105 protein-coding genes, 4 pseudogenes and 1 riboswitch (2 of these 110 only partly in view) are annotated in these 112969 nt (G+C 70.2%); of the genes and pseudogenes, 51 read left to right on the top strand and 58 right to left on the bottom strand.

Features of this window, described 5'->3' with window-relative positions; translation table 11 throughout:
- Nucleotides 1-25, top strand: the 3' end of a protein-coding gene (locus tag ACLQ2U_RS17955; protein ID WP_425751816.1) for a D-Ala-D-Ala carboxypeptidase family metallohydrolase. Its footprint begins 752 nt before the window's first position; only the last 25 of its 777 coding nucleotides appear in the window; its start codon lies off the left edge, out of view; its stop codon occupies nucleotides 23-25.
- 107 nt (nucleotides 26-132) lie between these two features.
- Here ACLQ2U_RS17955 and ACLQ2U_RS17950 read toward each other — a convergent pair whose 3' ends face one another.
- Entirely contained in the window at nucleotides 133-612 is a 480-nt protein-coding gene (locus tag ACLQ2U_RS17950; RefSeq protein ID WP_425751815.1) for a hypothetical protein, read from the bottom strand.
- A 211-nt stretch (nucleotides 613-823) separates the two neighbouring features.
- Here ACLQ2U_RS17950 and ACLQ2U_RS17945 point away from each other — a divergent pair, with 211 nt between their 5' ends.
- The 7 genes from ACLQ2U_RS17945 to ACLQ2U_RS17915 all read left to right on the top strand — a co-directional run bounded on the left by ACLQ2U_RS17945 (nucleotide 824) and on the right by ACLQ2U_RS17915 (nucleotide 4916).
- A complete protein-coding gene (locus tag ACLQ2U_RS17945) occupies nucleotides 824-1387 on the top strand; it encodes an SOUL family heme-binding protein (protein ID WP_425751814.1) in 564 nt (187 codons plus the stop codon).
- Nucleotides 1388-1457: 70 nt separating this feature from the next.
- Nucleotides 1458-1967: a hypothetical protein gene (locus tag ACLQ2U_RS17940; RefSeq protein WP_425751813.1), complete on the top strand. Its 510-nt coding sequence runs from the start codon at nucleotides 1458-1460 to the stop codon at nucleotides 1965-1967.
- 240 nt (nucleotides 1968-2207) lie between these two features.
- On the top strand, nucleotides 2208-2441 hold the full coding sequence (locus tag ACLQ2U_RS17935) for an amino acid permease C-terminal domain-containing protein (protein ID WP_425751812.1): 234 nt from the start codon (nucleotides 2208-2210) through the stop codon (nucleotides 2439-2441).
- Nucleotides 2442-2538: 97 nt separating this feature from the next.
- A complete protein-coding gene (locus tag ACLQ2U_RS17930) occupies nucleotides 2539-3462 on the top strand; it encodes a ParA family protein (RefSeq protein ID WP_425751811.1) in 924 nt (307 codons plus the stop codon).
- Nucleotides 3459-3875, top strand: coding sequence for a Rho termination factor N-terminal domain-containing protein (locus tag ACLQ2U_RS17925; protein WP_425751810.1), 417 nt, complete (start codon nucleotides 3459-3461; stop codon nucleotides 3873-3875). Before ACLQ2U_RS17930 ends, ACLQ2U_RS17925 begins: the two co-directional genes overlap by 4 nt.
- A gap of 174 nt (nucleotides 3876-4049) precedes the next feature.
- Nucleotides 4050-4589: a DUF1697 domain-containing protein gene (locus tag ACLQ2U_RS17920; protein ID WP_425751809.1), complete on the top strand. Its 540-nt coding sequence runs from the start codon at nucleotides 4050-4052 to the stop codon at nucleotides 4587-4589.
- A 99-nt stretch (nucleotides 4590-4688) separates the two neighbouring features.
- Nucleotides 4689-4916 (top strand): TM2 domain-containing protein, encoded by a 228-nt coding sequence (locus ACLQ2U_RS17915; protein WP_425751808.1) that lies wholly within the window; start codon nucleotides 4689-4691, stop codon nucleotides 4914-4916.
- 58 nt (nucleotides 4917-4974) lie between these two features.
- On the opposite strand, the gene ACLQ2U_RS17910 is transcribed toward ACLQ2U_RS17915, so the two are convergent.
- Entirely contained in the window at nucleotides 4975-5958 is a 984-nt protein-coding gene (locus ACLQ2U_RS17910; protein ID WP_425751807.1) for an MBL fold metallo-hydrolase, read from the bottom strand.
- A 118-nt stretch (nucleotides 5959-6076) separates the two neighbouring features.
- Nucleotides 6077-7000, bottom strand: a complete 924-nt coding sequence (locus ACLQ2U_RS17905; protein ID WP_425751806.1) for a serine hydrolase — start codon at nucleotides 6998-7000, stop codon at nucleotides 6077-6079.
- Between the two features lie 38 nt (nucleotides 7001-7038).
- On the opposite strand from ACLQ2U_RS17905, the gene ACLQ2U_RS17900 reads away from it, so the two are divergent.
- Nucleotides 7039-8076, top strand: a complete 1038-nt coding sequence (locus tag ACLQ2U_RS17900; RefSeq protein WP_425751805.1) for a LysR family transcriptional regulator — start codon at nucleotides 7039-7041, stop codon at nucleotides 8074-8076.
- A gap of 75 nt (nucleotides 8077-8151) precedes the next feature.
- Nucleotides 8152-9003 carry an aldo/keto reductase gene (locus ACLQ2U_RS17895; RefSeq protein ID WP_425751804.1) on the top strand — a complete coding sequence of 284 codons (852 nt, stop codon included), beginning with the start codon at nucleotides 8152-8154 and terminating at the stop codon, nucleotides 9001-9003.
- A 158-nt stretch (nucleotides 9004-9161) separates the two neighbouring features.
- Here ACLQ2U_RS17895 and ACLQ2U_RS17890 read toward each other — a convergent pair whose 3' ends face one another.
- On the bottom strand, nucleotides 9162-10697 hold the full coding sequence (locus ACLQ2U_RS17890; protein ID WP_425751803.1) for a hypothetical protein: 1536 nt from the start codon (nucleotides 10695-10697) through the stop codon (nucleotides 9162-9164).
- A 413-nt stretch (nucleotides 10698-11110) separates the two neighbouring features.
- Here ACLQ2U_RS17890 and ACLQ2U_RS17885 point away from each other — a divergent pair, with 413 nt between their 5' ends.
- Nucleotides 11111-14260, top strand: a complete 3150-nt coding sequence (locus ACLQ2U_RS17885; protein ID WP_425751802.1) for an AfsR/SARP family transcriptional regulator — start codon at nucleotides 11111-11113, stop codon at nucleotides 14258-14260.
- Between the two features lie 154 nt (nucleotides 14261-14414).
- Nucleotides 14415-14990, top strand: coding sequence for a hypothetical protein (locus ACLQ2U_RS17880; RefSeq protein WP_425751801.1), 576 nt, complete (start codon nucleotides 14415-14417; stop codon nucleotides 14988-14990).
- A gap of 69 nt (nucleotides 14991-15059) precedes the next feature.
- Here the strand turns inward: ACLQ2U_RS17880 and ACLQ2U_RS17875 are convergent, their stop codons facing one another.
- Nucleotides 15060-16322, bottom strand: coding sequence for a hypothetical protein (locus tag ACLQ2U_RS17875; RefSeq protein WP_425751800.1), 1263 nt, complete (start codon nucleotides 16320-16322; stop codon nucleotides 15060-15062).
- 210 nt (nucleotides 16323-16532) lie between these two features.
- Between ACLQ2U_RS17875 and ACLQ2U_RS17870 the strand changes: the two genes are divergently transcribed.
- Nucleotides 16533-18077, top strand: a complete 1545-nt coding sequence (locus ACLQ2U_RS17870; RefSeq protein ID WP_425751799.1) for an NAD(P)/FAD-dependent oxidoreductase — start codon at nucleotides 16533-16535, stop codon at nucleotides 18075-18077.
- A 109-nt stretch (nucleotides 18078-18186) separates the two neighbouring features.
- Nucleotides 18187-18885: a hypothetical protein gene (locus ACLQ2U_RS17865; RefSeq protein WP_425751798.1), complete on the top strand. Its 699-nt coding sequence runs from the start codon at nucleotides 18187-18189 to the stop codon at nucleotides 18883-18885.
- A 56-nt stretch (nucleotides 18886-18941) separates the two neighbouring features.
- Here the strand turns inward: ACLQ2U_RS17865 and ACLQ2U_RS17860 are convergent, their stop codons facing one another.
- From ACLQ2U_RS17860 to ACLQ2U_RS17850, 3 genes are all read right to left on the bottom strand, one after another.
- On the bottom strand, nucleotides 18942-19442 hold the full coding sequence (locus tag ACLQ2U_RS17860) for a GNAT family N-acetyltransferase (RefSeq protein WP_425751797.1): 501 nt from the start codon (nucleotides 19440-19442) through the stop codon (nucleotides 18942-18944).
- 210 nt (nucleotides 19443-19652) lie between these two features.
- Nucleotides 19653-20048: a GIY-YIG nuclease family protein gene (locus ACLQ2U_RS17855; protein ID WP_425751796.1), complete on the bottom strand. Its 396-nt coding sequence runs from the start codon at nucleotides 20046-20048 to the stop codon at nucleotides 19653-19655.
- Between the two features lie 162 nt (nucleotides 20049-20210).
- A complete protein-coding gene (locus ACLQ2U_RS17850) occupies nucleotides 20211-20669 on the bottom strand; it encodes a hypothetical protein (protein ID WP_425751795.1) in 459 nt (152 codons plus the stop codon).
- 192 nt (nucleotides 20670-20861) lie between these two features.
- On the opposite strand from ACLQ2U_RS17850, the gene ACLQ2U_RS17845 reads away from it, so the two are divergent.
- The 3 genes from ACLQ2U_RS17845 to ACLQ2U_RS17835 are packed head-to-tail and all read left to right on the top strand — an operon-like array spanning nucleotide 20862 to nucleotide 21813.
- Complete coding sequence (locus ACLQ2U_RS17845) at nucleotides 20862-21050, top strand: hypothetical protein (RefSeq protein WP_425751794.1); 189 nt, start codon at nucleotides 20862-20864, stop codon at nucleotides 21048-21050.
- Nucleotides 21050-21184 carry a hypothetical protein gene (locus ACLQ2U_RS17840; RefSeq protein ID WP_425751793.1) on the top strand — a complete coding sequence of 45 codons (135 nt, stop codon included), beginning with the start codon at nucleotides 21050-21052 and terminating at the stop codon, nucleotides 21182-21184. Before ACLQ2U_RS17845 ends, ACLQ2U_RS17840 begins: the two co-directional genes overlap by 1 nt.
- A gap of 23 nt (nucleotides 21185-21207) precedes the next feature.
- On the top strand, nucleotides 21208-21813 hold the full coding sequence (locus tag ACLQ2U_RS17835; protein ID WP_425751792.1) for a DUF3592 domain-containing protein: 606 nt from the start codon (nucleotides 21208-21210) through the stop codon (nucleotides 21811-21813).
- Between the two features lie 39 nt (nucleotides 21814-21852).
- On the opposite strand, the pseudogene ACLQ2U_RS17830 reads toward ACLQ2U_RS17835, so the two are convergent.
- A pseudogene (locus ACLQ2U_RS17830) lies at nucleotides 21853-21945 on the bottom strand (DNA-binding response regulator); the annotation flags it as partial.
- A gap of 400 nt (nucleotides 21946-22345) precedes the next feature.
- On the opposite strand from ACLQ2U_RS17830, the gene ACLQ2U_RS17825 reads away from it, so the two are divergent.
- Entirely contained in the window at nucleotides 22346-22666 is a 321-nt protein-coding gene (locus tag ACLQ2U_RS17825; RefSeq protein WP_425751791.1) for a GYD domain-containing protein, read from the top strand.
- 66 nt (nucleotides 22667-22732) lie between these two features.
- On the opposite strand, the gene ACLQ2U_RS17820 is transcribed toward ACLQ2U_RS17825, so the two are convergent.
- The gene (locus ACLQ2U_RS17820) at nucleotides 22733-23581 is read right to left on the bottom strand and encodes a helix-turn-helix transcriptional regulator (protein WP_425751790.1); all 849 of its coding nucleotides are present in this window, start codon (nucleotides 23579-23581) and stop codon (nucleotides 22733-22735) included.
- 100 nt (nucleotides 23582-23681) lie between these two features.
- Between ACLQ2U_RS17820 and ACLQ2U_RS17815 the strand changes: the two genes are divergently transcribed.
- Complete coding sequence (locus ACLQ2U_RS17815) at nucleotides 23682-24446, top strand: SDR family oxidoreductase (RefSeq protein ID WP_425751789.1); 765 nt, start codon at nucleotides 23682-23684, stop codon at nucleotides 24444-24446.
- 102 nt (nucleotides 24447-24548) lie between these two features.
- Here the strand turns inward: ACLQ2U_RS17815 and ACLQ2U_RS17810 are convergent, their stop codons facing one another.
- Entirely contained in the window at nucleotides 24549-25868 is a 1320-nt protein-coding gene (locus ACLQ2U_RS17810) for an AAA domain-containing protein (RefSeq protein ID WP_425751788.1), read from the bottom strand.
- A gap of 205 nt (nucleotides 25869-26073) precedes the next feature.
- Here ACLQ2U_RS17810 and ACLQ2U_RS17805 point away from each other — a divergent pair.
- Nucleotides 26074-26232, top strand: a pseudogene (locus tag ACLQ2U_RS17805) (ABC transporter permease); the annotation flags it as partial.
- Between the two features lie 563 nt (nucleotides 26233-26795).
- Here the strand turns inward: ACLQ2U_RS17805 and ACLQ2U_RS17800 are convergent.
- Nucleotides 26796-27221 carry a hypothetical protein gene (locus tag ACLQ2U_RS17800; protein WP_425751787.1) on the bottom strand — a complete coding sequence of 142 codons (426 nt, stop codon included), beginning with the start codon at nucleotides 27219-27221 and terminating at the stop codon, nucleotides 26796-26798.
- Between the two features lie 245 nt (nucleotides 27222-27466).
- Between ACLQ2U_RS17800 and ACLQ2U_RS17795 the strand changes: the two genes are divergently transcribed.
- Both ACLQ2U_RS17795 and ACLQ2U_RS17790 read left to right on the top strand, forming a co-directional pair.
- Nucleotides 27467-28540, top strand: a complete 1074-nt coding sequence (locus tag ACLQ2U_RS17795; protein WP_425751786.1) for a sulfite oxidase — start codon at nucleotides 27467-27469, stop codon at nucleotides 28538-28540.
- A 313-nt stretch (nucleotides 28541-28853) separates the two neighbouring features.
- Nucleotides 28854-29004, top strand: a riboswitch (cyclic di-AMP (ydaO/yuaA leader).
- Nucleotides 29005-29054: 50 nt separating this feature from the next.
- Nucleotides 29055-30143 carry an NlpC/P60 family protein gene (locus tag ACLQ2U_RS17790; protein WP_425751785.1) on the top strand — a complete coding sequence of 363 codons (1089 nt, stop codon included), beginning with the start codon at nucleotides 29055-29057 and terminating at the stop codon, nucleotides 30141-30143.
- Between the two features lie 46 nt (nucleotides 30144-30189).
- Here ACLQ2U_RS17790 and ACLQ2U_RS17785 read toward each other — a convergent pair.
- From ACLQ2U_RS17785 to ACLQ2U_RS17775, 3 genes and pseudogenes are all read right to left on the bottom strand, one after another.
- A pseudogene (locus ACLQ2U_RS17785) lies at nucleotides 30190-30390 on the bottom strand (helicase); the annotation flags it as partial.
- Between the two features lie 162 nt (nucleotides 30391-30552).
- Nucleotides 30553-31455 carry a nucleotidyl transferase AbiEii/AbiGii toxin family protein gene (locus ACLQ2U_RS17780; protein WP_425751784.1) on the bottom strand — a complete coding sequence of 301 codons (903 nt, stop codon included), beginning with the start codon at nucleotides 31453-31455 and terminating at the stop codon, nucleotides 30553-30555.
- Nucleotides 31452-32027: a type IV toxin-antitoxin system AbiEi family antitoxin domain-containing protein gene (locus ACLQ2U_RS17775; protein ID WP_425751783.1), complete on the bottom strand. Its 576-nt coding sequence runs from the start codon at nucleotides 32025-32027 to the stop codon at nucleotides 31452-31454. The genes ACLQ2U_RS17780 and ACLQ2U_RS17775 overlap by 4 nt, the downstream gene beginning before the upstream one ends.
- 364 nt (nucleotides 32028-32391) lie before the next feature.
- Between ACLQ2U_RS17775 and ACLQ2U_RS17770 the strand changes: the two genes are divergently transcribed.
- Together ACLQ2U_RS17770 and ACLQ2U_RS17765 are read left to right on the top strand one after the other, a co-directional pair.
- Entirely contained in the window at nucleotides 32392-32523 is a 132-nt protein-coding gene (locus ACLQ2U_RS17770; protein WP_425751782.1) for a hypothetical protein, read from the top strand.
- Between the two features lie 229 nt (nucleotides 32524-32752).
- Nucleotides 32753-32947, top strand: a complete 195-nt coding sequence (locus ACLQ2U_RS17765; RefSeq protein WP_425751867.1) for a DUF5709 domain-containing protein — start codon at nucleotides 32753-32755, stop codon at nucleotides 32945-32947.
- A gap of 276 nt (nucleotides 32948-33223) precedes the next feature.
- On the opposite strand, the gene ACLQ2U_RS17760 is transcribed toward ACLQ2U_RS17765, so the two are convergent.
- The 4 genes from ACLQ2U_RS17760 to ACLQ2U_RS17745 all read right to left on the bottom strand — a co-directional run bounded on the left by ACLQ2U_RS17760 (nucleotide 33224) and on the right by ACLQ2U_RS17745 (nucleotide 37559).
- Complete coding sequence (locus ACLQ2U_RS17760) at nucleotides 33224-34825, bottom strand: DHA2 family efflux MFS transporter permease subunit (RefSeq protein ID WP_425751781.1); 1602 nt, start codon at nucleotides 34823-34825, stop codon at nucleotides 33224-33226.
- Between the two features lie 373 nt (nucleotides 34826-35198).
- Nucleotides 35199-36602: a hypothetical protein gene (locus tag ACLQ2U_RS17755; protein WP_425751780.1), complete on the bottom strand. Its 1404-nt coding sequence runs from the start codon at nucleotides 36600-36602 to the stop codon at nucleotides 35199-35201.
- Nucleotides 36603-36945: 343 nt separating this feature from the next.
- A complete protein-coding gene (locus tag ACLQ2U_RS17750) occupies nucleotides 36946-37308 on the bottom strand; it encodes a hypothetical protein (protein WP_425751779.1) in 363 nt (120 codons plus the stop codon).
- A complete protein-coding gene (locus ACLQ2U_RS17745; RefSeq protein ID WP_425751778.1) occupies nucleotides 37305-37559 on the bottom strand; it encodes a hypothetical protein in 255 nt (84 codons plus the stop codon). The genes ACLQ2U_RS17750 and ACLQ2U_RS17745 overlap by 4 nt, the downstream gene beginning before the upstream one ends.
- A gap of 465 nt (nucleotides 37560-38024) precedes the next feature.
- Here ACLQ2U_RS17745 and ACLQ2U_RS17740 point away from each other — a divergent pair, with 465 nt between their 5' ends.
- Nucleotides 38025-38315 carry a hypothetical protein gene (locus tag ACLQ2U_RS17740; RefSeq protein WP_425751777.1) on the top strand — a complete coding sequence of 97 codons (291 nt, stop codon included), beginning with the start codon at nucleotides 38025-38027 and terminating at the stop codon, nucleotides 38313-38315.
- Here the strand turns inward: ACLQ2U_RS17740 and ACLQ2U_RS17735 are convergent.
- Both ACLQ2U_RS17735 and ACLQ2U_RS17730 read right to left on the bottom strand, forming a co-directional pair.
- Nucleotides 38290-39099, bottom strand: coding sequence for a hypothetical protein (locus ACLQ2U_RS17735; RefSeq protein WP_425751776.1), 810 nt, complete (start codon nucleotides 39097-39099; stop codon nucleotides 38290-38292). The genes ACLQ2U_RS17740 and ACLQ2U_RS17735 overlap by 26 nt on opposite strands.
- A gap of 64 nt (nucleotides 39100-39163) precedes the next feature.
- Complete coding sequence (locus ACLQ2U_RS17730) at nucleotides 39164-39655, bottom strand: glycine-rich domain-containing protein (RefSeq protein ID WP_425751775.1); 492 nt, start codon at nucleotides 39653-39655, stop codon at nucleotides 39164-39166.
- Between the two features lie 179 nt (nucleotides 39656-39834).
- On the opposite strand from ACLQ2U_RS17730, the gene ACLQ2U_RS17725 reads away from it, so the two are divergent.
- Entirely contained in the window at nucleotides 39835-41313 is a 1479-nt protein-coding gene (locus ACLQ2U_RS17725) for an XRE family transcriptional regulator (RefSeq protein WP_425751774.1), read from the top strand.
- Complete coding sequence (locus tag ACLQ2U_RS17720) at nucleotides 41310-42242, top strand: aminoglycoside phosphotransferase family protein (protein ID WP_425751773.1); 933 nt, start codon at nucleotides 41310-41312, stop codon at nucleotides 42240-42242. Before ACLQ2U_RS17725 ends, ACLQ2U_RS17720 begins: the two co-directional genes overlap by 4 nt.
- Nucleotides 42243-42369: 127 nt before the next feature.
- Here the strand turns inward: ACLQ2U_RS17720 and ACLQ2U_RS17715 are convergent, their stop codons facing one another.
- The 3 genes from ACLQ2U_RS17715 to ACLQ2U_RS17705 form a co-directional block, all read right to left on the bottom strand.
- Entirely contained in the window at nucleotides 42370-42627 is a 258-nt protein-coding gene (locus ACLQ2U_RS17715) for a hypothetical protein (protein ID WP_425751870.1), read from the bottom strand.
- 73 nt (nucleotides 42628-42700) lie between these two features.
- Entirely contained in the window at nucleotides 42701-43552 is an 852-nt protein-coding gene (locus tag ACLQ2U_RS17710) for a ComEA family DNA-binding protein (RefSeq protein WP_425751772.1), read from the bottom strand.
- A 22-nt stretch (nucleotides 43553-43574) separates the two neighbouring features.
- Nucleotides 43575-43703 carry a hypothetical protein gene (locus tag ACLQ2U_RS17705; RefSeq protein ID WP_425751771.1) on the bottom strand — a complete coding sequence of 43 codons (129 nt, stop codon included), beginning with the start codon at nucleotides 43701-43703 and terminating at the stop codon, nucleotides 43575-43577.
- A 388-nt stretch (nucleotides 43704-44091) separates the two neighbouring features.
- Here ACLQ2U_RS17705 and ACLQ2U_RS17700 point away from each other — a divergent pair, with 388 nt between their 5' ends.
- Nucleotides 44092-46458 carry a HelD family protein gene (locus ACLQ2U_RS17700; protein WP_425751770.1) on the top strand — a complete coding sequence of 789 codons (2367 nt, stop codon included), beginning with the start codon at nucleotides 44092-44094 and terminating at the stop codon, nucleotides 46456-46458.
- Nucleotides 46459-46609: 151 nt separating this feature from the next.
- Here the strand turns inward: ACLQ2U_RS17700 and ACLQ2U_RS17695 are convergent, their stop codons facing one another.
- Genes ACLQ2U_RS17695 through ACLQ2U_RS17680 form a run of 4 tightly spaced genes read right to left on the bottom strand, consistent with a single transcriptional unit; the run spans nucleotide 46610 to nucleotide 47985 of the window.
- Nucleotides 46610-47017 (bottom strand): GIY-YIG nuclease family protein, encoded by a 408-nt coding sequence (locus ACLQ2U_RS17695; protein ID WP_425751769.1) that lies wholly within the window; start codon nucleotides 47015-47017, stop codon nucleotides 46610-46612.
- Nucleotides 47018-47027: 10 nt separating this feature from the next.
- The gene (locus ACLQ2U_RS17690) at nucleotides 47028-47291 is read right to left on the bottom strand and encodes a hypothetical protein (RefSeq protein ID WP_425751768.1); all 264 of its coding nucleotides are present in this window, start codon (nucleotides 47289-47291) and stop codon (nucleotides 47028-47030) included.
- Nucleotides 47288-47551: a DivIVA domain-containing protein gene (locus tag ACLQ2U_RS17685; RefSeq protein WP_425751767.1), complete on the bottom strand. Its 264-nt coding sequence runs from the start codon at nucleotides 47549-47551 to the stop codon at nucleotides 47288-47290. The genes ACLQ2U_RS17690 and ACLQ2U_RS17685 overlap by 4 nt, the downstream gene beginning before the upstream one ends.
- Nucleotides 47548-47985, bottom strand: a complete 438-nt coding sequence (locus tag ACLQ2U_RS17680) for a hypothetical protein (RefSeq protein ID WP_425751766.1) — start codon at nucleotides 47983-47985, stop codon at nucleotides 47548-47550. Before ACLQ2U_RS17680 ends, ACLQ2U_RS17685 begins: the two co-directional genes overlap by 4 nt.
- A gap of 162 nt (nucleotides 47986-48147) precedes the next feature.
- On the opposite strand from ACLQ2U_RS17680, the gene ACLQ2U_RS17675 reads away from it, so the two are divergent.
- Entirely contained in the window at nucleotides 48148-48402 is a 255-nt protein-coding gene (locus tag ACLQ2U_RS17675; RefSeq protein WP_386984831.1) for a GntR family transcriptional regulator, read from the top strand.
- Between the two features lie 406 nt (nucleotides 48403-48808).
- Here the strand turns inward: ACLQ2U_RS17675 and ACLQ2U_RS17670 are convergent, their stop codons facing one another.
- Both ACLQ2U_RS17670 and ACLQ2U_RS17665 read right to left on the bottom strand, forming a co-directional pair.
- Nucleotides 48809-50155 carry a DUF6308 family protein gene (locus ACLQ2U_RS17670; RefSeq protein WP_425751765.1) on the bottom strand — a complete coding sequence of 449 codons (1347 nt, stop codon included), beginning with the start codon at nucleotides 50153-50155 and terminating at the stop codon, nucleotides 48809-48811.
- A gap of 510 nt (nucleotides 50156-50665) precedes the next feature.
- Nucleotides 50666-52462, bottom strand: coding sequence for an AIPR family protein (locus ACLQ2U_RS17665; protein WP_425751764.1), 1797 nt, complete (start codon nucleotides 52460-52462; stop codon nucleotides 50666-50668).
- A 684-nt stretch (nucleotides 52463-53146) separates the two neighbouring features.
- Here ACLQ2U_RS17665 and ACLQ2U_RS17660 point away from each other — a divergent pair.
- Both ACLQ2U_RS17660 and ACLQ2U_RS17655 read left to right on the top strand, forming a co-directional pair.
- Nucleotides 53147-53533, top strand: coding sequence for a very short patch repair endonuclease (locus ACLQ2U_RS17660; RefSeq protein WP_425751763.1), 387 nt, complete (start codon nucleotides 53147-53149; stop codon nucleotides 53531-53533).
- 60 nt (nucleotides 53534-53593) lie between these two features.
- Nucleotides 53594-54898, top strand: a complete 1305-nt coding sequence (locus tag ACLQ2U_RS17655; protein WP_425751762.1) for an ATP-binding protein — start codon at nucleotides 53594-53596, stop codon at nucleotides 54896-54898.
- Nucleotides 54899-54916: 18 nt separating this feature from the next.
- Here the strand turns inward: ACLQ2U_RS17655 and dcm are convergent, their stop codons facing one another.
- Nucleotides 54917-56974 (bottom strand): DNA (cytosine-5-)-methyltransferase, encoded by a 2058-nt coding sequence (gene dcm, locus ACLQ2U_RS17650; RefSeq protein ID WP_425751761.1) that lies wholly within the window; start codon nucleotides 56972-56974, stop codon nucleotides 54917-54919.
- 231 nt (nucleotides 56975-57205) lie between these two features.
- Between dcm and ACLQ2U_RS17645 the strand changes: the two genes are divergently transcribed.
- From ACLQ2U_RS17645 to ACLQ2U_RS17625, 5 genes are read left to right on the top strand one after another with little or no spacing between them, the layout of a single operon-like run.
- On the top strand, nucleotides 57206-58684 hold the full coding sequence (locus ACLQ2U_RS17645; protein WP_425751760.1) for an ATP-binding protein: 1479 nt from the start codon (nucleotides 57206-57208) through the stop codon (nucleotides 58682-58684).
- A gap of 47 nt (nucleotides 58685-58731) precedes the next feature.
- On the top strand, nucleotides 58732-61530 hold the full coding sequence (locus ACLQ2U_RS17640; protein ID WP_425751759.1) for a Z1 domain-containing protein: 2799 nt from the start codon (nucleotides 58732-58734) through the stop codon (nucleotides 61528-61530).
- Nucleotides 61527-62534, top strand: coding sequence for a PD-(D/E)XK motif protein (locus tag ACLQ2U_RS17635; RefSeq protein ID WP_425751758.1), 1008 nt, complete (start codon nucleotides 61527-61529; stop codon nucleotides 62532-62534). Before ACLQ2U_RS17640 ends, ACLQ2U_RS17635 begins: the two co-directional genes overlap by 4 nt.
- Nucleotides 62531-64540 carry an AIPR family protein gene (locus ACLQ2U_RS17630; RefSeq protein ID WP_425751757.1) on the top strand — a complete coding sequence of 670 codons (2010 nt, stop codon included), beginning with the start codon at nucleotides 62531-62533 and terminating at the stop codon, nucleotides 64538-64540. Before ACLQ2U_RS17635 ends, ACLQ2U_RS17630 begins: the two co-directional genes overlap by 4 nt.
- Before the next feature lie 37 nt (nucleotides 64541-64577).
- Complete coding sequence (locus ACLQ2U_RS17625; RefSeq protein WP_425751756.1) at nucleotides 64578-67346, top strand: sigma factor-like helix-turn-helix DNA-binding protein; 2769 nt, start codon at nucleotides 64578-64580, stop codon at nucleotides 67344-67346.
- A gap of 131 nt (nucleotides 67347-67477) precedes the next feature.
- Here the strand turns inward: ACLQ2U_RS17625 and ACLQ2U_RS17620 are convergent, their stop codons facing one another.
- Nucleotides 67478-73030, bottom strand: coding sequence for an AAA domain-containing protein (locus ACLQ2U_RS17620; protein WP_425751755.1), 5553 nt, complete (start codon nucleotides 73028-73030; stop codon nucleotides 67478-67480).
- Nucleotides 73031-73370: 340 nt separating this feature from the next.
- Here ACLQ2U_RS17620 and ACLQ2U_RS17615 point away from each other — a divergent pair, with 340 nt between their 5' ends.
- Nucleotides 73371-74354, top strand: a complete 984-nt coding sequence (locus ACLQ2U_RS17615; RefSeq protein WP_425751754.1) for an HNH endonuclease — start codon at nucleotides 73371-73373, stop codon at nucleotides 74352-74354.
- 179 nt (nucleotides 74355-74533) lie between these two features.
- On the opposite strand, the gene ACLQ2U_RS17610 is transcribed toward ACLQ2U_RS17615, so the two are convergent.
- Nucleotides 74534-75814, bottom strand: coding sequence for a hypothetical protein (locus tag ACLQ2U_RS17610; RefSeq protein WP_425751753.1), 1281 nt, complete (start codon nucleotides 75812-75814; stop codon nucleotides 74534-74536).
- Between the two features lie 270 nt (nucleotides 75815-76084).
- On the opposite strand from ACLQ2U_RS17610, the gene ACLQ2U_RS17605 reads away from it, so the two are divergent.
- Nucleotides 76085-76795, top strand: a complete 711-nt coding sequence (locus tag ACLQ2U_RS17605) for a hypothetical protein (protein ID WP_425751752.1) — start codon at nucleotides 76085-76087, stop codon at nucleotides 76793-76795.
- A gap of 37 nt (nucleotides 76796-76832) precedes the next feature.
- On the opposite strand, the gene ACLQ2U_RS17600 is transcribed toward ACLQ2U_RS17605, so the two are convergent.
- The gene (locus ACLQ2U_RS17600; RefSeq protein ID WP_425751751.1) at nucleotides 76833-78986 is read right to left on the bottom strand and encodes an MMPL family transporter; all 2154 of its coding nucleotides are present in this window, start codon (nucleotides 78984-78986) and stop codon (nucleotides 76833-76835) included.
- Nucleotides 78987-79073: 87 nt separating this feature from the next.
- Nucleotides 79074-79325: pseudogene (locus tag ACLQ2U_RS17595) on the bottom strand (hypothetical protein); the annotation flags it as partial.
- On the opposite strand from ACLQ2U_RS17595, the gene ACLQ2U_RS17590 reads away from it, so the two are divergent.
- Nucleotides 79289-79510 (top strand): hypothetical protein, encoded by a 222-nt coding sequence (locus tag ACLQ2U_RS17590; protein ID WP_425751750.1) that lies wholly within the window; start codon nucleotides 79289-79291, stop codon nucleotides 79508-79510. The pseudogene ACLQ2U_RS17595 and the gene ACLQ2U_RS17590 sit on opposite strands and share 37 nt — an antisense overlap.
- A 60-nt stretch (nucleotides 79511-79570) precedes the next feature.
- On the opposite strand, the gene hemC is transcribed toward ACLQ2U_RS17590, so the two are convergent.
- Nucleotides 79571-80512: a hydroxymethylbilane synthase gene (gene hemC / locus ACLQ2U_RS17585; protein ID WP_425751749.1), complete on the bottom strand. Its 942-nt coding sequence runs from the start codon at nucleotides 80510-80512 to the stop codon at nucleotides 79571-79573.
- Nucleotides 80513-80530: 18 nt separating this feature from the next.
- Nucleotides 80531-80812 (bottom strand): hypothetical protein, encoded by a 282-nt coding sequence (locus ACLQ2U_RS17580; RefSeq protein WP_425751748.1) that lies wholly within the window; start codon nucleotides 80810-80812, stop codon nucleotides 80531-80533.
- A 333-nt stretch (nucleotides 80813-81145) separates the two neighbouring features.
- On the opposite strand from ACLQ2U_RS17580, the gene ACLQ2U_RS17575 reads away from it, so the two are divergent.
- The 3 genes from ACLQ2U_RS17575 to ACLQ2U_RS17565 all read left to right on the top strand — a co-directional run bounded on the left by ACLQ2U_RS17575 (nucleotide 81146) and on the right by ACLQ2U_RS17565 (nucleotide 84817).
- Entirely contained in the window at nucleotides 81146-83074 is a 1929-nt protein-coding gene (locus ACLQ2U_RS17575) for an RHS repeat-associated core domain-containing protein (protein ID WP_425751747.1), read from the top strand.
- A 79-nt stretch (nucleotides 83075-83153) separates the two neighbouring features.
- A complete protein-coding gene (locus ACLQ2U_RS17570) occupies nucleotides 83154-84299 on the top strand; it encodes a hypothetical protein (RefSeq protein ID WP_425751746.1) in 1146 nt (381 codons plus the stop codon).
- A gap of 164 nt (nucleotides 84300-84463) precedes the next feature.
- On the top strand, nucleotides 84464-84817 hold the full coding sequence (locus ACLQ2U_RS17565; protein ID WP_425751745.1) for a nitroreductase/quinone reductase family protein: 354 nt from the start codon (nucleotides 84464-84466) through the stop codon (nucleotides 84815-84817).
- 37 nt (nucleotides 84818-84854) lie between these two features.
- Here ACLQ2U_RS17565 and ACLQ2U_RS17560 read toward each other — a convergent pair whose 3' ends face one another.
- The 4 genes from ACLQ2U_RS17560 to ACLQ2U_RS17545 form a co-directional block, all read right to left on the bottom strand.
- On the bottom strand, nucleotides 84855-85670 hold the full coding sequence (locus tag ACLQ2U_RS17560) for a PPOX class F420-dependent oxidoreductase (RefSeq protein ID WP_425751744.1): 816 nt from the start codon (nucleotides 85668-85670) through the stop codon (nucleotides 84855-84857).
- 79 nt (nucleotides 85671-85749) lie between these two features.
- A complete protein-coding gene (locus tag ACLQ2U_RS17555) occupies nucleotides 85750-86112 on the bottom strand; it encodes a YciI family protein (protein ID WP_425751743.1) in 363 nt (120 codons plus the stop codon).
- Nucleotide 86113: 1 nt separating this feature from the next.
- Complete coding sequence (locus ACLQ2U_RS17550; protein ID WP_425751742.1) at nucleotides 86114-86776, bottom strand: DUF998 domain-containing protein; 663 nt, start codon at nucleotides 86774-86776, stop codon at nucleotides 86114-86116.
- Between the two features lie 67 nt (nucleotides 86777-86843).
- Nucleotides 86844-88112 carry an RNA polymerase sigma factor gene (locus tag ACLQ2U_RS17545; RefSeq protein WP_425751741.1) on the bottom strand — a complete coding sequence of 423 codons (1269 nt, stop codon included), beginning with the start codon at nucleotides 88110-88112 and terminating at the stop codon, nucleotides 86844-86846.
- A gap of 117 nt (nucleotides 88113-88229) precedes the next feature.
- On the opposite strand from ACLQ2U_RS17545, the gene ACLQ2U_RS17540 reads away from it, so the two are divergent.
- The 3 genes from ACLQ2U_RS17540 to ACLQ2U_RS17530 are packed head-to-tail and all read left to right on the top strand — an operon-like array spanning nucleotide 88230 to nucleotide 89838.
- Entirely contained in the window at nucleotides 88230-88658 is a 429-nt protein-coding gene (locus tag ACLQ2U_RS17540) for a hypothetical protein (protein ID WP_425751740.1), read from the top strand.
- Nucleotides 88652-88876, top strand: coding sequence for a helix-turn-helix transcriptional regulator (locus ACLQ2U_RS17535; protein WP_372433759.1), 225 nt, complete (start codon nucleotides 88652-88654; stop codon nucleotides 88874-88876). The genes ACLQ2U_RS17540 and ACLQ2U_RS17535 overlap by 7 nt, the downstream gene beginning before the upstream one ends.
- Nucleotides 88873-89838, top strand: coding sequence for an NAD(P)-dependent alcohol dehydrogenase (locus tag ACLQ2U_RS17530; protein ID WP_425751739.1), 966 nt, complete (start codon nucleotides 88873-88875; stop codon nucleotides 89836-89838). Before ACLQ2U_RS17535 ends, ACLQ2U_RS17530 begins: the two co-directional genes overlap by 4 nt.
- Here the strand turns inward: ACLQ2U_RS17530 and ACLQ2U_RS17525 are convergent.
- The 4 genes from ACLQ2U_RS17525 to ACLQ2U_RS17510 form a co-directional block, all read right to left on the bottom strand.
- A complete protein-coding gene (locus ACLQ2U_RS17525) occupies nucleotides 89805-91253 on the bottom strand; it encodes a hypothetical protein (protein WP_425751738.1) in 1449 nt (482 codons plus the stop codon). The two genes, ACLQ2U_RS17530 and ACLQ2U_RS17525, sit on opposite strands and share 34 nt — an antisense overlap.
- Nucleotides 91254-91446: 193 nt before the next feature.
- The gene (locus tag ACLQ2U_RS17520) at nucleotides 91447-91617 is read right to left on the bottom strand and encodes a hypothetical protein (protein ID WP_425751737.1); all 171 of its coding nucleotides are present in this window, start codon (nucleotides 91615-91617) and stop codon (nucleotides 91447-91449) included.
- A 157-nt stretch (nucleotides 91618-91774) separates the two neighbouring features.
- Entirely contained in the window at nucleotides 91775-93091 is a 1317-nt protein-coding gene (locus ACLQ2U_RS17515) for a hypothetical protein (protein ID WP_425751736.1), read from the bottom strand.
- Nucleotides 93092-93277: 186 nt separating this feature from the next.
- The gene (locus ACLQ2U_RS17510) at nucleotides 93278-94183 is read right to left on the bottom strand and encodes a hypothetical protein (RefSeq protein ID WP_425751735.1); all 906 of its coding nucleotides are present in this window, start codon (nucleotides 94181-94183) and stop codon (nucleotides 93278-93280) included.
- A 226-nt stretch (nucleotides 94184-94409) separates the two neighbouring features.
- On the opposite strand from ACLQ2U_RS17510, the gene ACLQ2U_RS17505 reads away from it, so the two are divergent.
- From ACLQ2U_RS17505 to ACLQ2U_RS17495, 3 genes are all read left to right on the top strand, one after another.
- Nucleotides 94410-95738 carry an endonuclease/exonuclease/phosphatase family protein gene (locus ACLQ2U_RS17505; protein WP_425751734.1) on the top strand — a complete coding sequence of 443 codons (1329 nt, stop codon included), beginning with the start codon at nucleotides 94410-94412 and terminating at the stop codon, nucleotides 95736-95738.
- Nucleotides 95739-95866: 128 nt separating this feature from the next.
- A complete protein-coding gene (locus ACLQ2U_RS17500; protein ID WP_425751733.1) occupies nucleotides 95867-96235 on the top strand; it encodes a VOC family protein in 369 nt (122 codons plus the stop codon).
- On the top strand, nucleotides 96232-96684 hold the full coding sequence (locus ACLQ2U_RS17495; protein WP_425751732.1) for a hypothetical protein: 453 nt from the start codon (nucleotides 96232-96234) through the stop codon (nucleotides 96682-96684). Before ACLQ2U_RS17500 ends, ACLQ2U_RS17495 begins: the two co-directional genes overlap by 4 nt.
- 43 nt (nucleotides 96685-96727) lie before the next feature.
- Here the strand turns inward: ACLQ2U_RS17495 and ACLQ2U_RS17490 are convergent, their stop codons facing one another.
- The 13 genes from ACLQ2U_RS17490 to ACLQ2U_RS17430 form a co-directional block, all read right to left on the bottom strand.
- A complete protein-coding gene (locus ACLQ2U_RS17490; RefSeq protein ID WP_425751731.1) occupies nucleotides 96728-97900 on the bottom strand; it encodes a phosphotransferase family protein in 1173 nt (390 codons plus the stop codon).
- A 40-nt stretch (nucleotides 97901-97940) separates the two neighbouring features.
- A complete protein-coding gene (yidD, locus tag ACLQ2U_RS17485) occupies nucleotides 97941-98324 on the bottom strand; it encodes a membrane protein insertion efficiency factor YidD (RefSeq protein ID WP_425751730.1) in 384 nt (127 codons plus the stop codon).
- Between the two features lie 36 nt (nucleotides 98325-98360).
- Nucleotides 98361-99500 (bottom strand): SGNH/GDSL hydrolase family protein, encoded by a 1140-nt coding sequence (locus ACLQ2U_RS17480; protein ID WP_425751729.1) that lies wholly within the window; start codon nucleotides 99498-99500, stop codon nucleotides 98361-98363.
- 148 nt (nucleotides 99501-99648) lie between these two features.
- Entirely contained in the window at nucleotides 99649-100983 is a 1335-nt protein-coding gene (locus ACLQ2U_RS17475) for an ABC transporter substrate-binding protein (RefSeq protein ID WP_425751728.1), read from the bottom strand.
- Nucleotides 100984-101019: 36 nt separating this feature from the next.
- Nucleotides 101020-101922: a carbohydrate ABC transporter permease gene (locus ACLQ2U_RS17470; RefSeq protein WP_425751727.1), complete on the bottom strand. Its 903-nt coding sequence runs from the start codon at nucleotides 101920-101922 to the stop codon at nucleotides 101020-101022.
- Nucleotides 101919-102920, bottom strand: a complete 1002-nt coding sequence (locus tag ACLQ2U_RS17465; RefSeq protein ID WP_425751726.1) for a carbohydrate ABC transporter permease — start codon at nucleotides 102918-102920, stop codon at nucleotides 101919-101921. Before ACLQ2U_RS17465 ends, ACLQ2U_RS17470 begins: the two co-directional genes overlap by 4 nt.
- A gap of 16 nt (nucleotides 102921-102936) precedes the next feature.
- Nucleotides 102937-103668: a glycerophosphodiester phosphodiesterase gene (locus tag ACLQ2U_RS17460; protein WP_425751866.1), complete on the bottom strand. Its 732-nt coding sequence runs from the start codon at nucleotides 103666-103668 to the stop codon at nucleotides 102937-102939.
- Between the two features lie 261 nt (nucleotides 103669-103929).
- A complete protein-coding gene (locus ACLQ2U_RS17455; RefSeq protein WP_425751725.1) occupies nucleotides 103930-104826 on the bottom strand; it encodes an inositol monophosphatase family protein in 897 nt (298 codons plus the stop codon).
- On the bottom strand, nucleotides 104823-105821 hold the full coding sequence (locus tag ACLQ2U_RS17450) for a 2-hydroxyacid dehydrogenase (RefSeq protein WP_425751724.1): 999 nt from the start codon (nucleotides 105819-105821) through the stop codon (nucleotides 104823-104825). Before ACLQ2U_RS17450 ends, ACLQ2U_RS17455 begins: the two co-directional genes overlap by 4 nt.
- 77 nt (nucleotides 105822-105898) lie before the next feature.
- A complete protein-coding gene (locus ACLQ2U_RS17445) occupies nucleotides 105899-107347 on the bottom strand; it encodes an FGGY family carbohydrate kinase (RefSeq protein WP_425751723.1) in 1449 nt (482 codons plus the stop codon).
- Complete coding sequence (locus ACLQ2U_RS17440) at nucleotides 107334-108122, bottom strand: DeoR/GlpR family DNA-binding transcription regulator (RefSeq protein WP_425751722.1); 789 nt, start codon at nucleotides 108120-108122, stop codon at nucleotides 107334-107336. Before ACLQ2U_RS17440 ends, ACLQ2U_RS17445 begins: the two co-directional genes overlap by 14 nt.
- Nucleotides 108119-108784 carry a histidine phosphatase family protein gene (locus ACLQ2U_RS17435; protein ID WP_425751721.1) on the bottom strand — a complete coding sequence of 222 codons (666 nt, stop codon included), beginning with the start codon at nucleotides 108782-108784 and terminating at the stop codon, nucleotides 108119-108121. Before ACLQ2U_RS17435 ends, ACLQ2U_RS17440 begins: the two co-directional genes overlap by 4 nt.
- Nucleotides 108781-110238: an FGGY-family carbohydrate kinase gene (locus ACLQ2U_RS17430; RefSeq protein ID WP_425751720.1), complete on the bottom strand. Its 1458-nt coding sequence runs from the start codon at nucleotides 110236-110238 to the stop codon at nucleotides 108781-108783. Before ACLQ2U_RS17430 ends, ACLQ2U_RS17435 begins: the two co-directional genes overlap by 4 nt.
- 394 nt (nucleotides 110239-110632) lie before the next feature.
- Here ACLQ2U_RS17430 and ACLQ2U_RS17425 point away from each other — a divergent pair, with 394 nt between their 5' ends.
- The 3 genes in view from ACLQ2U_RS17425 to ACLQ2U_RS17415 are tightly spaced (at most 52 nt apart) and all read left to right on the top strand, a layout consistent with a single transcriptional unit that may run on beyond the window.
- Nucleotides 110633-111601 (top strand): anion permease, encoded by a 969-nt coding sequence (locus tag ACLQ2U_RS17425; protein WP_425751719.1) that lies wholly within the window; start codon nucleotides 110633-110635, stop codon nucleotides 111599-111601.
- Nucleotides 111601-112236, top strand: coding sequence for a DUF47 domain-containing protein (locus ACLQ2U_RS17420; protein ID WP_425751718.1), 636 nt, complete (start codon nucleotides 111601-111603; stop codon nucleotides 112234-112236). The genes ACLQ2U_RS17425 and ACLQ2U_RS17420 overlap by 1 nt, the downstream gene beginning before the upstream one ends.
- A 52-nt stretch (nucleotides 112237-112288) precedes the next feature.
- Nucleotides 112289-112969 carry the 5' portion of a hypothetical protein gene (locus ACLQ2U_RS17415; RefSeq protein WP_425751717.1) on the top strand. Its footprint extends 402 nt past the window's final position, so the window shows 681 of its 1083 coding nt (coding positions 1-681); it begins with the start codon at nucleotides 112289-112291; its stop codon lies beyond the right edge, outside the window.

Raw genomic sequence — 112969 nt, 5'->3', positions numbered from 1 at the left:
CGCGCCGAACTGCGGGGTCGGCTAAGGCGACTGAGCCGACGGCAGGTCGACGCCGGCCCGGCCCGGGGAGGGGAACCCCGGGGCCGGGCCGGCGTCGTGGCGCCCGACGGAGCCTGGCGGTCGTACCTCCGCTCAGCTCGCCCGGGGCCAGCGCGGGGCGGTGGCGGGGGGTGCCACCGGCCGGCCGGGACCGCCGGGCCGGATGGCGGGCCGCATCCCCGGGGCGGCGACCCGGCCGGTCTGGCCACGCGTCGGATAGGTAGTGGGGCGGTCCGTCCGCGCGGGCGCGGGAGAGGTGCCCGCGGGCGCGGACGAGGCGTAGGTGAACGGGAACGGCACGTGCACGAACGGGTTGCCGTGCCGGATCAGCGCGTTGATCTGGCGCTCGTTGAGCCCGTGCGTCTCCAGCACCCGCCGGCCCCAGCGGTGCAGGCGGCAGGGGTACGTCGCACCGTCGTTGCGGCACAGCGGCCCGTTGGGCCACTCCTCGGCGGCGTGCACCACCACCGCCCGGACCGCGAGCCGGACGTCCTCGGGCGTCAACGGCGCCGGCACCGGCACCTCGCCTAGAACTTGATCGATGGGATCCGTCGACTGCTCACCAACTCGCACGGCAGGCCTCCCGCAGCTCGGCAGCGTCAGCGGCTGATCGCCGCAGCGCATCCTCGGCCAGTGGTACGGACCGTGACGGGCAGAAGTTCAATCAGCTCCGCGGGGAGGTCGCCGCTCCGCGCGCGTCGGTCCCGTTCCGCTTCGCCGGGAGGAATCCCGCGACGGACGGTAGCGTGGGAACCGAGGAGATCCTTTCGCCGGGAGCGTGCCGATGACCGAGCAGCAGCGGTACCGGGTGGTGTCCCGGCACCCCGGTTTCGAGCTGCGCCGGTACCCGGCCCACCTGGTCGCCGAGCTGCGGGTAGCCGGGGATCTGGTCGGGGCGGGCAACGAGGCGTTCCGGCCGCTGGCGTCGTACCTCTCCGGCGCCAACCGGTCCCGGCGCACGGCGGGGATGCCCGGGCCGGTGGTCCAGGAGCCGGCCGGGCCGGAGAAAATCGCGATGACCGCGCCGGTGGTGCAGGAGGAGGGCGACTGGCCGGGCTGCTGGCTGGTGCGCTTCGTGCTGCCGGCGGAGCTCACCGCGGCCACCGTGCCGGAGCCGGCGGACTCCCGGATCACCATCCGGGAGGTCCCCGAGCAGCTCGCCGCGGCGGTCCGGTTCTCCGGGCGGTGGACGGAGAAGGCGTTCGGCGAGCGGGCCACCGCGCTGGGCCGGGCGGTCACCGCCGCCGGGCTGCAGCCCACCGGCGCGATCCGGTACGCGCGCTTCGACCCGCCCTGGACGCCCTGGTTCCTGCGTCGCAACGAGGTCGTGCTCCCGGTCGTGGAGTGACCGGGGCCCTGCGACGTCGATCTCGCCCCTACACTGCGGTGTTCCGCCCCCGCCATCCGGAGGAACAGCCGTGCGCCGCTGGACGACCACCCTGGCCCTGGTCCTGCTCCTGACCGGCTGCGCCGGCGAGCGGACGGAAACCCTGGAACAGGTGCCCGCGTGGCGGGACGGCGCCCCGGCCGCCACGGCGTCCCCGGCCCCGCTCACCCGGGCCGAGGCGAAGACCCGCTACCTGCGGATCGTCCAGCCGTACAACGAGGCGCTGGAGGAACTGGAGGACGCGACGCAGGTCGGCCGGCCCTGGCGGACGGTGCGGGAGCTGGCCGCGGCGGTGGCCGCGAAGAACGCCGTGCACGCGGTGGAACTGCGGGAGACCTCCTGGCCGGCGGAGGTCCGCGCCCCGATGGCGGCCCTGCTCGCCGAGAACGACGTCGCGCTGGAGCACTGGCGGCGGGCCGGCCGGGCGACGAGCGCGGCGGAGCTGATGCGGGAGATCCGCGCCGCCGCCGCGCACAGCGCCGCGACGGAGGCGACCCGGGTACGGTCCGCGCTCGGCCTGCCCGCGTACCGGGAGTCCTGACCCGCCCGGTCGGCGCACCCTCCACGACGGTCGGTTCGTTGGGCGGTACGCCCGTCGGATGTCCGGGTACCACCCGTGACGGGGGGCTCCACGCTGACCGGTGAAGGAGACGACGATGACCTCCGCAGGCAACGGCACCGGACTCTTCCGCCGCAAGGCGGGCGAGGAGGTCGCGGACGAGACCGAGGGCGCGCTGTCGAGGCGGCCGAGCTGACCAACATCGGCATCCTGCTGGCCTTCGTGGTGGTCTGCATCGCGGTGATCGTGCTGCGCTACCGCCGCCCGGACGCGTCCCGGACGTTCCGGCTGCCCGGCATGCCGGTGGTCCCGGCGCTGGGCGCGGTCTTCTCGGTCTGGCTGATCACCTTCCTGGACCCCGTGACCTGGCTGCGGTTCGCGGTCTGGTTCGTGATCGGCGCGGTGATCTACGCCCTCTACGGCTACCGGCGCTCGGCGCTGGCCCGCCGCAGCTGAGCGGAGGCGAACAGCGCGTCCATCCGGGTGCCTGTTGCGTGGGATCCGCGGGCCGCTACCGTTCCCCGTCTGGGGAGGTGCCGACGGCATGTACGTGGTGTCAGTTATCAATTACAAGGGCGGGGTGGGCAAGACCACCATGACCGCCAACCTCGGAGCCGAGCTGGCGAACCGGGGGATGAAGGTGCTGCTGATCGACCTCGATCCGCAGACCAGTCTGACGTTCAGCTTCTACGACCCGGACGACTGGCGGGAACGGCTGCGCGACGGCCGCACGGTGAAGCGCTGGTACGACGGGCTGCGCGGGGACGGCGAGCCGGTGACCCTCGGCGAGCTGGTGGTCTCCCCCGGTCCGGCCAACGCGCAGCTCAAGGGCGCCGGCCGGCTCGACCTGATCGCCTCGCACCTCGGGCTGACCGACATCGACCTGGCGCTGGCCCGCGGGGTGGCCGACGGCGACGAGTACGACGCCGAGCTGTTCCGGGTCCGCGGCTCGCTCGCCGAGGGGCTGCACGACGACGCCCTGGACAGCTACGACCTGGTGCTGATCGACTGCCCGCCGAACTTCGGCGTGGTCACCCAGTCGGCGATCATCGCCAGCGACCACCTGCTCATCCCGGCGAAGGCCGACTACCTGTCCACACTGGGAATCGACTACCTGCACGGCAATGTGCAGGAGCTGTGCGACCGGTACAACGCCGACTCCCGCCGCTTCGCCACGATCCGGCGGCACCACAAGGTCGCGCCCGGCATCGCCGGGGTGGTGTTCACGATGATCCAGCAGATGGGGCAGCGACCGGTCGCCGCCCACCAGGGCTTCATGGACCAGGTACGCGCGCTTGGCCTGCCGGTCTTCCCCACCACGCTGCGGGAGAACGTCACCCTCTTCGCCACCAACACCCCGCGCGGGGTGCCGGTGGTGCTCCGGGACCGCGTCACCTCCCCGGCGGTCCGCGACGAACTGCGCCAGATCACCACCGAGTTCCTCGAGCACCTCCAGCCGGCGCCGGTGGCGGCATGACCGACGCGACGCTCGCCTCGGCCGTACTGGTCCGGGTCGCCGAGTTGCTGCGGAAGCTGCCCGCGGCCGACGTCACCGCCCTCGCCGAGGGTCGGGCCCGACTGGCGGTCGTCCCGGCCGAGTCCGTCGACCGGGGGCCGGTCGACGCCGGCGCGACCCGCACGCCAGCGTCGCGGCGGGCCGCGGCGCCGGCCACCGACCTGGGCCGGGCCCGCGAGGCGCTGGCCGGCACGTCCAGCCGCCACGACGGTACGGCGTACCTGTCATCGTGGACGGCCAGCGACCTCAGGGCGCTGGCCGCCCAACTGGAGGTGCGGGGCGTGAGCGGCCTGCGGAAGGCGGACCTGATCGACCGGATCGTCGACCGGACCATCGGCTTCCGCCTCAACTCCTCGGCCATCCGCCAGCTCTAGCACCGTGCCGGCGGCGCCCGCGGTGCATAGGCTGGACGGCACCGGACGTCGACGGGCGAGGAGGCCACCAATGGCCGACGTGCAGATCCCGACCGCGCGGGGGACGCTGCCCGCGTACCTCCGGGAACCGGACGGTGACCGGCCGCGGCCCGGCGGCGCCACCGGGGAGGCGGCATGAACCGGTACGTGGGGCTGCTGCGCGGCGTCAACGTCGGCGCCACCCGGATCGCGATGGCCGACCTGCGCCGCCTGGTCTCCGACCTGGGCCACGACGACGTGCGCACCTACCTGCAGTCCGGCAACGTCATCTTCGGCAGCCCGTCCCGGGACGCGGCCACGTTGGCGAAGGGGATCGAGCAGGCGATCGCCGACGAGCTGGGGTTGACCGTGCCGGTACTGGTGCGCAGTGGCGCCGGCCTGACGGCGGTGATCGACGGCAGCCCGTACGCCGACCGGCAGGACGACCCGACCCGGCTGCTGGTGGCGTTCCTGGCCACCGCGCCGGCGAAGGCGAAGGCGGCCGCGCTGGCCGTGCCGGGCTCCGAGAACGTGGAGTTCACCGTGGCCGGTCGGGAGGTCCACCTGCACTTCCCCGACGGTGGGTACGGCCGCTCGAAGTTCACCAACGCGTACCTGGAGAAGCAGCTCGGCGTGGTGGCCACGACCCGCAACTGGAAGTCGGTACGCGCCCTGCGGGACCTGGCCGCGGGCTGACCGTCCGTCCGACCGACCGGTCATGCTTTTTTCGATCTTGCCTCGGGTCGGTGGCCCCCGATACGCTCCCGCAGCCAACTCACCTGAGAAAGGACCGCAGTGACCGCTCCCGTTACCGCCAGCACCCAGAAGTCCTGGGTGGTCACCCTGGTGCTCTGCATCTTCCTCGGCACGCTCGGCGTGCACCGGTTCTACACCGGGAAGGTCGGCACCGGCATCCTGCAGCTGATCACCCTCGGTGGCCTCGGCATCTGGACCCTGATCGACTTCATCCTGATCCTGGTCGGTTCCTTCAAGGACAAGCAGGGCCAGCCGCTCGCCAAGTGACACCGCGCGACGCGTCGGAAGGGGCCGGGATCGTCGATCCCGGCCCCTTCCGCGTCACTCAGAAGCGGTACGCGGTCCGGTACTCCGGCACCAGCACCCGGCTGCGCGGGGAGACCCGACGGACCGCCGCGACCAGGTCGTCGAGGCGCGCCCGGTCGCTCGGCGCCACGGTCGGCGGGTTGGTCAGCGGGGTCTCGAAGTTGTCCCAGTGCACCGGCACGACGACCTGCGGGTGGTCCAGCGCGGCCATCAGCCGCGGCACGTAGTCCGCGGTCGAGGTGGTCGCCGGCAGCGCCACCATCGCCACATCGGGGGCCAGGCCGGTGAGGTTGCGCTCGGCGAAGTCGCTCGCCCCCATGAAGAAGACCGACGGGCCGCCGTCGACCCGGATCTGGTACGCCAGGGTGTCCCCCTCGGGCAGGTCGGCGATGGTGGCCGGCTGGGGCGGGGTGTCGACCCGTACGCCGGGGAAGGCGAGCGAGTATCCGGCGTTGCGGCTGTGCAGGGCGCCGACCACCTCGATCGTGTGGTCGCCGAACTCCAGCACCTCACCGCCCCGGACCGGGCTGAGCCGACCGGCCGGCAGCCCGTACGCCAACCCGAGGTGGTACGCGGTGAGCGTGCCGAAGACCCGCGCGCCGGTCCGCGCGGCGATGTGCGGCACGTCGGCGTAGTGGTCCCAGTGGGTGTGCGTGACCAGGATCGTGGTGGCCCGGTCCACCAGGGAGTCGACGGCGACGGTGTCCACGGTCAGCGGGGTGGCCGGGTCGAACGCGCCCCGGAACAGCCCGGTGTCGAACCGGCTGAGGTACGGGTCGACCAGCACCGTGCGGTCGCCGATGTCGACCCGCCACCCGGAGGTGCCCCACCAGCGGAAGCTGACGGCACCCCGGGCGCCGGCACGCGGCGCGGCAGCGGCCGGTGCGCCGGCCGCCTCGGCCCGGGCGGGCGTGGTGGCGGCGAGCCCACCGGCGGTCACCGCGGCCGCCCCGGCGGCGGTGGTCCGCAGGAAGCGGCGGCGGTCGAGCTGGTGTGCGGACATGGAGGGTCCTCCCCGTTTGACGCGGTACGCGGTCGGCACCCACCCCACCACCGCGCCGGGCCTCAGGTCCAAGATCGAAAGTCGCAACCGGCGATATCCGTCGCGATATCGGCCCAGCTCAACCCCGCCGATCGGACGCGGACGGTCCGGAAAACCCGTCACCGCGCAGGGCCTCCACCGCGGTCCGGGCGGCCTCCCCCATGGCCAGGTCCACGTCGACCCGGCGGGTCGGGAGCCGGTCGGCGCGGGCGAACACCGCCATCGCGTACCGCATGCCGTCCGGGTACTCGGCCACCCCGGCCTCGAGGTGCAGCCCGGGCAGCGTGCCGCTCTTCGCGGCGACCCGTACGCCGGGCGGGAAGCCGGAGGCCAGCCGGGTCCAGGAGAGCTGCCGGGACATCAGCTCGCGGACGGTGGCGCAGGCGGCGGGCGGGCCGGCCTCGTCGCGCCAGATCAGGCCGAGCAGCCGGGTGATCTCCCGGGCCGTGCTCGACGTGGTGTGCGCGGGATCGAAGACCCGCATGGCGCGGACCCGGTCGTCGGGCAGGGTCGGGAAGATCCGGGCGAAGTCCGCCTCGGTGCGGGCCCCCACGTCGGCGAGCATCGTCTCGACCAGCTGCCGCGGTCCACCGACGATCCGGGTACGCGGCAGGTCCAGCTCGGCGGCGAGCATCGGCAGCACGTCCGCGCCGACCCGGCGCAGCAGCAGGTCGGCGGCGGTGTCGTCGCTGACCGACATGGTGAAGTACGCCAGGTCGCGCAGGGACAGCTCGACGTCGTCGGCGCAGCCGGCCACCCCCCAGCCGCCGAGCCGGTCCGCCGCCGAGACCAGCACCCGCTCGGCCGGGTCGAGCTGCCCGGCCGCGACCTGCCGGGCGAACTCCAGCACCAGCAGGACCTTGAAGACCGAGGCGATGACCGTCTGCCGGTCGGCCCGGACGGCGACCTCCCGGCCCGCCGGCCCGTCCACGGGTACGACGTGCAGGCTGCCGGTGACCCCGACCGCCGCGAAGATCTCTTCGATCCGTTGCTCCGCTGCCACTCGGGCACGGTAACCGGCGACTGCCGTAGGGTCCGTGCGTGGACCTGCTCCGCCACCTGCGGCACTTCGTGGTGGTCGCCCGCGAGCTGCATTTCGGCCGGGCGGCCGAGACGCTGGGCATGGCGCAGCCGCCGCTGAGCCAGTCCATCCGGCGCCTCGAACAGGAGCTGGCGGTGGAGCTGTTCGACCGGTCCCGCCGCCAGGTGCGGCTGACCACCGCCGGTCAGCTGCTGCTCGGCGAGGCCGACGACCTGCTCGCCGCCGATCGCCGGATACGCCACCTGATGCGGCAGGTCCGGGACGGGGCGCTGGGGGTGTTCCGGGCCGGGGTGCCCCCGGAGACGCCGGCGGTGACGCTGCGCGCGCTGCTGGACCGGCTCGCCGCCGAGGCGCCCGGGCTGGACGTCGACCTGCACGAGCTGACCAGCGCCGAGCAGGTCCGGATGCTGGCCGAGGGGCGGCTGGACGCGGGGCTGCTGCACCACCCCGTGGCCGACGGCGGCCTGCGCTTCGGCCCGCCGGTGGACGTACCGGTGGGGGCGCTGCTGCCGCGGGCGTCGCCGCTGGGCCGGCCGCGCCAGGTGGCGCTGGCCGACCTGGCCGGACTGGACCTGATCGCCGCGCCGCGCCCCACCGCCCCCGGCTGGCACGACCACGTGCTGGACGTCTGCCGCCGGCTCGGCTTCACCCCGGGCCGGGTCCGGCCGGCCCGGAACCCGGAGTTCGTGCTCGGCCTGGTGCTGGCCGGGGGCGCGGTCGCGCTGGAACCGGAGGCACTGGGCCGGCGGGAACCCCGGATCGCCTGGCGGCCGATCGCCGGAGGCCCGCTGGTCCGGCGTACCTCGGCGGCCTGGCCGGACCGCGCGCCGCACCCGGCCGCGGCGATGTTCGGGCAGCTCGCGGCCGAGGTGCTGGCCGCGGTCGAACCGGCGCCGCCGGCGGCGGTGACGCCGGCGGCCCGGCCCTGGCCGGTGCTGTTCGAAGCGGGGCAAACCCCAGGTGGCGCGGTCGGTTGTCCCAGATCACCCTCCGGGCACCGTGACGACCCGGGACGATCGGGTACCAGAACCATGTGACAGGCGCTCGGCACCGGCCGTGGAACGCTTCCGGCCAGCTGACCGGGCGCCCCTGACGATGGGAGAGAGAGCCGGATGGCGAACACGATTCCCGACATCAGCCTCAACGACGGCAACACCATCCCGCAGTTCGGCTTCGGGGTGTTCCAGATCGAGCCGAAGGACACCGTCGAGGCGGTCAGCAAGGCGCTGGAGGTCGGCTACCGGCACATCGACACCGCCCAGATGTACGGCAACGAGGCCGAGGTCGGTGAGGCGATCCGCACCTCCGGCATCGACCGGGGCGAGGTCTTCGTGACCAGCAAGCTGAACAACAGCTTCCACCGCCCGGACGACGCCCGCAAGGCGTTCGAGTCGACGCTGGCCGCGTTGAAGTTCGACTACCTGGACCTGTTCCTGATCCACTGGCCGCTGCCGACGCTCTACGACGGTGACTTCGTCTCCACCTGGAAGGTGCTGGAGGAGTTGCAGCGCGACGGTCGGGTCCGCTCGATCGGCGTGTCCAACTTCCAGGTCCCGCACCTCGAGCGGCTGGCCGCCGAGGCGGACGTGGTGCCGGCGGTCAACCAGATCGAGGCGCACCCGTACTTCGGCAACGAGGAGGTCCGCGCGTACGACAAGGCGCACACCATCGCCACCGAGGCGTGGTCGCCGATCGCCCAGGGCAAGGTGCTCGACGACCCGACGATCGTCGACATCGCCCAGCAGGTGGGGAGGACGCCGGCCCAGGTGACGCTGCGCTGGCACGTGCAGCGCGGCGACATCGTCTTCCCGAAGTCGACCACCCCGAAGCGCATCGAGGAGAACTTCCACATCTTCGACTTCGAGCTGGACGACGCGGCGATGGACCGGATCAACAACCTGGACAAGGGCGAGGCCGGTCGGCAGGGCCCCAACCCGGACACCTTCGACTACCTGCCGAGCTGACCCGTACCGCAGAGAGAGGGCCGCGGGCGGACGACCTCCCGCGCCTTCGTCACCGGCTACCGACCGACGCGCACCGCCGGTCACCCGACGCATGACGCCACCCACCCCGGGGGCCGGTGTACGGCCACCCGGGGTGGGTGTGCGGCGCGCGGGTCAGGTCACCAGTTGCCGAGGACCAGGCGCCCGGCGACCGCGCCGAGGCCGTACTGGCCGGAGGTGTACCAGCGGCCCAGCGAGGTGATCCCGCTCTTGAACACGTAGTAGCCGAAGGTGCCGTCGCTGAGCTGGTAGGCCATCACGATGTCGTCGACACCGTCACCGGTCACGTCACCGGAGGCGACCCGGTCCCCCACCTGGCTCACGGTGAACGCGGGCGCGGTGAAGTCGGTGGTGTGGGTGAACGACGAACCGTTCGACGTCCACCGGTGGATCGTCATGGCGCCGCCGCCGTCGTCGTGCACCAGGGCCGGCTCGGCCTTGCGGTCGCCGGTGAAGTCACCCACCACCAGGCGCCCGTCTACCGGGCCGAGGTTGTACTGCCCGGAGGTGTACCACTTGCCCAGGGAGGTGATCCCGCCGTTGAACACGTGGTAGGCGAAGGTGCCGTCGCTCTGCTGGTAGGCCATCACGATGTCGTCCTTGCCGTCACCGGTCACGTCGCCGGAGGCAACCCGGTCGCCGACGTTGCTCAGGTGGAACGGACCCGACTCGTAGTCGGTGGTCCGGCTGAACGACGAACCCGTCGAGAACCACCGGTAGATGGTCATCGTGCCGTCACCGTCGTCGCGCACCATGGCGGGCTCGGCCAGGCCGTCGCCGGTGAAGTCGGCCACCACCAGACGCCCGCCGACCGGACCGAGACCGTACGGTCCGGAGGTGTACCAGCGGCCCAGCGAGGTGATCCCGCTCTTGAACACGTAGAAGCCGAAGGTGCCGTCGCTGAGCTGGTAGGCCATCACGATGTCGTCGACACCGTCACCGGTCACGTCACCGGAGGCCATCCGGTCCCCCACGTTGCCCAGCGAGAACGATCCCGACTTGAAGTCGCTGGTACGGCTGAACGACGAACCGGCCGACGTCCACCGGTGGATGGTCATGGTGCCGTCACCGTCGTCGTGCCCCAGGGCCGGCGCCTTGGCACCGGGCGAGCTGTCGAGGCCGGTACGACGGATCGGCTTGTACGACGTCAGGTCGCTCCACCCGTTGAACCCGCGGTTACCCCAGTTGTTGTCGGCATACGGGTTCTGGACCGTCTGGTCGTCGCTGTTGAAGGAGTAGACGTAGGCGCCCTGGGTGTGGTCGCTGCGGTTCTTCCAGTGCGAGAAGAGCTCGATGTGGCCGCTGCGCACCATCGCGTCGCCCGGCTGGAAGTCGTTGATGCTGCCCAGGGTGGTCCACATCGCGTTGCCGCCCATGAAGTCGCCTGTGACGTAGCTGTGCGAAAGGTGCCAGGCCATCGAGACCAGGCCGGAGCAGTCGCGACGGTAGGTGTGGGAGCCCTCGGGGTCGCTGGCCCAGGTGCCGGTCTGGGTGTACGTGATGCCGCGATCGACCCAGTTCTGGGCGCGGTCGAGGATCTCGTCGCGGCTGATCGGGCCGTTGAGGCTGGAGGCCTCCGCCGGGGCGGAGGTGATCACGGCGGTCGCGCCGACGCTCAGCAGGCTGAGCGCGACGCCAGCCGCAATATTCCTCATACCGCGGATCCCTCCACGTCGTGCGAAAAGCTTCATCACTGATTCCCCTCCTAAAAGGATTTTTCGGGCTAACCGGGCCTATCGTGGACGGCCGCATTCACGACGACGGCATTGGCTGCCGTCGACATGTCGACTAGAGTCAGCGCGGACGTGCGTCATCGGGAGAGCGCGGTGCGAGTGGCGGCTCCCTTGTCGTCGTCCTGTGAAGTTGTGGCTTGCGGCCCCTTTCCTGGGGAGGTGGGGTGAGGGTCTCCGGTGGCACGTGACGCCTTCCTCGGCGACGACCCCGAAGCGGTGCGTGGCAAGACATTCGCAGCCGGGCCGGTAGCGAAGCTGAACGAATCCTTGACACTCCCGATCGGCGCTGCTCAGGGCCGGTCGGGCAGTGGTCCTACGGGCGCGGGGGCGATGCCGTGGAACTGCGAATATTCGGCGAACTACAGATCCGCGTCGTCGGGAAGCCGATCGAACTCGGCCCGCTGAAACAGCGACTGGTCCTAGCGGCGCTGGCCGTGGACGTCGGCCGGTGCGTGCCGCCCGAGGTGCTGATCGACCGGGTGTGGGACGCCTCCCCGCCGACGGATGCCCGGGGGGTCCTCTACACCTACATCACCCGCATCCGGCGACTGCTGTCCTCGGCGGACACCGGCGGCGCCACCGCCATCACCCTGGCCCGCCGGCCGGGCGGCTACCTGCTCGACTTGGCGGACGGCCGGTTCGACCTGCACCGGCTGCGCACCCTCACCGACCAGGCCCACGAGTTGGAGCCGGACGATCTCCGCCGGGTCAGACTGCTGCGGGAGGCCGTCGACCTGTGGCGCGGAGACCCCCTGGACGGACTACCCGGCGACTGGGCCGCCCGGGTCCGGGAAGGGCTGCGCCAACAACTGCTGGGGGTGCTGCTCGACTGGGCCGAGTGCGAGCTCCAACAGGGACGACCGGGGCCGGTGGCCGACCGGCTGGGCCAGGCGCTGGAGCGCAGCCCGCTCACCGAGCCGATCGTGCTGCACCTGATGCGGGCGCTGCACCTCGGTGGGCGCCGCGCCGAGGCGCTCGACCAGTACGCGCGCACCCGGGCGCTGCTCGCCGACGAGCTGGGTGTCGACCCCGGCGCGGAGCTGCAGAAACTGCACCAGCAGATCCTGCGGGACGAGCTCCCCGCGCGGCCCTCCGTGGTGCCCGTCGAGACCACCGCGCCACCGGCGCCGGCGCCTGCGCCGGCCGACCACGGTCCGTCGGAGGTCGACGGGCCCGGTCCGGCGGGACCGGGGTGTCAGCTGCCGGCCGCGCTGCCGGACCACACCGGTTGCGAGGCCGAGATCGCGCGGGCTCTCGCGCTGCTGGCCGGGCCGCAGCGGTCCTCGACACCCCGTCCGCCGCTGATTCTGGCCGGGCCCGGCGGCATCGGTAAGACCTCGTTGAGTATCCGGCTGGCCCACCTGCTCCGGGACAGCTACCCCGACGGTCAGATCTTCGTGGGTCTCGACGGCCGGCGCGGTGACGCCGTCGGCGCCCTCAACCAGGTGCTGCGCGCCCTGGGCGTCGGCAACGTCCAGCAGTTGCGCACTCTCGAGGAGAAGCTGGGGCAGTACCGGGCGGCGCTGAGTGGCCGTCGCATCCTGATCGTGCTGGACTCCGCGGTCAGTGCCGAGGAGGTTCTCCCGCTCGTCCCGGGTGCCGTGGGCAGCGCCCTGATCGCGTCGAGCCGCGCCCGGCTGACCACCATTCCGGGGGCGCATCATCTCGAGTTGCAGATGTTCCGCGCCGATCAGTCGCTGGCGCTGCTCGAGCAGATCATCGGGCCGGACCGGCTCGCGGCCGAGCCGAAGGCTGCTGGGACACTGATCGAGATGTGCGCCGGTCTGCCGCTCGCTCTGCGCATCGCCGGGGCCCGACTCGCGGCCCGACCGCATCGGCGGATCTCCCGGCTCGCCGACCGGCTGGGTGACGAACGCGGGCGACTCGACGAGCTGTCCGCCGATGGTCTGGCGGTGCGGGCCAGCATCGCGGTCGGCTACCACGGACTGGGCCCCGCGGCGCAGCGGGTGTTCCGGCTGCTCGGGTTCATGGCGACGCCCAGCTTCGCCGACTGGCTCGCCGCCGCGCTGACCGGCGACGCGGTGGACGCGGCCGAGGAGCTGCTCGAACAGCTGGCCGACGCGCGGTTGGTCGAGGTGGTCCAGGACCCGGGGTACGGAGTCGTCCGCTACCACATGCACGACCTGGTACGGCTCTACGCCCAGGAGCGCGCGGTCGCGGAGGACCCGGAGGAGGTTCTGCACATGGCGGTCGCGCGGGTGCTGACGGCCGCGACGGAACTGTGCGAACGGCTCGGGGAGCTGCTTCCCCACGCGGTGCCCCCGCTGTACCGGCAGCCGCCCATGCCGGTCAGCCTGGAGTCGTGCGTGCTCGCCGCGGACCACCTCCGTCCCGGGTGGCTCGACGCCGAGGGCGGCTGCCTGGTCGCCGCGGTCGAACGCGCCGCCGAGCTGGGGATGGACGCGGCCGCCTGCGCGCTGGCCGACGCGCTGGTCTTCGCGTCGTTCGCGATGCGCAACGACTTCGTCGGCTGGGACCGCACCCACGCGGCCGCGCTCGGTGCCGCCCAGCGGGCGGGCAACCAGGTGGCCCAGGCCGTCATCGAATGCGGCATCGGGCTGCTGCGGTACAAGGAGGACCGGTTCACCGAGGCCGAGCGGTACTTCCCCTCCGCCATTGCGCTCTTCGAAAAGGCCGGCCACCAGGCCGGTGCCGCCGCCGCCCGTAACGGCCTGGGCTCGGTGTTGCGCGAGGTGGGTCGGCATCGTGAGGCGATTTCCCTGTTGGAGGCGGCCGCCGACACGCTCACTCGGCACGGTGACGGCGACGGCGCCGCCCACGCCCTCTACGGTCTGGGGCATTGCCACCGGGAGCTGGGCGACGACGCCAGGGCGATCGGCAGCCTCCAACAGGCGATCGACCGGTACCGCTCGCTGAGCCACTGGCGTGGCGAGGCCGTCGCGACCCGCGGCATCGGCCTGGTGCACCGGGCGCGGGGCGACCTGGACGCCGCGGAGGTGTGGTGCTCCCGGGCGCACGACATGGTCAGCCGTCGGGGCGATGAGCACATGGCCTGCTACACGTCACAGGCGGTGGCCAAGATCTGGCTGCGGCGCGGCGAGGTCGATCGGGCCCAGGAACCCCTCGAACGGTCCCTGACGACCTGTCGGCGGTTGCACGACCGGCTGGGAGCGGCGCTGGTCCGGCGGACGATCGGCGAGATGCATCTCGCCGCCGGTCGGCTCGACGCCGCCCACGACACGCTCGCCCTGGCGTACGGCGACTGGCGGGAGCTCGACCACGACCTCGGCCAGGCGCGGACGCTCCGGGACCTCGGTGCGGTGCATGCGCTGCGTGGCGACGCGGGTGCGGCCCACACCGCGTGGGACGAAGCGCGGTCGACCTTCGCGCGGTTGGGCACCCGGGAGTCCGTCGAAGCGGACGGGTGGCACCTGCGGTGGGACTGCCCGTGCGTCGCCGGGGTCGGCCCGGGTGACCTGTCGGGCCTCGCCGGAGTCGCCTGACCGCCCCGCCGCCTGGGCATTCAAGGTTTGGTCCAGCTTCGGCAGAGGTGCGCTTCCTACCGTCGTGGCCAGGTCCGAGCAGCAGCTCGGGGAGGATCGAAGACGGAGATGCGAGGCGACCATGAGGACGCGAGGCAGAGGTGCGGTACTGGCCGTGGCGTTGGCCCTGACCGGTGCGATGTTCGGATGTTCCCGTTCCGATGAGCGGCCGACCGCGCAGCCGGCGTCGCCGGTCGTCACCGGGAGCCCCACCGCTTCCGCCGACGCGACGCCGCCAGCCCCCACGCCGACCCCGGCCGGCGGCGCCAAGCTGGCCGTCGCCGGTGGGGGCGCCCCGGCCGCTCCCGACGGACCGAGCGGCGCAGGCGCTCCCGGTGCGCGGCCCGCGCAGGCCGGGGCCGGGTCGGCGCTGCCCGAGCCGACCCGGCCGGTGGCCGGCGACCCGTCCTGCTCCACCGCCGTGCTGCTGGCGGCCACGAAATCGCTGGTCGACGACCGGTCCGCAGGGGTGACCGTCGATCGGGTCGACGTGTTCGGCTGCCGCAACGCGTACGCACGGCTGATCGCGTTGCCGGCGGAGAACTCCGCTCCGCTGCTCAAGGACCAGGTCTTCCTGCGCCAGGTCGGTGGGACCTGGCGGTTGGCCGGGCTCACGGGTGCGGGGATCGACTGCGGTGACAACGGCCTGCCGGCGGAAATCGCGGCCGCCTGCGCGGCGATCGTCCGGTAGGCCGGCGGCCGGGCCCGGCCGCGTCGACCACGTCCGTGCGGGGGTGCGCCACGTGGCGCACCGCCCGGGTCAGATGATGAAGTGCGTCCAGTAGGCGAGCCACACCACGAAGAGCGCGCCCTGCAGGAGGGCCAGGGCGGCGCTCAGCCCGGCGTCGGCCGGGGCGGTCCTGACCCAGCGGGCCAGGACCAGGCCGACCGGGAACGCGGCGAGCAGGTAGCGCAGCAGGCTCTTGTACACCGGCGGCCCCATCGACAGCGGCGCCAGGACCATCAGCACGCCGTAGACGACGTACGGCAGCCCGATCCGCCGGAACCCGGCGATCACGATCACGAGGACGGCGACGGCGAACCAGACCCGGACGGCGTCCCGGGGGTCGGCGCCGGTGAGGCCGTGCAGCATCACCCGGAGCGGGTCCTGGACGGCGATGCCCCAGTTCCGCTCCTGGACGTGCTTGTAGGCGAACCAGTCCCCGCCCTTCCACGCGCAGAACGCCATGAAGGTGAGCCAGCCGGCCGGGATCAACGCCAACGGCCACCCGGTCCGGACGTACGTCCACAGGCTGCGCGGGTCGAGCCGGTAGCGGTGCTGGCGCAGCAGGACCAGGGCGAGCGGGACGGCGACGAGGAAACCCACCGAGCGGCTGAGCCCGAGGAAGTAGCCCAGCACCCCGACGGTGACCCAGCGCCGCTGCTCGGCGTAGTGGAAGGTGGCCAGGGCCAGGCAGAGGAACAGCGACTCGGTCAGGGCCGCCTGGAACAGGAAGGCGGTCGGCAGCAACACCAGGTAGCGGGTGAACCGGCGCGCCGAGACGTCGTCGCCGAGCAGCGTCTCGCCCAGTCGCAGGGCGTAGTAGAGCAGCAGCAGGAACGCGACGTTGCTGATCAGCAGCAGCGCCAGGGCGGTGTCGCCGCCCAGCACGACCGCCACCGGCCGGGCCAGGAAGGGGTAGAGCAGGGGGAAGGCGAAGTCGTTCCAACGGCCGGTGAGCGGCAGCCGGGCCAGGTGGTCGTAGTGCAGCCCGTCCCAGGCGACCCACATGGAGATCCAGCGGTGCGGCGATATCTCCTGCTGGTCGGCGCGCATGCCGGCCTCCGCGGCGGGTGGCGCGCCGGGTACCCCGTCCCAGGCGGTCAGGGCGATCAGGCCGACGAGGGTGAGGACGATCTTCGCGCCGACGAAGAGCGTGAGGACGTACCGCCAGCGGTCCGGTACCCGGGCGACGAGCGCGCCCGTCCGGCGCCGTAGGCCGCCGAGGCGGTCCCGCTTCCCCGGCGGAGTGGTCGCGGGCGCGCGCGGGTCCGGTGCGGTGTCCCGCGGCCTGTCGACCATGCGCGCTTCCTCGGTGATCGGGACCCGGACCCACGGCCCTGCTGCCCGGTCATCCCCCATTTGCGCCCGATGACACCTGCCGGGACGTGTCGAGGCCACGGCGCCGCCGTCGACACGATCGGGAGTTCCGGGGCACCGGACGTGAGATGGCGCAGGGACCGGGTAAGCGCCCCTCCTCCGGCGGACCCGAGGGCAGGGAGCGGCACGACCATGGACGAGCGGCACGGCACGGTGGTCATCGGCGCGGGGCCGGCGGGGTTGACCGCCGCCTACGAGCTGCTCCGGCACGGCGCGACGGTGCGGGTGTTCGAGGCCGACGACGTGGTCGGCGGGATCAGCCGCACCGTCGAGCGGGACGGCTGGCGCTTCGACATCGGCGGTCACCGGTTCTTCACCAAGGTGAGCCGGGTCGAGGCGTTCTGGCACGAGATCCTCCCCGACGAGGAGTTCCTGCTCCGGCCCCGGATGAGCCGGATCTTCTACCGCGGGGCGCTCTACGACTACCCGCTGAACGCCGGCAACGCCCTGCGCAACCTCGGCGTCCGCGAGGCGACCCGCTGCATGGGCTCGTACGCGAAGGCCCGGCTGCGCCCGCCCAGGGACCAGTCGCACTTCGAGGGCTGGGTGTCGGCGCGCTTCGGCTGGCGGCTGTACTCGATCTTCTTCAAGACCTACACGGAGAAGGTCTGGGGGATGCCGGCCGACCAGTTGCAGGCCGACTGGGCCGCCCAACGGATCAAGAACCTGTCGCTGTCCCGGGCAGTGCTCGACTCGCTGCTGCCCCGCCGCAATCGCAAGGACGTGACCAGCCTGATCGAGGAGTTCCAGTACCCCAAGTTCGGCCCGGGCATGATGTGGGAGCGCTGCACGGAGGAGATCCGCCGGCGCGGCGGCGAGGTCACCACCGGGACGTGGGTGACGGCCGTGCACCGGGAGGGCGGGCGGGCCGTGGCGGTCACCGTCGACGGGGACGGCGGCGAGCGTCGGCTCCCCGCCGACCACGTGATCTCGTCGATGCCGATCTCCGAGCTGGTGGCCGCGGTGCGGCCGGCGGCGCCGCCCGAGGTGCTGGCCTGCGCCGCCGACCTGCGATACCGCGACTTCCTGACCGTGGCGCTGGTGGTGCCGGAGGAGTTCTCCTTCCCCGACAACTGGATCTACGTGCACGACCCTGCCGTCAACGTGGGCCGGATCCAGAACTTCGGCTCCTGGTCGCCGTACCTGGTCAAGGACGGCCGCACCTGCCTGGGCCTGGAGTACTTCGTGTTCGAGGACGACGAGACCTGGCGGACGTCGGACGCCGAGCTGGTGGGGCTGGCCACCGCCGAGCTGGAGCAGTTGGGCCTGGTCCGGCCGGGCGGCGTGGAGAGCGGGTACGTGGTGCGGATGCCGAAGGCCTATCCCGTCTACGACGAGCGCTACCAGCACAACGTCGACACCATCCGGGCCTGGCTGGCCCGCGAGCTGCCCAACGTGCACCCCGTCGGGCGCAACGGGATGCATCGCTACAACAACCAGGACCACTCGATGCTGACGGCCATGCTGACCGCCGAGAACATCGCCCACGACGCCGGCCACGACGTCTGGTCGGTCAACGTGGAGCAGGACTACCACGAGCAGCGCAGCGACGACGGCAACGGCCGGCGGGGCACCGGCCGGGACGCGCCCATCGTGCTGGGGCGTACGGTCGCCGCGACGGCCCCCACCGCGCCCGACCGAGGCCGCCCGGCCGGCCGGCCCACCGGGGTGAACTGAGCAGGGGCGTCGCTCGCTGACGTAACGCGGCGCGCCGGCGGGGCGCAGTCAAGGAGGGGCCCGACGATGGGCCCCTCCTTAGCGTACCCGGAAAGGACGTGCTCCCTCGATGATGCGCCGCCGTGCCCCTCAAGTCCTGCTGTCGTTGCTGCTCGTCGCCGGCGTCGCGGCCTGCGGCACGTCGGAGGCCGCGCCGACGACGGCGCGCTGGTCCGCGCCGGTGTCGGCCGCGCCGACGACGACCCCGCCGCCGCGCCCCGCGCCCCGCTCCGCCGACGAGGTGAGCCGGCAGACGCGGATCGCCCTGCTGGACCTCTCGAAATTCCGCCCGGAGACCGTCTCGCACACCAAGGAGAACACCGAGGGTTGGTACCTGCGGGCGCCCTGCCGGCGCGAGCTGCCCTCCGACCGGCACAGCATCGGGCAGCGGGAGCGGCGCTGGGAGACCTCCCCGGTCTGGATCCGCCAGCACGTCGTCGGCTATCAGAAGGTGACCGGCCGCAAGCTGGTCGACGAGCTGCGGGCCACGATGCGCGGCTGCCGGAGCTACCGAATGAGCAACGGGGAGACGTCGACGCTGGTGCCGTGGGCGCCGGCCGGAGCGCCGAAGAACCCGGACGTGGTGACGTTCTGCGAACGCCACACGACCGACACCGGCACCTACCACCAGTGCACCGTGACGATGGCGCGCGGGTACTACGTGATGGAGGTCGACGCCTCCGACGGCGACGGCGACCTCGCCAAGTCCAAGGCGATGCTGACGAAGCTCTACCCGAGCCTGACCGCCGCTCTCGTCAAGGCCGCCTGAGCGACACCGGTGCTCGACGGTCCAGGGTGGAGTGTGGCATCCGGCGACGACCGCGGTCAGGCCGTCAGGTCGAGCCGCCAGTCGTGGGAGCGCATCATCCGGCCCGGCGGGTACTCGAACTTGGTCTCGCCGAGCAGGGTGAAGCCGGCCTTGCGGCAGACCGCGTTCGAGGCCGGGTTGTCCACCGACGGGTACGCGTGTGCGTACCGGTGGCGGCCCTGGGCGCGGGCCTCGGCCACCACCGCCCGCACGGCGGCGGTGGCCACGCCCCGCCCCTGGTGTTCGGGGAGGATCGCCCAGCCCATCTCGTAGACCGGCTCGTCGTGCCAGACCCGCTCCCAGTAGCCGACGCTGCCGACCTTCGCCCCGTCGGGCAGCACCACGCTGAACATCACGCCCGAGCCGGGGCCGGGCCCGCTTACGTAGCGTTCGTGCCGGGCGAGCACCTGCTCGTCGGTCTCCGTGCCGCCGGTGTGGTGGCGGATCTCCGGCGCGTTGAGCTGGTGCAGCAGCTTCAGATCGTCCTCGTCCCACGGCTCGATGCGCACCTCGGTCATATCCCGCCCCCCCGTCCCGTCAGCGGCGCTCAATGAAGCAACGCCCGCCGACGTTGCGGGGTGACGAGGCGGCGGGGATTCTGCGGCCGCCGACGGGAAACGACCGCTGGACGTCGCCCGCGCTTTGGCTGACGGGCGCCGTCGGGCCGGCAGTGCGTGGTGCGGTCGCTGTGGAGCTGATGTCGCAAACGACTCAGCGCGGCGACCGGTTCAGGGCGTGGGCCGCTGCCGCGGAGCCTGCCGGTTGAAGCGCGGCTTCAGGGCAACCACCAGGGCCTCCTCGTCGGCCGCCGGGTGGTCGCTCTCCCGCCAGCGGACGATGCACCGGCGGAGCCAGCTCGCGATGTCGGCGGCCGACGCCACCGGCCCGGACTGGTCGAGCAGCTGGCCAACCTGGTCGTGCAGCACAGAGGAGCCGCGACTGCCCGTCAGGTGCTGGCGCAGCCGGTCCTTCAGGTTCGACGTCTGCCCCACATAGATGACCGTGTCGCCGGCGACCACTACATGCACGCCGGCGGCGCGGGGCGCGTCCGCGACGACATCCATCGTGTACGGGCGGGAAACGGTGAAGCCCGCCAGCAGGTCCTCATGCGTGGTGTCGGTCATGCCCGGGACGTTACCGAGGCGGGGCCTGCTCGGCAGCCCCCTGATCGTCCGCCACATCAGTGTGGAAGAGCGTGATCAACTGGTCCTGATGCCCGAAACGCCTGCTCTCGGCGGCGAGCGCGCTGACATCTCGTGCCCGGCCGTGACCGCTGGGCCTCGTCGCTACTGGCCGATGGACGGCCCGTGATGGGGAGAAGGGTCAAACGGGTTCTCCGGCGTTCCCGCCACCAATGCGGTTGATGTGGGCTGAGACGTAGCGGTCTCGGGAGGATCGAGAAACCATCGACGGGAGGATCTCGGCAAGAGGAGCAGGCCGACAACCGCTAGCGGCGCGCCGATCAATAGCGTCCGATCGAAGACGCTCAGACCTGCATGCGTCGCCCCGTTGTAGACATTCACAGCCGCGAGGACGACGACTAACCACCGAGCGAGCGAGTTCCCACGGATCAGTCCGTAAGCCAGGACCAGCATCAACCCGCCGACGAGAACGCTAGCGAGGACCTGGGCGAGCACGTCGGGGTTGCCGGGTGTGGGGATAGCGGCTGCAACGGCCCGGATGACCATGGCGAGGGTAGCCGCCAGCACCGGTGCGGGAGGTCGACCCTTCGCTGTGTTGATCACTGGGTCATGGTAGATGCGGATCTCCTCGTCGGGCAGTCGCCAGACCGTCCAGCCTCGTGGTGCTCGGCGAGAAGCGAGTTCGGAGCGTGGAGCAGGGTCGGCACCTCGGGTGCCGGCGTCGCATCTCGGCCGCAGCCGCTCATCTCGAGCGACGAAACGATCGCCATCTACGCTCGGAACACCGCTGGCGGGATGAGCGGGGTCAGCCAGGCCTCCCCGGGCAGCGCGTTCGGCAACTGGATGGCGATCGGCACCAACCAGCCGACCTTCGTCGGTGACCCCTCGGCCATCGTCTCCGCCACCGGCACGATCGCGGTGCACGACAAGGCCACGGACAACTGGATCTGGGGCACCAGCCAGGGCAGCGTCGGCTGCGGCTGATGGTCGACCCGGTGCGCCTCGGCGGCGGCAAGCGCATCTGGCCGGAGGACGGGCGGTTGACGGAGTTCCGGCTGGCGCGGAGCGAGGCGACGAGCACGGGAGCGCTGCTGCTCAACTACCGACGGGCGGGTTGAGCGCCGCCGATATGCTGCCGGACGTGACGGACGAGGAGCGGCCACCGGTACGCCGACGACTCGCGTGGCTGGGCCGCCGGCTCGCCCGACGCGCGGTCCTCTACCCGACGTTCCTCCTCCTCGGCGCGGCGCTGCTCTACGTTCCCGTCGACAACGAGCTCCGGCTGGACCGGTGGAGAGACGAACTGCGCGAGCACGGCCAGCCCACGCAGGCGGTCGTCTACGACCAGGTCACCAAGCCCGGCGGCAACAAGACGGGCGCGTCCAGCACCATGTACTTCCGGTACGACCTCGACGGGGTCACGCACGAGCAGGAGGTGGCCTGCTTCGAGGTATGCCTGCCGCCCGGGACCACCGCGTCGATCTGGGTGAGCCGGACCGATCCGGGCGACTTCGTCACCGACTTCGACCAGCTCAGCGGCCACCGCGGCCGGATACAGGGCGTCGTGGGCGCTGTCGGGTTCGGGGTCCTGGCGCTGACCGTGGGCGCCCTGGTCACGGAGTGCCTCGGCTGGTGGCAGGAGCGACGACGCCGGCCGCGGCCGCGGGCGCTGCACCCGGTGTCGCTGCCGCGATCGAAGCACAAGTCGGGGGGCGGCCGCCGCCTCACGGCCACCCGCCGCCGCTGACCGCGACATTCCGGTACCGCCGGCGTCGCTCCAGGCGGCTCAGCCGGGAGGATGCGGAGTCACCAGTCCGGACTCGTACGCCGCGATTACCGCCTGCACCCGGTCACGCAGGCCGAGCTTCTGCAGGATCCGGGCCCGCTGGCCCCCGCCCGCAGGGCACCGTACGGAGCGGGCGACGCAGCCGAGGCAGGGCCCGTTCGGGCGAGGCTGTCCGACCGGCGGATGACTAGCCGCCCGCGTGCCGGGTATGCGCTGCCCATGGGTAGCCACAAGGCGAACAAGCACGATCCCGGCGGCGAATCGGCACGGGGGCGGCGGCATCCGGGCAGCGGCCGCCGGGGCCGGCAGGGCTCGGAGGTGGAGCACTCGCCGGACCGCCGCCACCTGCGCGCTGCGACCGGGACCTCGGGGACCGAGCGCGACCACGGCCGGGCGAGAGTCGAGGGCGCCGAACGGGTCCAACGCCAGGGTGGGGCCTGAGGAACGGCCCGGGTCCTGGCGGCCCGGCGGCACATCTGGAGGTGATGTGGAGGTGCCGAGATTCCTGTTGACGTCGAACTACACCGTCAACGGTCTCCAGGGGCTGATCAGCGACGGTGGTACCAAACGCGTCGAGGTCGTCCGCCACACGATCGAGGCTCACGGCGGGCGAATGGAGTCGATGCACTTCTCGTTCGCTGAGCACGACACCTACGTGTTGTGTGAACTGCCGGACCACAAGACAGCGGCCGCACTGGCCATCGTCATCCGGGCCGCGGGCGGTTTGGACACGCGGGTCACCCCGGTGCTGACCGCGGAGGAGATCGACCAGGCGACTCGGCAACGGGCCGAATACCAGCCCCCTGGCGAGTGACGCGCCGAATCTCTCGGCGATGAACCAGCCTGCTCGACACGGGGTACGCCGACCTGGCGGTCAGCTTCAGCTCGTGTCGGCCGGGAAGCGCTCATGCCCCAGCACGCCGAGCAGCTGCAGCTTCTCGCAGCCCTCGCTGCGCGGGGACGCGGTGAGCACGAGCAGTGCCTGGGACTGGTCCTCGGTGAACAGCGCCTGGCAGTCGAGCCCGATCGCACCGAGCTGGGGATGGATGAGCGTCTTGTGGTCCGTGAAGCGCTTGGCGACCTCGTGCCGTTCCCACAGCTCGGCGAACTCCGGGCTCGCCTTTTGCAGCGCCCGCACCAGCTCACCGGCCCGCGACTGCGGGCCCATCGATCCGTACGCGGCACGCAGGTTGGCGACCTGGGCGCGGCTCTGCCGGTCGCGGTCCTCCTCGGGGTAGCGCAGCCGCTCCGCAGGAGCCGTGAACCACCGATAGATCTCGCTGCGGGCGAGGCCCGTGTAGCCCGACTTGTCGCCAAACAGGGCTGCGGCCATCCGGTTCTGCACTAGCGTCTCGCCGAGGTTGGACAGGATGAGCGCCGGGGTGTCGTCGAGCCGGTCCAGCACGCGCAGCAGCGCCGGGGCGACGTGCGTCGCCGCCGACACGACTGCCGGGGCGTTGTGCCCCGCCACCCGGAACAGGTAGTCGCGTTCGTCGCCCGTCAGCCGAAGCGCCCGGGCGAGCGACGCGAGCATCTGCACGCTCGGCTGCGGGCCGCGCTGCTGTTCGAGCCGGGTGTAGTAGTCGGTCGACATCGCGGCGAGGGCGGCGACCTCCTCACGGCGCAGGCCCGGTGCGCGCCGGCGCGCACCCGCAGCCAGCCCGACGTCCCCGGGCTGCAGCGCCTCGCGGCGGCGGCGCAGGAAATCGGCCAGTGCTGCACGGTCCATGATCCCAGTATCCGGCTGCGGCGGGCGCGAACCAGGGATTGCGGATCCCCCGATGACCGGTCTCTGCCACAAACCCGGGACGACGGGCGAAGCTCGGTGCATGAACATCTCCGGAAACACCATCTTCATCCCCGGCTCCACGAGCGGGATCGGCCTCGCCCTCGCGCTCGAGCTGCGGGCCAAGGGCAACACCGTCATCGTCGGCGGTCGGCGCACCGACCTGCTCGACCAGATCGCCGCGGAGCACCCCGACATCCACACGGTGGCGATCGACACGACGAGCGCCGCGAGCATCGAGGCCGCCGCGAAGGAGGTGCTGGCGAAGCACCCGGACCTCAACGTCCTGGTCACGATGGCCGGCATCATGCGCATCGAGGACTGGCACAAGCCGGAATCGTTCCTCGCCTCGGCCGAGGCGGTGCTGACGACCAACGTGCTCGGCCCGATCCGCCTCATCGCCGCATTCATCGAGCACCTGCAGGCGCAGCCGGACGCCACCATCATCACCGTCTCCTCGGGCCTCGCCTTCGCGCCGCTCAAGATCACCCCCAGCTACAACGCGTCGAAGGCCGCGATCCACATGCTCAGCGAGTCGATCCGGCTGCAGCTCGCGGACACGACCGTGAAGATCGTGGAGCTCGAACCGCCGGCCGTCCGCACCGCGCTGCTGCCCGGGCAGGAGACGAGCGAGTACGGGATGCCGCTGGACGAGTTCGTGGCGGAGGTCGTCGCGCTGCTCGAGTCGCAGCCCGACGCAAAGGAGATCCAGGTCGAGCGGGTGAAGTTCCTCCGATACGGCGAGGCGCGCGGCGACTACGACCAGGTCGTCGCGACGCTCAACGCGTCCGACCCCCACGGGAAGTAGTCTCGGCCAGCCCGGCTGCGGCGCCGAAATGACGCCGCGTCGCCCGCCGGGCCAGGCGCCGGGCCTGCACCGGAGGATCCGCGAGCCGCCGCTGAGCCGTAGTCAGGAGAGGTGCTGCGACGCTAGGTGGGCGAGCATCGTCTGGTTGGCCGCCCAGCCGTCCGGGAACTTGACCGGCACGTCCAGGTGCACGCGCTCGGTCGACGGGTGCGCGTCGAGCAGCTCGGCGATCCCGGCCCGGGCCACCACGATGCACGCGTGCCGGTGTCGTGACGCCAGCACGCAGAGCCGCCCCGACTCCAGGTGGAACGCGGTGGCGTCCCGCCGTCCGGACAGCGGGTGCAGCACGATCGTCACGTCGTACTCCCGGCCCTGCAGCCGGTTGGCGGTGTCGACGGTGATGCCCGCCCCGGCCTCGCCGAGGTGGGCGCGGATGGCCGCGACCTGGTCGCGGTGCGCGGCTCCGACGGCGATCCGGTCCGCGGTGACCGGCGCGCCGGCCGGCGCGTGCTCGGAGACCGCGACCGCGCCCCGTTGCAACACCCGCAGCGCCAGCGCCGCGCAGGCCGCCGCCGCCTCCGTGTCAGTGCGCAGGGTGTGCCGGGCCGGCAGCTCGTGCAGCGCCCAGCCCGTCGTCGCGGCCAGCTCCACCGCCGCGTCGAGCGCATCCCCCGGGCCGGGTGCGGTGAACGACAGCGCCCGGTCGCCCACGCCGGTGCCGGCGCGGAACCCGGTGAACGGGTAGAACGCCGCCGCGACCACCGGCGCCGCCGACGGCGGCAGCCGCCACGACACGGGCAGGCGGTGCACCGGCAGTTCGGGGTTGTGCCGCAGCAGCACCGCCACCGCCGCCTGCATCGGATCCCAGGTCAGGCCCGTCCAGCGCACGGTCTCGACCGTGGAGAACGGATCGAGCTGCCCAGGGTCACCCACGAACAGCGCCCGTTCGAACCTGCCGGCCACGCGCAGCAGGGCGTCGGACCGCATCTGGTACGCCTCGTCGACGATCGCCCACGGCCAGGTGCCGTCGGTCACCGTGGCCCACTTCGCGGCCGTACCGATGATGACCGCCGGCCCGCCAAGGTCGGTGACCTTGGCGGCGACCTTGACCGTCTCGTGGCCCCTGACCCGTTCGGAGGGGCGGTAGTCGGCGGCGGAGAGCCGGCCGATGCGCAGCTCGGGTGCCTTTCGGGCCAGGCGGTCGATCAGGTCGTCGACCTGCTCGTTGGTCTGGGCGATGATGATCAGCGGCTCGCCGGCGGCGGCCAGCTCGACGGCGGCGCGGACCACCAGCGTCGACTTGCCGGCCCCGGGCGGGGAGTCGACCACCACGCCATGGTGCTGGCCGGAGCGCAGGTCGGCCAGCACGGCCGTGATCACCCGCTCCGCCTCGCCCGCGGGCGGCACCTCCAGCCCCAGCATCGACCCCTCCTCCCAGGCGCCCCGCACACTACCGGCAACTGTCCCGCCCACCTGAGCTTCAGCGTCCGATCGTGGCGCCGCCGATGACTAGCCGGCGCTGCAACGGTTACCCGCGGCCGGCAGCCGGCTGGTCCGAGCGCGCTCGTGCTGTGCCGCGCGGTCGGGAACCGGCGCGGCGGCGGGTGCCGGAGATCGGTCTGCGCCGGCGAGCTACGCGTTCTCCCAGTCCTGGCCCGCCGTTGTCCCGGCCTAGGCGATGGCCGGTGGGATCGGGGCGACATTGCTGATCGGGGCGCTCGCCGGGCTGGATCCGGCCATCCGGGCTGCCCGGCTCGCCCCGACCGAGGCGCTCGCCACGCCCTGAGCCGCGCGCGGAAGTCCCGGCGGGTTGTGGTCGGCTGCCGGCCACAACCCGCCGTGGCGCGCGGCGAGGTGGGCGAGCATCGTCTGGTTGGCGGCCCAGCCGTCGCGCGAGCCCTGGTCGGTCGACGGCCGAGTCGTCAGCCGAGGTTCCACATCCTCCGGCAGCTCAGCACCGCAGAGCGCGCAGATGTAGTCGTCGTCGCGGACCACGTTGCGCTCGCCGCAGTCAAGGCAGCGCCGAAAGACGATGGTCGCGGTGAAGCCTTCCGGGCGGCCGATACTCGCCCGGTCGAGGGCGTCCGCCACCGCCGCCTAGGAGGTGGGATCGGGGCATTGACATCCTCCACCGCCATGAATGGCGGGGATTCCCTCCGCGCTGCGCGCGGAACGCGCAACGCCCGGGTGGGTTCCTGCTTCACCGCACGGTGCCGGAATCGCTTCCGGACCTACCCACACTCCACAGGCGTTTTACGTCTCCGCAAGCCCTGCGGCGACAGTCACGCTGTGTCCGTCGTGACGCTTCGAGGCTTCCGGCATGACCCTTCGCCTCGCACGAACGCGACGTTACCACGGTCGATGGGGCGTCAGGTCAACGGCACGCTCGGGCCTGGCGGCCCTCCCGCGCGGGCCTTCACCCCCGCCCTGACGGGCGGAGCACTGGCCCGCATCCCGGTAGCCGGTGGACTGGTTGCTCACCTCGGTCACGACCGAGCCGTCCCGCTCGCCGGCGAAGGCGATCTCCCCCGCGCCGAGGACCTCCCCACCGCCGGCGCAGGCGACGTGCTCGCTGCGTCTCGGCGCGAGCCGCAGCGTGCCGCCAGGGACGATGACGTAGGTGAAGGGCTCGTCACGGTCGCGCGGATCTGCGGCCGCCAGGTAGGTGTCGAGATCGACCGATGATCGGATGGGCCAGCCTTCGGGAGAGTCGGCGACCGACGCCCGTACGTCGGCCGGGCCGACGTACCGGTATCGACGCCCCGCCCGTGCCACGGCACCGACCCTAGGCCCGTGCGTCCGCCGTCGTGGTCGTACGTGGTGATCCACCGCAGCCACGCTTGCTCCCTCGAGGTCGACCGCCGCGAGAATTGCCGGAACCGGGCGCTGGCCTGCGGGAACGGGCACTAGCGTAGGCGTGGAAGGGGAGCTACGCGCCCCCAGCGAACGTGCAGCAGAGCGCAACCTCGTACGCCACGATGTGCGGTAGCCGACGGAACACCAGGAGGAAAGCCGAGGGCATGTGGGGGAAGCGGGACGACATGGTCGTCCACCAGACGGAGCCGTTCAACGCCGAGCCACCGCCGGCAGCGCTGGCCGGGCCGCTGACCCCGGCCGACGCCTTCTACAGCCGCAACCATGGATCGATACCGCAGATCGACCCGTCGACCTGGCGACTGCGTGTCGATGGCCTGGTCCACCGGGAGCTGGACCTGTTCCTGGCCGATCTGCAGGAGCGGTTTCAGCCCCGTACCGAGGTGGCCACGCTCGCGTGCGCGGGTAACCGGCGGGCCGGGCTGATGGCGGTACGGGAGATCCCGGGGCAGTCCCCGTGGGGGCCCGCCGCTATCTCGACGGCCGAATGGACCGGCGTGCGCCTCGCCGACGTGCTCGCGGCGGCCGGACCCGCCCCCGGCGCGGCGCACATCGCCTTCACCGCTCCGGACGTCGCCCAGGTCGCGGATCCGCCACAGCCGTTCGGCGGCTCCATTCCGTTACGGAAAGCCCTCTCCGAGGAGGTGCTGCTGGCCTGGTCGATGAACGGGCAGCCACTGCCCGCGGCGCACGGTGGGCCGGTCCGTGTCGTGGTGCCCGGCTACATCGGTGCCCGCAGCGTCAAATGGGTGCAGAGCATCACCGCCCTGGCACAGCCGTCGGACAACTACTTCCAGGCGGCGGACTACCGACTGCTGCCGCCCGACGCCGATCCCACCAGGCCTGGGCAGGGCTTCGCGCTCGGCCCGGTGGCCCTGACCTCCGCGATCCTCTCCCCCGACGATGGTGCCAGCATGGCCGCCGGCCCCACCGACGTCGCCGGCTACGCCTTCACCGGTGACGGCCGGGCCGTCGTCCGCGTCGATGTCTCACCCGACGGAGGGCAGACCTGGATCCAGGCCTCCATCGACGACGCGGCCGGCCGGTGGGCGTGGCAGCAATGGCACGCCACCCTGGACCTCCCCGCCGGTTGCAGGGAGATCACCGCCCGGGCGTGGGACGACGCCGGCGAGTCGCAGCCCGAGTCCCCCGCCACCGTGTGGAACCCCATGGGTTACGGCAACAACTCCTGGCCCCGCGTACGGGTCGATGTGCGCTGACCTGCTCTGGCGTGGTCGGCGGATTCAACTGGTCGTCGCAACACCTCGATCGTGGAGGTGCTGATGGGCAGCCCAGCCGGGTGGATGAACCTGAGGGTTGCCGAAGAAAAATAGCGCGCAGGTTGAAGGTCAAGGTTAGGGAAGATTAAGAATCCGATTAGCGGAGCCTTACGTACGCATAATTCCGGCACCCAATGTGCCCGCTTGACAGCGCAGAGAATTCGCGTCACCGGCTCGTTGATTTCTTCTGGCCGTCCTCACTAATGTTGGTCAGCGTCCGTTCCGGATGTCGGTCTCCACCTGGAGTGCCCCGGGACGGCCACCGCCGAGTCGCTGGACGTCACTGGCGTCGCCAGGCGAGCCGGGGAACCACCGCAGGTTTCGGGGTGAATCCGCATCAGCGGTAGGGCGCCTTCCACGCCCGAACCCGTCAGCTAACCCGGCAGGCGGTCGAGGTCGGTGCACCGTGGGGTGCGTCGGCCTCGAGTGGAAGGAGCCGAACGCGTTGCCACCCGTGCGCACCCGGCCCGCCGGATCGCGTCTGTTCACCAGAATCCTCGCCGTCGCGGCGGCGGCCATGGTGGCCGTCGGGCCAGCGGCCCACGCCCACGCCGCACCGTCGGCCGCCGATGTACGGCAGCAGATCGAAGCGGCGTGGCAAAAGCTCGAACCCGTCATCGAGCAATACAACAAGGTCCGGTCGGAACTGGCCGCGAACCAGCGGAGATCGGCCGAACTGAGCCGGAGGATCGAGCCACTCGGCAAGTCGGTGGAGATCAGCAGGACCCGGGTCCAGGAGATTGTGACGGGGTACTACAAGCAGGCAAAGTCGCTTTCCACATTCAACGCCCTGCTGTCCCGCGGCTCGCCGCCGACCGCGTTGGGGGATCAGCTCGCGCTCGTGAATCAGGTGGCAAATTCGGAGCAGCGACAGATCACCCGGCTGTCGGCCCAGCAGGCGAGCTACGACGCCGACAAGGAGAAGGTTGACGCGCTGATCGCGACACAGCAGCGCCAGCAGGCCCAGCTAGCGGCTCGCAAGAAGGCCATCGACGCCGAGATCAAGCGGCTGGATGCGCTACACCGACAGATCGCCGCCGCGGAGGCGACCGCAGCGGCCAAGGCGGCCGCGGACGCCGCGGCGGCCAGAGCAGCAGCCACCGCGCAGTCAGCCGCCACCGCGAGCAGCACCTCACCCATCACGTCGACCAGTTCGCTGTTCATCGGTGGGCAGTGTCCCGCCGTCCCCATCACGGGAAGCGGCGGCGTCGCGGCGAAGACCGCGTGCAAGCAGATCGGCAAGCCGTACGTGTGGGCGGCCGACGGTCCGGACTCGTTCGACTGCTCCGGCCTGACCCAGTACGCGTGGGCTTCCGCCGGGGTGCAGCTGACCCATTACACAGGTGCTCAATGGACCGAAGGTACGGCGGTGAGCAGAACAAACCTTCGCACGGGTGACCTCGTCTTCTTCTACTCCGATCGCCATCACATGGGTATCTACGTCGGCAATGGACTGATCGTCCACGCCCCGCATACCGGGGACGTGGTCCGAATGGCCCAGTTGGCGGATATGCCTTACAGCGGTGCTCGCCGCCCCGGCTGACCGTCCGGTCCCGAGCCACCGGACACCGCTGACGCTTCTGCCGTAGTCAGGTGACGGTGTGCGCGGCGAGGTGGCTGAGCATCGTCTGGTTGGCCGTCCAGCCGTCCGGGAACTTGACCGGCACGTCCAGGTGCACCCGCTCGGTCGACGGGTGCGCGTCGAGCAGCTCGGCGATCCCCGCCCGCGCCACGACGATGCAGGCGTGCCGGTGCCGCGAGGCGAGCACGCAGAGCCGCCCCGACTCCGCGTAGAGCCGGCGGGCCAGGGCAGATCCGCGCTCCGGTGGAGTCTTCTGGAGGAGTGGTACGACGCCACCGTCGTCGGGGACCTCTAATTGCTCACTATTGGTGTTGAAGAGAACCCATAGGTCTATCCCCATGCCTACGATCCCCGCAGCGCCGGTTGTCTGTCACATGGCCGTCGTCCAGACCGAGGATGCCGCGACCCAGGTCCGCCCACCGGAGGCCCCGGTCACAGCCGGATCGGCGAGCGCGGACACCCGCTGCAACACCGCGCCGAAGTCCTGCGGAAGACGGTCGTCGAGCAGGTGCTTACGCCGCCAGGCCGCCCACCGTGACTGCGCGACCGTCGCGTAGCCGTCGAGGGCCTGACTCAGCGGCTCGAGCGTCACCTCGCGATACTCGGCTACCCGCTGCACAGCCGCCGCCAGCTGGTCGCCGTCGACATCGTGCCGACCCGACAGCAGATAAACGTCGGCGAAGTCGCGCCAGCGGGTGTTCGCCTCGCCCCGCTGCAACGCCGTCACCAGCTTCTCCGCGTACACCATCGGAAGCGGATATCCGGTCACCACGAGCTCCCCATCGAGCAGCCGCGGCAGCTTGATCGGCTGCGGATCAGGCCAGATCGGGTCGCCGACGTTGACGTCGACGTGAAAGGTCAGCCGCGCGGCGGAAAGACTGCCGGTGAGGCTGACGCGCACCCCGGCGTAGACGTCGTCGTCCCGGATCGTCTCCGCGCTTGCGGTCGCCGCGTCGAATACCAGGCCGTCGTCGAGGTGCCGGCTCGCGATGCCGCGGACCATGCCGAGTACCTGATCACTGTCATTCGAGATCCATCGGCCCTGAAGATCTACGTCACGGGTCGGCCGGCGAGTGGCGTAGGCGGCCAGCAGCACTCCACCCTTGAGGACGAGGTTGTCCGCGAACGGGGATTGGGCCAGGCGAGCGAGGAAGCCTTCCAGTGCGTAGACCTGGTGCAGTTCATCAGTGGGACGACCGATGCGGCGTGCGAGGTTCTGGAGGTCGAGGTAGGCGCGGCCAGCGACAGTGGCGCGGGTCGGACGTACGGTCACAGCAGGATCTCCAGTGCCTCTCGGAGCGGCCGCTCAGCCTTGGGGAACCGCCGAGCCATGGTCAGCAGTTTTGATGGTGATGCGTCGCGGCGCCTCAGCCATCGCCGTAGCGCCGCGTACGCCAGTTCCGGCCCCTCCCGATGGCGCAGGCGGACGGCGTCGATGATGCTGCGTTCGGGGCTGTAGAGCCCGATCGAGGTGTCCGAGTCGAGTGGCAGCTCAGTGCGGCCGATCTCGAACGTGGCTGGGTCGAACAAGTGCCAGGCGACCGGCGCGGAGGTGGTCGGTCGATGCCGCCCGCGAGGCAGGGCGACATCGATGCGGGAGGGAATCTCGTCAGTGAGGCCGTGACGGGCCAGGGCGGTGGTCAGGCAAAGCGTGGCTGACGGCGCACGACGGGCGACCTCGATGAGATCAATATCCGCCATCTCGGCGTCATGGCGCCGGTAGAGACCCCGGCCAACAGGTTCGATGAGTCCTTGATCCCGCAGCCGGTACAGCTGCCACTCGGAGAGGCCAGCTTCAAGGGCTTGGGAGTAGCTGAAAGTGGCCGGGAGCATGCCAAGCGACATGCTCTCAGCCTCCGATCCGTCCCCCAACCCCACAGGGAAACTCTATACACGTTGCCGCCACCTGTAGCGGATTTCCTTGTCAAGGTTCCAAGCGTCTCTTGTCGCGGAGCCAACTCTCAGGAGGCTGTCGACACCGGAGCCGGACGGCCTCCAGCAAGCGCCAACCCCGCTGGGGTGAGCGCCGCGGAGTGCGGGCTGGACCTGTTCCGGTTCAGCGACACGCCTGTCTTCGAGCGGCTCCACCAGCACCGCGTCCAGATCGACAACCGGGAAGAACCTCCAGTGAAGCTCGCCACCATCCGTACCGCCGGGCCCCCGGGCCGTCCGCATGGCCGAGACGGCACGCACGGGGCGCACGGCCCACGTGCAGACATCAGCTCGGGTGTGGGGGGACATCTGGCACGGCGACGGGACAGCCCGGCTGCTGCGGAACGAGTTGTTCCGGGACCGGGCACCCGACGACTACAAGCACATCGACCGGCTCTACGGCGGGTGACTCCGCCCGCTGCCGGCGCCGCACAGGGCCAGGGCGAACCACGCCCTGGAGGCCGCCCATACGCGGCGATGGTCGTCGGGTGCGCCGGTTCAGGCGTACGCCAGGGCGAGCCTGCGATGCTCGGCGACGTCGGTGCGCTCGGCCAGTGCCCGCAACTCAGATGAGGCGGTGGCGGGGTTGCGCGCGCACCAGGCGTGCATGAGGGCGGCGGCGGTCTGACGAGGACGAGCTGACCCGGCGTGGGTACGAGCGCGAAACGCGCGCGGGACGCCTGGTCGCCTACGACGAGGGCCTCGGCGAGGACGAGGAAGCCGACTCCGTGGCGTGGGATGCCGGGATCGACGGGGGTGCGGCCAGCGCGGAGGAGGCCGCGATGCACCTGGTCGACGACCCCAACGGCCCGGGCGACGGCCCGTTGCGGTGAGGCGGACCAGCTCAGCATTGCGCGGCGCTTAGTAGCGGGAGCTGGCCTGTCTCGAGTCGCGACGAGAAGGACGCGACGTACGATAACGCGCCCATCGCCCGGGCCACGCGGGTCGTCGTCGCGCGGCTGCGCCCCTGACCTCGGCGAGTGCGTGAGAAGCCGCACACACGAACGGCGTGCACCGACGTGGATCTCGGCGCACACCGTTCGTGTGCGGTGCGCTCCTCCGCCCGAAGCGGGACCGCCGGGACGTACCCGACGGCCCCGACGGTCGGCTCAGTGGATGACGACGGGCGTCTTCCCCTGCTCCCCCGGCTGGCCGTCCAGCAGGTGCGACCGCTCACGCCGGCGGGGCAGGAACGCGGCCGGGATGAACGTCAGCAGCACCAGCGCGAACGCCACCCAGAACGTCGTGGCGAAGGAGCTGGCGGCGAAGTCGAGCCCGCGCTCGATGAGCGACGGGTCGACCGGGAACTGCTGGGTCAGTTCCGGCCGCTGCTGGGCGGCGATGGCCAGCCCGGCCTCGGTGATCGGCTTGCCGCTCGGGTCGGTCACACCGGGGATCGGCTGGGAGCCGTTCAGCTCGTTGGTGAGGATCACCGACATCACCGCGGCGCCGACGGAGCCGCCGATCTGCTGGAGGATGTTCACCAGCGTGGAGCCGCGGGCCACCTCGGGGCCGGTGAGGCTCTTCAGCGCCGAGGTCATGATCGGCATCATCGTGCCGCCCATGCCCAGGCCCATCACGAACAGCGAGCCGCAAAGCAGCACGTACGAGGTGTTCGGGTCGACCTGGGTGAAGGTGAAGAACCCGGCGCCGATCAGCACCAGCGCGAACGGCACCGTGCGGCCGACCGGCACCTTGTCGGCCAGCATGCCGGCGATCGGCATGGTGAGCATCGCGCCGATGCCCTGTGGCGCCATCAGCAGGCCGGCGGCCAGCGTCGACTCGCCGCGCACCTGCAGGAAGTAGCTCGGGAACAGCAGGCCGGCGCCCATGAACGCGATGATGAAGACGAACATGGTCACCGCAGCGATGGTCAGTTTGCGGTTGCGGAACAGCCGCAGGTCGAGCAGCGGGTGCTGCGGCTTGAAGGAGTAGACGACGAACGCCACCACCAGCGCGGCGCCGATCAGCATGGGCGCCCACACCTCGGGGTCGGCGAACGTGCCGGCCTCGGGCAGCGAGGAGACGCCGTAGAGGAACAGGGCGAGCCCCGGCGAAAGCATCAGCATGCCGAGGAAGTCGAACGACTCTGACGGCTGGGGGTTGTCCTTCGGCAGGGCCAGCTGCGCGTAGATCAGCGCGATGACGCCGATCGGCAGGTTGATCAGGAAGATCCAGTGCCAGCTCGCCACGTCGATCAGCCAGCCGCCGAGGATCGGGCCGCCGATCGGGCCGAGCAGCATCGGGATGCCGAGGACGGCCATCAACCGGCCGATCCGGTGCGGCCCCGCCGCCCGGGTCATGATCGTCATACCGATCGGCATGAGCATGCCGCCGCCGAGGCCCTGCAGCACGCGGTACGTGATCAACTGCCCGATGGTGTCGGCGGTGGCGCACAGAACGGACCCGATCGTGAACAGCGCCAGGGCGATCATGTAGAGGCGTTTGGTGCCGAACCGGTCGGCGGCCCACCCGCTGAGTGGGATGACCGTGGCCAGCGCGAGCGTGTAGCCCGTCATCGTCCAAGCGACGCGGGCGTAGGACGCGTCGAACTCGCTCTGGAACGTCGGCAGCGCGACGCTGACCACCGTCACGTCGAGGATCGACATGATCGCACCGAGCACGACGACGCCAGCCACCTTGAGAACCGCGGCGTCGAGCTTGTCCGATGTCGGGACAGGCTGCGGTGCCGCGACAGCTTGCTGTGTCACGAAGTCTCCTGAAGTCGGATCTGACCGAACGGGTGAGCGGTGGTGGCGGCGCGGCGTCGGCCGATGGGCAGGCGCGACGTGCGGAGGGGTGACGCTCGCAGGCAGATTAGCCGCCGCTGCCGACACTCCGCCCTTGGATTAGCTCCCAGCGCCTCGACTTGTGAGGACGATTACGGCCGGCCCGGTGGCGAGCAGGACGACAACGGCAAGGGCGGCGAAGACGTGACCAGCCGGCGCATTCACCACCGACCCGGTCAGCGGCTATCCACCCGGGACCCCGGACGCGCCGACCTGACATGGCGTCACCGGGGCTCTGCAAGACGCGGCCGCATGATCGCGTTCCCCGCGTTGGTGGCGGCCTGCCCTGGCCGGTTTAGGCGTACGCCAGGGCGAGCCGGCGATGCTCGCTGTCGTCGGTGCGCTCGGCCAGTGCCCGCAACTCAGACGAGGCGGTGGCGGGGTTGCGCGCGCACCAGGCGTGCATGAGGGCGGCGGTTTCCGCCGGGCTGCCGGTGGCGGTGGCGACCACCACCTCCGCGGTCTCATCCGTCAGCTGGTCGATGGTCGGCACGGTGACGCCCTGCTCACGTAGGTGCCCGGCGAGCAGGCCGACACCCAAGGGGGTCAGTGTGACAACAGCTTCGCCCTTCTCGATCACGCCGAGCCTGGCCAGCTGGTCGAGCAGGCGGTCGGTGTCGTTGTCGGCGAGCCGACGCCAGCTCCGCTTCTGCTCCTCGGTGCCGGAGTCGAACCCCAGTCCGTCGCAGGCCGCCTGGTAGGCGAGCTGCCGCAACTCGTCGGCTTCCACAGGTTCCGGCGCGATGAACAGCGCCATGGTCACGGCGAACACCGCCTCGTCGAACCGCCACCGCAGCACCGACTCGGCCCACCCGCCGCCGCAGACCGCCTCGCCGAGCTCGAACAGTCCGGTGAAGGCACGCCGGGACAGCGCGAGCGGGTCCGCCAGCACCTTCGCCGCGCTCTTGACCGGCACCAGCCGCCCCTTCACCACCCGTACGACGCGGGCCGCCCGGGCCCAGGCGACCAGCACGGTGAGCACGTACAGCTCGTCGCTGCTGCGGGTCTTGAAGACCCGGTCGCCGATCATGGGGTCAAGGACGTCGCCGGTTTCGAGCAGCGCGACGAGTTCCCGCGCGTCGGCCAGCCGCAGCCGGCCAGTCGTGGTGAGGGTCCGCCCGTCACCGAGCCACCGCACCAACTCCCGCAGCCGGCGTACGACAACTGACTCGGCGGCCAGCCCGCGGAGCGTGTCGTCGTCGGGCACGGCCACCAGCGGTAGCGGCGGGTGCTGGTCCGGATGCTCGCCGAGCAGGTGGTTGGTCATCACCTGGTTCAGCAGGTCCTCGTCGACGGCGACCCGTCCGGCGTGCAGATCGGCGATGAACCGCTCCGCGGCGGCCTGATCGGTGGGGTCGATGCCCTCGTTCAGCATCCGCATCGCCCAGAACTTCGCGATGCCGTAGCGGCTCTGGTCGGCCATCGCGTCGGCGAACGGCGCGGCGAGCTTGTCCAGGGCGGCGTGCAGCAGTTGCTGGTCGGCGCAGAGCCGGTCGGCGAGGTCCTGGTCGAAGAGGAAGTCGACGAACGCGCCTACGGCCGGTGTGACGGCGGCCCACCGCTCCGGCGGCAAGGTCACCTTGCGGGGGAACCAGTCGAGCAGCGCCTCCTCCAGATCCTCGGGCAGCCACCGCCCGAGGAGTCCGTCACCGTCGGCCCACCGGTGGTCGAGCAGCGCCTCGACGCTGAACGGATCCACGCGTCGGCGGTGCCGCCGCGTTCCCAGCCGTCGGCGAGCGTCTGCGTCCATTGTGGGCCGACGTGGCGGGCGACGGTGGCGAGCAGCGCGTCGCCGATCGACGCCTCGTGGGGCGGCAGCAGGTCGTGGCGGCGGTACGCGCGGCCGAGCAACGCCAGCAGCGCTGCCCGCCCGGCCGGATCGTCGCCGCCGCTGGCCAGCCGGCCCAGCGCGGCGAAGACCAGCGGCGCCTCCCGCTCCGGCAGCAGCCCGGGAAACCGGTCCTGCACCGTGCCCCAGAAGTGCTGGGCGTCCTGGTCGGCGTACCCGATGATCGTCGCCCACGACGGTGCCAGATCGGCGGTCACTCGCCGGCCTCGTCGGCGAAGGCCGCCTGCGCGGCGGCGATCGCGCCGGGCGGCAGTTCAAGGGCCCGGAGCACCCCGGCCAGGTAGTCGACCACCCGCCGGTGCTGCGCCTCCGACAGGCCCAACCCCTGCCACGCACCCGCCGCCGGACGGACGACGTCGCCGGCCGGGCCGCCGAGCGACACGGTGAGCAGCAGCGCCAGGTGCCCGGCGAGCCGGGCACGATCAACCCCGACGAGGTACGGCGACAGCTCCGCGTCCGCCGCCACCAGGCGCAGCCAGCGGGCCACTGCGCCACGCACCCCCGCCGGCCCGAGCCGGTCGAACGCTTCCATCGGATACGCCGCCAGCCCCGTCATGCCCACGGCCATGGGTACGTCCCGCCTGCGGTGATCAGCTCATCGGCCCGCTCCTCGGTCAGGCCGGCCGCTCGCAGCGTTGCTCTCCCCCACCTGGCCAGGCGGCACGGGTGCGGGACGCGTTCACTGCGGCACAGCTCGCCCTCCGGCCAGCTCTCAGGGGCGTGCGTCATGACGGCGCGGGCGGCGGTGGTCAGGTCCTCGTCGGTGACCGGGGTGAGGACAGGGAAGTCGTCGAGTACGGCTGTCATGGGAGGCGCCTCCGTCGAGGTGGGGAGATGGAGTGGCGCCGGGGCGGGCGGGGACGGCGGATGCGGGATCGGGGGAAACGCACCACCGGAGCCCAGCACCCGCCCCGGGCCATGCGCTCACCCTCGCGGAGGAATAGGGGTTCCCGTATGCCGACATGATCGTGAACGTCATGCGCGCTGCGTATACGGCTGATTACGCCGCTCGTCGTGTGGGCGAGACTGTTGAAATGGAGGAACAACCGGTGCTGCACTTGATCGTCTGCGCCGCTCCCCCGGCCGAGCGGATCGGCGAACTCATCAAGCTACTGATGGCGGACGGCTGGACGGTGTGCGTCATCGCCACCCCGACCGCGGGGATCTGGCTCGACTGTGAGGCCTGGAAGAGCAGACGGGCCACCCGGTGCGCGTGGAGTGGCGAATGCCCGGCGACCCGGAGCCGCATCCGGCGGCCGATGCGTGCTGGCCGTGCCGGTCACGTTCAACACCGCGAACAAGTGGGCGACCGGGGCGAGCGACACGCTGGCCCTCGGCATCCTCAACGAGGCGCTCGGCGCCGGCCTACCGATCCACGCCTTCCGGCACGTCAAACCGGCGCTCGCCGCCCACCCCGCCTACGCCGGGCACCTCCGGCTCCTTGAGGACGCGGGGGTGACAATTGTCCCCCTGCGCACCCAGCAGGGCACGGAGGTGGGGGACCGTCGTAGACGAGCTCCGGCGCTCGCATCGCTTGTCAGGCTGAAGCCGGCTGTCGGCTGAGCCGGTAGGTGTGCCAACGACGGGCGGCGTCGAGAAGTGGTCCGTGGTGCGGTGCAGACGACGAGCGGTGCATCCGGTCCCAGAGGCGTACCAGGGCGTCAGCAAAGGCGGTGACCGCTTGGTCGGGAGCGTCGGCGAACGCCGGGACCCGAGTGGCCCAATGCTCGGCGTCGGCGGGGTCGTGGCCGGCTCGGATGAGGCGCACCAGCATGAACGCGGTGTCGATCCAGGCTGCCCCTCGACAGGGAGCGGACCAGTCGACGAGCCGCAGTCGGTCGCCGAGCAGGAAGTTCCGCGGCGTCATGTCGGTATGCAGCAGGGTGTCCCCGTCGACCAGCTCAGGGTCGATGAGACCGCGCCACCGGTCGGCGAAGCGCTGCACCGTCACCGGTGGGCAGGGCGTCAGCTCGCGAGTCATGGTCGCCAGCAGAGCCGCGACGAGGTCGAGATCAGGCGAGCCCGGCCTCAGCTCCGGGTGGCGGCCGGGTGCGTGCTCGAAGCCGAGGAGGAGCCAGCCGTCCCGCTCGACGGTCCAGAGCAGGCGGGGTGCCGCGTCGAGCAGCCACGGGTTGACCCGGGCCTCATTGCGGTAGAGCCAGGCGGTTGGCCCGTCCGTGGCACCGCCCTTGCAGAACACCCGTCCGGTGGCCGTGTCGAGGGTGACGGCGAGGTCGCAGGATGCGCCGGTCGGGACCGAGTACGCCGAGACGATCCGGCCGACGTGCTGCTCGACCTCACGCCGCACCGGTTCGGGGAGGTCCTCCCAGTGCTGGCGGCGCGGCATTCGGCAGCCTCCCGACGACGAGCGGTCCCGGGCAGTCTATGCCCGGGACCGCTGGCGAGCCGGTCTACTTCGTCGGACTGTTGTGGCAGCCGGCGTGGCACTGGTTGCACTTCGGCCTGCATTTGGGCGTGCACTTCGCCGCATCACGACCGCCCCAGAGCGCGGCGTCGAGCGCGAAGCCGGCGGCGGTGATCGCGGCGACCGTCCGGGAGATCGGGGCACCGATCGGCTCCGGGCCGGACGGGCTGGGCTCGTCCGATGAGGGCTCGGGCTGGTGGTGGATGAACCGACCGGCGATGCGCTGGCAGAAGTCGGCGTAGTCGTGGGTGTGCAGGATGAAGGTGTGCCAGCCGATGTCGACCAGCTCACTGGGGCCGAGTGGCTCGGTGCTGGTGGCGCAGGTGCCGAGGAAGGCGAGCGCCTGGTCCATGATCCTGGCCGGCAGGTCCGAAGCCAGCTCGAGATGGTCACAGGCGATGCGAGAGGTCAGCTGGGCGAACAGCTCGTCCGGCACGAGGGACCGGCCGGAGCTGACCCGGTCGATGGTGAGCAGCATGATGCTCCTTCCGATGCGCGTCTTGCGGGCTGCACTCAGGCTGAGCCGGGCTGACTCGTCGTCACATGACGGCGCGAACATCGTCGATATACGCGCTACGTATACCGCTCCTCCACGGAGCGGATTCAATGGATAGGCTCGACTTCGGACACAGCCACCCGCGAATGGCGAGGTTGCCGGTGACACACGCGAACTGCCCCCGGTGCGGCGGACGACTGGCCCGCGACAACGACAGCGGACGCTGCACACCGTGCCAGGCCGCCGAGCGGGACCGGTTGAGCGCGCCACCGGTGGTGCCGGCGAGCTTCTGGGAGCACGCGCCCGTACGGCAGGCCTTGGCGGAGCGACATCTGGGGCGGGTGATCCGGGCGTACCGGTGCCATCCGTACCACGGGCGGTATCCGCTGCCGCAGACCGTGGTGGCGGGGTGGCTGGGGGTCACGCAGGCACAGCTGAGCCGGGTCGAGAACGGGCCGCCGCTGGTGCACCTGGACCGGATGACGCACTGGGCGCAGCTCCTCCGGATACCGGCCAACCGCCTCTGGTTTGCGCTTCCCGAGGCAGCCGTCGACCAGGCCTCACATCCACCGGAAGGAACGCAGCCCGGCGTCCGCACTAGTCCCGACCAGGATCATTCGATGGCAACTGACGAAGGCCGACGTGCCTTGCTGGCCGGCATAGCCGCCGTCGCCGCAGGCGCCGGCTTGCTGGGCAACCTGGCGCTCGCACGCCCTCGCCGGATCGGATCAGCGGACGTTGTGCGGCTCAACGCTGTCCTTGAGCTGTACCGGTCGGTGGACTACGAGTGCGGTGGCGGGCTGCTCTACCGGGAAGTCGACCGGTTCGCCCACTTTGTGTACGGGCTGCTCGACTGGTCTCACCCCGAGTCGCTGACGCCCCGATTCGTCGCTTCGATCGCGGCGGCCCGTCAGTTGGCAGGCTGGACAGCGCTCGATGCAGGGCTCCACTCTGACGCGCAGCGACACTTCGTCGCTGCCGAGCGGGCCGCGCTCGTCGCCAACGACACGCTGCTCACGGCGAGAGTCCGCTACTGCCAAGCCAGACAGTTGCAGCACCAGCGCCACAACCGGGACGCGCTCGCCACGCTGCAACTCGCGCGCACCCAGCTAGGCGCGGAAGCCACCCCGGCGGTCTCAGCGATGCTGTACGGCGCGGAGGCGGCGTCGCTGGCCGCCATCGGCGACCGCCAGGCAGCCCAGACAACCCTCGGCAGGGCGAGGGACGCCTTCGACCGGATCGCCGGAGATCGGGAGCCGGAGTGGATGCGCTTCTACGACCGAGGCGAACTTCTGGCCCAGTACGGCCGGGTCTACCGGGACCTCGCGCGCGCGGACCGCACCTTCGCGCCGGATGCCGTGCGCTGGGTGCGGGAGGCAGTCGCCGCATTCGGTCCCCAGAACGTACGCAGCACGGTGCTCAACGAGGTGGGCCTCTGCAGTGCGCTGTTTCTCGCCGACGAGCCACGGCAAGCGATGGCCATCGGTGGTCGGGTCATCAGGCACGCTGGCAAGCTGACCTCTCGGCGGACCGTCGACCGAGTGCGTAATCTCCGGCGTGACCTGGTCAAGCATCGGTCAATCCCCGAGGTCGATGACTTCGCGCGCACCCTTGCCGCCTTCGAGCCCGTGACTGCATGAGCGGGACCGGCCGCTTCACCAAAGACGTCATGACGGCGGCGATGCATCAGGTGGCCGGAGACTTAAGGGTGCGCGCCGACGATGCAAGACTGCTCCGGTTCACCAACAATGCGGTGTTCGCGCTGCCGTCCGCTGGCGTCGTCATCCGCATCGCCCGATCGCACCGGCTGCACCAACGGGTGCACAAGGTAATCGAACTCGGGCGGTGGTTCGAGCAGATCGACGCACCGACGATCCGACTCGCGCCGGAGATCGTGCAGCCGGTACAGGTCGGGGAGCTGCTGGCCTCCATCTGGCAGTACATCCCGTCGGCCTCACCAGAACCCACGGTGGACGACCTCGGGCGGACTCTGCGCAAGTTCCACAGTCTTAGCGGTCCACCGCTCTCCCTGCCAAGCTGGGACCCGGTCGGGGATGCAAGATCACGCATCACCGACGCGGAAGGGCTGAGCGACCACGATCGCCGTTTCCTGCTCGACTGGTGCGATCGCCTCGACCGGCCGGTCGCCGCTCTTCAGCAGCACGTTGGCTCGCAGCTCATCCATGGTGACGCCCACGTGGGCAATCTGCTGAGAAAGAGGGCAGGAGGCGCCGTGCTGTGCGACTTCGACGCCACCTCTCTCGGCCCCTGGCAGGTCGATCTGGCCGCGGTTGCAGTCGGCGAGGTCCGCTTCGGTCGGCGCGGAGCGCATGACGCCTTGGCCGCCGCATACGGGTACGACGTCACCGCCGATTCGAACTGGTCCCTGCTGCGCGATGCTCGCGAATTGAAGATGATCGCAGCCGCGGTTCCGCTTCTTCATAGCTCGACCGGCGTCAGAGAAGAATTCACCGCCCGCCTGCGATCAGTGCGGCACGGCGACCGCGACGCCCGCTGGACGCCCTTCGCCGAGGTCGCCCCCTCGCAGATCGCGAACGTTGCCTCGTAGCCGTCCTGATGTATCGAAAGCGAGATGCTGACGCCTCCACTCGGCCAGCATTGTCTGATTCGCTTCCCAGCCGTCTGGGAACTTGACCGGCACATCCAGGTGCACGGGCTCGCTCGACGGGTGGGCATCAAGCAACTCTTCGATCCCTGCCCGCGCCACGTGCCCGCCGGGCGAGCGAGGAGCGCCGGCGGGGGCTTCCATCGTGTAACGGCTGGGGAGCGGTGAAGCCGGCCAGCAGGTCGACCAGCAGGTGCTTCGTCCCCGCGTACGGGTGACCCAGCTGGTGTGTGGCGAGGCTGGCGCCGCGCAGCGCGGCCAGCTCGGTGCGGCCCTGCGCCGGCGCGCCCGGGAGCGCTTTCGGCCGGTGCCAGCCCCGGCTGCGCAAGTCGTCGAGTCGGTCCTCGTCGTCGGCCGGGTCCGGGGCAGCTCCAGCCGGGCCAATTCGTCGGCGACTTCGCTCAGGTAGGCGTGCCGCTCGGCGGGGTCGAGGCCACATCGAGTACGCGGCTCGGTGGCGGCGGCTGGCCGGCGGGCAGCCCCTGCTGCGGTACGCAGGTCACCAGGTTTCTGAGGTGAGCGAACTCGTGCGGCGCGAGGTTCGCGACGGCCGCGAACTCCTCCACGCTGCCGAACCCGCGGCGCACCTGCCGTTCGGCCACCACCCGCTGCGCACGCTCCGGGTGAAAGTGAGCAAGAGCGGCGAGCTGTTCGAACGTCGCCGCGTTGACATCCACGGCCCCTGGGGGCGCGGCCATTGGCGCCGACGGCGGTTGCGGCGCCGGTAGCGGCGACGGCTGAGTGGGCACGGGCGCCGCCGCGGTCCCGTTACCGGAGTAGGCGCCGGGCTGCGGCATCATCTCGGCGACGGCGGGCGGCGCGGATGTGGGCAGGGGCGGTGGCCCTGCCGGCGCCGGTGGCCATGCCTGCGCCGGTGGGTACGGGCTGACGGGCCAGGTGGGCGGCGGCGCCTGGGGCCGGGTGTACCAGGGAACGTGGCCGGCCCGCCAGCGCAGCCACGACGGGTTGATCAGGAAGCCGTGCACGATGCTCGCCACCCACATCGCCAGGAGCACGACCACTGCCACAGTGCTTAGGGTGCTGGTCTTGTCCGCCTCGCCGACAGTGGCGAAGGACGTCCAACCGATCACCAGGTAGACGATGCCCGCAATCCACCAGGCCGGGCGCCGGGCGCGCAGGCCGATGTAGAGGAATCCGGCCCCGGCGAGGAAGCCGCAGCCGGCGACGGGCAGCAGCAGCCAGAGGCTGTGCCGGATCCGCCAGCCGAGGCTCGCTCCCAGATTCGGGGGCACCGGTGGAGGCTGCCATCCTCCGTTAGACACGCTCGACATCTCGCTCCTCCTGCAGGCACTGCACGTTTACGTTGGTCCTCGCGTCCAGCGGGCCCTGCACCGCCGGCACGGCGGCTACGGCCAGCGGCAGGAACATCAGCGAGACTCTCACCGCGCCCCCTCGATCATGCCGCCCCCCGAACTTGATGATCTTCCACCAGGGCGGGCAGCGACGCATCATCGGGGCGGATAGCGCCAGGTGGACGGAACGGTGGGTCCGGGACAGCCAGCCGGTCCGATCTTGGCCTTGCCGGCGCTTCTGCCTGTGATCCGTGCCGATCGCGCTCGTCCATAGACCCGACCGGTCGTCCGCAGCGCCGAAAGGTTGAGCGGGCGAACATGCACTCGACCGAGCGACAAGATCGTTGACCGACCGTACGGTCAGGGGATCTTGAGCGAACTTGCTGAACCGGCCTCAGCGTCCTCGGCTCCGCGCGAGGAGGGCCGATTTGGTCGTAGCGAGGCGCTACGGTGTGCGCCATGTCAGCGGGAGGTCCAGGATGGATGCGGTCTCGGAAGAGTTGAGTCGCGAGCAGAAGTACTTCGACGCGGCATGGGACCACCGGGAGCGCATGCGCAGGAATCTGGGCCTCGCCGCAGGCGCTGCCGCCAACAGCGGCGCCGCCGCGAGGATCAGGCAGGACACCCAAGCGCGGCTGGACCGCATAGGCGGATCGGACGAACCCGTCGCCTTCGGCCGGATGGATTACGAGGACGGCGAGGTCTTCTACGTCGGCCACCACGCGATCTTTGATGACCACTCTGAGCTGCTCGTCATGAACTGGCAGGCACCTGCCGCCGCCCACTACTACGAGGCAAGTCACGCCGACCCGTTCGGCCTCCGACTCAAGCGCAGTTTCGAGTGCTCGAGCAACACGATCACGTCGTTCAGCGACACAGTGTTCGCCCAGCTCGCCGCTGACGTCGCCGAGCTGGAGGCGCACGAGGACGTCGACGACGCGCTCCTCGCAGACCTCAACAGCAACCGCACCGGCACGATGCAGGACATCGTCCGGACGATCCAGGCAGCGCAGTTCGATCTCATCCGCGCCCCGATCGACCAGCTGTTGGTCATCCAGGGCGGACCGGGCACCGGCAAGACAGCGGTTGCGCTACACAGAGTCTCTTGGCTGCTGTTCAACAGTCAGGGTCAACTCTCGGCCCAGGATGTGCTCATCATCGGCCCGAGCCCCACCTTTACGCGCTACACCCGCACGGTGCTGCCCAGCCTGGGTGATACGAGCATTGAGCAACGTGACATCAACCAGCTGCATCCACCGGTGAAACGTGGTCGCCAAGAGGATCCCGAAGTCGTGAGGCTGAAGGGCGACGGCAGGATGGCTGGGCTCGTGCGGCGGGCGCTCTACGCTCGGGTCGGGCCGCCCGAGGGACAGCATTGGGTAGAGGCGCAGATCGAGGGCCGCCCCGTGCCGATGGCCGCCGAGGAGCTCAAGCCGCTGATAATGCGGTGCCGTGCCAGCGCCGGCACATACTCCGAGCGCCGGCACTTGTTCCGGGACTTGCTGACCGATCTCGTCTCCCCCCGGGTCCGGGTGAGTCCGCAACGACTGCGGACGGCACTCGATCCCGTCATGGACCGGCTCTGGCCGTCGTTCACCGCCGCATCGTTCCTGCGTGAGCTCTACGGTTCCCGCGACCGGCTGATGGCAGCGGCGGGCGACGAATTCACGGCCCGGGAAGTTTCACTGTTGCACCGGCGGCCCGCCGATCGGCTCTCGGAAGAGACGTGGAGCGATGCCGACCTTGCGGTGCTCGACGAGGCCGAGCACCTCATCAACAGCGTGGAGGCCCGATTTACGCACATCGTCGTCGACGAGGCGCAGGACCTCTCCCCCATGCAACTGCGAGCCATCGCCCGCCGCTCTGCCAACGGATCCATGACCATCGTCGGGGACATCGCTCAGTCGACCGGCCACTGGGCGCGTGACGACTGGGACGAGCTTCTCGATCACCTGCCTGCCGATCTTCCCCAAGTCCGCGAAGAGCTGCGTTACGGCTACCGGGTACCTCGACAGGTCTTCGAGCTTGCGGCCCAGCTCCTGCCTCTCGCCGCTCCCACGGTGCAGGCACCGCACATCGTGCGGGACGGTCCGGCCGAGCCTCTCATCCACCGGATCGACGGGGACGAGCGTGCGGCTGAGGCCGTCCGCGTCGCGATGGGGCACGCAGCCCACGGTCGATCCGTAGCCATCATCTGCCCCACTTCCTGCCGCCCGGACACCGAACGAGAGCTGAAGGCCAAAGACGTGGCCTGGCGTGCCGCGTCCGCCGGTGAGCTCGGCCCAGGAATCAACCTGGTCGGTCCTCAGGAAGCCAAGGGCCTCGAGTTCGACGCGGTCGTCGTCATGGAGCCGGAAGACATCGTCGCCGAGGACGACCGGGGCCACCGCTTGCTGTATGTCGCACTGACCAGAACAACCAGGTATCTCGACATCGTCTGCGTCGGAGACCCGCTCGCTATGGACGACGACGACCGCGGATCGGACGATCCGACAACGGAGGGCGTCGATGAACCCTCTGATGCGGGGACCGGCGATGCGGTCGATGCAAAGAAAGGTTCGGAGTTCGAACCGGACCCGGGGGGAGAACTCCTGGATGAGTTGGTCGGTTCGAACTCGGACGCAACCGATGGGTCAGATGCGGCCGAAGTCAAGGACGGCCCGCACGTCCGTCCTCGCGCGGTGGTGGAGCCTTCCAACGCCCCGCCACCGCGAGGACCCGTCTCCCAGCGGTTCGTCGACCTGGCGGCGGAGGAGGTAGTCGCGCTACTCCGCGGTACTGTCGCGCCGAATCTGTGGAAGTCCGTACTAGCCAGAGCGGGCGAGGTCCTCGACGCAGAAGGCTGAACCACGGCGGCAGCTGGCGGGCCATCTCACGTAGGTCCTGGTCCGTCGGAAGGGGGAGCCTCGGCGGATCTTCGTCCGGTTGGGCCTCGGGGGCGTCGGTCAGGAGGCCAGAGCCGTTCCGGCTTGGGGCAGTCACCCACGCGCCGCTCCGCTATTCGCCACCGTCCGCGTGACGTGGCTTCGACACCTGCCGGTTGAAGCGCGGCTTGAGGGCGACGACCAGGGCTTCCTTCGTACCCTCCGGGTTGTCGGTCTCCTGCCAGCGGACCTCGCGCCGACTCAGCCAGCCGGCGATGTCGGCGGCCGACGCCGCGTTGTCCGGGGTGTCGAGGAGCTGTCCGACCTGGTCGTGCAGCACCGACGAGTCGCGGTTGCCGGTCAGGTGCTGCCGGAGGCGATCCCGCAGACCCCGCCTGGTCCGGCCGACGTAGATGACCACGCCGCCGTCGAGGACCACGTGCACGCCGGGGGCGCGGGGAGCGCCGGCGACGGCCGCCATGGTGTACGGCTGGGGAGCCGTGAAGCCGGCCAGCAGGTCATCGTGCGCGGTGTCGGGCATCCCCGGGACGCTACCGGCGTGGGCCCTCATCCGTGGCCCCGCACGGGCCGTCATGGTCGTCGCGGCGTCGGCAGCGGCCGGCGCGGTCGAGCTTGGCGTCACACCAGATTCGGGTACGCAGGAACTGGCGATCCTCCTCGCTGAGGGTGGTCTCACCGAAGTCGATGGCGGTGACGTGGCCGAGCGAGTCGCGCAGGGCCACGGCGAGGGTGGTGGCCTCGTCGAGGCTGGTCAGGGTGGTGGGAAGGTGGATGATCCAGCGGGGTGCGGTCATCGCTGCCACCGGCTGTTCGGTGAACCTGGGTCTGGGTGGCGGCAGCCGGTGTGCCGAGACTGCCACTGCCGCAGCGCCTGGCGGATGCGTTCGGCCTCGGTGTTCGCCGTGGTCAGCTCGCGGTGCAGTCGTTCGAGTTCGTCGGCTACCCGGTTGAGGTAGTCGTGCACCTGGGCAGGGTCGAGGCCGCGCCAGCGGGTGTCGAAGGAGGCGATGCGGGCGTGGTGCGGCTGCAGGCGTTCCCCGGTCACGTAGATCATCGCTGCGGCGCCTCCTGCTCGGCGATCAGCGCGCGGATCTGCCGGTCGGTGAGGCCGCGTTGGTCGAGGACCCGGCGGCCCCAGCGGTGCAGCCGGCAGGGGTGGGGTGCACGGTCGTTGCGGCACCGCGGACCGTCGGGCCACTGCTCGGCGGCGTGAACGGTGACCGCCTTGACGGCGAAGCTGACGTCTTCGGCAGTGACGTGGCGCGGTATGGGTAGTTCGCCGAGGATGTCGTCGATCGAGTCCATGGCCCTCCTCAGGTGGTGGGTGGCGCCGAGGCGGGCGGGGACGATCGGTACGGCCGCGCGTCCGTACCGGCCGGAGCCCAGCACCCACCCCGGGCCTGCTTCCTGCTCGGTCGCCGACAGGCGGCCGAGCAGACGTGTTCGGCGTCGGAGCAGCGCGCCGGACCCGGAGTTGGATAACCGCACCGGCCGTAACTGCTGCTCCGACGAAGGCAGGGACCTCAGTGCCTAGCTGGGGCCTTTCCTCGCCTTCGCACCCTACCGGCATTGCTGGTAAAGTCAACGTTGCTCTTGAAGTTCTCCTGGCTGCCGTGATCAGATGTGTGGGCCTAGCTGGGAGTACTTCGCATGCCCGCACCACGGAAGTTCGAGCCGCACTACCGGCGGATCATCGCCGACATCAGGGAGCGCATCGCCTCCGGTGAGTGGCCTCCCGGCCACAAACTGCCGTCCACCAAGGCGCTAGCCGAGATGTATGAGGTGGGCAGCCAATCGACTGTTCGCCAAGCCGTGACCATCCTCATTGAGACCGGAGAGTTGTACGGCCATCAGGGGTTGGGCGTTTTCGTCGCCGACCGGGCCGGCAGACAGTCTGAAGGCTGAGCGCGGGGCACGCGAGCATGGACGGGGTGCCGCCGAGGCTGCCCCACCCGCGCGCGTACCCAACATCCGGTCTCGCGAGTAGTGCGACTCATCGCTGGTCAGCCGCACGGTCAGCCCTACGGCCGGATAGTCCTCTAGGAGATCCGGTGGGTCCGGCAGCCCCGGATCTCAGAACGGCGGGCGGCGCCCAGCATGGCACTCTCGTCATCCCGGAAAACCGGTCCGCCCGGCCCCCTCGGGTCACTAGGTCCCGGCAGTTCGCCAGGGTGGCGCGGTTGCACGGGGATGCCTTAGGCGCCGAGCCCGTGCAGTAGACGGAACTCGGCAGGCGGGCGAGCTTCCTGCCCGCGGGTCTGGTCGTCGTCGACGTCCAGCCACGAGATTGTCGACAGCCCAGGGGTGGATGTCATCGGTCCGACCAACGATGGACGTCGCCGGCTTCCGCCACGAGGAAGGCGTCGATGTGCAGCGCTGCGAGACTCCGCCGGGTCTCCGCGAGGAGATTGCGATAGCGGCCGAAATCCGGGAAGGCCATCGCGACGTTGTCGCGGGGATTCGCATCGCGCAGTCGTACCACCTTGAGCAGCGCATGCGCGTACCAGTGGCCCGCTTGGGTGCTGGCCTGCGTCGGCTTGGTTTCGGCCGACCGGCGATGGTCGGCGTACGACTTCGACGGGTATCCCTTGACCTCGACGTGCAACCGCAGGCTGCCGCGGCGGGCTTCGATGTCGGTGCCCTGCTGTCTGCTGGCGGTGTTCATCACCTGAGTGAGCGACCACCCCTGCTGCGTCAACCAGCCGCACAGACGCGACTGGACGTTTCCCTCCCAGAACCACTCCCGGGCGGCGTCAGACGGGTAACTGGCGGGAGCCAATCCCAAGTTGGGTACGACGGGGTCGGCCGGTCCGGTGATGATCCTGTTCACGATCACTCCAGGGGTGGCGTCGCGAACCAACCATCCTTGTTCGGCCAGCACACGGCACCGCTGATTGATCTGCTGGTGCAGCTTCCCGGTGAGCCGAGCCAGCTCGGCGTCGGTCAGTCCGCTCGGGTTCTGCCGCAGCAGTCCGACGATGTCCTCAGCGATGGTCATGTCGCTGGCCCTCCAGGCACCCAACCCGACTGTGGTGCCAGATGACGATGTCGGCGATCCGGAGGACCGACAGCTGCCGATCGTCGGGCGTCCTGATCGCCCTTTACCCAACACGCCCAGCCACTCCTGGTTGGCCTTGAGATCGCTCAACAGGACCGCGAAGAAGTCCGCCGGTCGACTCTTCGCTGTCCCGTAGAAGCCTCGTAGCACACTGTCGTAGAGCGGAACAAAGTGCGGACGCAGCCGGTGCAGGACCTTGCAGACGGTGACGGCCGTCCACCTACGTACGTCAGCCGTCAGTTCGTTCGCCTTTCGTAGTACCTGGAATGCCTCGTCGTCGATCGAGTCGAGCTCGAGGAATGCCCGAGCAGACTGGTCTGAGTCGGCGGGAACCAGATCCAGGACCCGTTGCATCGCCTCACGCAGCTTCGTTGCAGGGCTCGGTCCGGGCTGAAACAGGGGGATGACCTCAGCGTGACTGAGCCGGAGGCTCAGCAGGTTCGCGGCCAAACAGTCCAGGGGCGTCAACTGGATCGGTGGGGTGTACCAGCGGTCGTAGCTGCCGAAGGCAAACCCGGCCGACGGGTCGGTGTAGGCACTCAGGTGCTGCTCCGCGCAGGGCCGCAGGGAAGCAATCGTCGGCGCGATCCGATCTGTCACAACTGCGCTCCCCCGCTAGCTGGAACTTCCATGGACCGGCATACCTGGCCCGGCATCTCGTCAGATCATTCGGCTCGTAACCCGCTGACGAGACCGCCCGGAGCCAGAGTTGAAGACGCTGACGCCCATCTGCGTCCATTGAGGAATTCTGACCCTCAATCGGGAGTCGCGGAAGACCCGAAAGGACCACGATCGCGCTCACCGGCGTCGCGCGGGTCCTCAAGGCAGGATTCGCGCCAGAGATCCGTGCAGACCTCAGCCATGGCGCTGGCCTTTCGGCCGAGGCGACCGGCGATCTGGACGGCCTAACTATGCACCTCCGAACGTCAAGCCCGAACTCGTCGCCCATCCGACCTACCGGAAGAACGTCAGACTACTCAAGGACGCCGGAGTAGTCGCAGCCCAAGCTCCAGCCAGAGTTACGGTGGCATGCGATCACCGGCAGCATAGTTGAGGGGCCGCCCCAGAAAGAGCGGCAACGACGCCTTCAGCCGCTCACACGCCCCCGATTTATGACCGCTGCGTTGGCATACCACGAACACGCCCCGCACGAGCATTTTTCGCTCGAGAGCGTCGACCATCCGCCGCCGGAACTGCCGCTTGTTGCACCCAGCACTCCCCTCGCAGATACTCCTTTCCCCGGTCGCGCAATTGCTCGGTGATCAGTTCATCTTTAGCCAAACGATCAAGCATGAGAATCCGCTTCGAACGGTGAGCTTTCTCGTATTCATGTTGGATTATCTTTACAAGATCTCTGGCGGTTGCAGTCGTGAAGTCGGCATCTTCAAGCCTCGCCACAGCAGTCGTCCTCGGCCGCTCCTGACCCGTCAACACCATCCCAAGAAGCATAGCCAAGTGGTACTGATAATCCTCAACGATGCCAATTCCGCCATCAATAGTTAGATGGTCTGCTGCAGCCCTGAGAATCTTGATGCATGAATAATACGTCGCAAGCTCGCACTTGTTATCGAACACAACCTCATAGACACCTTTATCGAAGATAGTGCTAGGATTTGCACGCGCAACATGGGGGGTTTGAACCAGAACACTGAGGACAGATTGACCTATCTGATCGATGGAAACTATCCGCTCAACCGGCATTCCGAGGTTGAAGTAATACCGCCGACGGCGCTCGTAGTAGAGCCCCCTGTCGAGGAGGTACTCCTCAATCTGCCTCTGAACGCGATCCGTTGCCCTCAGAGCGCTCGGACCGAATTCTGTCTGGCTGTTCGTGGCGCGAATTATCCTATCTCGCACCACATTATCCTTTGCCTCGATCACTTTGATCAAGACACTCCTGTTGTCGCTGCGGTAGCTCGTTGGCTTTCGCTTATATATTTCTGTCGAAGTCTGCAGGCCATTAACAATCTGAGGCGACTCTAACTCGAGCATCTTGTTTGCCGGACGAACCCTGGAGGCAACGACGGTTACACCATTATTGAGCCACCAAAAATCCTCGTCAGCGTCAACCGTTTCCAGCGTTTCTTGAATGCTCTTATTTACGTCGGTGGCACCCTCGTAGTCGCGAACATTGGCCTCAAACAGCGTCCCATCCAGTTCGCCATTCGCCCCAGTGATGAAGCGCTCATAGTCTGATAGGCGAACCACTGCGACGTAACCGCCAGCCGTGTCGGTAGAGATGGGGTTCTCGGCCAGCTGCAGCTTACGCGTTACACGCACTGGCTCGCGGGACAGGTCCGCTACGGCAGCAGCATCAAGAAACCTGACCGACGGCTCCGCGGCTCCGAAGAGGCTGGACAAACACTGCTTCAGCTCCTCGCCCTTGCGCTCAATTCCTGGATGCAAATACTGCGCCTTCAACGAGGCGAACACGACGAAGATCCTTAGCTCCGGCAGATCCAGCGTCCGGTACGTGTCAAGGAATCTTCGAGAAATCTCTATAAGTCGCGAGTTGACCGTCTCAGCCAGGGATTCTTCATCTCTACCAAAGACCAAGAGCTTTGGAAGGCTCAACATCAGTTTCTCAATGGGCGACTCAGTGAACCCTGAAGTGTTCTTCACCTGCAGGATGTAGAGGTCGAGGCGTGCTCGCCTCCCAAGCACTTTCAGGGGAGTCTCATCTCGCACACACAAAGAGTTTGCGAAGAGGTACATCCCATCAACACCACAGTCCTTTTCCCCGTCCACGATGCCACTCAGAAGATCGTCGTGACCTGGGTTAAGCTTCTTCAGAAGTTGTTTCGCCACAAAGAACGTCTGATGTCGAGCAGGCGGCATTGCTGGAGCAGACCGCTGATGCTCCCGCTCGATCATGGCCTGAAGCAGGAAGACATCATTTGCGTTCACGTAACCTCCAGAGGCCGCCCGGATTAGGAATTGACAGCGTCGCGGAATCGGCTTGAACGTATAAACACCTTAGAAATTTGAGAGGCAGCTAGCTTAACGGCGGCACCGATCACCAGCGTCGACCTTCTCAGCTACGTGCGGCGGCTACCACGCCTCGCTGAGCCCCAAAGCATCGTTCGCTCGATAGAGCGGCGATCACACTCTCCGGCTCAACCGCGCCCGCTCTTCCAGCTCGAAAACCATGGCCCCTCACCTCCCCACAAGGTGTTCCGGGGACATTACCGGCCGGAGTCCTGCCAGCGGGACCCCTTCATTCGGCGGCTGCCAACCCTGCGCCGGCCACCCGGCGGCCAGCACGACGATGAGTGCCCGCCTCACGGATGGAGCGGGGGGTGTCTGGCTACACGCAGCCAAGCATCCGGCCTGCGAAAACGAGACGGCGGTACCGTTCATGGCAACTTCTCAGTCGACGCGCACCACGGGGCTGGGTGGCATCTATGAATCCGGAAGGTGTCTGAGATCTGACACTGCCAGGGTTGTGGGGACGCGAGTGGTAGGGATGAGGCCATGCAAGGGGTTGGGACGCCCGCAGCAGGGGGCGAGAGCGCGGCGACTAGGGGCGGCACCGAGGAGCCACCCGCCAGTCGTCGGCCAGTTCCGCTGAGCGAAGCGGTCTCGAACCAGATGAAGCTGATGCGCCGAGCGTCCACAAAGCCGGAGCTGCTCATTCGCAGAGAGCTTCACCGTCGTGGTCTGCGCTTCAGGGTCAACCACCCCGCACTGCCGGGCCGTCCTGACATTGCCTTCACGAGAGCGCGACTCGCCGTCTTCGTCGACGGCTGTTTCTGGCATCAGTGCCCGGAACATGGCGTCATGCCCAAGAACAACCGGGAGTGGTGGCAGGCGAAGCTGCAGCGCAACGTCGAGCGGGACAGGGAGAAGGACGCCGCCCTGACAGCCCTGGGCTGGCAGGTGCGGCACTTCTGGGAACACGAGGATCCCGCAGCCGTGGCGGAAGAGGTCGAGCAGGTATGGCGGCATCTGCGGACCTCAGCCGAACCTGGCTCATGATCACGACCGGGGTTGTGACATCCTGGTCGTCACCAGGGACGAGCTGACGGAGGTGGGCAGATGCCCGGCAAGGCGTGGTTCGATGTCGCACCTTCAGCTGCACGCCTGACGAACTCGCTGCGCGACATCGGTTACGACTTTCCGACCGCCGTGGCGGACATCATCGACAACAGCGTCGCCGCCGGCGCGTCGCGGGTGGAGGTGATGATCGAGTTCGCTGGGTCGAAGACGCGGGTGTACATCGCTGACGACGGACGCGGCATGTCTCCCGGAGCGCTACTGGAGGGACTCCGGCTGGGCACACGCCGGACGTACAAGGCTGGTGAACTCGGCCGCTACGGGCTGGGGCTGAAGACCGCATCCTTGTCGCAGTGCCGCTCGGTGGCGGTGATTTCCCGGAGCACCCCCGACGTCGTGCGGACCTCAGCCCGAGTCCTCGACCTTGACATCGTCGAGGAGTGGGACCAGTGGGTGGTGGTCGACCCTGGCGCGGATCCGGATGTCGCCAGAGCTCGCCAGTGGCTGGCCGAAGGGACGGGAACTGTTGTCCTCTGGCGCAACCTCGACCGCGTGCTTCCGGAGAACCGCCCCGAGGGGGGCTGGGCACGCCGCCGGCTGGAAGCGCTGGCGACGAAGACAGCGGAACACCTCGGGATCGTTTTCCATCGATTCCTCGAAGGGGTGGGCGGCCGCGCTCCGATCGTGATCACTGTCAACGGTCAGAAGGTTCGCCCGTGGAACCCGTTCGCTCCTGACGAGGAGGGCCGTTCTGACCTGCCCGCACAGCGCTTCGAGATCGCTGTCGGTGACGTCTCCGGGCACGTTGACCTGCGTCGTTTCATCCTGCCGTCCCGTGACCGGTTCTCCAGCCCGAGCGAATTCGAGCGGCTGTCCGGGCCACTGAACTGGAACCGACAGCAAGGGCTCTATGTCTACCGCGCCGACCGGCTGGTGCAGTGGGGTGGCTGGAATGCCATTCGCGGCATCGACGAGCACACCAAGATGGCCCGCGCCTCGCTCGACTTCAGCACGGACCTCGACTCGGCCTTCAACATCAACGTCGCGAAGATGCGGGTCTCACTGCCAGCCCAGCTGCGTCAGATGCTGGAGGCGCCGGTCAACGAGCTGTGCGCCTACGCCAATGACGCTTACCGCAAGAGCGCCCGGGTGAAGGCAAAGCCCTTGCCACACGACCTCAACGCGTCCGCCGACGTGCGGTCCGCCACCCAGGCGGCGGCGACCACCGGGCTCGCTCTGAGAGCGGCAGCGATGCAGTCCGGCGAGTGGGCCGCCTGGCAACGGATCGCGGCCACCCTGCGCAAGGACGCCCCTGAGATCGCCCAGTCGCTGGGCTTGGAGCCGTGAGCCGCTGACGGACCCGGCTCAGAAGAGCCGTAGCGGGTCCGCGCGCGACTCCGAGCAGAGCTTCTGGAGCGGGCAAGCGTTGCACTCCGGTTCCACTGGTCGGCACAGGCTGTTGGCCAGCTCGACCAGCCCCAGATGGGCTCGCCGAGCATCCGAGTCAGCGCCGATCATCCGGGCGATCTCCAAGCGGCCGTCCGTGAGCCGGTTCCGACGATCGACAGGATCACCGCTGAAACGGGCGGCGACCCGCAGCACGCCCTTCGTCACGAGAACGGGCTCTTCGGAATCCTCTTCGCCGTGCGCTGGGACCACGAGAATCGCCAGGTCAGCCACCGCTTCGGTCAGCCCCGGGACCTGGCGGAGCTGGTCGTCATCCTGCAGCAGCTCCGGGTTGTCCGCGAGCCGCCCGGCCAGCTCCATAATCGCCCCGGCGCGGCCCGGCCGCGAAGCCCACTTGCTGATTTCCAGAAGCTCAGCCTCCGCCAGCACGGTTTCCTGCGGCTCCCGCCACCGCGCCAGGAGCGGCCAGATGAAGCGCACCACCTCGGCTGGCGCCCGGTCGAGGAGCATCTCGGCCTGGATGACCTGCCACCGGGTCTCGGCCCTCAGCCACGGGAGGCCACGCACCACGGCGCTGTCGAACCATGCGGCGAGGAGCGCAGCGATGTCCTGGGTCGTGGCCGCCACGGGTCGAGGATCGTCGAGGGCGGCGCGGACGGCACCGGCGAGATGCTCACCAAGCAGCGGCGGAACGGCGTTGCCGATCTGACGGAAGGCAGCAGAGGGGGGGCCGGCGAAGCGGAACCAGTCCGGGAAGGTCTGGAGTCGCGCCGCCTCGCGGACGGTGATGGTGCGGTTCTGCCGAGGATGGATGTACCAGTAGCCGTCCTTGGCGATGTGCGCCGTGATCGTGCGGGACAGGTTGTTCTCGTCGAGCCGCTTGTACTTGTCGTCGAAGATGTCCTCGCGGTACCGCTTCACCTCGTCCGGGAGGTCCCGGTACCGCGTGGTGGCGTCCATTGCCTCGAAAGCGCGGGCATCATCCTCGCGGACCGGCCGCGTGACGTGGTCGAAGATCTTGTTTGCGTCGTCCGCAGGCACCGACTCCCGCATGCGCCGCTGGAACTCGCTCTGCGGCCGGTCGTAGTCGCTCCAGCCCTCCGCACCGCCCGCCGGCCGCCATCCGCCTTCAACCTCGGGAAGATCCCCGATGGCGTTCCAGACGGTCACCCGCTCGCGCTGCTCCTGAGGCCAGGTGAATTCCGCTCCGTCCCGGAGCGCCACCAGGATGAGCCGCTGACGGAACTGCGGGACGCCGTAGCGGAAAGTCTCGACCGAACGCTCCTCGACGGAGTAACCGATCGACTCCAGCTCATGGACCATGGTCCGGAGAATGAACATCTCCTTGTCCAGTGCCATGTCCGGCACGTTCTCCATGAGAACGGCCTGAGGACGGGCGGTACGAGCGATCTCGAGGAAGGAGCGCCACAGGTCCCGGCGCTCGTCGTAAGGATCGCGCAGCCCGTGGCGGACCCGGTGCCGGATCTTCGAGCGCCCCGCCTTGGAGAAGGGTTGGCAGGGTGGGCCACCGGCGAGGAGCTCCACTCCGGCAGCCTTGATCAGTTCAGCCACCTGTCGAACGCGCTCCGGGTCCCCGAGGTCCCAGTCAACGCTCATTCCGCCGTGGTGGTGACGGTGGGTCTCGACCGCTTCCTCGTCGTGGTCCACCGCGATCACGACCTGATAGCCAGCGGCTTCAAGTCCCAGGCTGAGGCCGCCGGCACCGCTGAACAGATCGGCGGCGAGGCGGCCGCCCTTGGCTCTGAGCGTCGACGCAAAGGAGACGAGCTCCTCGGGCTCGGAGCAGGCGTCAGGGTGCGGAGCAAGGCGAACGAAAGGACCCCGAACCAGCTTGACCCCGTACCCACGGCGACGAGCAGGGGCGGCGGCGGGCTGGTCTTCACTGGTCACGATCAGGCAGGTTACCGCCAGGTCGCCCGCGCCGACGACAGCCCGTCCCGACACACCGCCACGGCTTCGGGTGCTGCCGCCAACCCAACCGTTGACCTGAGGCAACTACCAACCGTATGGACCGAAGCCCGAAGGACAAAAAGGACGCAGGGCTCCGAACGACAACAATTGATCTTGACGTCCCCTGTGAGAGGAGCGTCACGTACCTATACTCGCGCTGTCCCTTTCCAGATCCGACGCCACGCTCATCTACTGACTGACGCAGATCTGCCGGACAGCACCGAACGCGACCGTGCGGCGCCCCGAGCTCCGTGCCCGACTGGAGCCGATCCTGCATTGAGCTACGACATCGCCAACCCGGATCCCGCCGGAACCATCACCTCTCTGCGGTCTTTCGGGTACAGCGTCGAGGCCGCCGTGGCGGATCTCGTCGACAACAGCGTCTCGGCCGGCGCCCGGCGCATCGACGTCTTCTTCACCTGGGCGGGCCCCGCCTCGTGGGTCGCGGTTGTGGATGACGGCCGAGGCATGACGACCGGAGACCTCGTCAGCGCAATGACCGTGGCGGCGCGCGGCTCCTTCAAGGCCCGAGTCTCCGAGGACCTGGGCCGCTTCGGCATGGGCCTGAAGAGCGCCTCGTTCTCACAGGCCGCCCGGTTGACGGTCGCGACGATATCCGAGGCCGGCGCGGAGGCGGCCGTTCGCACGTGGGACCTGGGGGTCGTGTCGGCCACCAGCGAGTGGCGCCTGTTGCACGGCACCGACAACGAGACCGCGACGACATTGGACCAGCTGCGCCCGGACAACGGCGCCGGCACGACGGTGATCTGGCGGAGCCTGCACCGGTTCGACGTCGACGGCCTCACAACGGACGACGCTCGGGCGCAGAAGCAGTTCTACGCCGAGGCGACCCGCGTCGAGGAGCATCTCGGCATGGTCTTTGCGCGCTTCCTCACCGGGCGAAACCGGATCACGATGACGGTCAACGGCACTCCGGTGAAGGCGTGGGACCCGTTCCTCAGCGGCCATCCGTCGGTCCAGCGGCTTCCGACCGAGGAGTTACCGGTCGGCTCGCACACCGTGCGAATCGAGCCGTTCATCCTGCCGCATCCCAAGAAGCTCGACTCAGAGCAACAGGAACAGGCTGCCGGGCCCGCTGGCTGGCTCGACCAGCAGGGCTTCTACGTGTACCGACGGGACCGGCTGATTCTCGCTGGGGACTGGCTCGGCATCCGCGGGTTCCGACGCGATGAGCGGTACAACCTGGCGCGGATCGTCGTGGACGTACCCGCCGAGGCCGACGCCGAGTGGGCCATCGATGTGCGGAAGTCCACGGCGGTGCCTCCGGTGGGTGTCCGGCGTCATCTCCAGCGCATCGGCACGGCTACTCGCAGCAGGGCCGCGGAGGTGCTCAGCCACCGCGGTCGGATCGCCGCCCGAGAGCACGGCGCCGAGTTCATCTACGCCTGGCGGGTGGACAAGCGCGACGGCAGCATCCGGTGCCGCATCAACCGCGACCATCCGCTTGTGCGGGAGGTGATGCAGGGCGGGCCCGATGCGGCTGTTGACGCCAAGGCGCTGATCAGACTGCTCGAGGAAACAGTCCCTGTGGCCGCGCTACGGATCATGCACGACGGTGACGTGGCGGACGACCCCGAGCCGTTCCTCGGAGCGGCACCCAAGGAGGTGGGCGACGTTGCGAACCGCATCTACGCCGCGTTCGTCGCCCAGGGCCGGACCCCTCGAGAGGCGAAGGAGCGACTTGCGCTCATGCCGCCCTTCGACCAGTTCGACGGCTTCTGGCAACAACGCTGACGGCCCTACCGCCGCCGACCGCACATCAGATCAACGGGGAGGGCCACATGACCGCGCAGACGCAGGACAACCATGACGCGATGCAGCAGGCGATCCGGCTCGTGCTCGCACTGCTTCCTCAGGACCGTCAGGCAACGCACGACGAGATCGCGGAGAGTGTCGATCCGATCTGGGTGATGCAGCAGTCCCGCGGCCAGTTGCTTGACCGGGACGTCCTGCTCAAGGAGATCGAGTCGCGGGTTGCGGTGTGGCAGGACGACTCGGTCGGGTTGAAGGACGACCGCAACCACATCGAGTGGCTAACCGAGGCTCAGCTGGAGCGCAGCTGGGACTTCTGGGACCGCTACCGCCGGTATCTCGAGGATGTCCGCCTGATGCCGCCGCGCGTCGTCCGCCGACTGGACCAGAGCACGGACCGCATCCTGCGCCAGATCGAGGACCCCGGGCGTCCGGGCGCCTGGCGTCGTACCGGCCTCGTGGTCGGCCAGGTGCAGTCGGGCAAGACCGGCAACTACATCGGCTTCGCCAGCAAGGCGGCCGACGCCGGTTACAAGCTCATCGTGATCCTGGCCGGCATTCACAACAGCCTCCGGAGTCAGACCCAGCTCCGGGTCGATGAGGGCCTGCTCGGCTTCGACACGCAGTACCAGCAGCGCTACGACGAGACCACGAACACCGCACGCATCGGCGTCGGAGTGATGCCAGGCGTGAAGCGGCTGAAGATCGCGTCACTGACGAACAGCGCGGAGGGTGGGGATTTCAAGCAGCAAATAGCCAGGAACCTCAACCTGCCGATCGGTGACTACCCCGTCGTTCTCGTGATCAAGAAGCACAAGAGCATCCTTGAGAACGTCCGCAAGTGGATCGTCGAGGTTGAGGGCGTGCCCGTCGGGGACGGTAAGTCCAAGGTCGTACGGGACATTCCTCTTCTGGTCATCGACGATGAGGCGGATCACGCGTCCGTCGACACAACCAAGGACGATGACACCGATCCCTCGACGATCAACCGCTCGATCAGGCATCTGCTCAACAGCTTCGACAAGGCGGCGTACGTCGGATACACCGCGACGCCCTTCGCCAACATCTACATCAAGCCCAAGGCGGACCACGACACGTTCGGGCTTGACCTGTTCCCCGAGAGCTTCATCGAGAGCCTGCCCGCGCCTTCGAACTACCTCGGACCGGAGCGTGTGTTCGGGCTGAGCGCGACGGACCCGGGTGACGACGGGATCAGAGCTCTTCCGATCTTCCGCCCCGTCCATGACCACGAGGCCTGGATGCGTCCGCGGCACAAGAAGGAATGGGTGCCGCCGGAGGAACTTCCCCTGTCACTCCGCGAGGCGATCGATTCCTTCATCCTGACGTGCGCCGCCCGTCGGGTACGGGGACAGGGCTCTCAGCACAACTCCATGCTCGTCCACGTCACGCGGTTCGTCAGCGTGCAGAACCGGATCCGCGACCAGATCGACGAGCACGTCAGCCTGACGCGTGACCGACTCCGCGACGGCATGGGCGGCGAAGCCGCCCATGTGCTCGCCCAACTCCGACTCCTGTGGGAGAGGGACTTCGCCACCACCAGTGCGACGTTCTCGGCGGAGGAAGCCTCGCCGGTTCAGTGGACCGACGTTGAGAAGGAGCTGCGACCGGCTCTCCGGAAGATCGATGTCCGGGCCGTCAACGGCACCTCCCGCGACGCGCTCGAGTACTACGAGAACCGCAAGGCCGGTCTGTCCGTCATCGCCGTGGGTGCGGACAAGCTCTCCCGCGGCCTGACGCTGGAAGGCCTCAGCGTCAGCTACTACCTGCGCACGTCGAGTATGTACGACACGCTGCTGCAGATGGGCCGCTGGTTCGGCTACCGCCCCGGTTACGAGGACCTGTGCCGGCTGTACACGACGTCCGAGCTCTTCAACTCGTACGGTGAGATCACTGCAGCGGACAACGAGCTCCGTCAGGACTTCGCGGAAATGGCGCGCCTCGGCCAGACGCCGGAGAGCTTCGGACTGCGCGTCCGCGCTTCTCCGGCCGGGCTGGCGGTCACCGCCGCCAACAAGATGCGACGCGGCGTCAAGGTGCGGCTCAGCTACTCCGGCGAGCTTCCTGAGACGACAGTCTTCAGCCTGCACCCCGAGGCTGTCCGGCGGAACTTCTACATCCTCGAACGCTTCATCACCGGCTTGGACGAGCAGAGCAGCCCGGAAGCCGACGGGACCAGCCTGGTCTGGCGAGGCGTGCCGCCCACCGAGATCGTCGACGGTTTCCTCGACGGATACATCTCAGACCGCGGTTCCTACCGCGTGCGTCCGGCGCTCATCGCGCAGTACATCCGTGGCTGCGTCGCGGTGGGCGAACTGTCGAGCTGGACGGTGCGGCTGGTGGGCACGCCCACCGGAACGCTGCGCGAGATTGGCGCCCACCCACTTCGCCTCGTGACCCGTTCCCGTCCGGACGGCTTGGAGGCGGAACCAGGCCGGCACACCATCAAGCGCGTGCTCAGTCCGGCGGACGAGAGCAGGGATCTGCCCGATGATCTGCGAACACGCGCTCTGGAAGCGACGAGCGCAGCTCGTCGGCTCGAAGCCGACCGCAAGGGGAAAGAGTTCAAAAAGCCGACCATTGCCACGGGGCAGCCGCTGCGGAGGTTCCGACCAGTGCAGGAGCCCCTGCTTCTGATCTATCCGATCGAGCACCCCGGCGCTGAAGCGGACGTGGACCTTCCTCCGTTGGTCGGCTTCGCGATCAGCTTCCCGTTCTCGGAGCACCCGACCGAGACCGAGTACGTGGTCAATGACGTCTGGAGGCAGCTGGAGATCGATCTCTTCGATGACGAGGATCCGGACGAGTGAGGATCGGAGAAGAGGACTGGGCGCCTCTCGAGGCTGAGCATCACCCGTACGGCATCGTCGCCCGGCGCCTGTTTCCACGATCGCGGCACGACATCTTCCTGGCGGTTCAGCAGCCAACGGGGAGGCGGGTGCTCCTTCTGCGGGTGCCGGCGTCTGCCGGTCAGACGGTGGCCGAACGGTATCCGTCGTTGCCCAGCACCCGAGGTCTTGCGATCGAGTTCGCGACGGCTCCTGACGGGAGCACTGAACTCCGGGTCGTCCTTACCGCGGACGAGCGGCGGGAGGTCTTCAATCCGCTGATCACCGACGTAGCCACGACCGCACACGCAGCGGAGGGCCCCGTTGAGGCTCTGACTGCGGCCATCGAGCGCTTCGAACAATGGCGTCATCTCCTCCAGTCCATCGGTGACACAGGGCTCAGTGAAGAGGCACGACGAGGTCTGTTCGGCGAACTGGTCGTCCTACGCGACCACCTTTGTCCGGTCATGCCGCCTCAGAAGGCGGTGTCGGCTTGGCGCGGGCCAATGGGGGCGAATCAGGACTTCGAACTGGCCACCTGTGCAATCGAGGTCAAGACCGGGACGGGAAGAAGCCCCCGGAGCATCGTCATCGCGAGCGAGCGTCAGCTCGACGACACCGGGACCGATCATCTGCTGCTGGCCCACCTCTCGCTGGACGAACGTCGGGGCGGCTCGGGCGAGTCGCTCAACGCCGTCGTCGGCTCGCTGCGGGAGGCGTCACCGTCGGCGGCGGTGCGAGCAGAACTCGATGATCTGCTCATCCGTGCCGGCTACCTCTCCGAACACCGGCATCTGTACGACGAGCTCCGCTACACCGTCCGGGGAACGGACTTCTGGCACGTCACCGACGACTTCCCGCGCATCACGGAGGCTGACCTACGGCCAGGGGTCGGGGGCTGCCGCTACCGAATCAGCACTGTCGGACTGGACCAGTACGGTGTCTCCGCCCAGCGGGTCGCCAGGATTGTCAAGGGGGAGGCATGAGCCAGACCAGCCTGTCGGCCTACGCGCAGGAGCTCGTCGCTGATGTGCTCGCCACAGCCGAGGCGGAGAACGCCACCGCTCCGGACACCTTCACCCGACGGGTGCTGGATGAGTTGGAGCAGGCCGGTGAGGTGGAGAACACCTTCACCGCATACCACAAGGCGCTCGGTCTTGAGGTCAACGGCTACGGGATGAACGAGTCCCTCGGGACCCTGGATCTGTTCATCACCCAGTTCAGCCTTCAACCCGAGGAAGGTCGTCTGACCCGGAGCCAGGCCGAGGGACAGTTCAAGCGACTGCTGACCTTCGTCCGCAAGTGCCGTGAGGGTCTGGCGAGGGACATCGATGAGTCCTCTGACGTGCATGACATGTGCGTCGCGGTCGAGAAGGCTCTGCCCGACGCTCCCCGCATCCGTCTGTTTCTCCTGACGGACACGATCAGCGCCGTTTCAGCACTCCCGCCAACCGAACTGGACGGCCTGGCCGTCACTCATGAAGTGTGGGATCTCACCCGCCTCCACCGTCTGGCCTCTTCGGGGACCCTCAGCGAACCCATCGCGGTGGACTTTGACCCACCGCTGCCCTGCCTGGCGACCCCCGAGACGGACCGTAATTACTCCGTCTTCCTGGCGATCATCCCGGGACAGGACCTCGCCGACCTCTACGGCCGGCACGGCACCCGGCTGCTGGAGCTGAACGTCCGGTCGTTCCTGCAGACCAAGGGTGGGGTCAACAAGGGCATCCGGGACACTCTGCTGCACAACCCGGATCGCTTCCTGGCTTACAACAACGGGATCACCGCCACCGCCTCGACGGTGGAGTTCACTGAGCTCCCGGAGGGCGGTCAGGCGATCAGCCGGATCCACGATCTGCAGATCGTCAACGGCGGTCAGACAACGGCCTCGATCCACTACGCCCACACCCGGGACAAGGCGGACCTCAGCCGGGTGCACGTCCAGATGAAGCTGACCCGGGTGTCCCCCGACCGCCTCCAGGAGATCGTTCCCGAGATCTCCAAGTACTCCAACACCCAGAACAAGGTCACGGTCGTCGACTTCAGCTCGAACCACCCCTTGCACGTGGGAATCGAACAGGTCACCCGGTCGCTCTGGGCGCCAGCGGCGGACGGGAGCGGGCAGGAGACCCGCTGGTTCTACGAGCGCGCGCGCGGACAGTACACCGATGCCCTGGCCCGTGAGCGCACCCCCGCGAACCAGCGCAAGTTCAAGAGCCTTCACCCGACCGCTCAGAAGTTCACCAAGGCTGACGCCGCCAAGTTCATCCACTCCTGGGCTGGCCTCCCTTACCTGGTCAGCCGAGGGGCCGAGAAGAACTTCCGCGAGCTCATGATGAGGATGGGGGACAACGTTCCGGCCATCAATGTCAGTTACGCGCAACGGCTGCTCGCCAAGGCGATCCTCTTCAAGGCCACCGACAAGATCGTCGCGGCAAGGGACTTCGGCGGATACAAGATCAACATCGCCGCCTACTCGATCGCACGCCTCGCTGAGGCCACGAACCGACGTGTCGACCTGGACCGCATCTGGCGGGAGCAGCGCCTGACGCCGGCTCTCAGCGCTGCCCTCGACGACCTGTGTGCGCCCGTCCGCGAGGTGATCGTCAACCCGCTTCGGGGCGGCACCAACATCGGCGAGTGGGCGAAGCGCCCGGACTGCTGGGAGGCGGTGCTCGCCATCCCATGGACGGTTCCCGACGAGCTCGCGGCGGAACTGTCGGATCAGCCGCTCGAGGACAGCGCTCCGACGGCTTCAGATGACAGCGCCGAGGGCGACGTCGCCTCCGTGATGGTGATCCCTGCTCCGGAGTGGTTCGCCGTCGCCCGCTGGGCGAAGGAGACCAGAAACCTGCACCCCTGGCAGCGACAGCTGGCCGACACCGTGGGCCGCTACGTCAACAACAGCTGGACGGTCACCGACAAGCAGGCGACCCAGGCGCTGCGGCTGATGGTCGAGGCACAGCGGCTCGGGTTCCGCCCCGCTTCCTGACCATCGGCGCTCATCAGACGTGCATGAGAGGAACATTGTGACCAGCGCAGCAATCGGGGATCTGCCTCCCGAGGCGTACCAGGACGCGCCTTGGATCCAGGTGCTGCCCTGGCTTGCGCCCTACACCCCTGCAACGGCGCGGGAACTGACCGACCTGACCCCGTCCCCCGACTGGTGGCTGACAGAGTCACCGGCCGTGACGACCATGACGGCCGAGCATGAGGATCTCTGCCGCCACCTCGCCAGGTTGTTCCTCGTCAGGCATCCCGAGGCCACCTTTGGCAGCAGCTTCCCGACGGTTCCCCGTCGACTGCCGTTGTCCACCCTTGCGGCCGGAGCTCGGTCCCGCACCGCATTTCAGAGGCTTCAACTACAGACGGTCGGCGATCTGGAGGCGCTGTCCGTCAGGAGCCTCTACGACGTCCGAGGCACCGGACAGGGCACGATCGAGGATGTCGTCGCCGCACTGGTGTCCGCGGCCATCGTCCGGTCAGGCGACCAGGTCGACGTCGATACCGTCGAAGACCACAATCGATCTGACGCAGTACCGCCGGCGGCTTTACCGCCAGCGCAGATCCAGTTGCTCGAGGACCTCACGCAGCTGGCCGGCTGGCGCCACATCCGGAGACGCGGAGATCAACCCCTGCTGAACGTCGTCATCGAGGACGGAGCACCTGAGCAGATGCAGGAGGTGGCTCTGCGGCTGAACTCCCTGACGGCCGCAGACATCTCCGCCAACGTCGGCAGTCCTGACCCGGTCCTGGAGTTCACCGCCCTACTGTCCGAGCTCGATGAGCGTCAGGTGCGGATCCTGTGTGACCGGTTCCTCGGCAGAACGCCCAGGAAGCTCGCTGACCTCGCCACTGAATTTGAGGTCTCCCGCGAACGGGTCCGCCAGATCGAGAACAAGCTGAAGGAACTGCTGGCAGGCACCTTCCACTTCGGCACCAGCATCGGTAACCTGCTCGCCAGTCTCCGGGTGGAGATCCAGCCGATCGCCGCCCTGGACCGACTGATCACTCTGCACCCTGACCTCGCCCGCGACGTCCCCGGCGTCGATGTGCCCCTCTGGCTGGTTCTGGACCGTCTCGACGACTACTTCGAGGTCACCGACGGCTGGGCGGCCGCTCCCGACGTCAGCGCAGCCCGCGAGCAGACCCGGACACTGCTGGAGGACTTCGCCAGCGAACACGGCGTGGTCGATGTCGCTGCGGTCACCGCCGCTACCTCCATGCCCCAGAACGAGTTGCTCGCCTGGTTGAGCTGGTGCGGCTACGTGCTGCACAACAACCAGATTCTGACCCGGACCCGCTCACTGAGCGATCACGCTGCCGGGCTGCTGGCAGCGACGGGTGAGCCGCTCCACATCGACGAGCTGCAGTTGCAGATGTCCAGGGACAACAGCATTCGCAGCCTGTCCAATCAGCTGGGCGACGACGAGCGCTTCGTGCGAACGGATCGGGCGACCTGGGGACTCGCCAGCTGGGAGGTCGAGGAATACACGTCGATCCGGCAGCAGATCGGTCTTGAGCTCGCCGCTGCCGGCGGGCAGGTCGAGATCGGTCAGCTGGTGGAGTCGATCACCAGCCGGTTCGACGTGTCGCCTAGCAGCGTCCAGGCCTATGCCGGCAACGGCGATTACGAGATTGTGCAGGGTGTCGTGCGTCGCCGCGAATCCCCTGCGGCGCCCCGCAAGGCCCCCACCGCGACCCGTCGTCTCTTCCGACACGATGACCTGTGGAAGCTGCGTATCACCATCACCCGCGATCATCTGCGCGGGTCAGGCTTCCCCGTACCGTCAGGTGTGGCCAATCTCGTCGGATGTGCTCAGGGCGAGGTGGTGGAGCTGGAATCTGATCTCGGTACCCAGAGCATCCGGTGGACAGGACTGCAGCCAGCGAGCGGCACCATCAAGAGGTTCCTGGATCAGCTCGAAGCGCGCGAGGGACAGACGGCCTTTCTCGAGTTCGGTCCGTACGGTCGCTTCAACCTCTCGATCGAGGATCAGGTCGAGCCGGAGGCGGACCCGCTGGACCAGGCAGTGGCGTTGATCGGAGCCGAGGGAGTCGGGACCCCAGAAGAGGCGACGATGGCGCTCGCCGATGCAGTTGGTCTTCCGCTTGACGCGAAGCCCCGGCGTATTCTTGCGGCCTACCGGCAGCGCGGTGACGACGACATCGCGGGGCTCCTCGAGCAGGTGTGGACGCGCCCCCGGCATCAGTGGGCGAACCAGGCGGGGGGTGTTGATCGCGCCGCTGCTGAGACAGGGCAGCGCAGCGGACCCGGCGCCGCAGATGACGGAGGCGAGACAACAGCCAACGACGACCTGGACAACCACGGCACGGACACGGACGACCTGACCGACAGCGGATCCGCGGGTCAAGACGACGATCAGCTCTCAGCGGGCAGGGGCTGGGTACCGGTGCCGGCGGGCTACCGCAGTGTCGGTTGGGTTCGGCCGCACGAGGCGGAGGCGGCTGTGCTGGCTTACCAACTGCACGCCGATGTTCCCGTGCACGACGGCGACAGGATCACGGGCTGGGCCAGATACGTCGACGACAGCTCCATGGACGCCTCGAGGTTCCGCGCGAACGTCACGGTCGTCAGGTCCCGGACGCATGGAGAGCGGATCGTCTGCTGGATCCGCGAGCACGAAGCGTTCAGCATCACCCAGGCGGCGACTGAGGAGCGTTCGGTGTCGATTCTCGGCCCTGATGATACGACGACGGGCCTCGTCGAGTACTTCCAGCCGGGCAGCGCGGCGGCTGAACGCTACAGGAGCACGACCCGACTCCTGCGCGCGTAAGGCGGAGGGCAACAGGGCTGACGCAGACGACGCGGAGGGCCGCTAATGACCCGTTCGCTGGACGCTCGAAACGACCGAGGGGGCCGCCACCCCCATCCGGAGGTGGAGGTGACGGCCGCCTCGGCGTCCGGTCAGGAGTGGTATGAAGATGCGTCAGCCACGCGGCTCCTGGCAACGGCCAGTTCCTCGCCTGTGAAGAGCGATCGGAACTGCGGACCCAGTACGACCGCCTCGGCCGTCAGATCCACGCGACCCCGCTCCCAGAGGGCCGTGAACCCGTCAGACACCGAAGGGTTGGCCAGCAGCTGTCGGGCCGTCGCCAACCCGCCCTTCGCCGTAACCATCCTGAGCAGCACACCCGCGTTGTAGTTCGCCTCATCACGAGCCCGCTCGTAGGTCCTCACCATCGCCGCGTGGAAGGACGCTTCCAGTTCCCGTCCCTCCGGCTCAGACCCGGACGGCGCCTGTCCGGCCGATGGACGTCCTGTCACGGCTTCGGCTGAGAGCCTCCGCGGACTCCGGTCATCCTCAGCGATCAGCCTCAGGAGTCGGGTGACACTCCGGTACCGGATCGCCGCGGCACTGCCCGGGGCAAAGTACTGGACCATCCCGTCAGGCGAGCCGTCGCGATCCTCGACGGGGCTGTCCTGTCGGGCCCTCGCCGCGTCCAAGACGGCCTTGGCCTCGTTCTGGCGTACCCAGCAGACCACCCGGGGACCGTCGGGCTCTGCCCGGTCGATTCGGACGTTGGCCCGGTGCCTCCGCGCCTCAGCCGACGTGATGGCGTGAAATCTGGCCCAGCCGAGCACCTTGCCTTCGTGCCGGACCGGCACGTCCTGGCGATGCCGGTAGCTGCTGATCACTGCTCCCGCCTCATAGGGGCGCAGCCAGGCGACACTGCGGTAGCCGGCCGGCACCGACGCGTCCGGATAATCCTCCGTCTCCTGCTCTTCGGCCCCCGCCCGGCCCCGGGAGAGCGGCCGTGAGTCGGAAACGGCGGTGACAGGTCCGACACCCGTCGGCAACGAAGTCGCCCGCGGCTCCTCGCTGTCCTGTGGGACTCCTGTCGGCGATCCGGGCGCAGGAGCTTCCGCATGCTCGGGCACAGCAGGCGTCTCTGCCGCCTCAAGCTCTGACGGGTCGTCTGGGACGAGAACTTCAAGAACGGGCGGCGATCCAGGTATTCCGGACCCGCCCACCGTCGGTTCCTCGACCGACGCCTCCTCCTCAGCGTGCTTCTCCACCGGCTCGGCATCGACGACCGACCCGACCTCGTCGCCCAGGTGTCGACCCGCAACAGCCACTGGCCCATCCTGCTTGGAAAGGGGCGGCACGTCGATGACCGGCATGGCGTCGATGACCACCGCCGTGTCTACGGCAGGTGAGGGGGTCGCTACCGGCGGGGGTGCGGTGATGCCCAGCTCGTCGATCCGCTGCCACAGCGGCTCCAGCGCCGCTTCGGGGTCACGGCTGAACACGCTGCCACGGATGCGCACGAAGACGCAGTTGCCCACCCGCTCCAGCACCCCCTGCCGGCGCATGTCGCTCTCCCACTGCTCCGGCCCGTGGTAGGCGTCGCCGTCGCACTCGATGGCCAGCCGGCGTCCGTCGGGGGCCGGCAGCACGAAGTCAATCCGGTACCCGCCGATGCGGAACTGCGGCAGCGGCCGGTACCCGCGACGCAGGATGCGGCGCAGCACCTCGCGTTCGAAGTCGCTGTCGCACCGCTTCTCCAGGTCGTCGTAAGCCTCGTCGGCGGCGGTGACGTTCTGGCAGTAGTTGAGCAGCAGCGCGCGGGCGTCGTCCTCGCGCAGGTCGGCGGGCTGGACGGAGTGGAAGACCCAGAGCTGGTCGCGCGCCCGGGAGGCGGCGACGTTGACCCGCCGGTGGTGGTCCCGCCTGGTGAATGCCGACACCGGTCCGTGGTGCGGCGACACCACCAGCGACACCAGGACGACGTCGCGTTCGTCGCCCTGGAAGGTGTACGAGTCACCGACGCGCAGCCGGCGGCGTTCCATCTCCTCCTCCCCGATCACCTCGCGGATCCGGGTGAGCAGGTAGAGGGCCTGCCCGCTGGTGCTCAACAGGCTGACCACGCCGATCGTGCGCCCGTCGTAGGCGGGGTCGGCGACGATCGCCGCGACCCGGTCAACGAGCGCGTCGGCCTCGGCGACGTTGACGTTGCCGTAGGTCAGCAGGTCCTGCCGGATCCCGTCCGGCACGTGCACGGCGACGACTGGGTCGCCGATGCCGGCGGGGCGGTCGGTGCGCAGCGGTTCGATTTCGCCGCCGTAGTAGGTCTCGCTGGAGAAGCCGATGATCGCCGGTACGGAGCGGAAGTGCTCGGTAAGCAGGATGCGTTCCGGCGAGCGGCGGACCGCGTGGTCGTAGAGGCTGCTCTCCGGGTCGAAGTGTTCGGCGGAGGGCACGTCGACCAGGTGGGAGTTGATCAGGCCGGTGACTGTGCCGACGAACGACAGCTGCGGGCCGATCTGCTGGTCGTCGCCGACGACGACGGCTCGCTCCGCGAGGCTGAGGATGGGCAGCGAGAACATGTCCGCTTGGGACGCCTCGTCGACGATGACGACGTCGAAGTGGGCGCCGCCGGCGAACTGCTCGATGGCCCGGTCCACGGACATGACCCAGACCGGTACGGCGTCGACCGCGGCACTCATCGCCCGCTGGGCGTGTGCCTGCCACAGGGCGGCGTTCTTGCCCGTACCCTTGCCGATCTTGCGCAGGGCGGTGGTCCAGTCGGCGAGCGCGGCCCGGCGTCGGTCATCGAGCGCCAAGGAGACCTCCAGCCAGGAGGACGCGACGACGAGTTCCTGGGTCAGTCCCCGGATCCGCTCCCGGGTCTGCTCGATGCGCCGGCCGAGGGCGACCGGGTCGACGCTGCCGACCACGCTGTCGAACCAGGTCTGCGCCCGGCGCCACTGCCACCGGTGCAGGCAGTCCGCCCCGGTGCCACCGAGCGCGGGCGCGGTGCCGTCATCGATGGCCGCGGTCCAGCCGGGCGCGGCCTCCCGCAGCCGGGTCGAGAGGTGCAGGAAGCGTTGGGCGTCGGGACGTAGGGCGGCCAGCCGGCGTACCTCGTCGAGGATGCCGTCCCACCCGTCGAGGTCGGCGCTCTGCCGGCTCAGGTCGAGCAGCCGCCACAGCTCGCTGGCCTCGCTGTCCGACATGCCGTGCTGCAGCGCGGCGGTGAGTTCCCGGTCGACGACGAGCAGGCGGTCGTGTTCGAAGACCGTCGCGCAGCGGGCGACAAGGTCGCTGAGCGCGGTGAGCCGGCGTACGTCGACGGCGCTCGCCGCGGTCGGCACCAGCCGGCGCAGGACGGCGTGCAGCGCAGGCCAGCGGCGACGGTCCCAGTCAAGGGCGGTCTCCCCCTCGGTCAGCAGCCGGCCGACCCACACCTCGGGGGGAGCGCCGGCACCGGGAACGTCGAGGTTGAGCAGCTGGGTCCACTCCGCCCACCGGGTGCCCAGCTCCTGGCGCAGCCGCATCCGGGTGACGAACGCGACGACGATGTCCACGTCCTCAGTCGTCCGTAGCACCTCACCGTCGATGCGGCACTCAGTCGCCAACTTGGCCAGCGTGCCCTGGAAGAGCCGACTGACACCCTTGCCGGTGGCGAAGCGCTGCCGCAGCTCGCCAAGCTGCGCGACCAGCCGACGCGGTTCGGTCAGCTGCGCGTCGGGCACCGTCACCTGGTGGCCGGCGATGAGCCGGGCCGCCGCGGTCAGCTCCCCGAGCACCCGCTGGCAGGCGGTGACGTGGTCCTGCCACATGTGCTGCCAGTTCGGGTCGGCCTGCAGCAGCATGGCCAGCCGGTCGGTCCAGGAGCCCTCGCGGGCGGTCAGCACGGTGAGCGCCTCACGCAATTGCCCGACGAAATCGTCGAGTTGCTGCCGGCCGAAGGCGCGTACCTCGGGCAACGTGACGCTAGCGGCGGCGAGGTGGTCCAGTTCCCGGCGAGCATCGGCCAGCTGCCGCCGGCCGGCCAGGATGGCCGACGCCGGCGGCAGGTCGGCGACCGTCGGCAGGTGGCGCAGCGCCTGCGCCCGGTCCTGCCGCGCCGTACGGCGGGCGATGTCGAGCAGCTCGGTGAACTCGTCGGCGCTCAGCGGTGCATCCACGTCCGGTGGCACGTCGTCGGGGATGTCCCCGTAGCGGTCGGCCCGCTCCCGCAACCAGGTCCCGACGTCGCTGGGGGACAGCCGGATGCCGTCAATCTCGTAGTGGGCGGCCTCGTTGGCGGCCATCGTGCGCAGCCCGCCGAGGGCCTGCCCGAGGTCCCGTTCCGCCTCCTCCAGCTGGCGGCGCAGCCGGTCCACCCGCTGCTGCTCGCTGCGACGGTCGAGCGTGGCGCCGCGGTCGGAGAGCTCACGGGCGGCCAGCTGGAGCTGGACGAGCTGGTCGGTGGAGCGACCGAGCACCGCCAGGCACAGCGACTGGATCTCCTGCGGCAGGCCGTCCCGCAGCACCCGCAGCGGGTCCTCCTTCTGCGCCACCACCAGGACGCGCTTGCCGTGCGCCATCAGGTGGCAGATCAGGTTGCGGATGGTGTGCGTCTTGCCCGTACCGGGTGGGCCCTGGACGGCGACGTTACGGTGCTGGGCCAGGCGGCGGGCGATCGACTCCTGCGCCTCGTTGGTGGGCAGCGGCATGAGCAGCCGCTCCCCCAGCGGTGTCCACCGCTGCGGCTGGTCCTGCGGCATCTCCAGCTTGCTCGGTTCGTGGGCGAGGATCGCGGCGAGTGAGCCGATGCTGTCGGTGTCGCCGGCGAGCAGTCGGGCCCGCAGCTGCTCCAGGAAGCGGCGCAGCATCCGCTGCCGGGGCCGGGCGAAGAGCACTCCGGTGTCGTGGACGTGCGGACCGCCGGGACTCGCCTGGTCGGCATCCCGGACGACCGGGTCCTCGCCCAGGCGGCGCAGGGCCCGTTCGAAGAACTCCCGGCGGGTGAACTCGTCCCACACGTCGATGTCGAGCTGGCCACCCGGGCCGGCCAGGGCGAGCAGCTGGCTCAGGTAGCGCTCGTCCAGTCCGGTCAGCGGGTCGGTCTGCAGTCGGGCGGCGCCCTGCGGCACCACCGTCACCATCGACCGGTCGGCGTCGAACTCGATCGCCACCGGGGTGACGATCAGCGGGTACTGCACCCGGTGCCCGGCGACGTCCATCCGGACGATGCCGTGACCCCAGACCAGCTCGTCGGTGGCGGCGTTCATGTCGACGCGGTGCTTCAGGTCGAACAGGCTGCGGTGCAGCTGCCGTACCTCGTCGGTCCGCTTCGCCTCGACGGCCCACGGGCGCCACTCCTGCTCCCGCCAGAGCTCGAACCGGGGCCGGATCTGCTCCAGCTTGTCCTCGTCGCCGACCAGCTGGGGCTCGGCGGCGTACGAGATCGGGCCGGGCAGGAACGCCGCGAGGTGCGCGGGCGCCCGAAGCGGGCGCGGTTGCGCCGGAAGCCCCACCCGTAGCCAGCTGGCGCCGTCGGCGGAGACCCCGACCTCGCAGGCGGCGTGCGCGGGGAACGCGTGCTGCCAGAAGGCGTCGCCCGTCGGGATGGTCCGTGCCGGCCGTTCCATCTGCGCCCGCACGGCCATCAGGTACTCGACGAGCGAGGTGGCCCGGTCGAGGATGAGCGACGGCGTTTCGGCCGGGGACGTGGAGCGGCTGAACATGTGGCACCTTCGGGTCAGGTCAGTGGGCTGTTCGGCAGCCGGATGACCGGTGGGTCTCAGGGAAAACGCGTGGTCGGCGGCTCTGACCGAAACTATGGAGAACGCGGTGCGGTGCGGAGCGCCGCCGCGTTCAGCCGGCAGCTGCGTCTGCGGTGGGCCGAGTCCTTCGACCTCACGAGAGAGCCCGCTGTCTCCCGTCCGGGCTCAGGTACCAGCCCAGGATGCATCGACCCACCTCCCCACTGGCGGTTTTGCAGACCCTACAGGCAGGGGTCCTGCGAACGGGACCCCCCGACCGGCCAGCGGTTCAGTACCAGTAGCTGGCCACAGGGACAGCTGAATGATCAATGTTGCGGTAGAAAGCTCTGCCATGGGCCGAGCATGGAGCCTCCTGACGATCGACGATGCCGATCGCCAGTTCGGGGGCAATTCTGGTTATCGCGACATTCTGGGCAGCCGCTACGCATGGGACAAGACAGTCCCGCACCATGCCTCCGTCCGGCCAGGAGACCTCGCAGTGCTACGTGACAGCAACTTCGTCCTCGGAGTCGGGTGGATCGACGAAATCCACACCGAGACACAGACCAAGGTGAGGCGTCGTTGCCCCGAGTGTCGGAACACCTCGTTCAAGCCCCGGAAGCAGGCAATACCGCGGTACAAGTGTTCACCCTGCCAGGCCACCTTCGACGTGCCTCTTGAGGAGAACATTGAGGTCACCGTGTATGTGGGTGACTACGCCCGTACCTGGCGGCCGACCACAGATCTCCGAGTGACCGAGCTCGCGCCCGCCTACCTCTCCCGCTCCCAGCAGCACTCGATTCGGGAACTCGATCCCGGCTTGACGATGCACCTGTTCTCCGAATCTGTCGACCCGAGCATGCAGTGGTGGATCGCTTCCACCGATCCCCAGATCCCCGGTGGCCACCGCAACACGCTCGGCCGCTACCGCATTGGGCAGGCGAAGTTCAGGCAGGTGCTGCGCCAACGGTTCGGTGACCGCTGCCTGATCACGGGGCCCCAACCCGCTGCTGCCATCGAAGCCGCTCATCTCTACCGCTACTGCGATGCCAGCGAGCACGATGTGCAGGGCGGCATTCTGCTTCGCCGGGACCTGCATTCGCTCTTCGATCGGTTCCTGCTGGCTGTCGACCCGGCCGGCTGGATCGTACGGGTGGCGCCCTCGCTGACGGCTTTTCCGGAGCTTGCACTTCTCGACGCCAGGGTCCTGGCCATCCCTGTTCAGGTCCGCCCTCGCCCCGACTACCTGGGTGCCCACCTAGCGTGGGCAGAGGATCTCTGGTCGTCGGAGGCGTCGCGAGTGTGAGATGACGGCCTACCGCCGCCTCCCCGGCAGAGGCCGCGGCGCATTGGGGCTAGCCCGGTCAGCTCGGCCTCCAGCTTCCGCGTTTCGTGCAGCGAGAAGGACGAGCAACTGGGTGCATAGGGAACACTGCGATGCTGATCGCCGCCTGCGCTCATTCTCCGCACGCGACAGGGCAAGCGTTAACCCGCGACGGGCTGATACACGTACACCGGCTCTTTCCTGCCGCCGCGCTCGGGGCAGGTGCCAGCCCTGCCGCCCACCATGCCGACCCTGCCGTCCTCGCACACGGTCAGGTAACCCCTGCCCTCCCAGAAGCCCTCGACGCAGACAAAGTAGCTGCACACGTCGGGGGCGGGCTCATGGACGAGAGAGCCGCCGCAGTAGTTGTAGCCGTACCCATTCTCCGGCGCCCCGCACCGGTCCGCCGGCACAGGGATCGGAACGACCGGGGAGGCGGCAGTGGCCGGTGCCGGCTCGACGGAGCCAGGGGTGGGGATCGGCCGGACCGCGTCCGGGCCGACCGGACGGGGCGTCGGCGCACCGACGGTGACCTCGGGATCCGCTGCGCGGGGGATGGTCGTGCTGGGCGCAGGCGGATCGGTGGTGGGGACGTTACTGGGCTCCGTCGCGGGTTCCGGAAGCGCGGTGCGCAGCGGCGCCCCAGCGTCTCCGCGATCGAAGGCGCCCCGGTCCGGTCCGCGCGAGTCGACCGTCATGGCGTACGCCGGCAGGGCGATGAGCGCGACGGCGGCGGCGACGATCACGGGGTGGGCGAGGCGGGCTCTCGCCGGCGCCTGCGCCGCCGTGGCGACCACCGGCAGCGGCGGCCGTGACCGCCGGTTGGCGGCCACCGCCTCGTCGAGCCGGGCGAGGACCAGGCGGCGCTGGCCGATGAATCCGGCGTACGCCATGGTCAGTCTCAGCCGGAAGCGGGTCGCGGCGGCCAGGGGGACGCGGAGGCCGGCAAGCGGCCGACCGCCGATGGTGTGCAGCAGCGTGATCGGCGCCGCCGGGTGGTGCGCGAGGTCGCTCACCCGCACGTACGGCCACTCACGGTGGTCCTCGCGTCCCAGAAGGATCAGGCGGCGGTCGGTGACCACGGCGGTGCCGGTGTTGGTGACTCGCACGCCCTCGGGTAACCGGTGCTCCCGGTTCGTCCGCCGGACGGGGATGACGGCGAGTTCGGGTACGGGCAGGTCCGCTTCCCAGCCTTCATCGACTTCGACCAGATCCGCCTCCGGCTGCACGACGAGGACGACCTCGCCGTCGGCCAGGTCCACCGGCAGACCGGTCGCCGCTTCGACCGGCAACTCCTCGGCTGCGGCTCGCAGGCGGAGCAGTCGAATCCCTCGCAGGTACCAGGCCTCGACGTCGTCCTCGTAGGCGCGCCGCCGCCGCTTGTTCTCTCGTGTCGCCCAGCGGGCACGCCAACCCGAACCGGTCCTGTCCTCCTCCGTCACCGAGGCCGCCTCCCGCGAAGATGATTCGGCATGGCGTGGGGTATAACCCCTCAAGCTCGCCCAGGACACGCCCTCACCTCCTCATTGGACCGGATCGGTCACTGTTCGTGTACCCGCGGAAGCGGCCTGCCACTCTGGCGAGCGACCGGCGGGCGGGACGAGGCCGGTGGGCGCGGTGACGGCGGTACGTTGCGGTGATGGAGCGCGTGGAGCCCGGACACCAGACGATGGGGGCAGCCGCGACGCCTGGATCCTCCTATGCTGCCCGTCATGTCTGAACCTCTCCGGTCATCCGAGCACGAGCCCGGCGGGGCGGCCGACCAGCGCCTTGGTTCAGGCGCGAGCTGGCTGACGGTCGCCGTGACCGGCGCGCTGGTCGTCGCGGTCGTGGTCGGCCTGGCGCTCGTCCTTCGCCCAGACGGGACGGACCAGTCGGGTCGGGAGACGGACCGGGCGGCGGCGTCGAAGTGGGGGGATCCGCAGCCGGCACCGCAGCCGGCCGGCACGGGGAACGGCGAGGACACCATTCTCTGCACCTGGTTCGGTCCCGTTGGCGAGGACGACCCGACCTACTGTGACCGGGTCGTGTCCGACACGGTGCGACGTACCCGGTTGACGGCGCGACAGCGCGCGGACGCGGAGGCCCGCGCGGACGCCGTCGAGGCGGCGATCGACCGGCATGGGGACCGGTGTGCGCCGATGACCGGCGAGTGCGCCGCCGAGCAGGCCCGACGGCGGCTCTTCCCACCACCGAGCGCGGACCAGGTCATCGTCGAGGTCCGTCGGGCGCTTGAGGACGCGGGCTTCGCCGGCGCGATCGTACGGTCGGCGGGGTCCGTCGATCCCGCGCCCCGGAACACCATCGTCTACGGGATCCCGATCGGTGACGCCTGCCTCGTCGGCTACCTGCACGGCTCAGGATCGGGCGGCAAAGACCCCCAGCCGCTCGGCGCCCTCCCGGGCGGCCAATGCCTTGCCTGACCGTGAGACGGGACCACCCACGCCGAGGTGCCGCCCGCTACACCTTCGCCACGCTCGCCGGCTCCGGCGGGACGTGCCGCCCGCTGGCTGGCCGCTCGTCGCCGTGGCCCGGCCACCACGCCCGGTGCCCGATCAGAGCGGTCAGGGCGGGGACGAGGAACATCGACATGACGAACGCCGACAGCACGATGCCGATCGCCACCGCGAAGCCCATCTGCTGCAGGAACGAGATCGGCGCGAGCATCAGCACTCCGAACGTCCCGGCAAGGATCAGCCCGGCCGCCGCGACCGTCGGGCCGGCGTGTTCCACCCCGATAGCGGCGGCCTCGTGCGGCTCGTTGCCCTCCCGCGCCTCCTCACGCAGTCGGGCGATCATCAGGATGTTGTAGTCGGTCCCGATCGCCACCACGAAGAGGTAGAGGATGATCGGCAGCTGGAAGGTGATTCCGGGCTTGTCCTGCAGCCCTTGGAAGAGATAGACCGTGGCGCCCAGCGTGGCGGCGAAGTTGAGTAGGACCGCTATCACGAGGTAGATCGGCGCGACCAGGCTGCGCAGCAGCAGCGCGAGGATGAGCGCGATCAGGGCGGCCGCCACCGGCAGGATCACCGACAGGTCCCGGTTGTTCGCCGAGTTGATATCCGCGAAGATCGCGGTGGGTCCGCCGACCACCGCCCGGGTGCCGGGCGGGGCCGCCGCGTGCAGGGCGTCGCGCAGGTCCTCGCGGACGAGCGTGATCGCCTCGTTGGAGACCGGGTTTTCGTCGAGCAACAGGTTGACCCGGGCCACACTCGGGTCGCTGCTGCGCTCCGGGGGCTGCGCCCGGCCCACTCCCGGGGCGCCCGCCGCGGCCGCCGCGAAGTCGCTGACCTGTCGCTCGGTCAGCGGCGACCCGTTGGCGGTGGTCAGGTAGACCTCGGTCGGGGCGAGCGCACCGGCGGCGAACCCGCGCTGCAGGTCCGCGGCGGCCTTCGCCGACTCGGTGTCCTGGGGGAAGCCGGCGCTGAAGTCGTAGTCGGCCTTGTAGGTCAACACGCCTGCGGCGAGCGCGACCAGCAGGGCGCCGGATGCCGCCGCGACGAGCGCCGGCCGGCGCCCGATGGCGGCCCCGAGACGACGCGACACGGTGGCCTTGGGAGCACGCCGCCACGCCTTGGACGGCCAGAAGACGTACCGGCCGAGCAACGAGACGACCGCCGGGATGAGCGTGAGCGAGGTGACCAGCATGACGCCGACGGCGATCGCGAGCGCCGGGCCCAGCGAGCCGAAGAAGCCCAGGGAAGCCAGGAGGAGCACGAGGAACGCGACGATGACCGCTCCCGCGGCCGACGTGATGACCTCTCCGACCCGCTCGACGGAGACCATCATCGCGGTGCGCTTGTCGTCACCGGCCCGCAGCCGCTCGCGAAAGCGGAAGAGCAGGAACAGGATGTAGTCGGTGCCGATGCCGAACAGCACGATCAGCAGCACCGTCTGCAGATCCTGACTCACATTGAGATCGAACGCCTTACCCGCCGCGGCGACAAGCCCGCTCGTGATCCACATGACAACGCCGATGACCACCACGGGCAGCAGCGCGGCGATGGGGCTGCGGAAGATGATCAGGATCAGTCCGATGATCAGGATGATCGTCGCGATGAGGACCACGGCAAAAGCCTTGTTGAAGGTGTCTTCGTTGTCGACGAAGCTCGCTACGTCGCCGGCCACGCCCGCGCTCAGCCCGCTGCCCGCCAGCTCCGGACCGATAGCCGCCCGCATATCGCGTACGGCGTCGAGCAGCGCCGGGTCGTCCGGGGCGACCGCATCGAGCCCGACGTTCACCACCTGCACCGACTTGTCCGGCGCCACGGCCTGCGGGCCGGTCAGGTAGCCGGACGTGCGCGAGATGTTCTTGGCCTTCAGCGACTGGGCGAGCTGGCCCACCCTCGCCTCGTCGGCCTGCGTGAGCGACTGCCCGTCGGCGCGCTTGACCACGATGGTCGCTGTCGCTGTGGCCTGCTGCGGAAACGCCTTCTTCGCGAGCTCAATGGCCTGCATGGACTCGTACGAGCGGGGCAGGAAGCTGGCCTGATCGGCGGAGGTGATGTCGGCCAGCGACGGCGTGGTGAGGACGATGGCTGCTGCCGCGAGCACCCAGCCGCCAATCACCCACCAGGCCCTGCGTACGACGAATCTTCCCAGTCGCTCGAACATGGCTTCCCCCGTGTGTTCGGTACAACCGACGCCTGGAGTCTGAAGCGCCCATGGGCGCTCGCTCATCACCCTGCCGGGCAGCCTTCGCTACCCGGTGTGCATCTTACCTTCGACCAGCAATCCTTTTCGGACGGCTCGACGTGTGGGGTCGGATGCCTTGAGCGTTCTTCGAACAGGTGTGACAGGTGGGCAGAGGTGGCGACGAGGTTTCCGGGTTCGGGCGATGCCGCGCCACTGCTTGAGCCGATTGATGCAGCGCTCGACGGTGTTGCGCTGCTTGTAGGCGGTCTTGTCGAAGCCCGGTGGTCGTCCGCCGTGGCTCCCGCCTGCTGCGCCCCTTCGGCGACCAGCGCCGCGACGGACCGGTTGACCTGCTCACCGCGCACGCCGACCGTGGCCTGGCTACCGACGTGGTCCCGGATGTGGAGCAGCCGCACCGCGCCACCGCACGCCCACACCCGGACCTGCTGTTCGCCCTGCGACTCAGCGAGACGCGCGCCTCCGCAGACCCGGCCGACCGATAGCCGCGGCCCCGTGCCCGTGATCTTCGGGTTGGGCTCGGGGCGACGGTATCTGACGGTCGGTCAGGCCGACCCGTGGGCAGGCAGATCGAGGAGGTCACGGGCGCCTTGGCGCAACAGGGCCGCGGCGACGGAGGTCCCGAGGGTGATCGGGTCCGCCGCCCATTCGTGCACGTCGAGCACGGTCTTGCCGTCGAGGCTGATCACCCTCGCCCGCAGGCCGAGGCGCCCGTCGGGCTCGGTGCGCGCGAGCGCAGCAATCGGTGAGTGACAGTTGCCCTGCAGGATGTGCAACATGGTCCGCTCGGCCACGGTCTCCTGCCCGGTCCGCGGGTCGCTGAGGCTCGCGGCCAGGTCACGGGTGCTGGTGTCGTCGTCGCGGCATTGCAGGACCAGGGTGCCGGAGCCGACGGCCGGGACCATCGTGTCGACGTCGATCGGGTGGGTGATCCGGTCGGCCTGCCCGATCCGCTGCAGGCCGGAGACCGCGAGCAGCAGCGCGTCGTACTTGTCGCCGGCGTCGAGCTTGGCGAGCCGGCTGTTCGCGTTGCCACGGATGGCCACCGGCACCAGGTTCGGCCAGTGCAGGGCCAGCTGCGCGACCCGCCGGACCGCGGAGGTACCGATCCGGGTGCCGGCGGGCAGCTGCTCGATGCGCAGTCCGCCCGGGTGTACGAGGCAGTCCCGGATGTCGTCGCGGGTGAGGTAGGCGGCCATCACCGTGCCGGCTGGTGCCGGCCGGTCCCCGGGTACGTCCTTGACGCAGTGCACCACCAGGTCGACGTCCCCGGCGACCAGGGCGGCGTCCACCTCCTTGGTGAACGCCCCCTTGCCACCCAGTGCGGCCAGGTCGCCGTGCCACCGGTCCCCGCTGGTCGACATCGACATCACGTCCACGGTGACCTCGGGGTGCCGGTCGGCGAGCATCGCGCGGACCCGCTCGACTTGGGCCAGCGCCATCGGGGAGTTGCGGGTACCGATACGCAGCAGGCGGGAGTCGGACATACCGGCGAGGGTAGTCCGCTAGATACGGGCGCCGACGACCAGGCCGGATGCCCATCCCATGACCACCGGCCGGATCCCTCGTTCGTGGACGAGCCGGTCGAGGAAGACGTCGACGCGCTGCTGATGGTCGTGCGGCCAGGTCGGCTGCGGGAGCAGGTCGTCACCGAGGTACAGCGCACCGGGCGTCAACAGCTGCACCACGCAATAGCTTGCGCGTGCCGCAATCCATTCGTCCGGGTGTGCCGCCTGTTGGTCATCGGTTCCGGCGGGCACCGCGTCCTGCTGGGACGCCTGCTCCACGCCGTACGTCGCCAGGCCGAGCGCGAGAGCGGCCGCTGAGCGGCGAGGCCCTGCTGCACCTCGAGGACGGCCCGCTCCCCCAGCGGTTGTGCCAGGTCGACAGTGGCGATGGGGCGGGCTCCGACATCCCCACACGCCTCGCCGTCGGCATGGGGGCGCTCGATGACGATCACGACAACCGCCTTGCCCGACTCGATGGCCTCCGCGAGGTAGTCGGCACCGCAGTCGCCGCATCGTCATCGGTCACGAAGGCCATCGTGGCAATCGCCGTTTTCCTAGTAACGTAAATAGGTCAAATACACACAGTACGACGCGAACAACCGCCTGGTCGGCGTGCACGACCCGAAGTCGGGTGACGCTCGGTACACGCTGGACCCCGACGGCCGCTTGTTGACCGAGGGCCTGCCCAGCGACTGGGAGCGCCGCTACCACTACGAGGGTGGGCTGCTCACCCGCTTCGAGGACCTGCGCAACGGCAAGCACGCCCGACTGACCGACCTGAGCTACGACGCGGACGGCCAGCTCAAGACAAAGGTCGAGGGCAGCGACGAATTCACCTACAGCCATGACCCGGCCGGGCAGCTCGTCGCCGTGACCAACCACGACGAGACCGTGCTGCAGGCGACGTACGACCCGGTCGGCAACCGCACCTCCATCCGGCGCGACGGCGTCGAGACCCGGTTGACCTACGACGCCGCTGACCAGCTCCTGAGCGCCGTCACCGGCACCGAGCGCGTCGACTACCGCTACGACACGTCCGGGCGCCTGGTCGAACAGTCCGACGCGGCCACGCGCCGGACCACGAGCTACAACGCATTCGGGCGACCGGATACGGTCACCTTCACCGACGGAAAAGTCACCCAGACCCGGCAACACACCTACGATGGCGACAACCTGCTGGCGGTGCTCACCTCCACCACCAAGCAGGAAGACGCCGACGCTCCGCGGACCCGGACCATGCGGTACCGGTGGAGCCGGACGGACCCGGTCGCGCAGATCCTCCAACAACGTGAGGACCCCGGGGCCGGAAGAAACGCGACGTGCCCCAACAACGACGATGGACCGGATCCCGACGGCGAGTACCGGGCCGACGCCAACTTCGTCTACGGCCATGGCCGGGTCTTCGCCGACAGCCCGTGCGGCTCCGGCACGTTCGCGCGCGACGCGTTCGGGTCGGCGATCCAGACCGGAGACACGTGGCGGTGGGCGCAGTCCAGCGAGTACGACGTCTTCGGCGTGCCCAAGCCGAACGACGCCGAGGGCTCCGGCACCGGTCAGCCACCTCTCGACCCCCGGTTCGGCTACCGCGGCGAGCTGGCCTCCGGCGGGACGATCTACCTTCGGGCCCGCTCCTACGACGCCACGGTCGGCCGGTTCACCGCCCGCGACCCGCTCGCCACTGAGGCCGGCCAGACCGACGTCGTCAGCCCCTACGCGTACGCGAACAACAGTCCGCTGAACTTCGCCGACCCGCGGGGCGAGTTCCCCATGCCGGACGACGTCCTCAACATCATCGCCGGGCTCGTCCCGTCGCTCGCCGCAGGGCAGCCGTGTCCGGAAGTGGAGAACACGCCCAACCCAAGAAGGCCCAAGTGCTTCCAGGGGATCCAGCTGATGACCCGCGGCGGTTACGACGGCAAGGAATGGGCCCTCAACGGAGCGCAGGCGCCGCTGTCGGAGATGTGGTACGCCAGGCCGAGCCAGGGGGAGAAGGCAGCCCAGGCATTCGCGATCAACGAGCTCAGCGAGCGCCGCGACGGTGCCTTCTGGGCCTTCTGGGACATGTTCGACTACGGCCTCAACATCAACGTGGACTGGGAGGTGGGCCCGAAGTCGGGCGGCTTCCAGCAACGTTCCGACGGAATATGGATCATGCCAACAAATACCTTCCGCCTCGACCTGGTCACCGACGAGAAAGACATCTACGAGGTCAAGCGGTGGGACAACGGCAAGGGCAGAGACATCGTCACCAAGGAGCTGGCGGAATACCACACGCTTGAAAAGGAATGGAACATCGTCTGGGAAGACAGCATCGAGCTGCGCGACTGGGCTGACGGCTTCGAGGTCAGCTACAGCGACGGCTTCCTCGGCCTGTTCAACCGCAAGGAGACCGACGTCCTCGTCTGGGGCACCTCCGACGCGGGGCACCTCTACTTCGACGAGGCGGAACTCGCCGACGAGGGGGCCCGGGCGAAGATGAAGGCCAAGACGGGAAGCGGACGCAACAAGGGCGGATACTGGCGGGTACCGCGACGCCGGTGACTGAAACGGCTGGCCGGACCGGTGGACGCCGGTCCGGCCAGCTCGTCCATCGCCCGACCAGACGGGAAGTGGAACCTCGATGCCCATCACGGTCCAGCCGGAACTCCTCGCTGAACTCACGACCGAGGCGACGGTGATCCTCCAGGTTCGCTCGACGGCCGATCCCAGCCTCATTCTCGCGGCGATGCGCGCGTCTCAGCCGGACCTGTGGGAGCTTGAGGGTGACCAGCCCGACGAGACTGGTCCCAAGTCCATCTCCAGGCCCGTCCCGCTGCCCGACGGCCCGGCGATGATGATGGACCTCGGATCGACACCGTTGCCGGCGGCGCAGACCATCCCCTCTCTGCTGACCCGACGGCTCGAGGACGCCGGCGTCCACGACGCCGAGATCGGGCTGGCGGACCGGGGACCGCGGGCCGGCCGATATCACCTGATCTCCCGGTTCACCCCGGCGGCTCGCGCACTGCTGCGCCTGCCGCTGGGCGATGGCCGGCCCGAACCGCAGAGGTGGCTGCTCGACATCGCGGCACAGTGGTTGCATGCTGAACACCACCCCGAGGCTCAGCTCTCCGGGACCATTCTCGCCGTCGATGTGCCCCTCACCTGGCGGAGCATCCGCCCGATCATGGGGCCGGCCTTCGAGGCCGACGGCTTCGCGAGAATGATCAGCACCGACCTGGCCAGCTCGGCGGCGACCACCACCATCAACAACTCGGACAACGCCATGTCCCTCACGGTGGCCGGCGCACGATGGAGCGACGCTGAGGTCGCTGAGCGGATGCGCCGGCAACGCGACCTGATCCGCGGTCACGCCGCCAGCCTCGCCTGGGCGGGGGTGATGACCGAGACGTACCCCACCTGGCACTCGACGCGCTGGCAGGACCCCGGCCCGTACCAGCATGTCCGACCGGGCCAACCCAACCCGAGGCGGCACGGCGTCGACATGCTCCGCGACTTCCTCGTGCCGGACGCCATGTGGTACCAGGTCCTCTCCCCCGGGCACCTGGACCGGCTCGGCGGCCCGCCCCCTGGTGCCGTGCCGTTGACGGCCGACCGCTTCGAGGTGACCATCGGTGAGCCGGAACAGTGGCTCCCCGACCACGCCGACCGCTACCGGGTCATCGAACGGGGCCGCGAACTGCTCGCCGGCTGCCTGATTCCGTACAACGAAGCGCAGGTGCTGAGCCAGGAGCGCAACCGGCTCCATTACCGACACTCAAGCTGACGACAGCAGCCCGACGAACACCAGGGCGGTCCTGCGGCTGGTGAGGTGCCCGTGACGGTTGCTGCTGCCGGGGTCCCGGAACCTGCGGCGAGCTCCCCAAAAGGTCCATAGCCTGGCAAGCGGGAGCACGTCGGGGGATCTCGGAGGACACCATGACCGAAGCCGTGAGGGAAGCGCTTGACGGCGCCAGCGAGGTAGAGATCACCGTGACCGGCCGGAAGACCGGACGGCAGATCTCGCACCCCGTGTGGTTCGTGCAGGAGGAAGACAGCGTCTTCCTGGTCCCGATCACCGGCTCGGACAGCGACTGGTACAAGAACGTCCGACGGACGCCGATGATCCAGGTGGCCTCGAACGGAACGGCGTTGAGCACGAGCGCCACACCGATCACCGACGCCGACCGGGTCCACCACGTGGTGGAGATGTTCCGCGACAAGTACGGCGCGGATCAGGTGGAGGCGCACTATCCCAAGCGCGATGTCGCCGTTCAGGTCGCGCTGGGTGAGTCCCGACCGTGAGGCGGAACCGGCCCGGGATTGAGGCAGGCGCGGCAGATCACGTGTTGGCAGGGCGCTTGTCCGACGTGATCCTCTGATTCTCGGCAGGCGTCAGCTCGAAGTGCACCGTACGCCCGGCCTTCCGCCGCCCGAGGCGGTGCGTCAGCGGCACCAGCACCCCGTGCAGCATCGGTTGCTTCCGCATCAACGCCCGGCTGGCCGCCTCGTACTCCGCCCCGCTCAACCGCCGAGCCACCGCCTCCACCGCCACCCCGGTCGGCTTGCCCAGCGCCGTCGACGGCGCCACGGTCACCCGCGGGTTGTTCCGCAGCCGCACGGTCTTCCACGCCTTCTCGAAGCTGCGCACGTACGCCCGCTCTCCGACCACCGCGATGCTCACCGGCGTCGGCACCGCCGTCCCGTCCCGCTTGAACGTCGTCAATACCACCGTCTTCTGCCGGACCAGGCCAGCCCAGGCCGGGGAAGCGGAGGGCGACACGTACCCGACCACCCAGCCCAGCTCCCGCAGCCGGAACACCAGCGCGACCAGCGCCACGACAGCGGTCAGCAGTACCAGCACGGTCTGCCCGGCACTGCCGCCGAGATCCGCGTCCACGACGTGCGCGACCGTGTGCGCGATGCCGCCGACCAGGTATCCGGCGAGCGCCACCGCCAGCGCGTCGGCCCAGATGAGCGCCAGCAGCAGGGTCACCCCGATGCCGAGCTGGAACGCCCCCACGTCGTGCACGAAGTGTTCCTGCGGCGGAAAGTCGACCGCCGAGCTGAACGAGGAAGGACCCACCAGCGCCCACACCCCGACGACGACCGCCGCCAGGCCGAGCAGCGCGACCATGGCCCGCACGATGCTTCTCATGCCCGGATGACGTGCCACCGCCAGAAGATGTGACAAGAAGGGAGCCGGCCTGGAGGCCGGCTCCCCGCAGCACAGAACGTCAGGGCTGCTCGTGGACCCGCCGCACGTCCACCTCGACGTCGATCCCGTGCTGTACGAAGACGTCGGTGAACCGCTTGCCCCACTCCACCGCCTCCTCGCGGGACCGCACGTCGACCAGCGCGAACCCGGCGATGAGTTCCTTGGTCTCGGTGAACGGCCCGTCGGTGACGGTGGTCTTGCCCTTCTCCACGGTGATCCGGGCCGCCTCCTGCTTGCTGGAGCAGAGCCCTTCCGCGGCGAGCAGCACCCCGGCCTGGACGACCTCCTCCATGAAGGCGCCCATCGTCTTGATGAACTCGGGGCTCGGGTCGAAGTTGCCGGGGACGTCCTCGTCCAGCTTGTGCATGAGCATGTACCGCATGTCAGTGATTCCTCTCGGTGAGGGTGTGGGCGGACACGGCGGTGAGCCACCCGAAGATGAAGACCGAGCCCAGCGCCATCCGGACGCTGATGCTGTCCTGGTCGGGCCAGGCCATGACGACGACGGTCGCCAGGGCGCAGGCCAGGGAGAAGACCGCCCAGCCGCGCCGGCCGGTGCGCAGGTATCGGCGGGCGAAGACCAGGCAGGCGATGGTGAGGGACCCGAAGGCCAGCATGGCCCCGCCGCCGTGACCGATGGCGTGCCAGCTCAGCGAGTCGGGCGAGCCTTCGGGCGCGCCGGCCGGCCAGCCCATGCTGGGGTCGGAGGGCATCACCCCGGCGACGACCAGGCCGATGCCGAAGACCGCCACCAGCGCGGGGCCCCACGTCCCGGCCGGCGTTGCCCGCGGCGCCCGTCGGAGCCCGGCGGCGCCGGCGAGGGCCAGCAGCCCGGTGAGTACGAAGTTGGCGGTCTGGATCCAGCCGTGCTCGCCGAGGGCGAGCAGGCTGAGCGGCTGTCGGCTCAGGTCGAACCCGTCCCGGGTGAGCACCTGGGCCGTGGCCACCACCCCGAACACCGGCCCGGTGGCGATTCCGGCCGCGAGCAGGGTCCGCGTCGACAGGGCGCCGGTGACCCCGCTTCGCGGCATCGTCGTACTGGTCATCTCGATCTCCTCGTCATCGGCTCTCACTGACGCGTCGATCGGGTCGGCCGGGATCCGACATCACCTCTCAAGATTTTTTCTGCCGGTCACAGGCGGCGGCGCGGTCGAGCAGCAGCGCCCGCTCCCGTTCGTTGCCCGTCAGGGAAGCGGCACGCTCAAATTCCAACCGGGCCTCGTCGTGGCGGCCGAGCTTGGCGAGCAGGTCGCCGAGCACGCTGGGCAGCAGGTGGTAGTTGGCCAGCGCCGGCTCGTTGGCCAGGGCGCGGGCCAGCTGCAGGCCGGCGGCGGGGCCGTCGGCGAAGGAGACCGCGACGGCCCGGTTGAGCTCCACCACGGGCGAGGGCACGAGCCGAGCCAAGGTCGCGTAGAGCGCGGCGATCCGCGCCCAGTCGGTCTCGGCGGGGGTACGCGCCCGAGCGTGGCAGGCGGCGATCTCGGCCTGGATGGCGTACGGGCCGGGGGTGCCGCCGAGCGCCCGGGCCCGGTCGATGGCGGCGAGCCCGCGGCGGATGAGCAGCTGGTCCCAGCGGCTGCGGTCCTGGTCGTTGAGGAGGACGGGTTCCCCGTCGGGGCCGGTGCGAGCGGCGGTGCGAGACGCCTGGATCTCCAGCAGCGCGGCGAGGCCGTGCACCTCGGGCTCGTCGGGCATCAGCCCTTGCAGGATGCGGGCCAGCCGCAGCGCCTCCTCGCTGAGCGCCGGGCGCATCCAGTCGTCGCCGGCGGTGGCCGAGTAGCCCTCGTTGAAGATCAGGTAGATGACCTCCAGCACGGAGTCGATCCGTTCGGCGCGTTCGGCGGGGTCGGGGACCTCGAACGGCACCTGGGCGGCGGCGAGGGTCTGCTTGGCGCGGGTGATCCGCTGGCCGACGGTGGCCTCGGTGGTGAGGAAGGCGCGGGCGATCTCGGCGGTGGTGAGGCCGCCGACCAGCCGGAGGGTGAGCGCGGCCCGAGCGATCGGCGAGAGGACCGGGTGGCAGGCGACGAAGATCAGCCGGAGCAGGTCGTCCTCGATGGGTTCCTCGACGGCGGCGTCGAAGTCGGGGGTGAACTCCTCGCCGCCGAGGTCGCGGCCGAGTTCGGCGACCTTGCGGTCCTCGGTCTGCCGGCGGCGCAGCGCGTCGATGGCCCGGCGCTTGCCGACGGTCATCAGCCAGGCGCCCGGGTTGGCCGGTACGCCGTCGCGCGGCCACGTCTCCAGCGCGGCGACGAGGGCGTCCTGGGCCAGCTCCTCGGCCTGCCCGACGTCGCGGACCAGCGCGGCCAGGCCGGCGACCACCCGGCCGGACTCCATCCGCCAGACCGCCTCGACGGTACGGCGCGCCTCGGACTCCCCCATGGCCACTCATCAGAGCAGCCGGGTCCGACCTTTCCAAGTACGTAAAGAATTCTTGACATCGTGTCGGCTGTGCTTGACACTCGTGGTGTCAAAGATTCTTTACCTGGGGAGAGCTCGGTGGCCTTCGAGGAGAAACGCGCCTGGATCATGGCACTGGTGGCGGTCGCCGGCTATGCCGCGTACGTGATGGTGGTCCTCGGTCGCGCGGACGGCGACCCGCTCGCGGACGTCTCCTACGCGGGCCCGCTGCTGGCCACGGTCGCCGGGGCGATCGTCGCGTCGATCGCGCTGAACATCCTGGTCTCGATCGTCTCGCCCGAGGGGGCGAACGAGAAGGACCAACGGGACCGGGAGATCCACCGGCTCGGCGAATACATCGGCCAGTCCTTCGTGATCGTCGGCGGCGTCGCGGCCCTGGCGATGGCGCTCGCCGACTGGGACCAGTTCTGGATCGCCAACGTCATCTACCTGTGCTTCGTGCTGTCGGCGGTGGTCGGCTCGGTCGCGAAGATCGTCGCCCACCGGCGAGGGTTCCAGTCGTGGTGAAGCCGACCCGGATCACCAACACCATCCGGGCGCTGCGCTTCGCCCACGACGAGATGACCCAGGCCGAGCTGGCCCGCCGGATCGGCGTGACCCGGCAGACCGTCATCGCCATCGAGCAGGGCCGCTACTCGCCCTCGCTGGAGATGGCCTTCCAGATCGCCGCCGTCTTCGGCGTACCGCTGACCGACGTGTTCCAGTACCCGCAGGAGGAATCGTGAAGGCCATCGTCCAGCACCGGTACGGCCCGGCCGACCTGCTCCGCCTCACCGACGTCGACCCGCCGACCGCCGGCCCCGGCCAGGTGCTCGTGCGGGTCCGCGCCGCCGGCGTCGACCCCGGCGTCTGGCACCTGATGACCGGCCTGCCCTATCCGGTACGCCTCGGCTACGGGCTGCGCCGCCCCCGCAACCCCGTCCCCGGCCTGGACCTGGCCGGCCTCGTCACCGCCGTCGGCCCCGGCGTCACCGGGTTCACCCCCGGCGACGCGGTCTACGGCACCGGCGCCGGCAGCTTCGCCGAGTACGCCCTCGCCCCCGCCGCCCGGCTCGCCCCGAAACCCGCCAACCTCACCTACGCCGAGGCAGCGGCCGTCCCCGTCTCCGGGCAGACCGCGCTCACCGCCGTCCGCGACGCCGCCCGGGTACGCCCCGACCAACGGGTCCTCGTCATCGGCGCCGGTGGCGGCGTCGGCTCGTACGCCGTCCAGCTCGCCCGCGCCGCCGGCGCGCACGTCACCGGCGTCTGCGGGCCCGGCAAGCTCGACCTGGTCCGCTCCCTCGGCGCGGACGACGTCGTCGACTACACCCGCGCCGACCTCCCCGACCAGCGGTACGACGTCGTCGTCGACACCGCCGGCAACCGGCCGCTGTCCCCGCTGCGGCGGGTGCTCACGCCGAAGGGGACCCTCGTCCTGGTCGGCGGGGAGGCGAGCGACGGGAAATGGTTGCAGGGCTTCGACCGGCAGCTGCGGGCGCTGGCACTGTCCCCGTTCGTCGGGCAGCGGCTGGTGCCGCTGGTGGCGAAGGAGAGCACGCAGAACTTGGTGGCGCTGACCGGGCTGATCGAGGCCGGCCAGGTCACCCCGGTCGTCGACCGGACCTGGCCGCTGGCCGGGGCGCCCGACGCCATCCGCCACGTCAAGGGCGGTCACGCCACCGGCAAGGTCGTCGTCACCGTCTGACGTTGCGCCGCCCCGCCGGGCGCGGCGGCGGGTGGCAGCGCAGTGGCCGGCGGCAGGACGGGGCCACCATGGAACGCCATCCCGTAGACCGGCTGCTTCCTTCCCGGTCGGTCGGGACAGGAGCCGTACCGGCCGCCCACCATGCCCACCGTTCCGTCGCCGCACTGCGTGAGGTAGCCGTGACCCGCCCAGAATCCGTCCACGCAGACGAAGTAGCCGCACACCTCGACGGCCGGCTCGTGGATCAGCGAGCCGCCGCAGTAGGTGTAGCCGAACGGGTTCTCCGGCGCCCCACATCGCTGCACGGGAGTCGGAGTGGGAGTAGGAGTCGGAGTAGGCGAGGCCGGCGGGGGGGCCGTCGGACCCAGGGTCGGCGAGGGCATGCCGCCCGGGGTGGGCACCCGCCCGGGCGGCCCGGCGGTCTGCGGCACCGGGGTGGTGGCCCGGTCGGAGGGAAGCGGCGCGCGGCGATCGACCGGCGGGGGCATGAACCAGCCGCCAGCCAGGCCAGCGGGCGCCGGACGGGGAGCGACCCTGCCCGGCGCGACTGGATCGGCGGCAGGGGCGCTGCTGGCCGCCGGGCCGATGCTGGTGTCGGCACCCGGGGTGGTGGTGACCACGACGCCGCCGTCGGTGGAGAGGGCGGTGGGCGGCTGGCCGGTCGGGTCCGAGTCGGCCATCGCCGCGAACGCGGCGAGGGCGACGAGCGCCACGCCCGCGGCGACCGCGGGGCGGGTGAGGCGGTGGTACCCGGGGGCCTGCGTGGCGCTGACCAGCACCGGCGCCGCCGGCGGTAACCGTCGGCTGGCGACCACCGCGTCGTCGAGCCGAGTGAGGACGGCGTCACGCTGCCCGGTGGCGTCGGCGTACGCCATGGTCAGTCGCAGCCGGAAGCGGGCCGCGGCACCCCGGGGCACCCGGAGGCCGGCCACCAGCGCACCGTTGGACCCGTGCAACAGGGTGACCGGCACCGCCGGATGGTGCGTCAGACCGCCCAGTTGCCCGTACGTCCACTCGCGGGTCCTCTTTCGACTCACCAGGACGACGCGGCGGTCGGTGACCACGGCGGTGCCGGCGTCGGTCACCCGGCTGCCCTCGGGCATCGGGGGTGCGGTGTCCGGGTGCGCGACGGGGATCGCGGACAGTTCGGGGTGGGGCAGGTCCACGTGGCGCGGCACGGTGACCAACCCGGTCGACGGCTGGACCGCCACGACGGTTTCGTCGAATGCCAGGTCCAGGGGCAGGGCCGGCCGGATCGTCGGAGCGTCCTCGGCGGCGGCCCGCAGGCGTTGCAGGGCTACGCCCCGCAGGCACCAGGCCTCGACGGCGTCCTCGTGGGCACGTCGCCGCCGCGCGTTCTCCCGCTTGGCCCACCGGGCACGCCAACCCGAACCGATCCTGTCCACATGCGTCACTTCGGGTCACCTCTTACGAAGATGTTTCGGCGTCGTAAGTGGTACAACCGCTGAGGCCGCCACAGGTCACGCCCTCCTGTCCACCGTGGCGGGTGGTTTTGCGGGCGCGGAGCGGATCAGCTGGTGATCGTGACGGCGACCGGCAGGCCCTGCTGCACCTCGAGCACCAGCATGTCTCCCGGCACCGAGGTGTTCACGGGCGGGCCGCGCGCCGGCGGAGAACCATGCGGCGGGCGCGCGCCCGCAGCTCCCGCGCCGTCTGGCCCAGCTCGAACGCGATCCGGGCCGCCTCGTACGCCTCGGCGGCCCCCGGCTCCGCCATCCGCCGCTCGCGCAGGTCGTCCCACTCGGCCCGATCATCCATCACTGGGTCCCTCCACCATGCCCGCTCTGCCAGCCATCGCTCCAGAGCCCAACGAGGGTCAGCGCGCCGGGTGGTGGTGCTGTTCGTCACGTCCTGTTCCCACGCGGTGATCGATCTGTCGCACTCGGGTAGCCCTGGGCATGGCATGAAACGCGGACTATGCGTCGTAGACCGTCCGCCAGGTGCCGCTGTGCTCGGCGCAGGGGCCGCGCTGAACCCCCGTCATGCTCACCATGCCGTCCTGACACTGGACCATGTAGCCCTTGCCGTTCCAGAACGTGTCAACGCAGTCGAAGTAGCTGCAGACGTCGCTGGCCGGGTCGTCGACGTAGGAGCCCCCGCAGTAGTTGTAGCCGTACGGGTTTTCCGGGGCGCCGCAGCGGTCCCCCGGCGTCGGGCTCGGCGATCCCGGCGAGGCGGTCGGGCTTGGGGTTGATGGGTCGGAACTGGTGGTGGGAGTCGGCCTTCCGGGGGGCGTGACCGGCGGGCCACCCGGAGGCGCGGAAACTCCCGGGCCGGCGGCCGTTGTTCCGGCTGCCGGGCCGGAGCCAGTCGCGCCCGCGGCCGTCGTGCCGGGCGTCCCGGTGCCGGGGGTGGCGGCGGCGGAGCTGGCCGCCGTCCCGATGGCGGTGTCAGCTTCGGGCGCGGTCGACCCGACCGGCGCGGCACCGGCACCGACCTCCGCGCTCACCACCGCCTCGGGCCGCTGCGGCGCGGACCAGCGGACCGCGCCGACGACCGCCGCCAGGGCGATGGCCACCGCAACGGCGGCGACGAGTGACGGACGCGCGAGGCGGGCGCTCGCCGGCGCCTGGGCCGGCGTGGCCGCCGCCGGCGTCGGCGGTCGCGTACGCCAATGGGCGGCTACCGCCTCGTCGAGCCGGTCAAGGACGGCGTCCCGCTCCCCGATGGCATCGGCGTACGCCAGGGTGAGCCGCAGCCGGAAGTCGGACGCGGCGGCGGACGGCACCCGTATGCCGAACATCTCCGCGGCGTCGTGCGTGTGCAGCAGCGTGAACGGCGCCGCCGGGTCGTGCGCGATGCCGCTCAACTGCGGGTACGTCCACTCGCGAGTCCCGCCTCGTCCGAGCAGGAGGATCCGGCGGTCGGTCACCACGGCCATCCCGGCGTCAGCCACCCTGGTTTTCGTGGGCAGTCGTGGCGGGCGGGCCGTGCGCTCGACGGGAACGACGGTCAGCTCGGGCGTGGGCAGACCGGCGGTGTGGCGGGCCGCGACCTCGATGAGTTCCGCCGCCGGCAGAACGGCGAAGACGACCTCGCCGTCGTCCAGCGCGACCGGCAGGCCCGCCGGCGCTTCCACCCAGCCCTCGGACTCCTCCGCCTGGGCACACAGCTGCCGCAGGTCAGCATCGCGCCGCAGCCAGGAGTCCTCGGCGGCCTCGTAGGCGTCGCGCCGCCGCTCGCTCTCGCGCCTGGCCCACCGGGCCCGCCATCCCGAACCGGTCCCGTCCATCCCTGTCACCCGGGCCGCCTCTCATCACGAAGGGGTTCCGCGTCGTACAACCGCGCCGGGCAGCGTAGGACACGCCGTCGCCATCGATGCAATTTGACTTGTTGCGGTATCACCTCAGATGTCCGATACCTCGGATGCCGGACCGGTGGGGCCGTGGGTGCTCCACCGTCCCCCACAAAGGGAGGGTCACCCGGTGATCGTGAGCGGGACCGGCGTGCCCTGCTGCACCTCGAGGACGGCCCGTTCCCCCAGCGGACGGGTCAGCTCGGCGGTGGCGCTACGCGGTGCCCCGATCGAGAGGCACGCCTCACCGTCCGCATGCGGGTGCGCGATGACGATGACGACGACCGCGTTGTCCGACTCGACGGCCTCCGCGCTGTAGTCGATGCCGCACGGCTGGCTGGCCGGGCCGGGTGAGCCGGTGAAGGACACCGTCAGCTGCCTGCTGGACGTGGTCGTGGTCGCCGACTCGATCGCCAGGCCACCCGAGTGGTAGGGATCCCACGACGGTGGCGTCACCGTGAGGATGGCCGAGCTGGCGACGGCCGGCCGGGTGACTCGTACCGCCGTGCCTTTGAGGGTGTATTCCCACGCCGGGACCGTCGCGGGGCCGCGGGTGGTCTGGATCCGCGTCGTGGTCAGCCGCGCGCCGGTGACCTCCAGCGGTGCGCAGTCGGGGCAGTCCCCGGTGCCCGCCGCCCTCAGCTGGCTGAGCGCCTGCTCGGCGGAGACCAGGGGAACCGTGCGGGTCGTACCGTTTTCCCAGACGACCTTTCCCGTCGCGCCCGGCGGGCCGGGCAGCGCGGTGGCGACCTGGACCGAGCCGGCCAGCAACGCCGCCTTGTTGTTCTCGTTCGTCGGCTCCCAGTCACCCCGCTGCCCGGTCAGGTCCCCGACCGGAACGAAGCGTTGCCCGCCACCGGCGTCGTGGACCGCCTTGTCGTACCTGACCAGGGCGTCACGCGCCTGCTGGTGCAGCCTCTCCACGTCATCCCCGGCCGGGCCGTCCTGGATCGGACCGCCCGCAACCGGGCCGCAACCGCCGAGCAGGACCACCGCCGTGATCCAGGGCAGCCAGCGCCGTCCCGCCATCCCCGCTCACCTCCACTTCTCTGACGTGCGAGGAGCCCCCGAGGGTTCCGGCGAATCGGCTGGCCCACAACGTCCGGTCGCGGGCCGAGGTCGACATCGTGCTGGGCGACGCCGTCGACGCTTACGCCCGGCTGTCGCAGCCGGCGACTGAGACGTTTTACGCCGGCTGCTTCACCGACCCGGACGGCCACGTCTGGGAGATCGCCTACAACCCGGGCTTCCCGCTGTGCTCGACGCGGACGCCGACGTCATCGTCGATTGCCCGTACCGGTTGGCGGGTGGGGCCGAACCGCCGATATCTACGGCTATCCCTGACCGCCCGTGCGGCGATACCGTGCACGCACCGCCTCGGGCCGCGCGCCGCCGACAGGTCGCGACGCCGCCTTGCGGGTCCCCGCACCGCACCACCAGATCGATCTCACGTCCGACGCCGGCGTTGTCGCCGGGAGAGAGAGGATCGAACAGGATGCCCCGGACACCCCCCATTTCCCGCTGGCGAGCGGCGCGAGTGACCCTCGCAGCCGCCATCGCCCTGGTCAGCCTCGGCATTTTCGGCGCGCCCGTTCAGGCCCAGGGACAGTCCAAAGTCACCGTGATGACCCGGAACCTCTATCTGGGTGGCGATCTGACGCCGTCCATCGGCGCGCCGACGACGCAGGCGTTTCTGGCCGCGAACTCCGCGCTGTTCAGCCACGTCGGCCTGGTCGACTTTCCCGCCCGGGCGAAACTGCTCGCTCGGGAAATCACCGAGAACAAGCCGGATCTGGTCGGACTGCAGGAGGTCGCCCTGTGGCGCACGGGCACGTTTGGTGACCCCGGACCGGCCATCGACATCCGGTACGACTACCTGGCGCTGCTGATGGACGAGCTGAGCCGGTCCGGTCACGCGTACGACGTCGCGGTCGTACAGGCCGAGGCCGATCTGGAGGCGCCCGCGGGCGCGCCGCACTACCTGGACGTACGGCTCACGATGCGCGACGTCATCCTGGTGCGCCACGGCGGCCGGGTGAAGGTGACCGACTCCTCGTCCGGCAACTTCGTCAACAACCTCACGTTCACGCTCGCGGCAACGAACGGGACCGTAACCAGCACCCGCGGTTGGACCGCGGTGGACGTGGTGCACGGGCAACGCCCGTTCCGGTTCGTGAACACCCACCTGGAGGCCTTCCACCCCGGTATCCGTGTGCTGCAGGCGCACGAACTGCTGGCCGGCCCGCTGGCCTCGGCGCCCGGTGACGTCATCCTCGCCGGTGACCTCAACACCGGCCCCGACCTGCCCGTCGCCGCAAACCGGCTCGCCTACGCGGCGCTGGTGGCCGGCGGGATGCACGACACGTGGCAGATCCTGCATCCGGATCAACCCGGCTACACCGCGGGTCTGGGCGATGACCTGAACCAACCCGCCGACAACGTCGAACACCGCATCGACATGGTCCTGTTCCGGGGGGCGGTCGTGCCCGTCTCGAGCCTCATCTTCGGGGCCGAGCGGCAGACCCCCGACGGCCGGTGGGCATCGGACCACCTCGGCTACCTGGCCGTGCTGGCCCTGCAGTAACGACGAAACGCTCCTCCGGGCTGGCGCCGACGCGCCAGCCCGGAGTTGACGCTGGCGCAGGGCGCCTCTGGAAGTGTCACAGCCCGCCCCTAGCCTTACGCTGACCGCAGTCGAAGGAGGCCGCTCCCATGCTCGACCACCTGGGCATCCAGACCCGTGACGTGTTCGCCACCGCCGCGTTCTACGACGCCGTCCTCGCTCCGTTGCGCGCGCGCCGGCTGATGGAGTTCGGCGACGTGATCGGCTATGGCGTCGACCGGCCAGACTTCTGGCTCAGCCCCATGACGTCCGCCGGTGAGGCCCACGAGGCGCACATCGCCTTCACCGCCCCGGATCGCGCCGCCGTGCAGGCGTTCCACGACGCCGCGGTCGCCGCCGGCGCGGAAGTGCTGCACGCTCCCCGGGTATGGCCGGAGTACCACCCGACCTACTTCGGCGCGTTCGTCCGCGACCCGGACGGCAACAACGTCGAGGCCGTCTGCCACGCCCCCGAGTGACCAGCGTGTCCCTGCCGCGGGGGTGGGTGTCCTACCGGGGCGACCAGCTCGCCGCCACGCCACCGGTGGCCGCGGTGCTCGACCGTGCCCCGCGGGTGCTGCTGCCGATCGCCGGCCCCGACCTGCCCGACACCGCGCTCCCCCGGGAGGACCTCTGCAAGGTCCTCTACCTCGGCACGGGCGACGGTCTGACCTGGGTGCTCAGCCTCGGTGACGAGGTGAAGCCGGTGGTGGACGCGGGCTGCGACCTGGTCGACGACGACCTCCTCGAGGAGGCGCTCGCCGCGCAGCCGGACGTGGACGAGGTCTGGCACGTCGACCGGGAGGTCTTCGAGGTGAGCCTGAGCCGTGCCCTGCCGGCCGACGAGGTGCTCGCCCGGTGGGTCGACGCGATCGTCACCGCGCACCGCGAGCTGGCCAGCCGGCGCGGCATCGAGCTGCCCTACTGATCCCGAGGCTCGCCGGCCGCCCGGCGCGCCAGCCGGTGAGGGCTCAGGCCGGCGACGGCTCCGCCACCACCGCCGCCGCCCGCGCCAGGCATTCCGGCACGTCGGCGTCGTGGTAGACCCGTTCGCTCGGCTCGATCCCGGCGAGGAACGCCGCGTACACCGCGGCTATCCGCCACCACAGCACCGGCCGCAGCAGCTCCACGGCCCGCTCCGGCTCGCACCCCGGCACGCTGGCCAACCACCGCGCGCACCACGCCGCCAGGTGCGATGCGGCGGAGGCCGCGTCCAGTTCGAGGGTCAGCTCCAGGATGTCGAAGGCCGGGTGCCCGACGAACGAGTCGCCCCAGTCGATGATCGTGCGCCGCTGCCCGTCGCTGCGTACGTTGCCGGGGTGCAGGTCGCCGTGCACCAGCGTGTCCGGCAGCCCGCACCGCCGTACCTCGTCCAGCCGCGCCTCCAGGTCGTCCGGCAGTGTGCCGTGCGGGGCGAGCGTCGACCGCAGCCACCGGGCCAGGGCGGGGCCGCGCCGGTCCGGCACGCCCGCCGCCACCAGCTCGTCGACGTCGCGCAGCGCGCGTACCTGAAGGGTGTGGTGGTCGGCGGCGATGGCGGCGCGTTCGGCGGCGTCGGCCCCGTAGCGGTCCTCGCCGGGCACGTGGTCCAGCAGCATCCGACCGTCACCGTCGTCGGCGAGCAGGGTCGGACCGATTCCGGGTACGGCCCGGCCGAGCCAGCGCAGCACCGCCGGCTCGTGCCGGAAGAAGGCCGGCACCTGCTTGAGCCACGCGGTGCCGTGCGGCCCGTCGAGCCGCCAGATCGCCGACAGGTTCCAGGTCCGCTGCTGCGTCACCCGGGTCGCCGGCCGCCCGAACCGGTCGAGCGCGGCGGTGGCCCAGGCCACGCTGGCCGCCGGTCCGCCGGGCTCGGCGTAGGGCAGGCGCAACGGGTGCGGTGACAGGTCGGCGTCCATCGGGGACAATGGCGACCTCGGCGGAGCCGCCACCTCCGCGAGGTACGTGACCCGGCCGCCGGGCGGGGCGGGACGCTCGGCGGTCAGCAGCCGCAGCACGGTCACCTCGACGCCGTACTTCCGCCGGGCGCCCGCCACCACCGACTCGGCTTCCTGCCACCAGGGGCTCGGCACCTCGAACGGTGGCAACGCCCCCAGCGGCCGACCAGCGGGGTCGACCAGGGCGAGGGCCACGGTACGGGTCACGCCCGGACGGTAGCCCCGGCGGCGCGACCCGGGCGAGCGGTTATCCGCGCACCGGGTCGTGGGTACCGCGCGGCGCGCTGGGCTTGCAGCGGCGAAGCCGGTCGGCCGCCATCCGCCCACCGACCGCGAGGCCGTACCGCTCGACGGCGGTCAGGCCGTACGCGCTGCACGTCGGGGTGAACCGGCACTGGCCGGGCCAGCGGTGCGACAGCCAGCGCCGGTAGCCGAGGATCGCCGCCCGGCCGGCCCGGTCGACGACGGGTGCGCGGCTGACCTGGGCAGTGGTCGCGCCGAGGGTGAGCAGGAAGGAGAAGAGGCCGAAGTCGCAGCAGGCCGGGCCGTCGCAGCTGCAGCTGGGGTCGCACCAGTCGCGCTTCTTCTTCGACTTGCGCCGCTTACGCTTGAGGTTGATCACGCCGTACATCGTGTGACTTCCGCGCAAGGGATCCGCCAAACCACACTACGCGACGAAGGACAGAGCGGGACGGATCAGCTTCAGGTCCACCGCGTCGGCCATCGCCTGGTAGCCCGCGTCGCTCGGGTGCAGGTGGTCGCCGGAGTCGTATACCGGCAAGAGCCGCAGCGGTTGCCCCGGGTCCCGGATCGCGGCGTCGAAGTCGACGACGCCGTCGAACTCATCCGTGCCGCGGATCCACTCGTCTACCGCGGCCCGGACCGCCTCCCGCTCGGGCGTCCATTTCGGCCAGCCCTTGAACGGAGTGATGGTGCCGCCGACCACCCGCAGCCCGCGGTCGTGGGCGCGCAGCGCAACCTGCCGGTACGCGGCGATCAGCTGGCCCGGATCGTACTCCGAGGGGTCCTGCTGGAGGTCGTTGACTCCCTCGAGCAGAACGACCGTGCGCACCCCGGTGCGGGACAGCACATCGCGGTCCAGCCGGGCCAGCGCGTTGACGCCCTGTCCCGGGTTGGACGCGTCGAGCAGCATCCGGTTTCCGCCGATGCCGGCATTGAGCACCCCGAACCGCTCCTCCGGCGGACCGGCCAGCATCCGTGCGGCCAGGTAGTCGGGCCAGCGGTGGTCGGCGTCGTCGGCGGAGCCGGTGCCGTCGGTGATCGAGTCGCCGAAGCAGACAACCGCCGCGTCCGCCTCGGTCCAGACGTCCAGGCCGGCCAGCAGCCAGAAGGACGTCGTACGACGCGAAAAGACATCGCCGGTCGCGACCTCGGTGCGAGCACCGTCCGCCATCCACCCCGTCGCGTGCGCACTCTCGTGGTACGTCAGCGGACCGGTCGGACCTGGCAGGTGGCTGCTGACGATCAGGTCGCCGCCTGCGGGCACGGAGAACCGGACCGGGTCGGAGAGGATCTCGGCGCCGGCTGGCACCCGGACGACGGGGAAACCGGAAAAGGTGACCGGGGTCAGCGTCGCCGGATCAACGTCCCCGGGCTGGGCGCCAGGCCGGGCGAGCGTGGTGGAGCGGACCACCAGCGGGGCCGTGCCGTACACGTTGGTCAGCCGCAGTCGCACCGTTTCGCCACCGACCGAGACGTGCACGCGCTGCCGCAGCGTAACGTCGGTGAGCCCGGCCAGGGCGGTTCCGGAGGACGGCACCGCCACGGCGGTGGCCCAGGTACCCACCCAACCGGTTCCCCGGCCGGCACCGGATGGACGAGAGCCCACGAACACCAATCCTCCAATGCTCGATCGCGGCCCAGCTGGACCGTCATGACCGCAGCCCCACGGGCGGTGAATGGGCGCGCCCGCCCATCCACCGCCCATCCCCCGATCAGATGTGCTTCTCCACCGCTTCCCGGACGCTGTCGGTGCTCTTGCGCAGCTCGGCCGCCACGGCGGCGAACACCTGCTGCGCGGACTGGTTGTCCGCGTAGATCTTCTGCAGGCCACCGTAGATGGCCTTGTTGGCGTTCGGCACCATCAGCCGCACGACGTCCTGGGCCTGGGTCTTGGGCAGCTGCTCAACGGCGACCTTGAAGGCCGGGCGCTCGGCGAATCGCTGCTGCATCTGCGGGGTGGCCTGGGCCGCCTTGGTCGCCGGCAGGTAACCCGTGTCGATGGACCACTGCGCGGCATTCTCGGGCTTTGCGGCGAACTTGACGAACTCGAACGCCGCCTTCTGCCGGTCCTCGGGGATGCCGGCCAGGATGGAGAGGCCACCGCCGCCGGTCGGGCAGCCGAACTGCACCTGCTGCGGCAGGAAGGCCGCGCCGATGTCGAACTTGGCGTCCTTGAGCAGCCCGCCGAGCGTACCGGTCGACTCCTGCAGCGTCGCGATCAAGCCGTTGGCGAAGTCGACCTTCGGGCTTTTCGCCATGTACGCCTGCTTGTCCTCGTGGATGAGGCGACGCTGCCACTCGCCGGCCGCCACCGCGCCGCCGGTGTCGATGGTGACGTCCAAGCCCTTGGAGTAGTTGCCGCCGAACTGCCAGACCGCGCCCTGGAACATCCAGTCGCCGTCGACCTCGGGGTACGCGTGCAGCTTCGGCGCCGCTCCGTTGACCTTGACCCGTTGCAGGGCCGGCGCCCACGAGCGCAGCTCGTCCCAGGTCTTCGGCCCTCGGTCCGGCAGCCCGGCCTGCGCGAACATCGTCTTGTTGTAGTAGAAGAGCGGGGTGCTGCGCCCGAAGGGCACCCACCACACGTCCTTCTTCACGGTGCCCTCGGCGATCAGGGCGTCGACGTAGTCAGCGGTCGCCAGCCCGTTCCCGAAGAACGACGTCAACGGGGCGAGGGTGTCGTTGAGGAAGAACCGGCGCCAGGTCACCTCCGAGAAGATGGCGATGTCCGGCACCTTGCGGGCCTGAAGGCCGGCGGCCAGCTTCTGGGACAGTTCGTCGTACGACCCCTGGAACTGCGACTCGAGGTAGATGTCCTGCTGTGAGTCGTTGAACTTGGCCACCAGTCGGGTGAAGGCGTCGCCGGTCGCGGCGCTGTACGGCATCCAGATGACCACCCGCCGACGCTTGCCGTACTGCTCAGGGACCTTTCCCTCCGGCTGGGCGAGACCGGAGCCTCCGGCACCGCCGCAACCGAGCGGGCTGAGGGCGAGCGCCGCGCCACCGGCGAGTCCGAGCAGACGACGCCGGCTCATCATGCTGTTCATGTTCGGGGGTCCTTTCGAGGATGGTGGGGGGGTGGTTCAGCCCTTCACCGCGCCCTGGGTGAGGCCGGCGACGATGTAACGCTGAGCGATGAGGAACACGACGAGCACGGGAAGCACGACGAACACCGTGGCGCCCATGACCGCGCCCCAGTTCACGTAACTCTCGGAGTCTTTGATCATCACGAGGCCGATCGGGAGGGTGCGCATGTTGTCGGTGTTGGTGACCACGAGCGGCCAGATGAAGTCGTTCCATTTGCTGACCAGGGACACGATCGTCACGGTGATGACCATCGGTCGCGAGACCGGCAGGACGACCTTGAACAGTCGGCGCAGATGGCCGGCGCCGTCGACCTTTGCCGCGTCGATCAGTTCGTCGGGCAACGTGAGCAGGTGCTGGCGGAGCAGGAACGCGCCGAAGGCGGAGGCCGCGCCCGGGACGATGAGCCCCTGGTACGTGTTGACCCACCCGAGCTCGGCGACGATCAGGTAGCTGGGCAGCAGGGTCACGTGGCCGGGCACCATCAGCGCGGCGAGCAGCAGCGCGAAGAGGAAGCGCTTGGCCGGGAACCGGATGAAGACGAACGCGTACGCGGTGAGGATGGCGTTGAGCACCTCGAGCGTCGTCCCGATGAACGTGGTGATCAGCGAGTTGACGAAGAAGTCGCCGAACGGTGCGGACCGCCATGCCTCCCGGTAGTTCCCCCACTCCAGTTCGTGTGGCCACCAGACGGGCGGGAACGAGCGGATGTCCCCGGAGGTCTTCAGCGACGAACTGAACAGCCAGTAGAGCGGTCCGACTATCAGCACGCCGATCAGGACCAGCGCGAGGTACAGCAGGAAGCGGCGGCCCAGGTCGGCGAGACGGCGCCGACGGTCGTCCCGGGTCTGGGGCGGACGAGGTGCCGTGGCGCGGGCGGTCTGCTCGGTCGTGACGGTCACCGGTAGTGCACCTTCCGCTCGACGTAACGGGTCTGGAAGAGGGTCACCGCCAGCAGGACCAGGAACATCACGACTGCGCCGGCGCCTGCCGGGCCGGCCTGGAAGTCCTGGAAACCCTTGTCGTAGACGTACCAGGAGAGAATCGTGGTGGCCTCTCCCGGTCCACCGCCGGTCATCGCCGCGATGACGTCGAACGCCTGGAACGACGAGATGATGGTGGTGATCATCAGGAAGTAGGTGACCGGGGACAGCAGCGGCAGCGTGACCCGGCGGAACAACGTCCACCCGCGGGCGCCGTCGAGCGCCGCCGACTCGTAGAGGTCCTTCGGCATCCCCTGCAGACCGGCCAGGTAGACGATCGCCGCGAAGCCGATGCTCTTCCAGAGGTAGACGATGATCACGGCCGGCAGCGCCCAGTCGGAGTCGGTGAGCCAGGCCGGCGACGACTTCCCGATCGCCTCGAAGAACACCCGGGACAGCCCGTAGTTGGGGTCGAAGATGAAGATCCAGGCCACGCCGATCGCCGCACCAGAGAGGACGTGCGGCGCGAAGACCATGGTCCGGACCACGGCCCGGCCCTTCAGGCGTTGGTTGAGCAGGAGCGCCACGGCCAGCCCGAGGGCCAGGCTGCCCAGCACCACCACGACCATGAAGTACACGGTGTTGAGCAGCACGTCCCGGAACTCGCCGCCGGCGAACAGATCGACGTAGTTGTCCAGCCCGACGAACCGCTTGCCCGGCGAGATCATGTTCCAGTCGGTCAGGCTCAGGTAGGCGTTGTAGATGACCGGCCAGAAGGAGAAGACCGAGAGCAGGATGAAGTTCGGCGCGATGAAAGCCAGGAAGATCAGGTATTCCCGCAGGCGACCCGGGCGGAGCCGAGGGCGCCGCCGGGCGGGGCGGGGATCGGCCGCCGCGTCGGTCTGGACGGCACCGGCCGTACGGGGGGCAACCGCACGCTCGGCCCGCACCTGCGTCGGAAAGTCGTTGGCCGTCACAATGGTCCTTCGCGGATCAGCCGGCGGTGGCCCGACCAGCGCCCGCACCGACCGGGCCGCTCTCGGCCGAGGCGCAGAGGCCGAGCAGTTCCGAGATGTCGTCGGCGACGATGCCGTCGACGCCGTAGGCCAACGCGTCGGCCACCTGGCCGGCGTCGGCGAGCGGACCCACCCAGACTCGGTATCCGCGCTCCCGCATCGACGGCACCCCGGCCGCGTCGGCCACGGCCCAGCGCGGCCCGAAGTACTGCGGACGGAGGGCGTCGAGCAGGTCCTGTGCCGGGGGCTCGGCGGCGGTCCAGTCCAGACCGATGACCGCGTCCGGCTCGTGGGCGCGCAGTCCAAGCAGCGCCTCGCGGCCGCCACGGCGGGCCGCCACGAAGATCGACCGTTCGAAGGCGTCGCGGTGACGGCGAAGCGCGGCCACGGCCGGCGCCACCACATCGTCGGTCTTCAGGTCGACCAGGAACACGGTCTCCGGGAACTCCGTCAGCAGCTCCTCGAAGAGTGGCACCTGGTAGCCGTCCGCGTCCTGCTGGCGCAGCTCGGCCAGGTTCAGGTCGCTCACCTGGTGCGGAATGCCCCAGAGCCGGTCCAGGGTGGCGTCGTGGAGCAGCACGATGTGCCCGTCCCGGGTGAGGCGCAGGTCGAACTCCAGGGTGTTTGCGCCCTTGTCCACAGCCGATCGCAGCGACGGCAGGGTGTTCTCGCGATGCACCAGCGGATCGCCTCGGTGCGCGATGGTCATAAACACGTGGATCTCCTAGCGGCGAGGGAGCAACACCTTTTAACGCTATTCAGCGTTGCCATCACGACGGTAGTTAACACGATCGCAGCAGAGGGGGCAAGAGCCGGAAACGTGAGGACCCGGGCACGAACAGCCAACATGGAGTCATAGCTGCTCAGGCCGCCCGACTCGAGGGCCGCGCCCCTCCCCGCCGGGGCCACGCATGCCCGATTCATACTGTTATTATCGATGTTAAGAGCGCAAGGAAGGCGCGTTAACGGCTCAATGCGTCCCCGGCTGGCGCCCGGGCGCGCGACCGCCACCGGTTGCCGACGGCCGGGTTGCGGGACACGCTTCGGACCCGCCGACCGGTAGCCGGTGCTGCGCGAGGTCCTCGCCGACGGCTCGGATCAGGGCGCGGATCTCGTCCAGCAGTGGCCGCGGCCCGGCGATCGTCTCGACGGCCCCCGTGTCGTGCTCCGCACCGTACCGGTCCACCACCGCGGCACCGGCCTCCCGGGCCAGCACCACCCCCGCCGCGGTGTCCCACGGATTGTTGGCCAGCATCACGAGGGCGTCCAGCCGTCCGGCGGCCACCCACGCCAGGTCGGTCGCCGCGGTGCCCAGCATCCGGATCCGCTGCACCCGGGGCACCAGCGCGGCCGTGACCGCCAGCCGCTCCCGGTTGAGCAGGTCGGCGTCCGCGCCCACCGCGTAGTCCCCCACCGCGACCACCGCCTCGGCGAGCGTCGTCGCGCCACTGGCCCGCAACCGCTGGCCGTCCGCGTACGCGCCCTCTCCCTCGGCGGCCTGGTAACGGCTGCCGAGGAACGGCATCTCGACCACCCCGAGGACCGGGCGGCGACGGCGCACCAGCCCCAGCGAGACCGCGCAGAGCGGCAGCCCGTGCACGAAGTTCACCGTCCCGTCCACCGGGTCGAGCACCCAGGTCAGCTCACCGTCCAGCGCCGGGCCACCCTCCTCCTCGCCGAGCAGGCCGATTCCCGGCGTTCGCTCCCGCAGCAGCGCGCGTACCGCACGCTCGACGGCGAAGTCGACCTCCGATGCCATGTCCCGGTCACCCTTCGCGGTGAGTGTCCCCGGGAAGCGGGTGCGGATGAGCTCCGCCGCCACCGCGGTCGCCTCCACCGCGACCGGCAGCAGCTCCACCGGGTTCACCGCTGCTCCAGATACGCGACGACCTCGTCGGCGGCGAGCGTGGCCGCCCGCTCGGCTGTCTGCCGGGTCGCGCCGGCCAGGTGCGGGGTGAGCACCACGTTGGGCGCGGTCCGCAGCCGGGACCCCGCGGGCAGCGGTTCGGCGTCGAAGACGTCGAAGGCGGCGGCGCCGAGCCGGCCCGACTCCAGCGCCTCCACCACCGCGTCGTAGTCGAGCAGGCCACCCCGCGCCGTGTTCACCAGCACCGCGCCCTGCGGGAGCCGGGCGAGTTCCTTCGCACCGATCATCGCCCGGGTGTCCGGGGTCAACCTGGCGTGCAGGCTCACCACGGACGCGCGGTCCAGCAGCTCGTCGAGCCCCACCGCGCGTACGCCGTCCAGGCTGTCCAGGTCCGCGTAGGGATCGTGCACCAGCACCTCGGCGTCGAACGCCCGCAGGATGCGTCCCACCCGTCGGCCGATCGCCCCGTACCCGACGAGTCCGACGGTGGTACCGGCGAGCTCGCTGCCCACCGCGTCCAGGGCGTACAGGTCACTGCGCCACTCACCGGCCCGTACTCCGGTGTGTGTCTGCGGAATGCGCCGCAGCGCCGCGAGCAGCAACGCCACCGTGTGTTCGGCGGCGGCGACCGCGTTGCGGCCGGGGGTGCTGCGGACCAGCACGCCCCGCTCGGCGGCGGCGGCGAGGTTGACGTTCACCGGCCCACCGCGGCAGACCACCAGCAGCCGCAGCGCGTCCGTGGCCGCGAGCACCCGCGCGGTGAAGGGGGCCATCTGGGTGACCACCACCTCGACGCCCGCCACTGCGGCGATCAGCTCGTCCTCGTCACCGGACGCCTCGTCCACCTCCCCGACCGGCCCGAACGGGGTGTGCGGCCAGGGCAGGGTCAGCGAGCTGATCTCGACCCGGTCACCCAGGCGGTTCCGCAGCGCGTCGGCCATCAGCTGCGGGGTGACGAAGTGGTCGCCGACGACCAGGACTCTGATGGTGTGCACGGTGGGGTTCGTCCTTTCACAACGGCCACCCGTCCGGCCGGCGATGCGACCGACCGCGGGTGGGATGGGACGCCGCGTCAGTCGCGACGCCAACCGGCGCGCGCCTGCGCGACGTGGTCGAGATAGCGCTCGTAGCCCTCGGCGTACCGGTGGGCCGCCTCCGGTCGGGGTCGGTAGATCCGCCCCGGCAGCGGCTCGCTCGCGAGCGGTGCGCCGACGGCGCCGGCGGCGGCGAGTGCCGCGCCGCGCGCCCCGATCTCGTGCCCGGCGAGCACCCGTACCGGTCGGTCCAGCACATCGGCGAGGATCTGCGCCCAGGTCGGGGAGGCGAGCCCACCACCGCAGGCAGTCAGCGCGCCGCTCAACCCGGCGGCCGCCAGGCAGTGCCGGGCGCTGTAGGCGACCGCCTCACAGACCGCGCGGACGAGGTCGGCCGGACGGGTGCCCAGGTGCAGTCCGTCGATGCGACCCCGAGCCCGGGGCGCCACGAAGGGCGCGCGCTCGCCCGACTCGGCCAGGTACGGCAGCACGGTGAGCCCGTCGGAGCGCCCCTCGGCGAGCAGGTCGGGCAGGTCGTCCAGCCCGGCACCGACCAGTCGCAGCACCCAGTCCAGGGCGGCCGTGCCGACCATCGCCGGCAGGGCGCGCAGCCACCGGTCCGGCTGCCAGGTGTTCAGCACGAAACCGCACGGCTCGCCGTCGTGAACCAGCCGATCGGTCAGCACCTGACAGGCGAGCGTGGTGCCGAGGATGAGCAGCCCGTCGCCGGGGGTCGTCACTCCCGCGCCCCAAGCGCTCGCCGGCAGGTCGTAGGGGCCGGCGACGACCGGGATGCCTGCGGGCAGTCCAGTCACCGCCGCCGAGGCGGGCAGCAGCGTCCCGGTCGGCGCTGCCAGCACGGGGGCCAGCAGCCGCCGCCGATGCGCGAGCCCGCAGGCGGCCAGCAGTTCGGCGTCGTACCGGCGGGTCCGCGGGTCGAGAAACGGCATCGAGGCGTCACTGGGATCGGTGGCGCGTACCCCGGTGAGCCGTTGCAGCACCATGTCCTTGCAGTACGCGGCCGTGGTGGCACGGTCCAGGGCGTCCGGGTCATGCCGGTCCAGGCAGGCCAGGAGGGGACCGGAGGCGCCGGGGAACATCAGGCTTCCGCTTCGCCGGTAGGCGTACTCCAGCAGCCCCTTGTCGGACCACTCCTCGACGATCGGCCCGGCCCGCCCGTCCATCCAGGAGATGGCCGGCCGGACGGACCGCCCGTCGGCGTCGACCAGCCAGAGCCCGTCCCCCTGGGCGGTCAGGCCGACGGCGGCCACCGGTCGGTTCAGCGTCGTCCGCAGTTCGGCCAGGACCCCGTGCACCGAGTCGACGACCTGCTCGGCATCCTGCTCGTACCAGCCGTCGCGGACCCGGTTCAGCACCGTGGCCCGCGCGGCCCGGGCCAACTGCGTGCCGTCCGGCCCGAAGGCGACCGCCTTGGTGAGGGTGGTCCCGACGTCCAGACCGATGACGACCGGCTCAGGCGACCTCATAGTTGACACCGTTCTCCCGCATCTCCCGGAGCTTGTCCTCCCCGGCGTTGCCGTCGGTGATCACCAGGTCGAAGTCCCGCAGGGGCGCCACGCGGTGTAGCGCCACCCGGCCCAGCTTGGTGTGGTCGACCATCAACACGGCGCGCTGCGCCGCCCGGATCATCGCCCGCTTGACCAGCACGATCTCCTGCTCCTGGTGGTAGGCGTAGCTGCCGGAGACCGCCGAGGTGGAGGCGAAGAGCAGGTCGACCCGGAGCGCCTCGATCGCCTCGATGCAGGGAACCCCGAGGAAGGAGTCATGGGTGGCGAAGTATTCCCCGCCGAGCGAGAGCAGCCGGATCCCGCGCACCCCGGAGAGGAGTTTGATCGTCTCCAGGAAGTTGGTGATCACGGTCAGCGGCGCGGCGTCGTGCAGCAGCCGGGCCAGCTCCAGGGTGCTGGTCGAGTCGTCCAGCATCACCGCCATGCCGGGCTCGATCAGCTCGCGCGCCCGCCGGGCGAGGGCCAGCTTCTCCTGCCGTGACGCGCGCAGCCGGTAGGAGACGTTGCTCTCGAAGACGCTTGACGGTTGGGCGCTGACCCCACCGCGGAACTTGCGGACCACGCCCTGGCGCTCCAGCTCGTCCAGGTCGCGGTGGATCGTCATCAGGCTCACCTTGAACAACTCGGCGAGCTCGGTGGCGGAGACCGAGCCGTGCTGGAGCACGTACTCGGCGATCTCGGCCTGACGCTGGGCGGGGCGACCGCGGTCGGTGGTGGTGTCGGAAGCGCTCATCGAAGCTCCGGCTCATCTGGGGTGGCGGACTGGCGCTCCCATCCTGCGGACACCGGTACGTTGAACGCCAGCAGCGCCGCCGGCTCGTCGCCGCCGGGGAACAGCAGCGTCACCGTCCCCGCCGGGTCGAGCTTCGGCAACCTGCGGCGGTACTCGCCGAGCGGCAGCCCGAGCACCGCGCACGTCACCAGCCGGATGAGGGTGTTGTGCGCGACCACGAGCAGCCGGCCCTCCGGGTCCGCGGCCACCGCCTCGGCGAGTCCGGCCCGCGCCCGGCGCACCGCGTCGACGGGCCGTTCGCCACCGGGGAAGTGGTGCGTGGCCGGATCGGCCACGAAACGCTCCACCATCGTCGGGTCGGTCGCCCGCAGCTCGTCGAGCGTGCGGCCCTCGGCGATGCCGAAATCCAGTTCCCGCAGCCGCTCGTCCACCCTGGGGACGAGCCCGGTCGACGCCTCGGCCGGCGCGACGGTATCCCGGGCCCGACGCATCGACGAGCAGACGAGACTGGTGAATCTCTGCCCGGCAGCCCACCGGCCCAGCGCGGTGGCCTGCCCCTCGCCGTACCGGTCGAGCGGAATGTCGCTGCTGCCGGCATAGCGGTTCGGCGAGTGCCACGCGGTGCGGCCGTGCCGGGACAGCACCACCGTCGTCCCCTTCACCGGGCCTCCTTGGCGTAGCGGGCGAGTTCGTCGTCGAGCCAGCCGCGCTCGGTCAACGCGTCCAGGAACCGGACGTACGACCGGGCGAAACGCGCCGTACGGTCGGGCCGGGCCCGCACCACCGTTCCGGACCCGGTCATCCGGGCCGCGGCGGCGGCGATCGACCCGTCGCCGGCGGCGGCGGTGATGGCGGCGCCCACCGCCGGTTCGGGACTGTGGGGCACGACAACGTCCCGACCGAGGATGTCTGCGCGCAGCTGGGTCCAGTACCTGCTGCGGGTCGCCCCGCCGGTCATCGAGAGCGGGCCCGAGACGTCGGCGCCGAGCCGGCGCAGCATGGCGAAGCAGAGCCGTTCGACGAAGGCGACGCCCTGGAGCGTCGCGGCGTACCGGTCACCGTCGTCGACGAGATCACCGAGTTCGAAGGCCTCGGCGTCGGGACGGACGAACGGGAACCGTTCGCCCCGGGAGAGCAGCGGATAGCTCACGCCCGTGGCCGGTTCGTGCCGGGCGGCGTCGGCCTCCAGCGCGGCCCGGTCCGCGGCGGGGAAGCGTGCCTCCAGCACGCCGGCGCCGACGTTGGACGCTCCTCCGGGCAGCCATCCGCCGTCCGGGTGACGGTGCGAGTAGACGGCTCCCCCGGGGTCGACGAGCCGGTGTTCGGTCACGCCCTTGAGCACGAGGGTGGTGCCGAGCACCACGTTCCACGCGCCCGGCACGAGCGCGTTGGCGGCGATCTGGGCGGCACAGCCGTCGGTGGCGCCGGCCCGTACCGGGGTGCCGACCGGCAGCCCGGTGTGCGCGGAGCCGGCCGCGCCGACCCGACCGAGCCGGGTGCCGGGCCGGACCACCGGCGGCAGCAGCTCGCCGGGCACGCCGAGCTTGTCGAGGACTTCCTCGGGCCAGGCCCGCTGGTCGAGGTCGTAGCCGGTCTTCAGGGCATGGCTCCAGTCGGTGGCGACCGGCCGGCCGGTGAGCCGGTACGCCAGATAGTCCGCGCAGTGGACCAGTCTGAGCCGCCCACCCTCGGCGTCCGCGCGCAGGTCGGCGGAGCCGTTGCGGAGCAGCCACACCAGCTTGGGCAGCGCCCAGGAACGCTGCATCGGATAACCCAGGGCACTCCATCGAGCCGCGCCGACCTCGGCGACCTCCGCCGCCTCGTCGCCCGCGCGGGCGTCGTCGTACATCAGGGCCGGAGTGCGGGGCCGCCCGTCGACGTCGGCGATCAGAAAGGTGCCTGAGGTGCTGCAGATCGCCAGCCCTGCGACGCGAGGAGCCGGGCGTCCGGCCAGCGCCTGCCGGAACGCCTCGCCCAGGACCCGCCACCACTGTTCCGGGTCCTGCTCGTGCCGACCGCCGCCCCGCCGGCTGGTCAGCGGTCCGGCGCCCCGGCCGATCAGGGTCCCGGCGGCGTCGACGACCTGCACGCGCAGGCTCTGGGTACCGACATCCACCCCCGCCCAGAGTTCGGGTGTGGCTGGTGGGTGAGTCAGCATCGGCGGCCAGGCCTCCAGAATGAGTTGATCTGAGCGGGTTCGATGTTAACTTAACAGCCGCCGATCGTGAAGAGCACCCACCTGCCGCACATCGGCGACAAGCCTCCAAGCGGCTGGAAACCCAATGGGTGAGCACGTCAAACGAGCACCTGACGGAACTCCGCCAGCGGCGATCCATACGCGACCGATGGCGGTGATCGCCAGACTGACCCGACCTCCACTGTTGATAACTACAACCCAAACATGTTAACTAACATCGAAATCAACGAAGCCGGTCCGATCCGGCGGGTGGCACGTCGGGCGGTCCGGCCGTGTGCGCGGAGTTCCCGCTCGACGTCCTGCGGAGGTGCCGGTGGCAGACATCAGCTGGGCGAGCCTTGCGCTGGCCGCTCTCTTCGCCACCTTCACCGGCTTCAACGACGCTGGCGCACTGGTCGGCATCGGCCTGCGGATCCGCGGGTTCCGACCGGTCACCGGCCTTGTCTTGCTCGCCGCCGCGGTCGCCGCCGCTCCGGTGGTGCTCGGCACGGCCGTCGCCGCGACGCTCGGACAGCGCCTGGTCGCCTTCCACGGCGCCGATGCGGGCACCGCTGTCGTCGCGGGGGTGGGCGGCGCGATCGTGGTGACCGCCGTGCTGTCCACGCGCGGGCTGCCGACCAGCCTGACGCTGGCCCTGATCGGCGGAATCGCCGGTGCGGGCGTTGGCGCGCAGACACCGGTGAACTGGCAGGTCATCGGGTTGGTCCTGTCGGTCGCCGCCGTGTCGCCGCTGGTCGGGGCGCTTGCCGCGCTCGGCTTGAGCCGGGTGGTCGGAGCGCTGCCCGCCCCGGAGGGTGCCGCCACCCGGCTGCGCTGGCTGCACGTCGGGGCACTCGCCGGGACCTGCCTGGCGTACGGCGCCAACGACGGCCAGAAGATGCTGGCCGTCTACGCCGCCATGCAGAGTGGCAGCCCGAGCGCGTTCGCCGCCTCGCCGCTGGCGCTGGCCACCGTCACCGGCTGCTTCCTGGTGGGCGGCATGATCGGCCTGCCCCGACTCGCCGCCGCGCTCGCCGGTCAGCTGACCAGCGGCCGTCCGGACGCGGTGGTGGTCACCGAACTCTCCGGCGCGGGCGTCGTCCTCGGCACCGCCGCGCTGGGCGCGCCGGTCAGCATGACCCAGTCCCTCTCCGGCGCCATGGTGGGCACCGGACTGTCCCGAGGAGCGAGGCGGGTGCGCTGGCGAGGAGTGTTGCGGCTCGGCCGGGCCTGGCTGTTGACCCTGCCGACGGCGTTCGCGGCCGGCGCCGTGGGTTGCCTGACCCTGGCCGCGGTCCGATGATGCCAGCTCGTCTCAGCCACCTGTTCCGAGATCTCTCCGGACGCAACGACCAGGTGCTCGCCGCCCTGATCCTCGACCAACTCTCCGCCGCCGCGGACGGGGTCGGGCTGGCGACCGCGCTCGCCCGCGGTGAGCTGCCCCCGGGCGTCGCCCGGAGCCGGATCGGCGAGATCGAACATGAGGGCGACACCCGGCGAGGGCTGCTCGTCGCCCAGTTGCGCCGCAGCGTCAGCTCACCCATCGACCGGGAGGACCTGTTCCGACTGTCCCGGTCCGTCGACGACGTGCTCGACGCGGTACGCGACTTCATCCGTGAGGCGGACCTCTTCGCACCCCGCGGTCAGGGCGCGTACCAACCCGTTCTCGACGCGCTCGCCCGGGGCGTCGGCGAGCTCGGCGAGGCGGTCCGGCTGCTGCCCCGCGCCCCCCGCGAGGCCGCCGAACACGCCCTACGCGCCAAGAAGCAGGGCCTGCGGACGCAATACCAGTACGCCGTTTCGGCGCTGCTCGACCTTCCGCTGACCGCCGACACGGTGAAAGCGACCCTGCTGCTGTGCCGGCTGGACACCGCGGGAGTGCACCTGGCCACCGCCGCGGACGCGCTGGCGGACGGGGTGGTCAAACGGTTCCAGTGATCGTCCGGCCCGGGACGCGGGCCGGTGTCGTTCGACTCTGCGAGGAGCAGGTATGGCAGGACAGGGGAACATCAGCCGGCGGAGACTTCTCCGCGCCGCCGCCTTCACCGCCGTCGTCGGTACGGGTGCCCTCCGCGCCGCGGACCCCGCACTGGCCGGGCAGTCTCCGGCCGCTCCGCCGGGCGCGCAGCCTGTGGACCCGGCGACTCCACTCGACCCCTCGGTCCGGTTCGACCTGACGGCGCCGGGGCGAGAGCTCTTCGGCAACCGGCCACTGCACAACGTGACCGTCCCCCAGTCGCTGGCCTTCGACAATGAGAACGGGCACGTCTACGTCGTCCAGTTGATGGCCGGCGGCCGGCAGCTGCCGGGTGAATCCGCCCCAGTCAGCGGCGCCGTCCGGTCGTACCAGGGTGACCTCTGCCTGACCAGACTCGATCTGGCCGGCACCGAGCTCGGCCACATGTACCTCAAGGGCTTCGGCCACGGCGTGCAGATCGGCGCCGAGCCGGTCGGCGATTCGGCATTCCTCTGGACCGAGGTGGACTCGGTCGCCGACGACGGAACGAACGGCTGGGGCACCCGGATCGCCCGCTTCCGCTTCGCCGACGGCGCCGTCCTCACTCCAGACTCCCCCGAGGTGCGACGGATGCAGCTGGTACCCGGCTCGGACCGGACCACCTGCGGCATCGACCCCGCCTTCCACCGGCTCGTCATGCGCTACCGGATCGCC

Source organism: Micromonospora sp. DT47 (assembly GCF_049844475.1).
Lineage (GTDB): Bacteria > Actinomycetota > Actinomycetes > Mycobacteriales > Micromonosporaceae > Micromonospora.
This window is presented reverse-complemented; position numbering and strand designations above follow the sequence as displayed.

What these genes read in the sequence shown, in the direction of transcription:
- ACLQ2U_RS17560 (WP_425751744.1), bottom strand. Translation starts at nt 85,670, where the DNA reads ATGAGAAGCATCGTGCGGGCCATGGTCGCGCTGCTCGGCCTGGCGGCG.
- ACLQ2U_RS17720 (WP_425751773.1), top strand. Translation starts at nt 41,310, where the DNA reads ATGAGCGGGACCGGCCGCTTCACCAAAGACGTCATGACGGCGGCGATG.
- ACLQ2U_RS17815 (WP_425751789.1), top strand. Translation starts at nt 23,682, where the DNA reads ATGAACATCTCCGGAAACACCATCTTCATCCCCGGCTCCACGAGCGGG.
- ACLQ2U_RS17685 (WP_425751767.1), bottom strand. Translation starts at nt 47,551, where the DNA reads ATGATCTACGTGACCGGGGAACGCCTGCAGCCGCACCACGCCCGCATC.
- ACLQ2U_RS17550 (WP_425751742.1), bottom strand. Translation starts at nt 86,776, where the DNA reads ATGACCAGTACGACGATGCCGCGAAGCGGGGTCACCGGCGCCCTGTCG.
- ACLQ2U_RS17735 (WP_425751776.1), bottom strand. Translation starts at nt 39,099, where the DNA reads ATGCCGCGCCGCCAGCACTGGGAGGACCTCCCCGAACCGGTGCGGCGT.
- ACLQ2U_RS17605 (WP_425751752.1), top strand. Translation starts at nt 76,085, where the DNA reads ATGTCTGAACCTCTCCGGTCATCCGAGCACGAGCCCGGCGGGGCGGCC.
- ACLQ2U_RS17510 (WP_425751735.1), bottom strand. Translation starts at nt 94,183, where the DNA reads ATGGCGGGACGGCGCTGGCTGCCCTGGATCACGGCGGTGGTCCTGCTC.
- ACLQ2U_RS17860 (WP_425751797.1), bottom strand. Translation starts at nt 19,442, where the DNA reads ATGACCGAGGTGCGCATCGAGCCGTGGGACGAGGACGATCTGAAGCTG.
- ACLQ2U_RS17820 (WP_425751790.1), bottom strand. Translation starts at nt 23,581, where the DNA reads ATGGACCGTGCAGCACTGGCCGATTTCCTGCGCCGCCGCCGCGAGGCG.
- ACLQ2U_RS17555 (WP_425751743.1), bottom strand. Translation starts at nt 86,112, where the DNA reads ATGCGGTACATGCTCATGCACAAGCTGGACGAGGACGTCCCCGGCAAC.
- ACLQ2U_RS17460 (WP_425751866.1), bottom strand. Translation starts at nt 103,668, where the DNA reads ATGACCATCGCGCACCGAGGCGATCCGCTGGTGCATCGCGAGAACACC.
- ACLQ2U_RS17675 (WP_386984831.1), top strand. Translation starts at nt 48,148, where the DNA reads ATGCCCGCACCACGGAAGTTCGAGCCGCACTACCGGCGGATCATCGCC.
- ACLQ2U_RS17845 (WP_425751794.1), top strand. Translation starts at nt 20,862, where the DNA reads ATGAGCGGGGTCAGCCAGGCCTCCCCGGGCAGCGCGTTCGGCAACTGG.
- ACLQ2U_RS17795 (WP_425751786.1), top strand. Translation starts at nt 27,467, where the DNA reads ATGTGGGGGAAGCGGGACGACATGGTCGTCCACCAGACGGAGCCGTTC.
- ACLQ2U_RS17925 (WP_425751810.1), top strand. Translation starts at nt 3,459, where the DNA reads ATGACCGACGCGACGCTCGCCTCGGCCGTACTGGTCCGGGTCGCCGAG.
- ACLQ2U_RS17750 (WP_425751779.1), bottom strand. Translation starts at nt 37,308, where the DNA reads ATGACGGGGCTGGCGGCGTATCCGATGGAAGCGTTCGACCGGCTCGGG.
- ACLQ2U_RS17730 (WP_425751775.1), bottom strand. Translation starts at nt 39,655, where the DNA reads ATGCTGCTCACCATCGACCGGGTCAGCTCCGGCCGGTCCCTCGTGCCG.
- ACLQ2U_RS17600 (WP_425751751.1), bottom strand. Translation starts at nt 78,986, where the DNA reads ATGTTCGAGCGACTGGGAAGATTCGTCGTACGCAGGGCCTGGTGGGTG.
- ACLQ2U_RS17890 (WP_425751803.1), bottom strand. Translation starts at nt 10,697, where the DNA reads ATGAGGAATATTGCGGCTGGCGTCGCGCTCAGCCTGCTGAGCGTCGGC.
- ACLQ2U_RS17620 (WP_425751755.1), bottom strand. Translation starts at nt 73,030, where the DNA reads ATGTTCAGCCGCTCCACGTCCCCGGCCGAAACGCCGTCGCTCATCCTC.
- ACLQ2U_RS17640 (WP_425751759.1), top strand. Translation starts at nt 58,732, where the DNA reads ATGACCGCGCAGACGCAGGACAACCATGACGCGATGCAGCAGGCGATC.
- ACLQ2U_RS17440 (WP_425751722.1), bottom strand. Translation starts at nt 108,122, where the DNA reads ATGAGCGCTTCCGACACCACCACCGACCGCGGTCGCCCCGCCCAGCGT.
- ACLQ2U_RS17875 (WP_425751800.1), bottom strand. Translation starts at nt 16,322, where the DNA reads ATGGTCGACAGGCCGCGGGACACCGCACCGGACCCGCGCGCGCCCGCG.
- ACLQ2U_RS17515 (WP_425751736.1), bottom strand. Translation starts at nt 93,091, where the DNA reads ATGGACGGGACCGGTTCGGGATGGCGGGCCCGGTGGGCCAGGCGCGAG.
- ACLQ2U_RS17630 (WP_425751757.1), top strand. Translation starts at nt 62,531, where the DNA reads ATGAGCCAGACCAGCCTGTCGGCCTACGCGCAGGAGCTCGTCGCTGAT.
- ACLQ2U_RS17445 (WP_425751723.1), bottom strand. Translation starts at nt 107,347, where the DNA reads ATGAGGTCGCCTGAGCCGGTCGTCATCGGTCTGGACGTCGGGACCACC.
- ACLQ2U_RS17660 (WP_425751763.1), top strand. Translation starts at nt 53,147, where the DNA reads ATGAAGCTGATGCGCCGAGCGTCCACAAAGCCGGAGCTGCTCATTCGC.
- ACLQ2U_RS17615 (WP_425751754.1), top strand. Translation starts at nt 73,371, where the DNA reads ATGATCAATGTTGCGGTAGAAAGCTCTGCCATGGGCCGAGCATGGAGC.
- ACLQ2U_RS17690 (WP_425751768.1), bottom strand. Translation starts at nt 47,291, where the DNA reads ATGACCGCACCCCGCTGGATCATCCACCTTCCCACCACCCTGACCAGC.
- ACLQ2U_RS17775 (WP_425751783.1), bottom strand. Translation starts at nt 32,027, where the DNA reads ATGTCGCTTGGCATGCTCCCGGCCACTTTCAGCTACTCCCAAGCCCTT.
- ACLQ2U_RS17865 (WP_425751798.1), top strand. Translation starts at nt 18,187, where the DNA reads ATGATGCGCCGCCGTGCCCCTCAAGTCCTGCTGTCGTTGCTGCTCGTC.
- ACLQ2U_RS17870 (WP_425751799.1), top strand. Translation starts at nt 16,533, where the DNA reads ATGGACGAGCGGCACGGCACGGTGGTCATCGGCGCGGGGCCGGCGGGG.
- ACLQ2U_RS17745 (WP_425751778.1), bottom strand. Translation starts at nt 37,559, where the DNA reads ATGACAGCCGTACTCGACGACTTCCCTGTCCTCACCCCGGTCACCGAC.
- ACLQ2U_RS17910 (WP_425751807.1), bottom strand. Translation starts at nt 5,958, where the DNA reads ATGTCCGCACACCAGCTCGACCGCCGCCGCTTCCTGCGGACCACCGCC.
- hemC (WP_425751749.1), bottom strand. Translation starts at nt 80,512, where the DNA reads ATGTCCGACTCCCGCCTGCTGCGTATCGGTACCCGCAACTCCCCGATG.
- ACLQ2U_RS17895 (WP_425751804.1), top strand. Translation starts at nt 8,152, where the DNA reads ATGGCGAACACGATTCCCGACATCAGCCTCAACGACGGCAACACCATC.
- ACLQ2U_RS17810 (WP_425751788.1), bottom strand. Translation starts at nt 25,868, where the DNA reads ATGCTGGGGCTGGAGGTGCCGCCCGCGGGCGAGGCGGAGCGGGTGATC.
- yidD (WP_425751730.1), bottom strand. Translation starts at nt 98,324, where the DNA reads ATGTACGGCGTGATCAACCTCAAGCGTAAGCGGCGCAAGTCGAAGAAG.
- ACLQ2U_RS17500 (WP_425751733.1), top strand. Translation starts at nt 95,867, where the DNA reads ATGCTCGACCACCTGGGCATCCAGACCCGTGACGTGTTCGCCACCGCC.
- ACLQ2U_RS17520 (WP_425751737.1), bottom strand. Translation starts at nt 91,617, where the DNA reads ATGGATGATCGGGCCGAGTGGGACGACCTGCGCGAGCGGCGGATGGCG.
- ACLQ2U_RS17700 (WP_425751770.1), top strand. Translation starts at nt 44,092, where the DNA reads ATGGATGCGGTCTCGGAAGAGTTGAGTCGCGAGCAGAAGTACTTCGAC.
- ACLQ2U_RS17545 (WP_425751741.1), bottom strand. Translation starts at nt 88,112, where the DNA reads ATGGGGGAGTCCGAGGCGCGCCGTACCGTCGAGGCGGTCTGGCGGATG.
- ACLQ2U_RS17945 (WP_425751814.1), top strand. Translation starts at nt 824, where the DNA reads ATGACCGAGCAGCAGCGGTACCGGGTGGTGTCCCGGCACCCCGGTTTC.
- ACLQ2U_RS17695 (WP_425751769.1), bottom strand. Translation starts at nt 47,017, where the DNA reads ATGCCCGACACCGCGCACGATGACCTGCTGGCCGGCTTCACGGCTCCC.
- ACLQ2U_RS17840 (WP_425751793.1), top strand. Translation starts at nt 21,050, where the DNA reads ATGGTCGACCCGGTGCGCCTCGGCGGCGGCAAGCGCATCTGGCCGGAG.
- ACLQ2U_RS17855 (WP_425751796.1), bottom strand. Translation starts at nt 20,048, where the DNA reads ATGACCGACACCACGCATGAGGACCTGCTGGCGGGCTTCACCGTTTCC.
- ACLQ2U_RS17920 (WP_425751809.1), top strand. Translation starts at nt 4,050, where the DNA reads ATGAACCGGTACGTGGGGCTGCTGCGCGGCGTCAACGTCGGCGCCACC.
- ACLQ2U_RS17655 (WP_425751762.1), top strand. Translation starts at nt 53,594, where the DNA reads ATGCCCGGCAAGGCGTGGTTCGATGTCGCACCTTCAGCTGCACGCCTG.
- ACLQ2U_RS17475 (WP_425751728.1), bottom strand. Translation starts at nt 100,983, where the DNA reads ATGAACAGCATGATGAGCCGGCGTCGTCTGCTCGGACTCGCCGGTGGC.
- ACLQ2U_RS17570 (WP_425751746.1), top strand. Translation starts at nt 83,154, where the DNA reads ATGCCCATCACGGTCCAGCCGGAACTCCTCGCTGAACTCACGACCGAG.
- ACLQ2U_RS17420 (WP_425751718.1), top strand. Translation starts at nt 111,601, where the DNA reads ATGCCAGCTCGTCTCAGCCACCTGTTCCGAGATCTCTCCGGACGCAAC.